At 70.3% G+C, this 114,327-nt stretch carries 102 protein-coding genes and 1 pseudogene (2 of these 103 running past the window's edge); 55 read left to right on the top strand and 48 right to left on the bottom strand.

Annotation, left to right across the window (positions count from 1 at the left end):
- Both glmS and SGFS_RS23020 read right to left on the bottom strand, forming a co-directional pair.
- Window positions 1-601, bottom strand: partial view of a glutamine--fructose-6-phosphate transaminase (isomerizing) gene (glmS, locus tag SGFS_RS23025; protein ID WP_286252966.1) — the 5' end (the start) only. 1,217 nt of this gene lie to the left of the window's left edge; 601 of the gene's 1,818 nt are visible here — the first part of the coding sequence; the start codon lies at window positions 599-601; its stop codon lies off the left edge, out of view.
- 50 nt (window positions 602-651) lie between these two features.
- Window positions 652-909, bottom strand: a complete 258-nt coding sequence (locus tag SGFS_RS23020) for a hypothetical protein (protein ID WP_286252964.1) — start codon at window positions 907-909, stop codon at window positions 652-654.
- Window positions 910-1,095: 186 nt separating this feature from the next.
- On the opposite strand from SGFS_RS23020, the gene SGFS_RS23015 reads away from it, so the two are divergent.
- A complete protein-coding gene (locus SGFS_RS23015; RefSeq protein ID WP_286252963.1) occupies window positions 1,096-2,661 on the top strand; it encodes a purple acid phosphatase family protein in 1,566 nt (521 codons plus the stop codon).
- An 86-nt stretch (window positions 2,662-2,747) separates the two neighbouring features.
- Here SGFS_RS23015 and SGFS_RS23010 read toward each other — a convergent pair whose 3' ends face one another.
- Window positions 2,748-4,079, bottom strand: coding sequence for a polysialyltransferase family glycosyltransferase (locus SGFS_RS23010; RefSeq protein WP_286252962.1), 1,332 nt, complete (start codon window positions 4,077-4,079; stop codon window positions 2,748-2,750).
- Window positions 4,076-5,053, bottom strand: coding sequence for a glycosyltransferase family 2 protein (locus SGFS_RS23005; RefSeq protein ID WP_286252961.1), 978 nt, complete (start codon window positions 5,051-5,053; stop codon window positions 4,076-4,078). Before SGFS_RS23005 ends, SGFS_RS23010 begins: the two co-directional genes overlap by 4 nt.
- 198 nt (window positions 5,054-5,251) lie before the next feature.
- Between SGFS_RS23005 and SGFS_RS23000 the strand changes: the two genes are divergently transcribed.
- Genes SGFS_RS23000 through SGFS_RS22985 form a run of 4 tightly spaced genes read left to right on the top strand, consistent with a single transcriptional unit; the run spans window position 5,252 to window position 10,059 of the window.
- Complete coding sequence (locus SGFS_RS23000) at window positions 5,252-6,607, top strand: DUF6716 putative glycosyltransferase (RefSeq protein ID WP_286252960.1); 1,356 nt, start codon at window positions 5,252-5,254, stop codon at window positions 6,605-6,607.
- A 35-nt stretch (window positions 6,608-6,642) separates the two neighbouring features.
- Entirely contained in the window at window positions 6,643-7,950 is a 1,308-nt protein-coding gene (locus SGFS_RS22995) for an N-acylneuraminate cytidylyltransferase (RefSeq protein WP_286252958.1), read from the top strand.
- Between the two features lie 14 nt (window positions 7,951-7,964).
- Window positions 7,965-8,903: an N-acetylneuraminate synthase family protein gene (locus SGFS_RS22990; protein WP_286252956.1), complete on the top strand. Its 939-nt coding sequence runs from the start codon at window positions 7,965-7,967 to the stop codon at window positions 8,901-8,903.
- Window positions 8,904-8,949: 46 nt separating this feature from the next.
- On the top strand, window positions 8,950-10,059 hold the full coding sequence (locus tag SGFS_RS22985; protein ID WP_286252954.1) for a hypothetical protein: 1,110 nt from the start codon (window positions 8,950-8,952) through the stop codon (window positions 10,057-10,059).
- Window positions 10,060-10,377: 318 nt separating this feature from the next.
- Here SGFS_RS22985 and SGFS_RS22980 read toward each other — a convergent pair whose 3' ends face one another.
- Window positions 10,378-10,656 (bottom strand): hypothetical protein, encoded by a 279-nt coding sequence (locus SGFS_RS22980; protein ID WP_286252953.1) that lies wholly within the window; start codon window positions 10,654-10,656, stop codon window positions 10,378-10,380.
- A gap of 385 nt (window positions 10,657-11,041) precedes the next feature.
- Here SGFS_RS22980 and SGFS_RS22975 point away from each other — a divergent pair, with 385 nt between their 5' ends.
- The 8 genes from SGFS_RS22975 to SGFS_RS22940 all read left to right on the top strand — a co-directional run bounded on the left by SGFS_RS22975 (window position 11,042) and on the right by SGFS_RS22940 (window position 21,141).
- A complete protein-coding gene (locus SGFS_RS22975) occupies window positions 11,042-12,271 on the top strand; it encodes a M20 family metallopeptidase (protein ID WP_286252951.1) in 1,230 nt (409 codons plus the stop codon).
- 338 nt (window positions 12,272-12,609) lie between these two features.
- Window positions 12,610-13,665, top strand: a complete 1,056-nt coding sequence (locus tag SGFS_RS22970) for a BMP family lipoprotein (protein WP_286252948.1) — start codon at window positions 12,610-12,612, stop codon at window positions 13,663-13,665.
- Window positions 13,666-14,013: 348 nt separating this feature from the next.
- On the top strand, window positions 14,014-15,069 hold the full coding sequence (locus SGFS_RS22965; RefSeq protein ID WP_286252947.1) for a BMP family lipoprotein: 1,056 nt from the start codon (window positions 14,014-14,016) through the stop codon (window positions 15,067-15,069).
- Between the two features lie 254 nt (window positions 15,070-15,323).
- Window positions 15,324-16,952 (top strand): ABC transporter ATP-binding protein, encoded by a 1,629-nt coding sequence (locus SGFS_RS22960; protein WP_286252945.1) that lies wholly within the window; start codon window positions 15,324-15,326, stop codon window positions 16,950-16,952.
- Window positions 16,952-18,088, top strand: a complete 1,137-nt coding sequence (locus SGFS_RS22955; protein ID WP_286252944.1) for an ABC transporter permease — start codon at window positions 16,952-16,954, stop codon at window positions 18,086-18,088. The genes SGFS_RS22960 and SGFS_RS22955 overlap by 1 nt, the downstream gene beginning before the upstream one ends.
- Entirely contained in the window at window positions 18,088-19,353 is a 1,266-nt protein-coding gene (locus SGFS_RS22950; RefSeq protein WP_286252943.1) for an ABC transporter permease, read from the top strand. The genes SGFS_RS22955 and SGFS_RS22950 overlap by 1 nt, the downstream gene beginning before the upstream one ends.
- On the top strand, window positions 19,350-19,757 hold the full coding sequence (locus SGFS_RS22945) for a cytidine deaminase (RefSeq protein ID WP_286252942.1): 408 nt from the start codon (window positions 19,350-19,352) through the stop codon (window positions 19,755-19,757). Before SGFS_RS22950 ends, SGFS_RS22945 begins: the two co-directional genes overlap by 4 nt.
- 100 nt (window positions 19,758-19,857) lie before the next feature.
- Entirely contained in the window at window positions 19,858-21,141 is a 1,284-nt protein-coding gene (locus SGFS_RS22940) for a thymidine phosphorylase (RefSeq protein WP_286260019.1), read from the top strand.
- 362 nt (window positions 21,142-21,503) lie between these two features.
- Here the strand turns inward: SGFS_RS22940 and SGFS_RS22935 are convergent, their stop codons facing one another.
- Window positions 21,504-22,424, bottom strand: a complete 921-nt coding sequence (locus tag SGFS_RS22935; protein WP_286252941.1) for an AEC family transporter — start codon at window positions 22,422-22,424, stop codon at window positions 21,504-21,506.
- 199 nt (window positions 22,425-22,623) lie between these two features.
- Here SGFS_RS22935 and SGFS_RS22930 point away from each other — a divergent pair, with 199 nt between their 5' ends.
- Window positions 22,624-22,968, top strand: a complete 345-nt coding sequence (locus tag SGFS_RS22930; protein WP_286252939.1) for an STAS domain-containing protein — start codon at window positions 22,624-22,626, stop codon at window positions 22,966-22,968.
- On the opposite strand, the gene SGFS_RS22925 is transcribed toward SGFS_RS22930, so the two are convergent.
- Both SGFS_RS22925 and SGFS_RS22920 read right to left on the bottom strand, forming a co-directional pair.
- Window positions 22,861-23,874 carry a sigma-70 family RNA polymerase sigma factor gene (locus tag SGFS_RS22925; protein ID WP_286260018.1) on the bottom strand — a complete coding sequence of 338 codons (1,014 nt, stop codon included), beginning with the start codon at window positions 23,872-23,874 and terminating at the stop codon, window positions 22,861-22,863. The two genes, SGFS_RS22930 and SGFS_RS22925, sit on opposite strands and share 108 nt — an antisense overlap.
- Before the next feature lie 302 nt (window positions 23,875-24,176).
- A complete protein-coding gene (locus SGFS_RS22920) occupies window positions 24,177-25,490 on the bottom strand; it encodes an MFS transporter (RefSeq protein WP_286252937.1) in 1,314 nt (437 codons plus the stop codon).
- Between the two features lie 66 nt (window positions 25,491-25,556).
- Between SGFS_RS22920 and SGFS_RS22915 the strand changes: the two genes are divergently transcribed.
- Window positions 25,557-26,555 carry a LysR family transcriptional regulator gene (locus SGFS_RS22915; protein WP_434028209.1) on the top strand — a complete coding sequence of 333 codons (999 nt, stop codon included), beginning with the start codon at window positions 25,557-25,559 and terminating at the stop codon, window positions 26,553-26,555.
- Between the two features lie 112 nt (window positions 26,556-26,667).
- Here SGFS_RS22915 and SGFS_RS22910 read toward each other — a convergent pair whose 3' ends face one another.
- Window positions 26,668-27,438 carry a prolyl oligopeptidase family serine peptidase gene (locus SGFS_RS22910; RefSeq protein WP_286252935.1) on the bottom strand — a complete coding sequence of 257 codons (771 nt, stop codon included), beginning with the start codon at window positions 27,436-27,438 and terminating at the stop codon, window positions 26,668-26,670.
- A gap of 113 nt (window positions 27,439-27,551) precedes the next feature.
- On the opposite strand from SGFS_RS22910, the gene SGFS_RS22905 reads away from it, so the two are divergent.
- Window positions 27,552-28,715 (top strand): adenosine deaminase, encoded by a 1,164-nt coding sequence (locus tag SGFS_RS22905; protein WP_286252934.1) that lies wholly within the window; start codon window positions 27,552-27,554, stop codon window positions 28,713-28,715.
- Between the two features lie 132 nt (window positions 28,716-28,847).
- Window positions 28,848-29,210, top strand: a complete 363-nt coding sequence (locus tag SGFS_RS22900; protein WP_286252932.1) for an ATP-binding protein — start codon at window positions 28,848-28,850, stop codon at window positions 29,208-29,210.
- A 73-nt stretch (window positions 29,211-29,283) separates the two neighbouring features.
- Here the strand turns inward: SGFS_RS22900 and SGFS_RS22895 are convergent, their stop codons facing one another.
- From SGFS_RS22895 to afsQ1, 5 genes are all read right to left on the bottom strand, one after another.
- Window positions 29,284-29,484, bottom strand: coding sequence for a PspC domain-containing protein (locus tag SGFS_RS22895; protein WP_286252931.1), 201 nt, complete (start codon window positions 29,482-29,484; stop codon window positions 29,284-29,286).
- Between the two features lie 101 nt (window positions 29,485-29,585).
- A complete protein-coding gene (locus tag SGFS_RS22890) occupies window positions 29,586-30,191 on the bottom strand; it encodes a VanZ family protein (RefSeq protein WP_286252930.1) in 606 nt (201 codons plus the stop codon).
- A gap of 222 nt (window positions 30,192-30,413) precedes the next feature.
- Window positions 30,414-31,028: a hypothetical protein gene (locus tag SGFS_RS22885; protein ID WP_286252929.1), complete on the bottom strand. Its 615-nt coding sequence runs from the start codon at window positions 31,026-31,028 to the stop codon at window positions 30,414-30,416.
- The gene (locus SGFS_RS22880; RefSeq protein ID WP_434027875.1) at window positions 31,025-32,584 is read right to left on the bottom strand and encodes an ATP-binding protein; all 1,560 of its coding nucleotides are present in this window, start codon (window positions 32,582-32,584) and stop codon (window positions 31,025-31,027) included. Before SGFS_RS22880 ends, SGFS_RS22885 begins: the two co-directional genes overlap by 4 nt.
- A 32-nt stretch (window positions 32,585-32,616) precedes the next feature.
- Complete coding sequence (gene afsQ1 / locus SGFS_RS22875; protein WP_181387337.1) at window positions 32,617-33,294, bottom strand: two-component system response regulator AfsQ1; 678 nt, start codon at window positions 33,292-33,294, stop codon at window positions 32,617-32,619.
- 275 nt (window positions 33,295-33,569) lie between these two features.
- Between afsQ1 and SGFS_RS22870 the strand changes: the two genes are divergently transcribed.
- Window positions 33,570-34,328 (top strand): SigE family RNA polymerase sigma factor, encoded by a 759-nt coding sequence (locus SGFS_RS22870; protein ID WP_286252925.1) that lies wholly within the window; start codon window positions 33,570-33,572, stop codon window positions 34,326-34,328.
- Between the two features lie 225 nt (window positions 34,329-34,553).
- Here the strand turns inward: SGFS_RS22870 and SGFS_RS22865 are convergent, their stop codons facing one another.
- Window positions 34,554-35,183 carry a uridine kinase family protein gene (locus tag SGFS_RS22865; protein WP_286252923.1) on the bottom strand — a complete coding sequence of 210 codons (630 nt, stop codon included), beginning with the start codon at window positions 35,181-35,183 and terminating at the stop codon, window positions 34,554-34,556.
- 140 nt (window positions 35,184-35,323) lie between these two features.
- Between SGFS_RS22865 and SGFS_RS22860 the strand changes: the two genes are divergently transcribed.
- Entirely contained in the window at window positions 35,324-35,728 is a 405-nt protein-coding gene (locus SGFS_RS22860; protein ID WP_286252922.1) for a hypothetical protein, read from the top strand.
- A gap of 59 nt (window positions 35,729-35,787) precedes the next feature.
- On the opposite strand, the gene SGFS_RS22855 is transcribed toward SGFS_RS22860, so the two are convergent.
- Genes SGFS_RS22855 through deoC form a run of 3 tightly spaced genes read right to left on the bottom strand, consistent with a single transcriptional unit; the run spans window position 35,788 to window position 39,066 of the window.
- Window positions 35,788-36,675: an aldehyde dehydrogenase family protein gene (locus SGFS_RS22855; RefSeq protein ID WP_286252921.1), complete on the bottom strand. Its 888-nt coding sequence runs from the start codon at window positions 36,673-36,675 to the stop codon at window positions 35,788-35,790.
- A complete protein-coding gene (locus tag SGFS_RS22850; protein ID WP_286252920.1) occupies window positions 36,668-38,104 on the bottom strand; it encodes an aldehyde dehydrogenase family protein in 1,437 nt (478 codons plus the stop codon). The genes SGFS_RS22855 and SGFS_RS22850 overlap by 8 nt, the downstream gene beginning before the upstream one ends.
- A 5-nt stretch (window positions 38,105-38,109) precedes the next feature.
- Window positions 38,110-39,066, bottom strand: a complete 957-nt coding sequence (deoC, locus tag SGFS_RS22845) for a deoxyribose-phosphate aldolase (protein WP_434027871.1) — start codon at window positions 39,064-39,066, stop codon at window positions 38,110-38,112.
- Window positions 39,067-39,413: 347 nt separating this feature from the next.
- On the opposite strand from deoC, the gene SGFS_RS22840 reads away from it, so the two are divergent.
- Entirely contained in the window at window positions 39,414-40,010 is a 597-nt protein-coding gene (locus tag SGFS_RS22840; protein ID WP_286252918.1) for a PH domain-containing protein, read from the top strand.
- 232 nt (window positions 40,011-40,242) lie between these two features.
- The gene (locus SGFS_RS22835; protein WP_286252915.1) at window positions 40,243-41,943 is read left to right on the top strand and encodes a hypothetical protein; all 1,701 of its coding nucleotides are present in this window, start codon (window positions 40,243-40,245) and stop codon (window positions 41,941-41,943) included.
- A gap of 87 nt (window positions 41,944-42,030) precedes the next feature.
- Here the strand turns inward: SGFS_RS22835 and SGFS_RS22830 are convergent, their stop codons facing one another.
- From SGFS_RS22830 to SGFS_RS22820, 3 genes are all read right to left on the bottom strand, one after another.
- A complete protein-coding gene (locus tag SGFS_RS22830; protein ID WP_286252913.1) occupies window positions 42,031-43,671 on the bottom strand; it encodes a phospho-sugar mutase in 1,641 nt (546 codons plus the stop codon).
- Window positions 43,672-44,007: 336 nt separating this feature from the next.
- Entirely contained in the window at window positions 44,008-44,832 is an 825-nt protein-coding gene (locus tag SGFS_RS22825; protein WP_286252910.1) for a purine-nucleoside phosphorylase, read from the bottom strand.
- A gap of 105 nt (window positions 44,833-44,937) precedes the next feature.
- A complete protein-coding gene (locus SGFS_RS22820) occupies window positions 44,938-45,375 on the bottom strand; it encodes a gamma-glutamylcyclotransferase (protein WP_286252908.1) in 438 nt (145 codons plus the stop codon).
- A gap of 189 nt (window positions 45,376-45,564) precedes the next feature.
- On the opposite strand from SGFS_RS22820, the gene SGFS_RS22815 reads away from it, so the two are divergent.
- Complete coding sequence (locus tag SGFS_RS22815; RefSeq protein ID WP_286252905.1) at window positions 45,565-47,013, top strand: NAD(P)H-quinone dehydrogenase; 1,449 nt, start codon at window positions 45,565-45,567, stop codon at window positions 47,011-47,013.
- Between the two features lie 213 nt (window positions 47,014-47,226).
- Complete coding sequence (locus tag SGFS_RS22810; RefSeq protein ID WP_286252903.1) at window positions 47,227-48,189, top strand: DeoR/GlpR family DNA-binding transcription regulator; 963 nt, start codon at window positions 47,227-47,229, stop codon at window positions 48,187-48,189.
- Here SGFS_RS22810 and SGFS_RS22805 read toward each other — a convergent pair.
- Together SGFS_RS22805 and SGFS_RS22800 are read right to left on the bottom strand one after the other, a co-directional pair.
- On the bottom strand, window positions 48,175-48,783 hold the full coding sequence (locus tag SGFS_RS22805; protein WP_286260016.1) for a TetR/AcrR family transcriptional regulator: 609 nt from the start codon (window positions 48,781-48,783) through the stop codon (window positions 48,175-48,177). The two genes, SGFS_RS22810 and SGFS_RS22805, sit on opposite strands and share 15 nt — an antisense overlap.
- 226 nt (window positions 48,784-49,009) lie before the next feature.
- Window positions 49,010-50,785, bottom strand: a complete 1,776-nt coding sequence (locus SGFS_RS22800) for an acetyl/propionyl/methylcrotonyl-CoA carboxylase subunit alpha (RefSeq protein ID WP_286252901.1) — start codon at window positions 50,783-50,785, stop codon at window positions 49,010-49,012.
- Between the two features lie 360 nt (window positions 50,786-51,145).
- Between SGFS_RS22800 and SGFS_RS22795 the strand changes: the two genes are divergently transcribed.
- The gene (locus SGFS_RS22795) at window positions 51,146-51,610 is read left to right on the top strand and encodes a hypothetical protein (protein ID WP_434027867.1); all 465 of its coding nucleotides are present in this window, start codon (window positions 51,146-51,148) and stop codon (window positions 51,608-51,610) included.
- Here SGFS_RS22795 and SGFS_RS22790 read toward each other — a convergent pair.
- From SGFS_RS22790 to SGFS_RS22775, 4 genes are all read right to left on the bottom strand, one after another.
- Entirely contained in the window at window positions 51,579-52,202 is a 624-nt protein-coding gene (locus tag SGFS_RS22790) for a Maf family protein (RefSeq protein WP_286252898.1), read from the bottom strand. The two genes, SGFS_RS22795 and SGFS_RS22790, sit on opposite strands and share 32 nt — an antisense overlap.
- A 74-nt stretch (window positions 52,203-52,276) precedes the next feature.
- Window positions 52,277-52,405: a morphogenic membrane protein MmpB gene (mmpB, locus tag SGFS_RS22785; protein WP_286252897.1), complete on the bottom strand. Its 129-nt coding sequence runs from the start codon at window positions 52,403-52,405 to the stop codon at window positions 52,277-52,279.
- 72 nt (window positions 52,406-52,477) lie between these two features.
- Window positions 52,478-52,687, bottom strand: a complete 210-nt coding sequence (locus SGFS_RS22780) for an acyl-CoA carboxylase epsilon subunit (RefSeq protein WP_286252895.1) — start codon at window positions 52,685-52,687, stop codon at window positions 52,478-52,480.
- 26 nt (window positions 52,688-52,713) lie between these two features.
- Window positions 52,714-54,321 carry an acyl-CoA carboxylase subunit beta gene (locus tag SGFS_RS22775; RefSeq protein WP_286252894.1) on the bottom strand — a complete coding sequence of 536 codons (1,608 nt, stop codon included), beginning with the start codon at window positions 54,319-54,321 and terminating at the stop codon, window positions 52,714-52,716.
- Window positions 54,322-54,500: 179 nt separating this feature from the next.
- On the opposite strand from SGFS_RS22775, the gene SGFS_RS22770 reads away from it, so the two are divergent.
- Window positions 54,501-55,379, top strand: a complete 879-nt coding sequence (locus SGFS_RS22770; protein WP_286252893.1) for a biotin--[acetyl-CoA-carboxylase] ligase — start codon at window positions 54,501-54,503, stop codon at window positions 55,377-55,379.
- Window positions 55,380-55,676: 297 nt separating this feature from the next.
- Window positions 55,677-56,840: an adenylate/guanylate cyclase domain-containing protein gene (locus SGFS_RS22765; protein ID WP_286252892.1), complete on the top strand. Its 1,164-nt coding sequence runs from the start codon at window positions 55,677-55,679 to the stop codon at window positions 56,838-56,840.
- A 225-nt stretch (window positions 56,841-57,065) separates the two neighbouring features.
- Here the strand turns inward: SGFS_RS22765 and SGFS_RS22760 are convergent, their stop codons facing one another.
- A complete protein-coding gene (locus SGFS_RS22760; RefSeq protein WP_286252889.1) occupies window positions 57,066-57,800 on the bottom strand; it encodes a hypothetical protein in 735 nt (244 codons plus the stop codon).
- Window positions 57,801-58,034: 234 nt separating this feature from the next.
- On the opposite strand from SGFS_RS22760, the gene SGFS_RS22755 reads away from it, so the two are divergent.
- Together SGFS_RS22755 and SGFS_RS22750 are read left to right on the top strand one after the other, a co-directional pair.
- A complete protein-coding gene (locus tag SGFS_RS22755) occupies window positions 58,035-58,883 on the top strand; it encodes an enoyl-CoA hydratase/isomerase family protein (protein ID WP_286252887.1) in 849 nt (282 codons plus the stop codon).
- Window positions 58,884-58,994: 111 nt separating this feature from the next.
- Complete coding sequence (locus SGFS_RS22750) at window positions 58,995-60,167, top strand: GGDEF domain-containing protein (protein ID WP_286252885.1); 1,173 nt, start codon at window positions 58,995-58,997, stop codon at window positions 60,165-60,167.
- Window positions 60,168-60,321: 154 nt separating this feature from the next.
- Here SGFS_RS22750 and SGFS_RS22745 read toward each other — a convergent pair whose 3' ends face one another.
- Entirely contained in the window at window positions 60,322-60,552 is a 231-nt protein-coding gene (locus SGFS_RS22745; RefSeq protein ID WP_286252884.1) for a hypothetical protein, read from the bottom strand.
- Window positions 60,553-60,959: 407 nt separating this feature from the next.
- Here SGFS_RS22745 and hutH point away from each other — a divergent pair, with 407 nt between their 5' ends.
- Window positions 60,960-62,498, top strand: coding sequence for a histidine ammonia-lyase (gene hutH, locus SGFS_RS22740; protein WP_434028208.1), 1,539 nt, complete (start codon window positions 60,960-60,962; stop codon window positions 62,496-62,498).
- Window positions 62,499-62,549: 51 nt separating this feature from the next.
- Here hutH and SGFS_RS22735 read toward each other — a convergent pair whose 3' ends face one another.
- Entirely contained in the window at window positions 62,550-62,891 is a 342-nt protein-coding gene (locus SGFS_RS22735) for a hypothetical protein (protein WP_286252883.1), read from the bottom strand.
- 110 nt (window positions 62,892-63,001) lie between these two features.
- Between SGFS_RS22735 and SGFS_RS22730 the strand changes: the two genes are divergently transcribed.
- The 5 genes from SGFS_RS22730 (at window position 63,002) to SGFS_RS22710 (ending at window position 70,912) form a co-directional block, all read left to right on the top strand.
- Window positions 63,002-63,346 (top strand): hypothetical protein, encoded by a 345-nt coding sequence (locus SGFS_RS22730; RefSeq protein WP_286252882.1) that lies wholly within the window; start codon window positions 63,002-63,004, stop codon window positions 63,344-63,346.
- Window positions 63,347-63,573: 227 nt separating this feature from the next.
- Window positions 63,574-64,842: a L,D-transpeptidase gene (locus tag SGFS_RS22725; RefSeq protein ID WP_286252881.1), complete on the top strand. Its 1,269-nt coding sequence runs from the start codon at window positions 63,574-63,576 to the stop codon at window positions 64,840-64,842.
- A 186-nt stretch (window positions 64,843-65,028) separates the two neighbouring features.
- A complete protein-coding gene (locus SGFS_RS22720) occupies window positions 65,029-66,528 on the top strand; it encodes an ABC transporter permease (protein WP_286252879.1) in 1,500 nt (499 codons plus the stop codon).
- Between the two features lie 52 nt (window positions 66,529-66,580).
- Complete coding sequence (locus tag SGFS_RS22715) at window positions 66,581-67,264, top strand: ABC transporter ATP-binding protein (RefSeq protein WP_286252877.1); 684 nt, start codon at window positions 66,581-66,583, stop codon at window positions 67,262-67,264.
- 303 nt (window positions 67,265-67,567) lie between these two features.
- On the top strand, window positions 67,568-70,912 hold the full coding sequence (locus tag SGFS_RS22710; RefSeq protein WP_286252876.1) for a S8 family peptidase: 3,345 nt from the start codon (window positions 67,568-67,570) through the stop codon (window positions 70,910-70,912).
- A gap of 83 nt (window positions 70,913-70,995) precedes the next feature.
- On the opposite strand, the gene SGFS_RS22705 is transcribed toward SGFS_RS22710, so the two are convergent.
- Window positions 70,996-72,039, bottom strand: a complete 1,044-nt coding sequence (locus tag SGFS_RS22705) for an NAD(P)-dependent alcohol dehydrogenase (RefSeq protein WP_286252875.1) — start codon at window positions 72,037-72,039, stop codon at window positions 70,996-70,998.
- Window positions 72,040-72,211: 172 nt separating this feature from the next.
- Between SGFS_RS22705 and SGFS_RS22700 the strand changes: the two genes are divergently transcribed.
- Window positions 72,212-73,120, top strand: a complete 909-nt coding sequence (locus SGFS_RS22700; protein ID WP_286252874.1) for a helix-turn-helix domain-containing protein — start codon at window positions 72,212-72,214, stop codon at window positions 73,118-73,120.
- Between the two features lie 199 nt (window positions 73,121-73,319).
- Window positions 73,320-74,156 (top strand): MBL fold metallo-hydrolase, encoded by an 837-nt coding sequence (locus tag SGFS_RS22695; RefSeq protein WP_286252873.1) that lies wholly within the window; start codon window positions 73,320-73,322, stop codon window positions 74,154-74,156.
- Between the two features lie 55 nt (window positions 74,157-74,211).
- On the opposite strand, the gene msrA is transcribed toward SGFS_RS22695, so the two are convergent.
- The 4 genes from msrA to SGFS_RS22675 form a co-directional block, all read right to left on the bottom strand.
- Entirely contained in the window at window positions 74,212-74,895 is a 684-nt protein-coding gene (msrA, locus tag SGFS_RS22690; RefSeq protein WP_286252872.1) for a peptide-methionine (S)-S-oxide reductase MsrA, read from the bottom strand.
- Window positions 74,896-75,156: 261 nt separating this feature from the next.
- Window positions 75,157-76,251 carry a hypothetical protein gene (locus SGFS_RS22685; RefSeq protein WP_286252871.1) on the bottom strand — a complete coding sequence of 365 codons (1,095 nt, stop codon included), beginning with the start codon at window positions 76,249-76,251 and terminating at the stop codon, window positions 75,157-75,159.
- Entirely contained in the window at window positions 76,248-77,894 is a 1,647-nt protein-coding gene (locus tag SGFS_RS22680; protein WP_286252870.1) for a M48 family metallopeptidase, read from the bottom strand. The genes SGFS_RS22685 and SGFS_RS22680 overlap by 4 nt, the downstream gene beginning before the upstream one ends.
- A 184-nt stretch (window positions 77,895-78,078) precedes the next feature.
- Window positions 78,079-79,197: a hypothetical protein gene (locus SGFS_RS22675; RefSeq protein ID WP_286252868.1), complete on the bottom strand. Its 1,119-nt coding sequence runs from the start codon at window positions 79,195-79,197 to the stop codon at window positions 78,079-78,081.
- A gap of 192 nt (window positions 79,198-79,389) precedes the next feature.
- Here SGFS_RS22675 and SGFS_RS22670 point away from each other — a divergent pair, with 192 nt between their 5' ends.
- Window positions 79,390-80,544, top strand: a complete 1,155-nt coding sequence (locus SGFS_RS22670) for a cystathionine gamma-synthase (RefSeq protein ID WP_286252867.1) — start codon at window positions 79,390-79,392, stop codon at window positions 80,542-80,544.
- A 12-nt stretch (window positions 80,545-80,556) separates the two neighbouring features.
- Here the strand turns inward: SGFS_RS22670 and SGFS_RS22665 are convergent, their stop codons facing one another.
- The 3 genes from SGFS_RS22665 to SGFS_RS22655 all read right to left on the bottom strand — a co-directional run bounded on the left by SGFS_RS22665 (window position 80,557) and on the right by SGFS_RS22655 (window position 81,909).
- The gene (locus SGFS_RS22665) at window positions 80,557-80,805 is read right to left on the bottom strand and encodes a hypothetical protein (RefSeq protein ID WP_286252866.1); all 249 of its coding nucleotides are present in this window, start codon (window positions 80,803-80,805) and stop codon (window positions 80,557-80,559) included.
- The gene (locus SGFS_RS22660; RefSeq protein ID WP_286252864.1) at window positions 80,802-81,290 is read right to left on the bottom strand and encodes a sigma factor-like helix-turn-helix DNA-binding protein; all 489 of its coding nucleotides are present in this window, start codon (window positions 81,288-81,290) and stop codon (window positions 80,802-80,804) included. The genes SGFS_RS22665 and SGFS_RS22660 overlap by 4 nt, the downstream gene beginning before the upstream one ends.
- A 124-nt stretch (window positions 81,291-81,414) precedes the next feature.
- The gene (locus SGFS_RS22655) at window positions 81,415-81,909 is read right to left on the bottom strand and encodes a MarR family winged helix-turn-helix transcriptional regulator (RefSeq protein WP_286260013.1); all 495 of its coding nucleotides are present in this window, start codon (window positions 81,907-81,909) and stop codon (window positions 81,415-81,417) included.
- A 164-nt stretch (window positions 81,910-82,073) separates the two neighbouring features.
- Here SGFS_RS22655 and ilvA point away from each other — a divergent pair, with 164 nt between their 5' ends.
- From ilvA to SGFS_RS22640, 3 genes are all read left to right on the top strand, one after another.
- Window positions 82,074-83,303 (top strand): threonine ammonia-lyase, encoded by a 1,230-nt coding sequence (gene ilvA / locus SGFS_RS22650; RefSeq protein WP_286252863.1) that lies wholly within the window; start codon window positions 82,074-82,076, stop codon window positions 83,301-83,303.
- Between the two features lie 170 nt (window positions 83,304-83,473).
- On the top strand, window positions 83,474-84,493 hold the full coding sequence (locus SGFS_RS22645) for an ATP-binding cassette domain-containing protein (protein WP_286252861.1): 1,020 nt from the start codon (window positions 83,474-83,476) through the stop codon (window positions 84,491-84,493).
- Window positions 84,490-85,335 (top strand): ABC transporter permease, encoded by an 846-nt coding sequence (locus tag SGFS_RS22640; protein WP_286252859.1) that lies wholly within the window; start codon window positions 84,490-84,492, stop codon window positions 85,333-85,335. The genes SGFS_RS22645 and SGFS_RS22640 overlap by 4 nt, the downstream gene beginning before the upstream one ends.
- Window positions 85,336-85,441: 106 nt before the next feature.
- On the opposite strand, the gene greA is transcribed toward SGFS_RS22640, so the two are convergent.
- Both greA and SGFS_RS22630 read right to left on the bottom strand, forming a co-directional pair.
- The gene (gene greA, locus SGFS_RS22635; RefSeq protein WP_286252857.1) at window positions 85,442-85,942 is read right to left on the bottom strand and encodes a transcription elongation factor GreA; all 501 of its coding nucleotides are present in this window, start codon (window positions 85,940-85,942) and stop codon (window positions 85,442-85,444) included.
- A gap of 179 nt (window positions 85,943-86,121) precedes the next feature.
- Window positions 86,122-86,520, bottom strand: coding sequence for a DUF4307 domain-containing protein (locus SGFS_RS22630; protein WP_286252855.1), 399 nt, complete (start codon window positions 86,518-86,520; stop codon window positions 86,122-86,124).
- Between the two features lie 236 nt (window positions 86,521-86,756).
- Here SGFS_RS22630 and mca point away from each other — a divergent pair, with 236 nt between their 5' ends.
- Together mca and SGFS_RS22620 are read left to right on the top strand one after the other, a co-directional pair.
- Window positions 86,757-87,629, top strand: coding sequence for a mycothiol conjugate amidase Mca (gene mca / locus SGFS_RS22625; protein WP_286252853.1), 873 nt, complete (start codon window positions 86,757-86,759; stop codon window positions 87,627-87,629).
- Window positions 87,630-87,650: 21 nt separating this feature from the next.
- Entirely contained in the window at window positions 87,651-87,899 is a 249-nt protein-coding gene (locus SGFS_RS22620) for a hypothetical protein (protein WP_286252852.1), read from the top strand.
- 30 nt (window positions 87,900-87,929) lie between these two features.
- Here the strand turns inward: SGFS_RS22620 and SGFS_RS22615 are convergent, their stop codons facing one another.
- Entirely contained in the window at window positions 87,930-91,130 is a 3,201-nt protein-coding gene (locus SGFS_RS22615; RefSeq protein WP_286252851.1) for a tetratricopeptide repeat protein, read from the bottom strand.
- A gap of 267 nt (window positions 91,131-91,397) precedes the next feature.
- Here SGFS_RS22615 and SGFS_RS22610 point away from each other — a divergent pair, with 267 nt between their 5' ends.
- The 5 genes from SGFS_RS22610 (at window position 91,398) to SGFS_RS22590 (ending at window position 100,227) form a co-directional block, all read left to right on the top strand.
- Window positions 91,398-93,440 (top strand): thioredoxin domain-containing protein, encoded by a 2,043-nt coding sequence (locus SGFS_RS22610; RefSeq protein ID WP_286252850.1) that lies wholly within the window; start codon window positions 91,398-91,400, stop codon window positions 93,438-93,440.
- Window positions 93,441-93,654: 214 nt separating this feature from the next.
- The gene (locus SGFS_RS22605; RefSeq protein WP_286252848.1) at window positions 93,655-94,923 is read left to right on the top strand and encodes a glycosyltransferase; all 1,269 of its coding nucleotides are present in this window, start codon (window positions 93,655-93,657) and stop codon (window positions 94,921-94,923) included.
- A complete protein-coding gene (locus tag SGFS_RS22600; protein ID WP_286252847.1) occupies window positions 94,920-96,584 on the top strand; it encodes an ArnT family glycosyltransferase in 1,665 nt (554 codons plus the stop codon). Before SGFS_RS22605 ends, SGFS_RS22600 begins: the two co-directional genes overlap by 4 nt.
- Window positions 96,581-97,768 (top strand): glycosyltransferase, encoded by a 1,188-nt coding sequence (locus SGFS_RS22595; protein WP_286252846.1) that lies wholly within the window; start codon window positions 96,581-96,583, stop codon window positions 97,766-97,768. Before SGFS_RS22600 ends, SGFS_RS22595 begins: the two co-directional genes overlap by 4 nt.
- Before the next feature lie 8 nt (window positions 97,769-97,776).
- Window positions 97,777-100,227 carry a galactose oxidase-like domain-containing protein gene (locus SGFS_RS22590; RefSeq protein WP_434028207.1) on the top strand — a complete coding sequence of 817 codons (2,451 nt, stop codon included), beginning with the start codon at window positions 97,777-97,779 and terminating at the stop codon, window positions 100,225-100,227.
- On the opposite strand, the gene SGFS_RS22585 is transcribed toward SGFS_RS22590, so the two are convergent.
- From SGFS_RS22585 to SGFS_RS22575, 3 genes and pseudogenes are all read right to left on the bottom strand, one after another.
- Window positions 100,214-100,582, bottom strand: a complete 369-nt coding sequence (locus SGFS_RS22585; protein ID WP_286252845.1) for a hypothetical protein — start codon at window positions 100,580-100,582, stop codon at window positions 100,214-100,216. The two genes, SGFS_RS22590 and SGFS_RS22585, sit on opposite strands and share 14 nt — an antisense overlap.
- 262 nt (window positions 100,583-100,844) lie before the next feature.
- Window positions 100,845-101,054: pseudogene (locus SGFS_RS22580) on the bottom strand (tyrosine-type recombinase/integrase); the annotation flags it as partial.
- Between the two features lie 146 nt (window positions 101,055-101,200).
- A complete protein-coding gene (locus tag SGFS_RS22575; protein WP_286252844.1) occupies window positions 101,201-102,025 on the bottom strand; it encodes a hypothetical protein in 825 nt (274 codons plus the stop codon).
- Between the two features lie 268 nt (window positions 102,026-102,293).
- Between SGFS_RS22575 and SGFS_RS22570 the strand changes: the two genes are divergently transcribed.
- Window positions 102,294-102,707 carry a hypothetical protein gene (locus tag SGFS_RS22570; protein WP_286252843.1) on the top strand — a complete coding sequence of 138 codons (414 nt, stop codon included), beginning with the start codon at window positions 102,294-102,296 and terminating at the stop codon, window positions 102,705-102,707.
- A gap of 202 nt (window positions 102,708-102,909) precedes the next feature.
- Here the strand turns inward: SGFS_RS22570 and SGFS_RS22565 are convergent, their stop codons facing one another.
- The 4 genes from SGFS_RS22565 to trhA all read right to left on the bottom strand — a co-directional run bounded on the left by SGFS_RS22565 (window position 102,910) and on the right by trhA (window position 106,696).
- Window positions 102,910-103,626 carry a Mut7-C RNAse domain-containing protein gene (locus tag SGFS_RS22565; RefSeq protein ID WP_286252842.1) on the bottom strand — a complete coding sequence of 239 codons (717 nt, stop codon included), beginning with the start codon at window positions 103,624-103,626 and terminating at the stop codon, window positions 102,910-102,912.
- 35 nt (window positions 103,627-103,661) lie between these two features.
- On the bottom strand, window positions 103,662-104,291 hold the full coding sequence (locus SGFS_RS22560) for a TetR/AcrR family transcriptional regulator (RefSeq protein WP_286252841.1): 630 nt from the start codon (window positions 104,289-104,291) through the stop codon (window positions 103,662-103,664).
- Between the two features lie 5 nt (window positions 104,292-104,296).
- A complete protein-coding gene (locus SGFS_RS22555; RefSeq protein WP_286252840.1) occupies window positions 104,297-105,841 on the bottom strand; it encodes a DHA2 family efflux MFS transporter permease subunit in 1,545 nt (514 codons plus the stop codon).
- 105 nt (window positions 105,842-105,946) lie between these two features.
- The gene (trhA, locus tag SGFS_RS22550; protein ID WP_286252838.1) at window positions 105,947-106,696 is read right to left on the bottom strand and encodes a PAQR family membrane homeostasis protein TrhA; all 750 of its coding nucleotides are present in this window, start codon (window positions 106,694-106,696) and stop codon (window positions 105,947-105,949) included.
- Window positions 106,697-107,045: 349 nt separating this feature from the next.
- Between trhA and SGFS_RS22545 the strand changes: the two genes are divergently transcribed.
- From SGFS_RS22545 to SGFS_RS22515, 7 genes are all read left to right on the top strand, one after another.
- A complete protein-coding gene (locus SGFS_RS22545; protein ID WP_286252836.1) occupies window positions 107,046-108,872 on the top strand; it encodes a phosphoenolpyruvate carboxykinase (GTP) in 1,827 nt (608 codons plus the stop codon).
- A 445-nt stretch (window positions 108,873-109,317) separates the two neighbouring features.
- Entirely contained in the window at window positions 109,318-110,355 is a 1,038-nt protein-coding gene (locus SGFS_RS22540; protein ID WP_286252834.1) for a serine/threonine-protein kinase, read from the top strand.
- Window positions 110,342-110,878 (top strand): hypothetical protein, encoded by a 537-nt coding sequence (locus SGFS_RS22535; RefSeq protein WP_286252832.1) that lies wholly within the window; start codon window positions 110,342-110,344, stop codon window positions 110,876-110,878. Before SGFS_RS22540 ends, SGFS_RS22535 begins: the two co-directional genes overlap by 14 nt.
- A 204-nt stretch (window positions 110,879-111,082) precedes the next feature.
- Window positions 111,083-112,243 (top strand): hypothetical protein, encoded by a 1,161-nt coding sequence (locus SGFS_RS22530; protein WP_286252831.1) that lies wholly within the window; start codon window positions 111,083-111,085, stop codon window positions 112,241-112,243.
- 123 nt (window positions 112,244-112,366) lie between these two features.
- The gene (locus SGFS_RS22525; RefSeq protein ID WP_286252829.1) at window positions 112,367-113,128 is read left to right on the top strand and encodes a vWA domain-containing protein; all 762 of its coding nucleotides are present in this window, start codon (window positions 112,367-112,369) and stop codon (window positions 113,126-113,128) included.
- Complete coding sequence (locus SGFS_RS22520) at window positions 113,128-113,937, top strand: PP2C family serine/threonine-protein phosphatase (protein ID WP_286252828.1); 810 nt, start codon at window positions 113,128-113,130, stop codon at window positions 113,935-113,937. Before SGFS_RS22525 ends, SGFS_RS22520 begins: the two co-directional genes overlap by 1 nt.
- 34 nt (window positions 113,938-113,971) lie before the next feature.
- Window positions 113,972-114,327: the 5' portion of a hypothetical protein gene (locus SGFS_RS22515; protein WP_286252826.1), read on the top strand. Its footprint extends 805 nt past the window's final position; the window shows 356 of its 1,161 coding nt (coding positions 1-356); it begins with the start codon at window positions 113,972-113,974; the stop codon falls past the right edge of the window.

Here is a 114,327-nt window from a genome sequence, read left to right as displayed (position 1 = left end):
TGTGGGCGACCAGGGCCGCTATGTCCGAGGCGACGAACATCTCCTTCTCGCCGATGCCGAGCACGACCGGGGAGCCGTTGCGGGCCGTGACGATCCGGTCGGGGAAGTCGGCGTGCATCACGGCGATGCCGTACGTGCCCTCGATGAGCCGCAGCGCCTGGCGGACCTTCTCCTCCAGGGTCTCCGCCTGGGAGCGGGCGATGAGGTGGGTGAGGACCTCGGTGTCGGTCTCGGAGAGGAACTCGATGCCGTCGGCCTCGAGCTTCTTCCGCAGGTCGGAGGCGTTGTCGATGATGCCGTTGTGGACGACGGCGACCTTGTTGTCGGCCGACATGTGGGGGTGTGCGTTGATGTCGGACGGGGCGCCGTGCGTGGCCCAGCGGGTGTGGGCGATGCCGGTGGTGCCCTTGAAGCGTGCGGGGACCTTGGCCTCCAGGTCGCGGACGCGGCCCTTGGCCTTGACCATCTTCAGCCCGGCGGCCTTCGGGGACGTCACGACGATGCCCGCCGAGTCGTAGCCCCGGTACTCCAGCCGCTGCAGGCCCTCCAGCAGCAGCGGAGCCACATCACGCTTGCCGATATAGCCGACAATTCCGCACATATATACGTACCCCTCAACGCTTCCCGGTCGGTGTCTGTGGCCGTTGCTTCTCAGCCGTAGACCATGCGGCGCAGCTGCCTGAGCGTGAGCTCCGGTGGCGCGACCGCGCGGTATTTCAGATCCGCCTCGATCCGTTCGAAGATCGCCGTGTTCACCAGGCCCTGGGCCTGGAGTTCGCGGTGGCGGCGACGGACGTATTCCTCGGTCGTCTCGTCGAAATAGGCGAGCACGTCCTGGATCACCCGCAGCGCCTCGCCCCGGCTCAGGGGCGTGGACCGCGTCAGATGATCAACGAGTTCGTCGTGCACTCGGTAGATCCTGGGGTAACGAAAGCCGTTGTGCAAGAAATCTGCCCGATATCGGGCAGCGGCGTGTTGAATCTCTTTGGGACAACATTGAATCTCTCATGAGTGCCTGTTCGTGAGCTGTCCATCCGGCGTCCGGCGGTTCGTCGCCTGAGGAGACGAGTTTCGGACGCCATGGACATTCCTCGCATGGGCGTACCCGAGCGGCTCGCCGACCGCATGAGCATGGCCGAGCAGCACGAGTACCTGCGCGCCCGCTTCTCCCGGCGCACGATGATCAGAGGCGGTGCCGTCACCCTCGGGGCCGTCGCGGGTGGCGTGTTCGTGCCGGGCGCCGGCACGGCCGAGGCCGCCACGCCCACACGGACCGTCGGCCGGGCCGAGGCCGTCGACGGCTCCTACGTCGCCCCCTTCGGCCGCCACCTCGCCTACGGCAACGACCCGCGCACCGAGATCAGCGTCTCCTGGCAGGTCCCGGTCGCCGTCCGGAAGCCCTTCATCCGGATAGGCGCCCACCCCCAGGACCTCTCCCGCAGGATCGCCGCCGAGGTGCGCACGCTGTTCACCCCGGCGGGCGTCGGCGCGAGCGGCAACCACACGCAGTACTACCTGCACGCCGAGCTCACCCACCTCAAGCCCGGCCGGACGTACTACTACGGCGTCGGCCACGAGGGCTTCGACCCGGCCGCCCCGCATCTGCTGGGCACCCTCGGCACCTTCACCACCGCCCCGGCGCACAAGGCGCCCTTCACCTTCACGGCCTTCGGCGACGAGGGCGTCAGCTACCACGGGCTCGCCAACAACAGCCTCCTCCTCGGCCAGGACCCGGCCTTCCATCTGCACGCCGGCGACATCGCGTACGCCGACCCGGCGGGCCAGGGGAAGACGGCGGACACCGGCTTCGACTCGCGGATCTGGGACCAGTTCCTCGCCCAGACCGAGTCCGTCGCCAAATCCGTCCCGTGGATGCCGGCGTACGGCAACCACGACATGGAGGCCTGGTACTCACCGGGCGGCTACGGAGGCGAGGAGGCCCGCTGGAACCTCCCCGACAACGGCCCCGACAAGAAGAACCTGCCAGGCGTCTACTCCTTCGTCTACGGCAACACGGCCGTCATCTCGCTCGACGCCAACGACATCTCCTTCGAGATCCCGGCGAACCTCGGCATCTCGGGCGGCACACAGACGAAGTGGCTGGAGCGGCAGCTCAAGAAGTACCGGGCCTCGGCGGACGTCGACTTCATCGTCGTCTTCTTCCACCACTGCGCGTACTGCACCTCCACCGCGCACGCCTCGGAGGGCGGCGTACGGCAGGAATGGGTGCCGCTGTTCGAGAAGTACACCGTCGACCTGGTGATCAACGGCCACAACCACCAGTACGAGCGCACCGACGTCATCAAGGCGGGCGCGGTCGCCAAGAAGCTGCCGATCGGCGGGACGGCGTACCCCGAGAAGGACGGCGTCGTGTACGTGACGGCGGGTGCGGCGGGGCGCAGCCTGTACGCGTTCACCGCGCCGCTCTCCTACGAGGGCCATGAGAACGAGGTCGAGTCGGTGGCGTCCTTCATCAACACCAAGGACGGGAAGGTCGACGAGACCGTCGCCTGGTCGCGGGTGCGGTACCTCGACTACTCCTTCCTGCGCGTGGATGTGAAGCCGGCGCCCAAGGGGCGGTACGCGACGCTGACCGTGCGCGGGATCGCCGAGTCCGGGGAGCGGGTCGATCACTTCACGGTGGCGCGCCGGGCGAAGTAGCGCCTCACATCCGGCTGAGGATCCCTGAGAAGACGGGGCTGCGCCCCTGTCTTCTCAGAGGCGCAGCCGACAGGCCTGCCCAGGGGTCACCCCAGCGCCCGCTTGAGGGATCGAGCCCTTCGGGCCACCCTCCGTACCGTCGCGTTCCGTGGAATGAACGCCAGCTGTACCGGAATCCCCCCGGGCAACCCCAACGACGTGAGCCGCCGGCGCTTGAAGTAGCGCAGGGTCCGCTCGTTCAGCCGCTTCGTCAGATAGGACTCCGCCGCCGCCCGCAACTCCGGGTAGATCTTGGACTGCATGGCGTACCCCACCGCCCGGACGAGGCGGTTCAGGTCTGCCACGGTCATCCGCGGTCTCTGCGACTCCACCGCCCCCCGATCCCCCAGCTCAGGCAGCAACGCGTCCACGATCGTCACCGGCACCCGGTTGCTGTTCTCGTACGGCGCGAGCTGCTCCAGCAGGGTTTCCGTGCCGATGCGGGCCACCGGCAGCCCGTACAGCGCGGACGCGGTCAGCAGTGCCGTGGAGAAGCAGCCGACGACCAGCGCCGGGCGCATCCGCTGGTACAGCACCTCCGCCAGCACCGGCGTGTCCAGCACCGTCAGGTCCACACCCAGCCGCTGCGCCTCCTTCTCCAGACCGCGCGACCAGCGGGCCGGCGCGCTCGGATGCGGCTTGAAGACGACCCGCGTGTGCCCCAGCTCCACCGCGCCCTTCAGCATCCGTACGTGGAGGGCCTCTTCCTCCTCCGCCGTGAGGATGCCGAGCGCGGACAGGTACTGGCCGAGCAGCAGCGCCGGTTCCTCGATCGCCGGCAGCGTGTCACCCGTGTCCACCAGCTCAGCCAGCACCTTCACGAAGGCGTCCGTCGGCACGATCTCCGCCTCGACCCCGAACTCGGTGAGCAGCAGCGGCTTCAGGCCCGGGACCAGGTCCAGGTGCAACAGCCGGTCGATGCGCGTACCCACCAGCGGGTCGATCTTGTTCCTCGTCGGCCCGTAGCTCATCAGGCCGTCCGCGTACACCGTCACCGGCGCGCCCGTGAAGATCTGGGCGACTCCGAGCGCCGGGTTCACCTGGATCGACTCCACGGCCAGTTCGACGTCGTCGTCGCCCAAGCCCCACGCCAACCGCAGATGGCGTTCCCACAGCGGTACATCGTCCAGCCGAGGAGCCCAACCACCCGGGTGGAAGGGGGAGACCGTCTCGTTCCAGGAGACGACCTCGTCGAAGCGGCCCCGCAACCGCTCGAAGCCCGGCATCTCGTCCACGCCGGGGGACGTCTCGGGCGTCGCCGCGTTGTTCGAGACGAGGAGGATGCGCCGGGAGGCCGGGCGGAAGCACTCGGTGTCCAGGGCGGCGGCCAGCGTGGCCGTGCCGTACAGCGTGGACGCCATGAAGATCTGCGTGGTCACGCGGCGACCCCCGCGGCGGCGGGACGACGGCGCAGCCGGCGCAGCCGGGTGGCGCGCTGGATGTCCATGGAGTCGAGCGCCTCGTCGAGCACGTCCTGCGGCATACGGCGCAGGGCCACCGCACTCATCGACTTGAGTTTCCGTGCCACCGCCGGCTCGAACCTTTCGATGGATCCCAAATGGTGGGAGATAATCGCGCAGTAGGTGCGCACGGCCTTGGGAAGGAGTTTATCGGCGTCCCGGTCAGCCGCTGTTTCCGCGATGACCTGGTCGAATGCGCGAATGAAATCGAGTTGGCGTACGTCACCGATCTGCGTCAATGACGAGGCCACCCCTCGTCGGTAGAAGACACCCAGCAATCCCACCGTCGCGAACGAATCCGCCTCCCGGTGCAGCTTCCAGATCCACGGCCGGTCCTCCGCCGTCCGCAACCCGTCGGTGAAGTGCAGCACCCCGCGCTCGACCAGTCGGCGGTGGTAGACGCCAGCCCAGGCGTAGGCGTAGTCCACGGAGGTGGAGCGGTCGGCCGGCAGGATCGCGTCCCTGGGGTTCATCGCCACGCCCCGCCGCCCGTTGGGCACCCGGTGGATCGAGCGCGCCCGCGCGGTGCACTGGACATGGTCCGTGCGCACGAAGTCGACGCCCAACTCCTCGATGGCACCCACGAGTTGGGGGAAGTAGCCGGGGGCGAGCCAGTCGTCCCCGTCGAGGAACGTCAGGTACTCGCCACGGGCTCTGTCGATGCCCGTGTTGCGCGCGGTCGCCAGTCCTCCGTTCTGCTCGTGTCTGACATGCACCGCGCCCGGCAGCTCGCGCTCCGCGCGCGCGAGGATGTCCGGTGTCTCGTCGCGCGAGCAGTCGTCGACGAGTATGAATTCAAAGTCCTCGCGTGCGTTCGCACGGAGGCTCTTCAGGGTGTCGGGCGCATATTGCTGCACGTTGTAGAACGGCACGATGACGGAGAGCTTGACCACCCGAGTGACGTTAGGCGCCGCTCCGGCATTCGTCTTGACCGTCCGCTTGATGCCAGGTGAACGAAGCGTGGCGGTCCCGTGAACCAGGTGATTTCCGGGGTGCGGCACGGCCTGATTCGCCATTCGTCGACGCGCTGTTAACCCTTTGTTGCATTCGGGTTGGGCCGATCAACGGAATCGCTTCCTAGCGTCTTCGATGTGCCAGCAGTTACGCCAGCAAGTACGTCAGCGAGTTCAGGGAAGGCCCTCCGGGTCGCCGTTCTCGCGGATTCCGACACCCGATGGAAATGGGGCGCCCTCACCGCGAAGCGCATCGCCCCGGAGCATGCGGGTGATCCGGACATCCGTCTGGACGGGTTCCTCCTGCGCGGCCGTGCCACCCCGACCGCCCGTCAGCTCGACGAGGTGGGCGTCCGCGCGGACTCGCTCCGCGAGGTCACCGGGGTCGAGTTCCTGCGGGCGATGGGCACCGCCGAGGCGGCGGACACCTACGACATCGTCGTGCTCGCCCTCGTCGGCGGCGGCGTCCAGGCCATGCTGCACGGCCTCCGCCACGCCTGGGGCGCGCGGACCAGGCGGCCCCTGGTCGTAACCGGTTATGTCGGTGTCGTCTACGAGAAGCTCGCCGACGGCCTGCTGCTGCGGCACGGCGCGGACCTCGTCCTCGCCAACTCCCGCCAGGACGCGGACCGTTTCCGTGCCGTCTACGAGGGAGTGGGCGCCGACGCCTCGTCCGTCACCGAGGTCGCGCTGCCCTTCCTGGGCGGCAAGCCGTACGAGGGCACCAACGACCCGTACACGGTCGTCTTCGCCGTACAGCCCTCCGTCCCGGCGGGCCGCAAGGACCGTGCGTATCTGCTGAACCGGCTCATCCGGCATGCCCGGCTGCACCCGGACCGCCAGGTGCTGCTGAAGCTGCGCTCCAAGCCGGGCGAGCAGACCACGCACATCGAGGAACTGCCGTACCAGAAGCTGGCGCAGAAGACCGATCTGCCGGCCAACTTCCGCCTCGGCTACGGGAACATGGGCGAGGTCCTCGACACCACCGACCTGCTCGTCACCATCAGCTCGACGGCCGCCCTGGAGTCGCTGCACCGCCGGATCCCCACCGTCGTCCTCACCGACCTCGGGATCCGTGAGGCGCTCGGCAACCACCACTTCGTGGGCTCCGGGTGCCTGGCCTCCTGGGACCAGCTGGACGCCGGGCACGAGCCGGTGCCGGACCCCGAGTGGGTGGCCCGGCAGGGAGTCGTCGCCGACGGGTCGTACGCCACCGCCTTCGACGCGGCCCGCGACCGTATCGCCAAGCTGCTCGACGCGGCCGAACTCCCGCCGCTCGCCCCGTACTACACGACCGTCACCGCGCCCGGCTATCTGCCCGGCATCCTCGCCCGCCACCACCTCGGCCCCGACGGCGGCCCGCTGCCGGGCGCGCCCGCCGCCGACAGGCAGGCCGGGCCCGTACGGCAGATCGTGCGCCGGGCCGCGCGCGGCGCCTACCGCCACGGAGTGCAGCGCGTGGCGCCCGTCATCCGGCGGATGGGGGAGCTGTGAACCGCCGCCCGTCCACCTCGCAAGGAGTACAGACCATGACCGACCCGGTAGCGGGCCGAGCGACCTCCGCCCGTCGCGTGCTCGCCGTGATCCCCGCGCGCGGCGGCTCCAAGGGCGTCCCCGCGAAGAACCTCGCCCCCGTCGGCGGTGTGCCGCTGGTCGCCCGCGCGGTGCGCGAGTGCCTGGCCGCCGGGCTGGTGACGGACGTCGTGGTCTCCACCGACGACAACGCCATCGCCGCCGCGGGCCGCGAGGCCGGTGCCGAGGTCGTCCTGCGCCCCGCCGCCATCGCCGGCGACACGGCGACCTCCGAGGCCGCCGTCCTGCACGCCATGGACGCCCACGAGGCGCGGCACGGCGTCCCCGTGGACGTCGTCCTGCTGGTCCAGTGCACCAGCCCGTTCATCCTCCGCGAGGACGTCGACGGCGTCGCCCGCGCCATCGTCGAACACGGCGCCGACACCGCCCTCACCGTCGCCCCCTTCCACGGGTTCGTCTGGCGGGACACCGCGGACGAGCCCCCGGCCGCCGAAGCCGCCCGCACGGGAGCCGTGGGCGGCACCACGACGGTCACCAGCCCCACCGAGACGGACGGCGGCTACGGCGTCAACCACGACAAGTCGTTCCGCCCCCGCCGCCAGGACCGCCCGCAGGACCTGCTGGAGACCGGCGCCGCCTACGCCATGGACGCGGCCGGCCTGCGCAAGCACAAGCACCGCTTCTTCGGCCGTACGGAACTCGTCCGCACCGACCCCGCACGGGTCCTGGAGATCGACGACCCGCACGACCTCGCCCGCGCCCAGGCACTCGCGCCGCTGTTCGACGCGAACCGGCCGGGCGCCCTCCCGACCGCCGCCGACATCGACGCGGTCGTCCTCGACTTCGACGGCACCCAGACCGACGACAGGGTGCTGATCGACTCCGACGGACGGGAGTTCGTCTCCGTGCACCGCGGCGACGGACTCGGCATCGCGGCCCTCCGCAGGAGCGGCCTGACGATGCTGATCCTCTCCTCGGAACAGAACCCGGTCGTCGCCGCCCGGGCCCGGAAGCTGCGGCTTTCGGTCCTGCACGGCATCGACCGGAAGGACCTCGCACTGAAGCAGTGGTGCGAGGAGCAGGGCATCGCGCCTGAGCGCGTGCTCTACGTCGGCAACGACGTCAACGACCTCCCGTGCTTCGCCCTCGTCGGCTGGCCCGTGGCGGTCGCAAGCGCCCACGACGTCGTGCGCGGCGCCGCACGCGCGGTCACCACCGTCCCCGGTGGCGAAGGCGCGATCCGAGAGATCGCCGGCTGGATCCTCGGCCCCTCTCTCGACTCTCTCGAATCCCTCACCAAGTAAGGAAACAACCGGTCATGAGCACCAACTCCCGCCTCCGCACCTTCGGTTCGAAGACCGCCGGCCCCGGCCACCCCGTCTACGTCGTCGGCGAGATCGGCATCAACCACAACGGTGAGCTGGAGAACGCCTTCAAGCTCATCGACGCCGCCGCCGAGGCCGGCTGCGACGCCGTGAAGTTCCAGAAGCGCACCCCCGAGATCTGCACCCCGCGCGACCAGTGGGACATCGAGCGCGACACCCCCTGGGGCCGCATGACCTACATCGACTACCGCCACCGCGTGGAGTTCGGTGAGGACGAGTACCGCCAGATCGACGAGTACTCCAAGGAGAAGGGCATCGACTGGTTCGCCTCCCCGTGGGACACCGAGGCCGTCGCCTTCCTGGAGAAGTTCGACGTCCCCGCCCACAAGGTGGCCTCGGCCTCCCTCACCGACGACGAGCTGCTGCGCGCCCTGCGCGGCACCAACCGCACGGTCATCCTCTCCACCGGCATGTCGACCCCGAAGCAGATCCGCCACGCGGTCGAGGTCCTCGGCAGCGACAACATCCTGCTCTGCCACGCCACCTCCACCTACCCGGCGAAGGCCGAGGAGCTGAACCTCCGCGTCATCAACACCCTGCAGGCCGAGTACCCGAACGTCCCGATCGGCTACTCCGGCCACGAGACGGGCCTGCAGACCACCCTGGCCGCGGTCGCCCTCGGCGCCACCTTCGTCGAGCGCCACATCACCCTCGACCGCGCGATGTGGGGCTCCGACCAGGCCGCCTCCGTCGAGCCGGGCGGCCTCACCCGCCTCGTCCGCGACATCCGCACCATCGAGGCCTCCCTCGGCGACGGCGTCAAGAAGGTCTACGACTCCGAGCTCGGCCCCATGAAGAAGCTGCGCCGCGTCACCGGCGTCGTCGCCGAGGCGGAGGTCGCGGCGGCGGCGGGCGAGCCCGTAGCGGTCTGAGCCACCCCGACCCCCCACCTCCAAGGGAAGCGACGGTCGTACGTCGATGAGCCCCCGCGCCGGAACCGCCGGCCTCCACACTCTCGCCTTCGTCGAGAGCCCGGTACAACTCCTGAACGTGCTCGAATGGGCGCACACCCACGCGCTGAACAGCACGGACGAGTCCCCCGGCGTGGGGCGCCCGGCCGGAGAGGGCACGGGGCTCACCCTCGTCGTCCTGTCCCCGAACGACCCCATGACCCGGGGCCAGCTGCGCCGTATGGCGGAACTGGCCCGGGACGAGGGACACCAGGTGCGCTGGGAGGAGGCGCGGGGCGGTACGACGGCCCCGTTCCACACCATCACCGGTCTCGCCCCGCTGCTGCGCAGGGCGAGCCGGGTGGTGATGGGCGACCCCTTCTCCCGTTACGTCCAGCTCCTGATCACCATCACCCGGGCCCAGGACCTGGTGGTGGTCGACGACGGCACGGCGACCATGGAGTTCGTCTCCCAGCTGGCCCGCGGCGAACGCCTGGTCCGCTGGCACCGCAAGGGCGGCCGCCCCGGCCCCCGGGACCTGATCTTCGCCCCGGTCTCCTCCCGGGCCCGCAAGCGCCTGACCCCGACCCCCGGCAGACGCGTCGAGGTCTTCTCCTCCATGCCGATCGACGAGACCCCCGAGGGCGTCACCGTCACGGCCAACGCCTTCGCCTGGACCCGCGCCCGCTTCGGTCCGCCGCGCATCACGAAGGGCGCGGACCTCGTCGGCACGTCCCTGGTCGAAACGGGAGTGGTGGACGGCGACCGCTACCTGGAGGCGGTCCGTTCCCTGGCCCGCACCCACGGCGCGACCCGCTACTTCGCCCACCGCCGCGAGAGCGTCGACAAACTCCACCGCCTCTCCGCCGCGACGGGCCTGGAGATCGTCCGCCCCGACCTCCCCCTGGAACTGATAGCCCGCCGCGGCCCCATCGGCCGCACGATCCTCAGCTTCCCCTCGACGGTCGTCCACACCCTCCCCCTGGCCCTGGCCGGCACGGAGGTCCGCGTAGCGGTCTGCGACATCGACCCCGCCTGGCTGACCGAGAACGCCTCCCCCCGAGCCCAGGGCTTCCTGTCGGGCGTGACGGGAACCGCGAGGGACGTACACCGCCTGTCGTCGGTGGCACCGGTCTGACCCGTATGGCGGCATGTGGAGGGTGTGACACTCAAGGACGCCGACTGGCCGGACAAGGTGGACGCGTACGGCCGGGTGGGGCCTGTCCACCTCGTCCTCGACATGCGCGCGCAGGGTTCGTCGTCCCGCCGAGGACCTCGCCTAGGGCGTGTTTCGAAAGTGGCGTCGTCCGCCCGGAGGGCGGGGCCCGCGGCGTCTGGTGCGGTGCATCGCAAGGCGGAGGGTCGTCCGCGTACTGGGCGTACGCGGACGATCCCGACAACGCGGCGAGGTGCCGCACCAGACGCCGCGGGGCAGACGGGACTTTCGAAACACGCCCTAGTCCTCCCGCTGGTCCTCCCGCCACCTGAATCCCGCCAGTCCGGCCGACGCCGCCGTCTCCTCCGACCCGCCGCGCCCACGCCCCCTCCCGCGCGACCGCACCAGCCACACCGCCCACGCCAGCCCCCATCCCGCCAGCGTCATCACGACCAGAACGGCCAGGACCAGGCTCGCCGCGCCCAGCAGACCGAACTTCGCCAGCATCCAGGGGATCTGCTCCTCGCCGCAGCCACACGCATTGAGGGTGTCCGTCGCCGTCACGTTCGTCGAAAGCATGGGCGAAGGGTGCCCGGCAACCCCGCATCCGGCACCCGGTGTGGCCGAACAGTCGCGTGACGGTGATAACTCCGGGATGGGAGACGCGCTCGGACGTGGTATCCGTGGGGGGTGGGAATCGTTCGGAACCTCCGGACGTTTAAAGGATGGGAATCGCGGGCAACCCCGGCGCTCCCGTCGGGAAGCCCCCGGGCGCCCGGACAAATCCGGTCGGCCGCGTACCCGCACCAGGCCCACCTGCCCGAAAAGTCGGGCGAGTGTACCCATCCTTGTCGATACGTATGCGTTGCGCGGCCATTAAATTTCGCCTGTCGGGTTGAAGTTTTGTTGAACGAGGGGCAGTTGGCCGCCCAGTCGCCCTACCCTTCAGAGGGTGAACCAACTGATGTCCCGAGAGTCCGAGGCCGATCTGCCGGGAGAATCCGACACCGTGCTCCCCGGCACGCTTCCTGAAGCCCTGCGTGCCGAGCTCGTCGCGTTCCGCCGCGACCTGCACATGCACCCCGAGCTGGGCCACCAGGAGTTCCGTACGACGGCGGCCATCAAGGCCCGCCTCGAGCAGGCGGGGCTCACGCCGCGTGTGCTCGACACGGGGACCGGCCTCATCTGCGACATCGGGGAGTGGGACGGCGCCGGCCGCCCCATGCTCGCGCTGCGCGCCGACATCGACGCGCTGCCCATCCCGGACACCAAGACCGACTGCGCCTACCGGTCCACCGTCCCCGACCGGGCGCACGCCTGCGGTCACGACGTGCACACCACCGTCGTACTCGGCGCCGGCCTCGTCCTCGCCGAGCTGCACAGGAACGGCCTGCTGCCCCGGCCGGTCCGGCTGATCTTCCAGCCCGCCGAAGAGGTCCTCCCGGGCGGCGCCACCGACGCGATCAAGTGCGGCGCGCTGAAGGGTGTCGGCTCGATCATCGCCGTCCACTGCGACCCGAAGGTCGACGCGGGCAGGATCGGGCTGCGCAACGGCCCCATCACCTCCGCCTGCGACCGGCTGGAGATCTCGCTCGACGGCCCCGGCGGCCACACCGCCCGCCCCCACCTCACCACCGACCTCGTCACCGCCGCCGCCCGGGTCGCCACCGACGTGCCCGCGGTGGTAGCCCGCCGGGTCGACGCCCGCAGCGGCCTCGCCGTGACCTGGGGCCGTATCGAGACGGGCCACGCTCCGAACGTCATCCCGCAGCACGCCGAGCTCTCCGGCACGGTCCGCTGCCTCGACCTGGACGCCTGGCGGGACGCCCCCGACCTGGTGCACGCGGCGGTCGACGAGATCGCGACCCTGCACCGCGCCAAGTCCGAGATCAACTACATCCGGGGCGTCCCGCCCGTCGTCAACGACGCCGGCGTCACCGAACTGCTCCGCGACGCCATGACCGCCCGCCGCGGCGCGCACTCCGTCGAGGACACCGAGCAGAGCCTCGGCGGCGAGGACTTCTCCTGGTACCTGGAACACGTCCCGGGCGCCATGGCCCGCCTCGGCGTCCGCCGCCCCGGCGACCGCCGCAGCCGCGACCTGCACCAGGGCGACTTCGACGCCGACGAGCACGCCATCACCGTAGGAGTCGAACTCTTCACGGCGACCGCGCTCCTCGACGCCGGGCTCTGACCTCCCCACGGGCGTCCCCCACCGGATTCGACCGAACGGCCGATTCCGGTTGCAGCCCGCACGCCCCCTTGGCAGCCTGGTGCGCGTGCCGTACACCCCTCGTACGGCACGCGCACCATCACGCAGAGGTCACCCCATCCTTACGGAGCGCCAGGGACATCCAAGGCCGTGCAGCCCTCTTTGTCCCTTTCGATCCCATGGTTCACGAGGACGTAACGGCCACCGGCACGAATGGATAACGGCCAGTCGAAACCCCGTTCCCAGGAGTGTCTACGCGCGTTAATGTGCGCCGGAACTGAGCACCCACTGCGGGGCTTTGGAGAATGGGGAACTTCAAGATGCGTCGGATTTCCAAACTGACCCGCGTCGCGGTGGGGGTCGCGTCGTTGGCGCTCGCTGCCACGGCCTGTGGCGGTACCAGCAGCGAGAGCAGTGACAGCGACAGCAGCGCGACCAAGAAGGACCTTGGTCTCGCCATCGCGTACGACATCGGTGGCAAGGGCGACCAGTCCTTCAACGACGCCGCGTACTCCGGCCTGGAGCGGGCGAAGAAGGAGTTCGGGTACAAGACCCAGGACATCGAGCCCACCGAGGGTGAGACCGACGCCGACAAGGAGCAGCGCCTGGCCTCCCTGGCCAAGCAGGGCTACAACCCGGTCATCGGCATCGGCTTCGCCTACGGCCCCGCCATGGAGGCCGTGGCCAAGGACTACCCGAAGACCACCTTCGGCATCGTCGACTCGGTCGTCGAGGCCGACAACGTGGCGTCCCTGGTCTTCGCCGAGCAGGAGGCCTCGTACCTCGCCGGTGTCGCGGCCGCCAAGGCCACCAAGACGAACACCGTGGGCTTCATCGGCGGTGTGGACATCCCGCTGATCCACAAGTTCGAGGCCGGCTACAAGCAGGGCGTCGAGGACACCAACTCGAAGGTCAAGGTCCTCTCGCAGTACCTGACCCAGACGGCCGAGGAGGGTGGCTTCTCCAGCCCTGACAAGGGCAAGGCCGCCGCCGAGGGCCAGATCGAGAAGAAGGCCGACGTGCTGTACGCGGCCGCCGGTCTGTCCGGCCAGGGCGTGATCGAGGCCGCCAGCAAGGCGAAGGTCTGGGCGATCGGTGTCGACTCCGACCAGTACAAGCAGGAGGCCCTCGCCTCCTACAAGAACTCCATCCTCACCTCCGCGCTGAAGGACGTCGGCGGCTCGGTCTACGCCCTCGCCAAGTCCGTCAAGGAGGGCAAGCCGCTCACCGGCGTCCAGACCTTCGACCTCAAGGTCAACGGCGTCGGCCTCGCCGAGTCCAACCCGGAGTTCGCCAAGATCGCCGGCCTCTCCGCCGCGGTGGCCAAGGCCAAGGAAGGCATCATCGACGGCTCCATCAAGGTCAAGACGGAGTAGTCGACGCGACCTCCGAGTACCGACCTGAGAAGCGGGCGGGTGTCCCTGGACACCCGCCCGCTTCGCGTTTTCAGTGCCGAGTCAGGGCCGCAGCCCCGCTTTCCGGGGCGCGGGACCCGCGCGACCAGCCCCGACGAACCCGCCCCCGACATCCGGCCGCGACTCTCCCACCCCACCTCCGGCCCACGTTGCGACACGGCCCCATAACAACGTGGTCCACCGGGCTTCTCGCGGAGGGTCTACGCGCGTTACCCTCGCCGAAAGCCAGCGCCGAAGCTGTGAAGCACCACTGAGCAGTACCCACTGAGCAGTACCCCCCGGCGCTTGTACGACTAGGAGCACCACAACATGCGCCGGGTTTCCCGCACAGCGGTCGCGGGCGCAGCGACCGTCTCCCTCGCCCTCGCCCTCTCCGCCTGTGGCGGCACGTCGACGGAGGCCTCGTCCTCCACCCCCGACACCGAGGGCGACAAGGGTCTCGCCATCGCGTACGACATCGGCGGCAAGGGCGACCAGTCCTTCAACGACGCGGCGTTCGCGGGCCTGGAGCGGGCGAAGAAGGAATTCGGCTACGACACCAAGGACATCGAGCCCACCGAGGGCGAGACGGACGCCGACAAGGAGCAGCGCCTGGTCTCGCTGGCGAAGCAGGGCTACAACCCGGTCGTCGGTGTGGGCTACGCGTACGCGACCGCCGTGAAGGCCGCCGCAGAGCAGTACCCCGACACCACCTTCGGCATCGTGGACGACTCCACCATCCAGCTGAAGAACGTCGCGGACCTGGTCTTCTCCGAGGAGCAGGCCTCGTACCTCGCCGGTGTCGCCGCCGCCAAGAGCACCGACACGAACGTCGTCGGCTTCATCGGCGGCGTGGACATCCCGCTGATCCACAAGTTCCAGGCGGGCTTCGAGCAGGGCGTCAAGGACACCGACCCGAAGGTCGAGGTGCTCACCCAGTACCTGACCCAGACGGCCGAGGAGGGTGGCTTCTCCAGCCCGGACAAGGGCAAGACGGCCGCCGAGGGCCAGCTCGAGAAGAAGGCCGACGTGCTGTACGCGGCCGCCGGTCTGTCCGGCCAGGGCGTGATCGAGGCCGCCGAGACCGACCAGGTCTGGGCGATCGGCGTCGACTCCGACCAGTACAAGCAGGAAGCCCTCGCGAAGTACAAGGACCGCATCCTGACCTCGGCGACGAAGGACGTCGCCAAGGCGGTGTACAACCTCGCGAAGTCGGTCGAGGACGGTAAGCCCGAGAGCGGTATCGTCAGGGGCGATCTGAAGACCGGCGAGGTGGGGCTCGCCGACTCCAACCCGAAGTTCAAGAGCGACAGCGAGCTCCAGGAAGCCATCGAAACGGCCAAGGAGAAGATCATCAGCGGCGAGATCAAGGTCAAGACCAGCTGACCCAGTACGAGCAGTCGAGTGACTTGGGGGAAGCGCGGGAGCGCACCGGCTCTTCCCCGAAGTCGCCTGTAACCGCGGGGTTACGTCCGCTCAACGGGGTGCGGGGAGTCTTGCTCCCCGTGTCCCGTTGTCCCGGCGCGTCGCCCCCTTCCAAGCCGTAGGGGCGCTACGCGCGTAGACGACCCCCTTTCTCAGGAGAGTGCGCCATCAACGCGTCCAGCAGCCCTCCGGCCGACGCGGCGGTCAACGGATCGGTGACCGCCGTCGAGCTCGCCGGGATCACCAAGCGATTCCCGGGCGTCGTGGCCAACCACGACATCCACCTCACCGTCCGCAAGGGCACCGTCCACGCCCTCGTCGGTGAGAACGGCGCCGGCAAGTCGACCCTGATGAAGATCCTCTACGGCATGCAGAAGCCGGACGAGGGCACCATCGCGATCGACGGCGAGCAGGTCTCCTTCTCGTCCCCGGCCGACGCCATCGCCCGCGGCATCGGCATGGTGCACCAGCACTTCATGCTCGCCGACAACCTCACGGTCCTCGAGAACGTGGTCCTCGGCAGCGAGAAGCTCTACGGCATCGGCGCCAAGGCGCGCCGCACGATCAAGGAGATCTCCGACCGGTACGGCTTCGGGGTCCGCCCCGACGTCCTGGTCGAGGAGCTGGGTGTCGCCGAGCGCCAGCGCGTGGAGATCCTCAAGGTCCTCTACCGCGGCGCCCGCACCCTGATCCTGGACGAGCCGACCGCCGTACTGGTGCCGCAGGAGGTCGAGGCACTCTTCGCCAACCTGCGCGAGCTCAAGACACAGGGCCTGGCGGTCATCTTCATCTCGCACAAGCTGGGCGAGGTGCTGTCCGTCGCCGACGAGATCACGGTCATCCGGCGCGGTACGACGGTCGGCACGGCCGTCCCCGCCGAGACCACCCCGCGTCAGCTCGCCGAGCTGATGGTCGGCAGCGAGCTGCCCACCCCGGCGACGGCGGAGTCGACGGTCACCGAGAAGGTCGTCCTGGAGGTCGAGGACCTCACGGTCTACTCCACGGGCGGGGTGACGATGGGCAAGTCGTCCGCGAGCCTGCTCATGGACGAGGTGAGCCGGGGGACGGTGAAGCGCCTCCTCGACGGGATCTCGTTCAAGATCCACGCGGGCGAGGTGCTGGGCGTCGCCGGCGTCGAGGGCAACGGCCAGACCGAGCTCGTCGACGCGCTGATCGGCCTGAAGCACGCCCACTCCGGCACCATCCGCTTCCTGGGCGAGGACATCACCGGCCTGCCCACCCGCAAGCGCCGCGAGCAGGGCGTCGGCTACATCCCCGAGGACCGCCACCGGCACGGTCTGCTCCTGGAGGCCCCCCTCTGGGAGAACCGTATCCTCGGCCATGTGACCGAGCGGCCCAACGCCAAGGGCGTCTGGCTGGACCCGAAGGCCGCCCAGGAGGACACGCGCCGGATCGTCGAGGAGTACGACGTCCGCACCCCCGGCATCGACGTCACCGCCGCCTCCCTCTCCGGCGGCAACCAGCAGAAGCTGATCGTCGGCCGCGAGATGAGCCACAAGCCGCGCTTCCTGATCGCCGCCCACCCCACGCGTGGTGTGGACGTCGGCGCGCAGGCCCAGATCTGGGACCAGATCCGCGAGGCCCGCCGCGAGGGCCTGGCCGTGCTGCTGATCTCCGCCGACCTCGACGAGCTGATCGGCCTGTCCGACACCCTCCGGGTGATCTACAACGGCAGGCTCGTCGCGGACGCCGACCCGGCCACCATCACCCCCGAGGAGCTGGGCTCCGCCATGACCGGTGCCGTCACCGGCCACCTCGAACACGAAGAGACCCCCGAGACCTCGGCCGGCGCGCCCGAGTCCGAGGAAGACGAGGCCCGCTGATGAAGAAGTTCGACAAGGAGCGCATGCTCCTCGCGGTGGCCGGACCGGTCCTCGCGCTCGCCGTGGCCTTCGCGCTGACCGCGATCGTGCTGCTGGCCTCCGGCAAGAACCCGGTCGAGCCATTCTCGATCATGTTCGAGCAGGCCACGTTCTCCGACATCCAGGTCCGGATCATCAACCAGGCCACGCTGTACTACATCGCGGCCCTCGCGGTGGCCATCGGCTTCCGGATGAACCTGTTCAACATCGGTGTCGACGGCCAGTACCTGCTCGGCGCCATGATGACCGCGATCGTCGGCGCCCATGTGGACCTGCCGTCGTTCCTGCAGATCCCGCTGCTGCTGCTCACCGCGATCTGCACCGGCGCCTTCTGGGCCGGCATCGTCGGCGTCCTCAAGGTCACCCGGGGCGTCAGCGAGGTCGTCGCCTCGATCATGCTGAACGCGATCGCGACCTCCGTCATCGGCTATCTGTGGCTGCCGGACGTCTTCGGCGTCAAGGTCGGCAACAACAACACCACCGGCGAGATGGCCGAGTCCGGCTGGATCCCCGGCATCGACATGGGCAAGGCCGGCGAGATCTACGGCCTCGTCCTCCTCGCCGCCCTGCTCGGCGTCGGCTACTGGATCGTCCTCAACCGCACCCGCTTCGGCTTCGACCTGCGTGCCTCCGGCGCCTCGGAGACGGCCGCCGCGGCCAGCGGTGTCGACCCCAAGCGCATGGTCCTCACCGCCATGCTCATCTCCGGCGGCATCGCCGGTCTCGCGGGTCTGCCGATCCTGCTCGGCGACACCCACACCTACAGCCTGAACTTCCCCACCGGCATCGGCTTCCTCGGCATCGGCATCGCGCTGCTCGGCCGCAACAGCCCGGTCGGCATCGCCTTCGCGGCGCTGCTGTGGGCGTGGCTCGACAAGGCCTCCCCGGAGCTGGACTTCCACGGCTACGACAAGGAGATCGCGGTCATCATGCAGGGCCTGATCGTGCTGTCGGTCGTCGTCGCGTACGAGACCGTCCGCGAGTGGGGTCTGCGCCGCCAGCAGCGCCGGGTCGGTGCCGAGATCGCCGCGGGCAACGTCCTCGGCGCGGGCGCCTCCGCCGACAACAACAACGTCAAGAAGGAGGTGGCCGGCTGATGACCACCGCAACCGACGTCAACCAGCCCACGCTGCAGCCCGCGGCTCCGGCCGGCCGCAAGCTCTCGCTGCCCGTGCTGCTCCTGGTCATCGCCGGCGTCCTGGCGCTGACCTCGATCGTCCGCATCATCACCGGCGCCGACGGCATCACCAACGTCAGCCAGATGTCCACCGCGCTGGAACTGGCCGTCCCCATCGGCCTAGCCGGACTCGGCGGTCTGTGGGCCGAGCGCGCGGGCGTCGTCAACATCGGCCTCGAAGGCATGATGATCCTCGGAACCTGGTTCGGTGCCTGGGCCGGCTTCCAGTACGGCCCGTGGACCGGTGTCCTGGTCGGCATCGCCGGCGGCGCGATCGGCGGTCTGCTGCACGCCTTCGTCACCGTCACCTTCAACGTCAACCACATCGTCTCCGGCGTGGCCATCAACATCCTCGCCCTCGGCGCCACCCGCTACCTCGCCCCCCTCGCCTTCGAGGGCCACCAGGGCGGCTCGGCCAAGCAGTCCCCGCCGGTCGACTCCCTCGGCGACTTCACGGTGCCCGGCCTGTCGGACGCGCTCCAGACCCTCAACGAGAAGGGCTGGTTCTTCGTCTCCGACCTCGCCGGCCTGCTCGGCGGCCTGGTCACCGATGTCTCCTGGCTGACCCTCGTCGCCGTCGCGCTGGTCCCCGCCACCTGGTGGATCCTGTGGCGCACGGCCTTCGGTCTGCGGCTGCGCTCCTGCGGCGAGAACCCGGTCGCCGCCGAGTCCCTCGGCGTCAACGTCTACAAGTACAAGTACCTCGCCGTGATCATCTCCGGCGGTCTGGCCGGCCTCGGCGGCGCCTTCCTCTCCATCGTCGCCAACCCCTTCTATCTGGAGGGCCAGACCAGCGGCCGTGGCTTCATCGGTCTCGCCGCGATGATCTTCGGCAACTGGATGCCGGGTGGCCTCGCCCTCGGCGCCGGCCTCTTCGGCTACACCGACAGCCTCAACCTGCGCGGCGGCTCCGAGAACGTCCACGCGCTGCTGCTGCTCGGCGCGCTGCTTCTGATCATCGGCGCGATCTGGCAGGCGGTCCGCAAGAAGTACGTCGCCGCCGCGATCACCGCCGTCATCGGCGCCCTGGTCCTCACCTGGTACTCCGTCACCAACGAGGTCCCGAACCAGGTCGTCGCCGCCACGCCGTACGTCATCACGCTGATCGTCCTCGCGCTCTCCGCGCAGCGGCTGCGGATGCCGAAGGCGGACGGCCTGCCGTACCGGAAGGGACAGGGCAAGTGACCCCCGGCGCACTGGCCGAGGTCGACTGGGACGGGCTGCGCTCGGTCGCGCGGGACGCCATGTCCCACGCGTACGCCCCCTACTCGGGCTACCCGGTCGGCGTCGCCGCCCTCGTCGACGACGGCCGCACGATCTCGGGCTGCAACGTCGAGAACGCCTCGTACGGACTCGGCCTGTGCGCCGAGTGCGGACTGGTCTCGGAGCTGCAGCGCACGGGCGGCGGCCGGCTGACGCACTTCACCTGCGTCGACGGCAAGGGCGAGGTCCTCGTCCCGTGCGGCCGCTGCCGCCAGCTGCTGTACGAGTTCGGCGGCCCGGACCTCCTGCTGGAAACCCCGGCGGGAATCGTCCCTCTCTCGGAGATGCTGCCCCAGGCCTTCGGCCCCGGCCATCTCACCAAGTGACTCCGTGCGGCCCCTCCCGACGAACGGTCGGAGGGGCCGCACACTTTCCGATCCTCATCGGATCGCTTTCGGAACCCTCGAAAGGAACGCCATGACTTCGTTGTCGATGGACGCCATCTCCGTCATCCGCACCAAACGGGACCGCGGCGAGCTCAGCGACGAGCAGATCGACTGGATCATCGACGCGTACACCCGCGGTGAGGTCGCCGACTACCAGATGGCCGCCCTCAACATGGCGATTCTTCTCAACGGCATGGACCGCCGAGAGATCGCCCGCTGGACCGCCGCGATGATCGCCTCCGGCGAGCGCATGGACTTCTCGTCCCTGTCCCGCCCGACGGCCGACAAGCACTCCACGGGGGGTGTGGGCGACAAGATCACCCTCCCCCTCGCTCCCCTGGTGGCGGCCTGCGGCGCGGCCGTCCCCCAGCTCTCGGGCCGGGGCCTCGGCCACACGGGCGGCACCCTGGACAAGCTGGAGTCGATCCCGGGCTGGCGCGCCCTTCTCTCCAACGAGGAGATGCTGTCCGTGCTGGACGAGGTCGGCGCGGTGATCTGCGCGGCGGGCGACGGCCTGGCCCCCGCGGACAAGAAGCTGTACGCCCTGCGTGATGTCACGGGCACGGTCGAGGCCATCCCCCTGATCGCCTCCTCGATCATGTCGAAGAAGATCGCGGAGGGCACGGGCTCGCTGGTCCTGGACGTGAAGGTGGGCACGGGTGCCTTCATGAAGACCATCGAGGACGCGCGCGAACTGGCCTCCACGATGGTCGGCCTCGGCACGGACCACGGAGTGAAGACGGTCGCCCTCCTCACCGACATGTCCACCCCTCTCGGCCTGACGGCGGGCAACGCGCTGGAGGTCAGGGAATCGGTCGAGGTCCTGGCGGGCGGCGGCCCGGCGGACGTCGTGGAACTCACCATCGCCCTGGCCCGCGAAATGCTGGACGCGGCCGGCGTGAAGGACGCGGACCCGGCGAAGGCGCTGGCCGACGGCTCGGCGATGGACGCCTGGCGCCGCATGATAGAGGCCCAGGGCGGCGACCCCGACGCCCCGCTCCCCACGTCCCGCGAACAGCACGTGGTGAAGGCGACCGCCTCCGGCGTCCTGACCCGCCTCGACGCGTACGACATCGGCATCGCCGCCTGGCGCCTGGGCGCCGGCCGCGCCCGCAAGGAGGACCCGGTGCAGGCCGCCGCGGGCATCGAGATGCACGCCAAGCCCGGCGACACGGTGACAGAGGGCCAGCCCCTCCTCACCCTCCACACGGACACCCCGGAACGCTTCGCTTACGCGTTGGAGGCCGTGAAGGGCTCGTACGACATCGCGGCTTCGGGCACCGAGTTCACCGCGTCGCCGGTGGTGCTGGAGCGCATCGCCTGAGGCGAGCGGACGGGGGAGGGAGGGGCCGGCTCTTTCGGGGCCGGCCCCTCCCTTTGTGGGGTGGGGGGCGCCTTCCCTTGCGGGGGTGGTGCCGCCCCTTTCGTCGTGCCGACGGCGCCTGCCTTCCCGTCGCGCGGCTGAGGGGGTCCCCTTCTCCGTACGGGCGGCTCTTTCCCGTGCGCGGGAGGCCCGGCCGCGGGTGGGCAAAGGCCAACTCCGGCCGAGCGCCAACGCCGGCCGGGCGTGGGCAAGAGACCAGCCTTCGGGAGAAGGACCCAACACCGCACGCACAAAGGGGCTGGTAGCCAAGGGCGCGACCAGCCCTTTTTTCTGGCTTCGGGCCCTGCCCCCGTCCGGGGCGGTCAGCCCAGCAGCGTCGCGATCACCACCAGCACCGGAACCGACAGCATCGTCGACAGCAGGATCGAGTCACGGGCCAGTCGTTCGGCGACGCGGTAGCTGGAGGCGTAGGTGTAGAGGTTCTGCGCGGCGGGGAGCGCCGAGGTCACGACCACGTCCAGCAGCTGGTGCCCGCGCAGCCCGAACACGCCCACCGCGAGGGCCCAGGCGACCGCCGGCTGGCCGACCGACTTCAGCGCGACCGACAACAGGACCGGGTGACGGTCGGGGCCCCGGCCCGGCATCGTGCTGCCGCACAGGGAGATGCCGAAGGCGAGCAGGACCGCCGGCACCGACATGTTGCCGATCAGCGTCAGCGGGTCCATGACGGGCGCGGGGACGCGTACTCCGAGCGCGGAGACCGCGACCCCCGCCAGCGAGCCCACCGCGATCGGGTTCCTGAGCGGCGTCAGCAGCCGTCGCCACAGCGGGCCCTTCTCGCCCTCGCCGGACAGGTCGAGGATCGTGAGCGCGATCGGGGTGACCACGATCAGCTGGAACAGCAGCACCGGCGCCACCAGCGAGGCGTCGCCCAGCACGTACACGGCGATCGGGATGCCGAGGTTGCCGGAGTTGACGTAACCGGAGCAGAGCGCGCCGATCGTCGTACGGCCCATGCCCCAGCCCCGTACGACGCCCACCGCGACGAAGACACCGGCCGCCGCGGCCGTGCTCAGGGCGGTCACGAGCAGACGGCTGGAGAAGATCCTCGACAGGTCGGCCTGCGCGAGCGTCGTGAACAGCAGGGCCGGCGAGGCGACATGGAAGGCGAGCTTGGTCAGCACCTCGCGGCCGTGCTCGCCGAGGTGACCGCCACGCCCGATCGCGTACCCCACACCGATGACGACCGCGATCACGGCGAAGCCCGTCAGCACCCCCTGCACAGGGCCTCCTCGATGGTGCTGAGGAGGCCGTCGGGTATCCAGGGCGGTGCGGATGCATGGGGCATACAGCCAACCCTCCGGGGGAGGAGGGCCGCAGGTCAAAGCGATCCCGACCGGCGGACACGTCCCACCGACGCAGCCGGAGAACGCGGTGCCGATGAGTTGCGGCCGCCCGGACGGTCTACCGCTCGTGGACGCCATGACACCCGCTGTACTCGTGCTGGCCGGCCCCCTCACCCGGGACGAGGTGGCGGGGCTGTGCGACGACGTACGGGCACTGCTCGACGCGACCGGCGCCCGGGCCGTGGTGTGTGATGTCGGGGGGATCGGACCCCCGGGCCTCGCCACCGTCGACGCGCTGGCCCGGATGCAGCTCGCCGCACGGCGGGCCGGGGGCCGCATACGGCTGCGGGACCCCGACCCGGCGCTGCGCGCGCTACTGCGCCTGGTCGGGCTTGCTTTCGAGGTGGAGGGGCAGACCGAAGAGGGGGAACCAGCGGGCGGTGTCGAGGAAGCAGTGGAACCCGGCGATCCGGTCCTCTGATATCTCCAGCACCTGGACGGCCCACGCGGTGAAGCCGCCCTCCTCGGGGTCGGGCTTGTACTGGGCGAAGCCGGGCAGGCCGTTGACGGCGACCGGCACGAGGTGCGAGCCGGCGCAGGCCGAGCCGAGCGTCGTCATGAAGCCGGTGATGTCGCTCGTGCCCTGGAGCCACAGGTCGAACGGCGGCATCGTCATGACCGCGTCCTCGTGCAGCAGAGCCGTCAGCGCCGCCATGTCGTACCCCTCGAAGGCGGCGACATAGCGCTCCAGGAGCTTCTGCTGCTCCTTGTCGAGCGGATCGGAGACGGCCGCCTCCGCCGCCTGCCCCTCACTGTCGGCGAGCGTCGCGCGGGCCCGCTGCAGCGCGCTGTTGACCGAGGCGACGGAGGTGTCGAGAAGCTCGGCGACCTCGCTGGCCTTCCAGGCGAGGACCTCGCGGAGGATGAGCACGGCGCGCTGCTTGGCGGGGAGCTTCTGCAGGGCGGCGACGAAGGCGAGCCGGACGGACTCCTTGGCGACCGCGGCCTCGGCCGGGTCGGCGGTCGTGGGCAGGACGCGGGCGTCCGGGACCGGCTCCAGCCAGGTGTTGTCCGGGCGGGGGGAGAGGGCGGCCTGGGCGAGGGGGGTGGAGTCGGTGAGGTCCATGGGGCGGGCCCGCTTGTTGCCGGCGGTCAGCATGTCCAGGCAGACGTTGGTCGCGATCCGGTAGAGCCACGAGCGGAGGCTGGACCGCCCCTCGAACTTCTCATAGCTGCGCCAGGCGCGGACCAGTGTGTCCTGCACCGCGTCCTCGGCCTCGAAGGAGGAGCCGAGCATTCGGTAGCAGTAACCGGTCAGCTCGACCCGGTGCCGCTCCAGCCGCATATCGAGATCGCCGAGATCCGCTGTCGCCGAACCCGCCGTCATACCGTCGCTCATGGCCAACCCACCCCTGTGCCATTCCTGTGCGTCCCAACACTCCGGAAGCTACCGCAGCCCACTGACAACGGCCCCCGGAGCGGGAGAACACGCAGGTGGGGCGCCTGCGCGGGTGGAGAGGCGGGTGTTTGGCGGCTGCGGGTGCGCGTTGGGGGATGGACGGGCGGTTCCCGCGCCCCTAAGGACGTCCCTGAGGACGCCCCTGAGGACGCCCCTAAGGACAAAAGCATGGGGCGCAGCCCCTGCTGTTCAGCCCCTGCTTTGGGCGAGAACAGCGCACCCCCCGGAGGTCAATGCACGACCACCGGCCCCCGCCGAGCCGCCACCCGCGCCGCACGCGACCCGGCCACCGTGACCGCCACGACCCCGGCCACCGCCAGCAGCCCCAGCGACACGGTCCCGGCCCAGCCCCCCGCGTGGAACGCCACCGCCCCGAGCGTGCTACCCGCACTCGACCCCACGTAGTACGCCGACTGATACAGCGCCGACGCCTGCGCCCGACCCCGCTTCGCCGTATGGCTCACCGACGACGACGCCACCGCGTGTCCCGCGAAGAACCCGGCCGTGATCAGAACCAGGCCCAGCAGCACCAGCACCAGGGAGTCGGAGAGGGACACGAAGAGCCCGGCCGTGGTCGTACCGCCCGCCAGATACAGCGCCCCGCGCCGCCCCAGCCGCCCGACCAGCTTCCCTGCGGTCGACGCCGACACCGTACCCACCAGATACACGAGGAAGATCGAGCCGATCACACCCTGGGGAAGCGAGAAGGGCGCATCGGCCAACCGGTACCCGATCACCGTGTACACCGCACCGAACACCGTCATGAACAGCGCACCGATCACATACAGCCGGCACAGCAGCGGGTCGGACAGATGCCCCTTAACGGTCCGCACCAGCACCCGCGGCCGCAGCGACCCCGCCGCGAAGTGCCGCGGCGCGGGCAGCAGCAGCCGGAACGCCACCGCACAGCCCACCGCGATCACCCCGAGCACACCCAGCGCGACCCGCCAACCCCACTCCTGCGCGACCCAGCCGGTGACGACCCGGCCGCTCATACCGCCCACGCTGTTACCGGCGACGAACAGACCGATCGCGGTGATCAGCGCCTTGGGCCGGACCTCCTCGGCGAGATAGGCCGTCGCCGACGCCGGCACCCCGGCCAGCGCCGCACCCTGCACCGCTCGCAGCACGACCAGCGCACCCAGCGAGGGCGCGAAGGGCACCAGCAGCCCGACGGTCACGGCGACCGCCAACGACCCCGTCATGACCGTACGCCGCCCGAACCGCTCCGAAAGCGCGCTCATCGGCAGCACGAACAGCGCCAGCGCGCCCGTCGCCGCCGCCACCGTCCAGCTCGCCCCGCTCGCCGTACTCCCGAAGTCGCCGGAGATCAACGGCAGCAGGGCCTGCGTGGAGTAGAGGAGGGCGAAGGTCGCGACACCCGCGAGGAACAGCGCCAGGCTCATCCGGCGGTATCCGGGCCCGCCCGGGGCCATACGGGAGTCGGAGGCGGCCTTCGGGGCGGAGACGGTCTTCGGAGCGGAGGCGGAAACGGTTGCTACGGCGCCCACGGTGGTGGGCGCCTCGGTACTGGCGGAAGGCATGCCTCGAAAGTACGTACGCCGCCACTCATCCGTCCAATGCACGGAACCCTCATAATCGTTCCCGTGATGCATCAGCAGAGGTCAGAGCGGCACCTGTCACAGTCCAGTGACACAAAACAAATCGATGGCAACAGCATCCATCGGAGCGCGATCTACGGGATCGAGGACATCGTCCTGCGCCTCGCCCCCCGCCTCGCCTACTTCGCCGGCGTCGCCCGCACCGAGCACGTCACCCGGGCCGCGCAGGAGATGAACGTCCCGCAGTCCACGCTCTCCCGCGCGATGGTCCGCCTCGAACAGGATCTGGGCGTCGATCTGTTCGCCCGCCGGGGCCGGACCGTCTCCCTCACGCCCGCCGGCCGCACCTTCCTCGGCTCCGTCGAACGCGCCCTCGCCGAGGTCGAGCGCGCCGCCGACGAGGTGCGCGCGGACGCCGACCCGGCCACCGGCAAGGTCGCGTTCGGCTTTCTGCACACCATGGGCGCCGAGACCGTCCCGGGCCTGCTCCAGACGTTCCGCGCCGAGCATCCCCGCGTCCGCTTCAGCCTCGTCCAGAACTACGGCGAGGCGATGATCGAACGACTGCGCGCGGGTGAGCTGGACCTCTGCCTCACCTCACCCGTCCCCGACGCGCCCGACCTCGTCGCCCGCCGCCTCGACGAGCAGAAGCTCCGCCTGGTCGTCCCCGCCGACCACCGCCTCGCCGCCCGCAAGCGCATCAGGCTCGCCGAGGCCGCCGACGAGACCTTCGTGACCCTGGAACCCGGCTACGGCATGCGCCGCATCACAGACGACCTCTGCAAGGAGGCAGGCTTCAAGCCCCGTATCGCCTTCGAGGGCGAGGAGGCCGAGACCCTGCGCGGCCTGGTCGCCGCCGGCCTCGGCGTCGCCCTTCTCCCACCCCCGGCCGTGCCCCGCCCTGGCGTCGTGGAGCTGACGGTCACCGCCCCCCGAGCGGTCCGCGAAATCGGCGTGGCCTGGCTCGACGGCCACCCGGACACCCCACCGGTGGCGGCCTTCAAGAGGTTCCTGCTGTCACGGCGGGGCAAGCTGCTTCACGACTGAGCAGCACCCGAGGGCTCCCAGGCGCCAGGGGGTGCCTGCCGCACCCTCAAGGGGCGCTGGGAACCGCGCGATCAGCCCCCACGCACCCGCAGCCGCACCCGCACCACAAACCTCAGACGCCCCTCCGAGACCGCGCCCGCCCAAAACCGGAAGCAAGCGGCATACGCAACCCAAGCGGCGGCGGAGCCGCAAGCGCATCCACCACCGGCCGAGCGAACGCCCTCCCGAACAGCACCCCCATCACGAAATCCTCGGCGAGAGCATGCACCTCGTCCCGATGCTGCTGAAGCCCATGCCGATCCGAGTGCACTTCGAACCGGCAGATATCGGGATTCGTCTTCTTCGCCCGCGCCGCGAACCGGAAGGACAACGCGGGATCCACCCGCTCGTCGTTCGTGCCGTGCACGACCATGACCCGCCGCCCCGCCAACTGCTTCACCGGTTCGGGTGGCGTGGCCGCATCCTCCTTGGGCAGCCATGGAGCGATCGCCAGGACGGAGTTGACGGCGTCATGCCCACCCGCGTGCAACGCGGCCCGCCCGCCCATACCGAACCCGACCAGGCACACCGGCACATCCCCGTACCGCCGTACGACCTCGTCCGCCGCCCACCCCGCGTCGTGCGCGAGATTCGCCTCCCCGCCGTTCCACCCGCGACAGCGGTAGTGCACGACATGCGCCGCCAGCCCCTCCGTACGGCCCGCGCGGGCGAGCCGACGGCCGAGCGCGTGCACGGAGGCCGCGGCCAGCAGGGGGGAGGGCTTGCGGGTGGAGTTCTCGTCGCCGGCCGGGAGCAGCAGTACGACACCGCTGACCGAGCTCGGCTCGGGGCCGAATGTCCGCCCAAGTCGGGCTCTGCGAACCGGCATTGCTTGCTGCGCCATGACAGAACAGTGTCAGAAGTGTCGGTGTACGCCACCAGTCCGCCGGGTCACCGTTGGGTATCGACGGCCCTGTCCAGCAGGCCCTCTACGCGCGTAGGCGTTATCGTGCGGAAATGACGAGCCAGACTGACCGGACCGGCGGCACCCCGGACTCGGACCAGATCCGCCGGGCACCCAAGGTTCTGCTGCACGACCATCTCGACGGCGGGCTCCGCCCCGGCACCATCGTCGAACTCGCCCGCGACAGCGGCTACTCCCAGCTCCCCGAGTCCGACCCCGACAAGCTCGGCGTCTGGTTCCGCGAGGCCGCCGACTCCGGCTCCCTGGAGCGGTACCTGGAGACCTTCTCCCATACCGTCGGCGTCATGCAGACCCGGGAGGCACTGCACCGGGTCGCCGCAGAGTGCGCCGTGGATCTCGCCGAGGACGGTGTCGTCTACGCCGAGGTCCGCTACGCCCCCGAGCAGCACCTCGACGGCGGGCTCACCCTCGAAGAGGTCGTCGAGGCCGTCAACGAGGGTTTCCGGGAAGGCGAGCGACAGGCCAGGGCGAACGGCCACCGCATCCGCGTCGGCGCCCTCCTCACGGCCATGCGGCACGCGGCGCGCGCCCTGGAGATCGCCGAACTCGCCAACCGCTACCGGGACCTCGGCGTCGTCGGCTTCGACATCGCGGGCGCCGAGGCCGGCTACCCGCCCACCCGGCACCTCGACGCCTTCGAATACCTCAAGCGCGAGAACAACCACTTCACCATCCATGCCGGCGAGGCCTTCGGGCTCCCCTCCATCTGGCAGGCCCTCCAGTGGTGCGGCGCCGACCGCCTCGGACACGGCGTCCGCATCATCGACGACATCCAGGTCCAGGTCGACGGCACGGTGAAACTCGGCCGCCTCGCCTCCTACGTCCGCGACAAGCGCATCCCGCTCGAGATGTGCCCCAGCTCCAACCTCCAGACCGGCGCGGCCCGTTCCTATGCCGAGCACCCCATCGGACTGCTGCGGCGGCTGCACTTCAGGGCCACCGTGAACACCGACAACCGACTGATGTCCCACACCAGTATGAGCCGCGAATTCGAGTACCTGGTCGAGGCTTTCGGTTACACGCTCGACGACATTCAGTGGTTCTCGGTCAATGCTATGAAGTCAGCATTCATTCCTTTCGATGAACGACTGGCCATGATCAATGACGTCATCAAGCCCGGCTACGCCGAGCTAAAATCCGAATGGCTGTTCCGGCAGACGGCTTCCACCAGCGGTTCTGTCAACAAGGAGAACTGAACGGCGTCTTCGGAAAGCGGTCGCGGCAACGGCGACTCGACCGCTTTTCGATGTTTGCCTCCGGCAGGACTTTGGTGTTTACGTTTCGGCACCGCTCACCACCCGCCAAACGCATCCAAGGACGCATTCCACATGAAGCAGTCTGCTGCCAAGACCCTCGGTGTCGCCGTCGTCGGTGCCGCCATCGCCGCTGCGGGCGCGGGCGCCGCGAACGCCGCCCCGGCCGCCCCCGACGCCTCCCAGGCCCTCGGCACCGTCACCAAGTCGCTGCCCGTGGAGAAGGTCTCGAAGGCGCTGCCCGGTGCCGCCACCGCCGTCGCCCAGGGGCAGGGCGCGCTCGGCCACGGCCTCGAGGCCGCGCAGCCCGCCGCCACGAAGGTGGTCTCCGAGGGCCCGACCGGCCCCGCCGGTGGCCTCCTCGGCGGCCTCCCCGCCGGCGGCTCCCTTCCCGGCAAGGGCTCCGGCGTGAACGGCCTGTCCCTCGGCGGCGTGTGAGCACTTCGCATGAATGGGGCGCACCCCTGCGGAGGTGCGCCCCATCGGCGTACACGTGACTCTCAGTGGTGCGTCACCAAGCCGTGCGGGCCTTCTCCTCCGAGGGGAACAGGATCCACAGGGCTATGTAGAGCAGGAACTGCGGGCCCGGAAGCAGGCACGACAGTACGAAGATCACGCGCATCGTGGTCGCGGAGGTGCCGAAACGCTGCGCCAGGGCTGCGCACACTCCGCCGATCATGCGGCCTTCGGTGGGGCGGGCAAGGCGGCTCATCGGGTTCTCCTTCGTCACCGTGGGTCGAGGCCGCCCCGGTGACGGCCCCGCTGTCCCCAACACGTTTCACGCTACGGTGACGAAGCGGGCGAAGCGTCACTCTATGGGGCCATCTCGACCCTGGCGATCGTCGGGGTTCGACCCTGAGACGACTCCCCGCGCTCCTCGCGGCCGTCCCGGTCCTCCATGCGGAGGGCCACCAGATCCCGGTCCCCGGTCCCGCTGGGCCGACCGCTGCCCCGGCTCCTGCGCCTGAGCGCCTTCCGCACCGTGGGCATGACCGCCAGGTGGGCGAGGCCCACGCCGACCGTGTTGAGCAGGATCGAGTCGACGTCGACGACCTGACCGGGCACCCCGGTCTGCAACAGCTCGATGGCCAGCGACAGCAGGGCCCCCGTGGTGACGACCCGGGCCAGCGAGGCGAGCGGCGACACGGTGAGTCTGCCGTGCGCCATCGGCAGCAGCACGCCCAGTGGCGCCAGCAGCGCGAGCCCCTCCCCGATGCTGCGGGCCGCCTCCGGCCAGCCGAGGGCCAGATCCGCTCTGATTCCGGCGAAGGGCCGCAGGTTCGTGGCGCTCACCCAGGTGACGTCCAGTGGACGCAGCGTGATCCAGGCGACGAGCGCGAGGTGTGCGACGAGGAGGACACCCCCCATCGCACGGACACGGATCCCGGCGCTGTCGCCGTTCGTACCTTGACGCTGCACGCCCCCCTAGACGCACACCCCGGCACGATCGGTTCCGCAGCCTTTTTGTGGCTCGGTTCACCTCCGGGGCGCCAAAGCCTGTGTCGAGAGCGCCACTACCGTGCTCGCCCCCTCATTCGCCGGGACCTCCGCGCGCTCGCGCTCTCGGCACAGGCGCGCCCCTTCGGCCCACTCGTCGGCCCTGGTGCGGTGGGCCAGGCAGTGGACCCCCAGCACCAGGTCTCAGGAGCCCCCGACCTCCGACGAGGGCGGTTTCTCGTCGCCCGGGCTCGACTGCACCTCAGCCGTGCACTCGTACCGCCGCAGCGAGCCGTCGCCCGGGCCGCCGAGGACCACCGAACCGTCGCCCTCGGCCGCCGCCGAGTCCGCGAACGTGCAGACGATCTGGGCCAGGGCGTACTTCGGCAGGGCGTCGGGCGCGGTGGACAGCCGCAGGGCGTCCTCCGGCTCCCCGGAGCGGGCCCCGCTCACCCTGACCCCCGCCGGCACAGCGGTGGAGTACCCCGCCTCGTCCTCGGCGCCCGAAGGCTTCCCGGCGAGCGCGTCCAGCAGCCCCTGGGCCACCAGGAGCCGGCGCTTCGCCTCGTCGCCGATGTCGGGGACCAGCACCGAGCGGTTGACCCGTGCCAGCCGGCCCGAGCAGAGCAGGAACACCTCGACCGGGACGCCGGACGGCGTGGCCTGGACCGTGATGTCCGTCGACGACAGCTCGCACGGCACCATCGAGGGCGCCGGCCCGAAGTCCGTCGGCACCTGCGTCGCCCGGATGCCGCAGCCGCCGAGCAGCCCGGCGAGGACGCCGACCGTTCCCAGCGCCGCGACGCCTCGTATGTTCACTGCCCGTCTCCCTCGTCGCCGCCCGTGCCGCCGCCACGCTCCTGCTCGATGAGCTCGGAGGCGTCCCGGGGCAGCCGCAGGGTGAACACCGCTCCGCCCTTCGGGGAGTTCGCGGCGGTGATCTCGCCGCCGTGGATGTGGGCGTTCTCCAGGGCGATGGACAGACCGAGGCCGCTGCCCTCGGAGCGCGGGCGGGAGGCGCTCGCCTTGTAGAACCGGTCGAAGACATGCGGCAGGACGTCCTCGGGGATGCCGGGGCCGTGGTCCTGCACCTCGATGACCAGTTCCTCGCCCTCCGTGTCGGCCTTGCTCTCCAGACGTACCGAGACCCGCACCGGCGACCCGCCGTGCTTGAGCGCGTTGCCGATCAGGTTGGCCAGCACCACGTCCAGACGGCGCGGGTCGAGGCGGGCCATGATGCCGCGGTCCGCGTTCAGTTCCACCGCGTCCAGCCAGGCCCGGGCGTCGATGCACGCGGTGATCTGGTCGGCGATGTCGACGTCGTCAAGCACCAGCCGGGCCGTGCCCGCGTCGAAGCGGGTGACCTCCATCAGGTTCTCGACCAGGTCGTTCAGCCGCCGGGTCTCGCTGACCACGAGCCGTACGGCCGGTTCGATCATCGGGTCGAGGCTGCCGGTGTCGGCGTCCAGCTCCTCCTCCAGTACCTCCGTGACGGCGGTGATGGCCGTCAGCGGCGTACGGAGCTCATGGGACATGTCCGCGACGAACCGGCGCGAGGCCTCCTCGCGGGCGCTCATGTCGTCGACCTTCTTCTCCAGCGACTCCGCCGCGAGGTTGAACGTCCGGGACAGATCCGCCAGTTCGTCCGTGCCGGAGACCCTGAGACGGGTGTCCAGCTGGCCCTCGCCGAGACGCCGGGCCGCCACGCCCAGGCGCTGCACCGGCTTCAGCACGGTCGTCGCGGCGGCCTGGGCGAGCAGAGCCGAGCCGATCAGCGACAGAGCCGTCGCGATGCCGAGCGACCAGGCCAGCGAGTTGAGGTCCTTCGCCTCCAGCTCCAGGGACTTGCGCATATAGCCGGTCGGCCCGCCGCCGATCATCCGCGCCCCGCCCACCAGGTAGGGGGTGTCGCCGTCGATGACCCGCTGCCAGTACAGGTGGTACGCGTGCTTGTTGCCGGCCGACAGCTCCTGGCGCTTGTTCACCGCCTTGCGCAGCGAGGCCGGCACGTCGTCCAGGGTGAAGCCCTTGAGCGCCGAGTCGGTCGAGGAGCCGTAGACGGCCCTGCCGTCCGCGTCCTCGGCGATGAGCAGCACGCTGAAGCGCTGGCCGCCGTCGGCCATCTGCCGTGCGGCCATGCGCAGTTGGTCCTGTGTCGGATTCGGGCGCAGGGTGCTGGCATGGCTCTGCATCTCCCGCTCGAAGACCTCCAGCGCCGCGTCCTGAGCGCGCTTCTGCACGGCCTCGCGGTTGAGCCAGTACGCGATCCCCGACGCCGACACGGCGGCGGTGAGCGCAACGAGCCCGAACACGACGACCAGCCTGAGCCGCAGGCTGGTGAAACGGATGCGCGACTGTACTTTCCTGCGGGCCATGGACCAGCCGCGGATCCCCCCTTGAGCCTGTGTCACTGAGGAGTGTCCAACCGGTAGCCGACGCCACGGACGGTACGGATCAGGGTCGGCGACGACGGCACGTCCTCGACCTTGGCGCGCAGCCGCTGCACACACGCGTCCACCAGGCGCGAGTCGCCCAGGTAGTCGTGCTCCCACACCAGACGCAGCAACTGCTGCCGGGACAGGGCCTGTCCCGGGCGCCGGCTCAGTTCGAGCAGCAGGCGCAGCTCGGTGGGCGTCAGCTGGAGGTCCTCGCCGTTCTTCGTCACGGTCATCGCCGCGCGGTCGATCACGAGGCTGCCGAACGTCGCCGAGTCATTGGCCTCGCGCTCACCGCGCCGCAGCACGGCACGGATACGGGCGTCCAGCACCCGCCCCTGCACGGGCTTGACCACGTAGTCGTCCGCGCCGGACTCCAGGCCCACCACCACATCGATGTCATCGCTGCGCGCGGTCAGCAGGATGATCGGCAGCTGGTCGGTGCGCCGGATCCGTCGGCACACCTCGAAGCCGTCGATGCCGGGCAGCATCACGTCCAAAACGATCAGATCAGGCCGCTGTTCGCGCAGCAGCTTGAGACCATCCTCGCCGGTGGCGGCGGTGGCGACACGGTGCCCCTGGCGCGTAAGAGAGAGCTCCAGGGCCGTGCGGATGGCGTCGTCGTCCTCGATCAGCAACAGGGAAGGCACGGGCTCATTCTGGCCCATGCCATGGCGCCGAATCGACCGTTGGAGCGCTCCCACCCGACACCCGCACATGATCGTGTCGTTCGCGTAGCCGTACGACTCTTCTCTGTGATCACCCTGTGAGTTGATTGGGGTGAACCCCTGTGACAGGTCTGTGACAGTCGGCGGACACGGCCATGAAGGTGGCCGGGCAATCTTTTCGGCACAGGCAAGGAAGCGCCGCCCGACAGCACGACAGGGCGGACGAACAACCGGAACTCCACGACGGGGGGCGCAAGATGAACACGCTGCACAGCACCAGCACTAGCGCAGTTGTCACGCGTCTCCACGACGTCGTCCGGAGCGCGGAGAAGTCCGGTGCCGTGAGCGGGCGGGGGTGCGCTCGCGGCACCGGGCGTCAGCACGCCGCGTACATGACGGTGGTTGACGCTCATGTGGGGGGAAGCAACACGGGGGTTGCCCACGGGGGAACGGGGGCAGCGTACGGGGAGGGCACGGGGGAACGCCGTTCTGTGTCGGAGGCGGAGTTCACCGCCTACGTCCAGGAGCGTCGTGCCTCCCTGTACGCAACCGCCTACCACCTGACCGGCGACCGCTTCGAGGCCGAAGACCTGCTCCAGAGCGCCCTGTTCTCGACGTACAGGGCGTGGGAGCGGATCAGCGACAAGGCCGCGGTCGGGGGCTACCTCCGCCGCACGATGACCAATCTGCACATCAGCGCGTGGCGGCGCCGCAAGCTGAACGAGTACCCGACCGAGGAACTGCCGGAGACCGCCGGTGACACGGACGCGATGCGCGGCACCGAACTGCGCGCCGTCCTGTGGCAGGCGCTCGCCCGCCTTCCCGAACTCCAGCGGACGATGCTGGTCCTTCGTTACTACGAGGGCCGCACGGACCCGGAGATCGCGGAGATCCTCGACATCAGTGTCGGCACGGTGAAGTCCAGCATCTGGCGGTCGCTCCGTCGGCTGCGCGAGGACGAGGTCCTCAGCTTCGGCCGTGACGAGGAGGAGTCCTTCGGGGAGCTTGTCGCCTGAGGGTCTGTGGGGGAAGCAAGTAACGGGGGAGCACGGGGGAGTGCGGGGGAACGAGGGGCCGTCACGGTGGCGCGGGGGAGTGCCGGCGCGACGGCTCGGGGGGAAGCGGGGGAAAGCCCACGGGGGTCACGGGGGACCACGGGGGACACGGGGGAAGCGGGACTGGAGGGCCGGGGGGTCCGTCCAGTCCCGCTTTTTTGTGCGTACGCCTTCGGGGCTGCGGGGCTACGCCGTCGCCTTGGCGCAGCGGCCCGCGGCGGCCGCGGCCAGGCGGCCCAGGGCCTCGTCCTTGTCGCAGGGGTGGGCGCCCAGTGCCGTCTGGCGGGCCACGATCGAACGCTCCTGGCGCATCAGCCGCCAGCCGCGCCGCAACAGGAACGGCACCGACTTGCGGCCCTCCCGCAGATCGCGCAGAAAGCGGCGGCGGAACGTCTTGACCGGCCCGCGCGTCAGACACAGGGCGTCGGCCAGGACGTCCACTTCGCGGCAGCGTCCGACGATCTCGGCGGCGAAGATGCCCTCCGCGATGAACAGCGGCGTCCGCTCGATGTACAGCGCCTCCGCGCCCGTACGGGCGCTCAGCGAGATGTCGTACGTCGGGACCGTCGTACGGCCCGTGCGGCACAGCTCCTCGATGGCGGCGACGGCCGCGTCCGCGTCCCACGACTGCGGGTGGTCCCAGTCGATGTCCGAACTGCCCTCCACCAGCGGCAGCGTCGGGTCGTCGCCCTCCTTGTAGAAGTCGTCGAGCCGCAGCACGGGCAGGCCGGAGCGGGCGGCGAGGAGGGATTTGCCTGAGCCGGACGGACCGGACATCAGAACGACCCGGGTCGGTATCGGGGGATGCGAACTCACGAGAGACCAGTGTGAGGCATGGATCGGCTCTCGCCGAGACGGCGGGTCGCCGTTGGAGCGCACATCACATCTCAACTACCCTGTGTGTCACATCGATTACATTCGGTGGATCATTTTCGCAGCAGAAAGTGGCATCACTGATGGCCCGACACTCGGCTCCCAAGAACCCCACCGCCCGACGCGCGCTGCTGGCCGTCACGACCGCCGGTGTCGCGCTCGGCGCGGGCGCCGGCACGGCCGCCGCCGCCGGCGCCCAGGCCGTCGACGTGATGGGCGGCCGGAACCTTTCACCCGGCAACGTCAACCCACAGGCGGGTCTCCGGGCAGTCACGGGGACCGTCGGGTACACCACGGGCCCGGTCGCGGGCCTCAAGCCCAACCCGCTGGCGGGCACGGGCGTGGACCCCCTCGACAACGGGGTGGCCACGCAGATGGCCGACTTCAAGCCGCTCGCTTCGCGGTCGCTGACGGGGCCGGTGGCGCAGGCGTCGTCGGTCGGGAGCATGCCGGTGGTGGGGCAGGCGGTGAGGGGCCGGCAGGGCTGAGAGGACTGCCGCGGGGCTGTGCCGCACATGCGGCACAGCCCCGCGCCGATTGCGGGAGCTCAGTACGACGAGCCCGACGCCCCCAGCGATCCCGTCGGGTGCCACACCGTCTTCGTCTCCAGGAACGCCGTCATCCGGTCGATCCCGGGGGTCGCGATGTAATCCACAGGCTGTGGACGGAGGACGCGCTTCAGGTTGTCCGCGGCCGCGATCTCCAGCTCCTTCGCCAGGATCTCGTCCGCGCCGGCCAGGTCGATCGCGTTGACGTCCTGGTGGGCGGCGAGCGGGGTCGCGATCTCCGCCGTACGGCCGGAGAGGATGTTGACCACGCCGCCGGGGAGGTCGGAGGTGGCCAGGACCTCGCCGAGCGAGAGGGCCGGGAGCGGGGACTTCTCCGAGGCCACCACGATCGCCGTGTTGCCCGTCGCGATCACCGGGGCGATCACCGAGACCAGGCCCAGGAAGGACGACTCCTGAGGGGCCAGGACGGCGACGACGCCGGTCGGCTCGGGGGAGGAGAGGTTGAAGTACGGGCCCGCCACCGGGTTCGCGCCGCCGACCACCTGGGCGATCTTGTCGGTCCAGCCCGCGTACCAGACCCAGCGGTCGATCGCCGCGTCCACCTGGGCGGCGGCCTTGGACTTGGAGAGGCCCTCCGCGTCGGCCACTTCACGGACGTACTGGTCGCGGCGGCCCTGAAGCATCTCGGCGATGCGGTAGAGGACCTGGCCCCGGTTGTACGCGGTCGTGCCGGACCATGCCCCGAACGCCTTGCGGGCGGCGACCACCGCGTCACGGGCGTCCTTGCGGGAGGAAAGGGGCGCGTTCGCCAGCCAGTTGTCCTTTGAGTCGGTCACCTCATACACCCGGCCGCTCTCGGAACGCGGGAACTTCCCGCCCACGTACAGCTTGTAGGTCTTGAAGACGGAAAGTCGTTCGTCAGACATCGAGGTACGCCTCCAGGCCGTGGCGGCCGCCCTCGCGGCCGAAGCCCGACTCCTTGTAACCGCCGAACGGCGAGGTCGGGTCGAACTTGTTGAACGTGTTGGACCAGATGACGCCCGCGCGGAGCTTGCTCGCCACGGCGAGGATCCGCGACCCCTTCTCCGTCCAGATGCCCGCCGACAGGCCGTACTGGCTGTTGTTGGCCTTGGCGACGGCCTCGTCCGGGGTGCGGAAGGTGAGGACGGACAGGACCGGGCCGAAGATCTCGTCGCGGGCGATGGCGTGCGCCTGGGTGACGTTCGTGAAGAGCGTCGGGGCGAACCAGTAGCCGGCGGACGGGATCTCGCAGGCCGGGGACCAGCGCTCGGCGCCCTCGGCCTCGCCGCGCTCGACGAGCGAGGTGATCCGGGTGAGCTGCTCCTCGGAGTTGATCGCGCCGATGTCCGTGTTCTTGTCCAGCGGGTCGCCGAGGCGGAGCGTCGCGAGCCTGCGCTTCAGGGAGTCCAGCAGCTCGTCCTGGATCGACTCCTGGACCAGCAGACGGCTGCCCGCGCAGCAGACCTGGCCCTGGTTGAAGAAGATGCCGTTGACGATGCCCTCGACGGCCTGGTCGATGGGGGCGTCGTCGAAGACGATGTTGGCGCCCTTGCCGCCCAGTTCGAGCGTGACCTTCTTGCGGGTGCCGGCGACCGTCTTCGCGATCTCCTTGCCGACCGCCGTGGAACCGGTGAAGGCCACCTTGTTCACGTCCGGGTGCGCGACGAGCGCGGCGCCCGTGTCGCCGTAACCCGGGAGGATGTTGACGACGCCCTTGGGCAGGCCCGCCTGGCGGCAGATGTCCGCGAAGAACAGGGCGGAGAGCGGGGTCGTCTCGGCGGGCTTCAGCACCACCGTGTTGCCCGTCGCCAGTGCCGGGGCGATCTTCCAGGCCAGCATCAGCAGGGGGAAGTTCCAGGGGATGACCTGGCCCGCCACCCCCAGCGGCTTCGGTGACGTGCCGAAACCGGCGTGCTCCAGCTTGTCGGCCCAGCCCGCGTAGTAGAAGAAGTGGGCGGCGACCAGGGGGAGGTCGGCGTCGCGCGTCTCCTTGATGGGCTTGCCGTTGTCCAGCGTCTCAAGGACCGCCAGCTCACGGCTGCGCTCCTGGATGATGCGGGCGATACGGAAGAGGTACTTCGCGCGCTCGGAGCCGGGCAGTGCGGACCACTGCTGGAAGGCCTTGCGGGCGGCCTTCACCGCACGGTCCACGTCCGCCTCGCCCGCCTGGGCGATCTCGGAGAGGACCTCCTCGGAGGAGGGGCTCACGGTCTTGAAGACCCTGCCGTCCGCCGCCTCCGTGAACTCGCCGTCGATGAACAGGCCGTACGAGGGCGCGATGTCGACGATCGAGCGGGACTCGGGGGCGGGTGCGTAATCGAATACGGGTGCCATGGTGATCAGTCCACCGTCACGTAGTCGGGGCCGGAGTAGCGGCCCGTGGCGAGCTTCTGGCGCTGCATCAGCAGGTCGTTGAGGAGCGAGGAGGCGCCGAAGCGGAACCAGTGGTTGTCCAGCCAGTCCTCGCCGGCGGTCTCGTTGACCAGGACCAGGAACTTGATCGCGTCCTTGGTCGTGCGGATGCCGCCGGCCGGCTTCACGCCGACCTGGACACCGGTCTGGGCGCGGAAGTCGCGTACGGCTTCCAGCATCAGCAGTGTGTTCGCCGGGGTGGCGTTGACGGCGACCTTGCCGGTCGACGTCTTGATGAAGTCGGCGCCCGCCAGCATGCCGAGCCAGCTCGCGCGCCGGATGTTGTCGTACGTCGACAGCTCGCCCGTCTCGAAGATGACCTTGAGGCGAGCCGCCCCCGAGGCCTCCTTCACGGCGACGATCTCGTCGTACACCTTCATGTAGCCGCCCGCGAGGAAGGCCCCGCGGTCGATGACCATGTCGATCTCGTCGGCGCCGGCGGCCACCGCCTCGCGGACGTCGGCCAGCTTGACCGCGAGCGGGGCGCGGCCCGCCGGGAAGGCGGTGGCGACCGAGGCGACCTTCACCGTGGAGCCGGCGACGGCCTCCTTGGCGGTGGCCACCATGTCGGGGTAGACACAGACGGCCGCGGTCGCGGGGGCCGTACGGTCGGTCGGGTCGGGGCGGACCGCCTTGGCGCCGAGCGCCCGGACCTTGCCCGGGGTGTCCGCGCCTTCCAGCGTCGTCAGGTCGACCATGGAGATGGCCAGGTCGATGGCGTACGCCTTGGCGGTCGTCTTGATGGAACGGGTGCCGAGCGAGGCGGCGCGCGCCTCGAGGCCGACCGCGTCGACGCCGGGCAGTCCGTGGAGGAAGCGGCGCAGCGTGCTGTCGGACGCGGTGACGTCAGCTAGAGCGTGGGGTGCAGCAATGGGCATGGTCACCAGACGAGCATATCTACGCGCGTAGCGGCTGTACACCCCCCGGCGCTCATCCTGGACTGCGCCACCGCGCATGAGCGGGGCGGCGGGCGTCAGGCAGAATCGGGGGCATGACCACCCCGGACCAGCCGTCGTCGCCCGAGCAGCAGCCGGAGCCCAGGAAGAGGCGCTCCGCGGCTTCGGCGTCGTCGAGCGCGTCTCAGGCTCCGCAGTCCTCGGAGCCTTCGAAGTCTTCGGACCTCTCGAAGTCTTCGGACCTCTCGAAGTCTTCGGACCCCTCGAAGTCCCCGAAGTCCTCGCAGCCCGCGCGAGCCGCGAAGCCGTCTGCGTCCGCCGCGTCGGCGGAGCCCGTGTACCAGGACCAGGTGCATCGTTCCTCCGCCGGGATCGTGGGCGGGGTGATGCTGCTCGGGATCATCGCCTGGATCGGTGGGGACGCGGTGGTCAGGGGCGAGGGGCGTACGCCCTGGCTGGCGCTGGCGTCGATCCTGCTGGTCGTGCCGCTGGTGGTCGCCTTCTCGCTGCGCCCGGCCGTCTTCGCGAACACGGACCGGCTGCGGATCCGCAACCCGTTCCGGGTGATCGAGCTGCCCTGGGGCGCCGTCGCCGCGCTGCGCTCCGGCTATTCCAACGAGGTGATCGACGAGGCCGGCACCAAGTACCAGCTCTGGGCCCTCCCCGTCTCGCTCCGCGCCCGCAAGCGCGCCGCCCGGCAGCAGGCCCGCGCGGCCGCCGAGGGAGACAGCAGCGGTCGTACGTCCCTGGTGACCCGCGATCCCGTGCGCGCCGCCGGTGACCAGATCATGAACGACCTGCGCGAACTGCAGGAGTCCCGGGCGCAGGCGCCGGGCGCGCAGGGCGAGCCCGGAGTGCGGTGGGCCTGGGAGGTCATGGGGCCCGCGGCGGCGGGGGCCGTGCTGCTCACGGTGCTGATCGTGCTGGGCTGAGGCCCGGGCCGTTCTTGCCGGGTCGAGGGCGGCGCAGGGCTGCCTTCTGCGGGGTCGGCGCGCGCTGTAGCTCCTCGCGGGCTGTATGCGCTGCCTGCGTCTGTGTTTGTCTGTGGCTTCCGCGGGCTCACAGCTTCCTGCGGTTTCCTGCCGTGGGAGCGTGCGGGCGGGAGCGTTCGTGTGGGGTCGTGCCGAGGGCCACCACTGTGAGGTTACGAGAGTCTGGGTGGCCATGAGCACGAGTACCGAACCACTGGAGCAGCCCTTGCGGCGGCTGCCCGAGTCCGCCGTGCCCGAGGGCTGCCCCGCCTGGACCGGTGAGTCGGCGCGGTCGTGGACACGGGCGCTGCCGCCGAGGTGGCTGCCGGCCCGGGCACGCTCGGTGAACGTGGGCGGCGTGGCCCTCGTCGGCCTGCTCGGCGGGATGTGGCTGGCCGTCTTCGCCGGGGTGCCCGCCGCCCTCGCCGCGCTGCTCCCGCTGCACCTGGTGTGGGCCCTCGTGCGCCCCGAGGCCGTACGCGTCTCGGCGCCCCTGCTGACCCTCGTACTGGCCTGGCACGCGGGCGGTCTGGGCCCCGTGCTCGTGCCCGCGCTCCTCCTCGTGAACGTCGTCTGGGCCGCCGTCGAGTGGCGGCTGAACCGGGCCCGGGCGCAGCGGCGGTGTGCCCTGCACGCGGCCGGTGGTGCGACGGCGCCGGTGCCGGAGGGGGCCGGGCCGCTGCGGCGCGGGCGGTTCCTCATCCGCCTGGGGCTGCTCCTGCCCGTGCCCGGTGCCGCGCTGATCGCCACCGCGTCCTTCTGGGACGCCACCGACGACCGGCTGATATCGCTGCTGGTCGGCTGGCTGGTGATCGGTTGGGGGGTGACCGCGCTGCTCTCCGGGTGGCTGGGGCGCCGTCGGGCCGCCGCGCTGCGCGGCGCGCCCGTGCCGGTGCTCCGGGTGCTGACGCGCGACGACGCGTACGGGACCACGGAGGTCTTCGCCTCCGACGACGTGGGCGCGCTGCGGCCGCTGTTCGTCGTCTCGGCGGAGGAGTGGTACGAGGACGAGGAGGAGGACGACGAGCCGCTCGACGACGAGCCGCTCGACGACGAGGAGCCGGACGAGCTGTTCGACGCCGACGAGGACGTGGACGAGGACGACGAGGCGCCCGGGCCCCTGCGCGAGGCGGTGCTGTACGGGGCGGCCCACGACGGCGCCGAGGTCGTGATCGTCAGCGCTTCCGAGGACGCGGACGACCCCGGTGACGTGATCGTGGAGTCCTCGACGGGCCCGGTGCGGCTGCTGTCCGAGCGGGCCGTGCGCCTCCGGATCAGGGCGGACAAGGTTCGGGTCAGGCGGGCCGCCGCCTACGAGGAGCGGCACGCGGCGGCCGAGGCGGTGACGACGAAGACGCTGGGCTCGGCCGGGTCCGTACGGCGCTGGCGGGCGGGCCCGCTGGACTGGCTGGTCTGCGTGGCGATCGTGATCTGGGCGGCCGCCATGGTGCTGACGGAGGGCGGGTCGTGGCGCTACGTACCCGGTGCCTTCCTCGGGCTCATCGGGGTGTTCGTACTGCCCGGCCGGGCCGCGTGGCGGATCACCGCCGACAAGGACGGGCTCTGGCTCAGCGGGTTGCGCGGGACGCGGCACATCCAGTGGGACCACCTCATGGTCGTCAGGTGCGCCGGCGGCACGCTGCGGGTCGCCAGCCGCCGGGCCCGGTTCGGCGGCGACTGGTCGGCCCACGCCCCGCGCTGGCCCTGGCTGGAACGGCGCTACGGCCTCATCCACCCGTACGAGAAGGTGGCCGCCGAGATCACCGCGATGTGGAGGGACCCCGAGCTGCGGCCCACCGAGACCGGCGCCGAGCGCGTGCGGGGGCGGGCGTTGTGGCCGGTGGGCGCGGTGCTGTGCGTGGTGTGGGTGGCGGCGCTGGTGCTCGTGCCGTGAGCTGAGTGGTGTGCCGTGGGGAGAACAGCGAAGCCCCGGTCGGACCGACCGGGGCTTCGCTGTGCCTGTGGCTCCTGTGCGCGTGGCTCAGATGCCCGCCGCCCGCGACAGATCCCGCTTGATCGTCGCCAGCAGCTCCGTGGCCTTCGTACGGGCCGCCGGGAGCTCGGCGTGCCCGGCGACCGGGACCACGACCTCCAGGTAGCACTTCAGCTTGGGTTCCGTGCCGCTGGGGCGGACGATCACGCGGGCGCCGTCGAGCGTGTAGCGCAGGCCGTCCGTGGGCGGGAGTCTGTCCGTGCCCTGGGTGAGGTCCTCGGCCTTGGTGATGGCCAGGCCCGCGAGGGCGGTCGGGGGCTGCTCGCGGAGCCGCTCCATGGCGCGGGCGATGATCGACAGGTCCTGGACGCGGACCGACAGCTGGTCGGTGGCGTGCAGACCGTGCTCGACCGCGATGTCGTCCAGCAGGTCGAGGAGGGTGCGGCCCTCCTCCTTCAGCTGCGAGGCCAGCTCCGTGATGAGCAGGGCCGCCGTGATGCCGTCCTTGTCGCGTACGCCCTCGGGGTCCACGCAGTAGCCGAGGGCCTCCTCGTAGCCGTAGCGCAGGCCCTCGACGCGGGCGATCCACTTGAAGCCGGTGAGGGTCTCCTCGTAGGGGAGTCCGGCCTTCTCGGCGATCCGGCCGAGGAGGGAGGAGGAGACGATGGATTCGGCGAAGGTGCCCTGCGCCCCGCGCCTGACCAGGTGGGTGGCGAGGAGCGCGCCGACCTCGTCGCCGCGCAGCATCCGCCAGGCCCCACCTCGATCGCCCTCCTTGACCGCCACGGCACAGCGGTCGGCGTCCGGGTCGTTCGCGACGATCAGATCGGGGTCCGTCTCGCGGGCCTTCGCGAAGGCGAGGTCCATCGCGCCGGGCTCTTCCGGGTTGGGGAAGGCGACGGTCGGGAAGTCGGGGTCCGGCTCGGCCTGCTCGGCGACCAGCGCCGGCGCCGGGAAGCCCGCGCGGGCGAAGGCGGCGAGCAGGGTGTCCTTGCCGACGCCGTGCATGGCCGTGTAGACGACGCGGGCGGTGCGGGGGGAGCCCTGGGCGAGGACCGCGTCCGTACGGGCGAGGTAGGCGTCGAGGACCGCCTCGTCGAGGGTGTCCCAGCCGCGGTCCGGGCGGGGGACGTCGTCGAGGGACCGTACGGCGTCGATCTCGGCCGCGATCTCGGCGTCGGCCGGGGGCACGATCTGGGAGCCGTCGCCCAGGTAGACCTTGTAGCCGTTGTCGCGGGGCGGGTTGTGGCTGGCCGTGACCTCCACGCCCGCCACCGCGCCGAGGTGCCTTATGGCGAAGGCCAGGACGGGGGTGGGGAGGGGGCGGGGGAGGACGGCCGCGCGCAGGCCCGCGCCGGTCATGACGGCGGCCGTGTCGCGGGCGAAGTCGGCGGACTTGTGGCGGGCGTCGTAGCCGATGACGACGAGGCCGCCGGTGGCGCCCTTCTTGTTCAGGTACGCGGCGAGGCCCGCGGCGGCGCGGATGACGACCGAGCGGTTCATGCGCATGGGGCCGGCGCCGAGTTCGCCGCGGAGGCCTGCCGTGCCGAACTGGAGGGTGCCGGAGAAGCGGGCGGTGAGTTCCGGCGTGTCCGTGGCGTCGATCAGCTCGGCGAGTTCGGCGCGGGTTTCCGGGTCGGGGTCCTCGGCCAGCCACGCCTTGGCGCGGGCGATCAGGTCGTCGTGCACGGGGGGTCAACCTCTCGTTCTGGTGTTGTACGGGGCCTTGCGGGGCGTACCCGGGTGACCAGGGGCTCGGGGCGTGCGTGCCGGTGCGCTGGGGTGAGGTGAGGTGCGGTGAGGTGCGGTCCCGATTGTCCTCGCCCCCCGCCGCCCCTACCCGTCCCATTCCTGGGGCTGCGCCCCCAGACCCCCGGGCAGGTGTGTCGGCTGCGGCCCGGTGGGGGCTTGTCGCGCAGTTCCTCCACGCCCCTTGAACAACCGGCCCCGGCTTTTCAGGGGTGCGGGGAACTGCGTGAGCGGTCCGGTCGAACCCGTATCCGCCGACGCGCGAGCTCGGGTTCGCTACAGCCGGCCCAGTACCTGGGACAGCAGGTCGCCCATGCGGGTCGCCGAGTCGCGGCCCGCCTGGAGGACCTCCTCGTGGTTCAGCGGCTCGCCCGTCATGCCAGCCGCCAGGTTCGTGACCAGGGAGATGCCCAGCACCTCGGCACCCGCCTCGCGCGCGGCGATGGCCTCCAGGACCGTCGACATGCCGACCAGGTCCGCGCCGATGACCCGGGCCATCCGGATCTCCGCCGGCGTCTCGTAGTGCGGGCCGGTGAACTGCGCGTAGACGCCCTCCTCGAGGGTGGGGTCGATCTCCTTGCAGAGGGCGCGCAGACGCGGGGAGTAGAGGTCCGTGAGGTCGACGAAGTTCGCGCCCACGATCGGCGACGTCGCCGTCAGGTTCAGGTGGTCGCTGATCAGGACCGGCTGCCCGGGACGCATACCCTCGCGCAGACCGCCGCAGCCGTTGGTGAGGACGATCGTCTTGACGCCGGCGGCGACGGCGGTGCGGACACCGTGCGCCACCGCGGCGACACCGCGGCCCTCGTAGTAGTGCGTACGGCCCAGGAAGACGAGCGCGCGCTTGTCACCGATCCGGTACGAGCGGATCTTGCCGCCGTGGCCCTCGACCGCCGGCGGCGGGAACCCGGGCAGCTCGGTGACCTGGAACTCCGCCTCGGGGGCGCCGAGCGCGTCCACGGCCGGGGCCCAGCCGGAGCCCATCACGAGAGCGACGTCATGGGTCTCGGCGCCCGTGAGCTCCCGCAGGCGCGCGGCGGCGTCGGCGGCGGCGGCGTACGGGTCGCCCTGGATGTCGTCCGGAAGAAGAGATGCGTTCACGCGACTGAGGGTAGCCGGTTCGGGCCTACGCGCGTAGATGACAAGCCTCCCGGGAACGGGATCGTTGTCTGGTCGTTTCCAACAAAGGAGCCCGGAGCTCCGCCCTCAGCAAGGCCGCTTGCGGAGCTCCATCACATAGTCGTGCGGGGCCCCCGCCGACTCCGCGGCGTCCGCGACCTCGCCCAGGTAGCGGGCCGAGGGCAGGCCTCCCTCGTAGCCGTTGAGGACGTAGACCCAGGCCGGTTCCACGCCGTCGAGGGTGTGGACGCGGATCCGCATCCGGCGGTAGATGTCCAGGCCGACACCGACCCAGCGGTCCATCGCCTCCTCGTCCATCGGGGCGATGTCGTACAGCGCCACGAAGACCTGTGAGCGGGGCGCCTCGACGACCGTCGCCAGCGCGCCCTCCCAGCCCATGTGCTCGCCGCCGAACGTCAGCCGCCAGTCGTTCAGCCAGCCGGTTGCGCGCAGCGGGGAGTGGGGGGCGCGGCGGGACATCAGCCGCGCGTCCATGTTGCCGGCGTAGGCGGCGTAGAGCGACATGGGGAGAGGGTACGGGAGCACTTCGCTCGGGCGGGGGTGCCTTGGAGTTCGGGAGTGGCTGTGGTCCGGCGGCCGCGGCTTCGTCGTGGCTGGTCGCGCCCGCGCGGCGGAGCCGCGAATGTCACGCCACGCGCCCCTTTCGGGCGCCCCGACACCCCGGCTCAGTGGCATCGCCCCCCATGCGGGACAATGGGGCATGTGACTCGGATCGTGATCATCGGTGGCGGACCCGGCGGATATGAAGCGGCGCTGGTGGCCGCGCAGCTGGGCGCGGAGGTGACCGTCGTCGACTGCGACGGTCTGGGCGGGGCGTCGGTGCTCACCGACTGCGTGCCGTCGAAGACGCTCATCGCGACCGCCGAGGTGATGACCACCTTCGACTCGTCGTACGAGGAGCTGGGGATCATCGTCGCCGACGACACCCCGCCCCTGGAGCAGGCCGCGCGCGTCGTCGGTGTGGACCTCGGCAAGGTCAACCGGCGTGTGAAGCGCCTCGCGCTCGCCCAGTCCCACGACATCACGGCGTCCGTGACGCGGGCCGGGGCGCGGGTCATGCGCGGGCGCGGGCGGCTGGACGGCCAACAGGGGCTGGACGGGTCGCGCAAGGTGGTCGTACGGGCCGCCGACGGGTCCGAGGAGACCCTGACCGCCGACGCCGTGCTCATCGCCACCGGCGGTCACCCGCGTGAGCTGCCCGACGCGCAGCCCGACGGCGAGCGCATCCTGAACTGGACCCAGGTCTACGACCTCGACGAGCTCCCGCAGGAGCTGATCGTGGTCGGGTCCGGTGTGACCGGTGCCGAGTTCGCCGGCGCCTACCAGGCGCTCGGGTCGCGTGTCACGCTCGTATCCAGCCGTGACCGTGTGCTGCCGGGCGAGGACCCGGACGCCGCCGCCGTCCTCGAAGACGTGTTCCGGCGGCGCGGTATGAACGTCATGGCGCGGTCGAGGGCCGAGTCCGCCAAGCGGGTGGGCGACCGGGTCGAGGTCACGCTCTCCGACGGGCGGGTCATCAGCGGTACGCACTGTCTGATGGCCGTCGGCGCCATCCCCAACACCGAGGGCATGGGACTCGAAGGGGCCGGGGTCAAGGTCAAGGACTCCGGGCACATCTGGACCGACAAGGTGTCGAGGACCACCGCCCCCGGCGTGTACGCAGCCGGTGACGTCACCGGTGTCTTCGCGCTCGCCTCCGTGGCCGCCATGCAGGGCCGGATCGCCATGTACCACTTCCTCGGCGACGCCGTGGCCCCGCTCAACCTCAAGACGGTCTCCTCGAACGTCTTCACCGACCCCGAGATCGCCACCGTCGGATACACCCAGGCCGACCTCGACGCCGGTGTCATCGACGCCGTCGGGGTGAAGCTGCCGCTGCTGCGCAACCCGCGCGCCAAGATGCAGGGCATCCGCGACGGCTTCGTCAAGATCTTCTGCCGCCCCGGCACCGGCATCGTCGTCGGCGGTGTCGTGGTCTCCCCGCGCGCCTCGGAGCTGATTCACCCGATCTCCATCGCGGTCGACAACAACCTGACCGTCGAACAGATCGCGAAAGCCTTCACCGTGTACCCGTCGCTCTCCGGATCGATCGCCGAGGTCGCGCGACAGCTCCACACCCGCAAGTCCGGCGGCGGGGTCTGACGCACCCACGGCGCACCCCGCCGACCGCCGTATCGCGCACGCCCCGGGATCGTCGCTGGTCACGGGGCTGTGTTCGTTCATTCGTACGGCATAGTCGCCGCGGATAGGCCACTGGCGAGGCCTATACCACTTCAAGCATCACCATGCGAACAACTTCTGTTATTCGGCGCAAACTGCTGAAAGCAGACGCTCGCTGGCGTTACTGTCAGTTTCGTGTTCGCTGCTGAACGTCGTCAATTGATCCTCGAAATGGTGCGCGCCAACGGAGCCGTGTCGCTCCGTGAGCTCGCCCGCGTCGTCCAGACCTCCGAAGTGACCGTACGGCGGGACGTGCGCGCTCTGGAGGCAGAAGGACTCCTCGACCGCCGACACGGCGGTGCGGTATTGCCGGGCGGGTTCACGCGGGAGTCCGGCTTTCCGCAGAAATCTCATCTCGCGACCGCCGAGAAGACGGCCATCGCCGATCTCGCCGCGAGCCTCGTCGAAGAGGGCGAGGCCATCGTGGTCGGGGCGGGGACCACCACGCAGGAGCTGGCGCGCCGGCTCGCGCGGGTCCCCGGGCTGACCGTCGTCACCAACTCCCTGTTGGTGGCCCAGGCGTTGGCCCATGCCAACCGTGTCGAGGTCGTGATGACCGGTGGCACGCTCCGCGGTTCCAACTACGCCCTGGTCGGCTCCGGCGCCGAGCAGTCCCTCCAGGGGCTGCGCGTCTCCAAGGCCTTCCTCTCCGGGAGCGGACTGACCGCCGAGCGCGGCCTGTCCACGTCCAACATGCTGTCGGCGTCCGTCGACCGCGCGCTGGTGCAGGCCGCCGCCGAGGTCGTCGTCCTCGCCGACCACACCAAGCTCGGTACCGACACGATGTTCCAGACGGTGCCGACGGACGTGATCACCCGGCTGGTGACGGACGATCCACCGGGCCACGACGACCGCGCGGTCACCGAGTTGCAGGCCCTGGCCGATCAGGGTGTGCAGATCTCCGTGGCCGGGGCGGCGGGCGGCACGGGCGGTGATCCCGTCCCGGCGCGCGGGCCGCGTCGGGATGTGCCGCTGCCGGGCCCGCGCCGGAACCAGGTCCACGGCACGGCACCGCAGTTGCGCACCGCGGGAGTCCTCGGCGAGTCGGCCGCGGACGGCGGGCGGGCGGCCCGGGTCGCGGATCTACGGCGCCGCTGACGGCTCCGCCGGTCGACCGTCGGACAGGCCCTGGGGCTTCAGGCCTCCCAGGGTCAGGGTCAGCAGGCGGTCGGCCAACTCCGGGTCGTCCGGGGTCTCCTCGGCCGCCAGCGCGATCGCGTTGGTGAGCTGGAGCAGATCACCGATCGACACGTCGGGGCGTACGGAACCGGAGCGCTGCGCTCGCTGGAGCAGGGCGGTGCCGGCCTCCTGGATGGGGGCGCAGCATCGTGCCAGGTCCGATCCGTCGCCCTGCGGGACGGTGTCTGTGTACGACACCGTCATCAAGGCCCGTGACAGACCTCGGTATTCACTCGCGTGGGTGATGATGTCGCCCAGCCAGGCGATGAGTGCGGAGCAGGGCTGCGGGGCGGCCAGGTGCTCCTGGGCGCGGGTCAGCAGGTCGCCGACCGCTTCCTCGAAGACCGCGCTCATGAGGGCTTGGCGGTTGGGGAAGTGGCGGTAGAGGGTGCCGATGCCTACGCCCGCGCGGCGGGCTATGTCTTCGAGCGAGGCGTTCGTGCCGTGGGCTGCGAAGACGGTGCGGGCCTCGGTGAGCAGGCGGTCGTGGTTGCGGCGGGCGTCGGCTCGCATGGGCCGGACCCCTGCGGGGGGCTGAGCCGGGGTGTTGCTCGCCATGGGTTTCACCTGCTCTCCTTGCTGGTTCTCTCCAGCCTAAGAGCTCGGGTGACGGGGCGACTTCTGCGGGTGCGGATTCGTCGTGGCTTGTCGCGCCCACGCGGCGGGGCTGCATGCCCCATACAGCCCCGCGCCCCTGAAAGCAGGGGCGCGGGTGTGCGGCGGAGTCGTATCGCTCGACTCAGTCCTTGATCTCGCAGATCGCCGCGCCCGAGGTGACCGACGCGCCGACCTCCGCGCTCAGGCCCTTGACGGTGCCGGAGCGGTGGGCGTTGAGAGGCTGTTCCATCTTCATGGCCTCCAGGACGACGATGAGGTCGCCCTCCTTGACCTCCTGGCCCTCCTCGACGGCGACCTTGACGATCGTGCCCTGCATGGGCGAGGCGAGGGTGTCGCCGGAGGCCACCGGGCCCGACTTCTTCGCCGCGCGGCGCTTGGGCTTGGCGCCCGCCGCGAGGCCGGTGCGGGCCAGGGTCATGCCGAGGGCGGCCGGGAGGGAGACCTCCAGGCGCTTGCCGCCGACCTCGACGACGATCGTCTCGCGGTCCGTCTCGTCCTCGGCCTCGGTGGTGTCCGTGGGGACCGCGAAGGGCTTGATCTCGTTGACGAACTCGGTCTCGATCCAGCGGGTGTGGACCGTGAAGGGGTCCGTGGATCCGGTGAGTTCGGGGCCGAACGCCGGGTCCTTGACCACCGCGCGGTGGAAGGGGATCGCCGTGGCCATGCCCTCGACCTGGAACTCCTCCAGGGCACGGGCCGCACGCTGGAGCGCCTGCTGCCGCGTGGCGCCGGTGACGATCAGCTTGGCGAGGAGGGAGTCCCAGGCCGGGCCGATGACCGAGCCGGACTCGACGCCCGCGTCCAGCCGGACACCGGGGCCGGTCGGCGGGGCGAAGGTGGTGACGGTGCCGGGGGCGGGGAGGAAGCCGCGGCCCGGGTCCTCGCCGTTGATGCGGAACTCGAAGGAGTGGCCGCGCAGCTGCGGGTCGCCGTAGCCGAGTTCCTCGCCGTCGGCGATGCGGAACATCTCGCGGACCAGGTCGATGCCGGTGACCTCCTCGGTGACCGGGTGCTCGACCTGCAGGCGGGTGTTGACCTCCAGGAAGGAGATCGTGCCGTCGAGGCCGACCAGGAACTCGACCGTGCCCGCGCCGACGTAGCCGGCCTCCTTGAGGATGGCCTTCGAGGCGGCGTACAGCTCGGCGTTCTGCGCCTCGGAGAGGAACGGCGCCGGGGCCTCCTCGACCAGCTTCTGGTGGCGGCGCTGGAGGGAGCAGTCACGGGTCGAGACGACGACCACATTGCCGTGGCTGTCGGCCAGGCACTGGGTCTCGACGTGACGGGGCTTGTCCAGGTAGCGCTCCACGAAGCACTCGCCGCGGCCGAAGGCCGCCACGGCCTCGCGGACCGCCGAGTCGTACAGCTCCGGGACCTCTTCGAGGGTGCGGGCGACCTTCAGGCCGCGGCCGCCGCCGCCGAAGGCAGCCTTGATGGCGATCGGCAGACCGTGCTCCCGCGCGAACGCGACGACCTCGTCGGCGCCCGATACCGGGTCCGGGGTGCCCGCGACGAGCGGGGCGCCCGCGCGCTGGGCGATGTGACGGGCCGCCACCTTGTCGCCCAGGTCACGGATCGCCTGCGGCGGCGGGCCGATCCAGATCAGGTCGGCGTCCAGGACGGCCTGCGCGAAGTCCGCGTTTTCCGAGAGGAAGCCGTAACCCGGGTGGATCGCGTCCGCGCCGGAGTCCTTGGCGGCCTGCAGCACCTTGGCGATGTCCAGGTAACTGGTGGCCGGTGTGTCACCGCCCAGGGCGAACGCCTCGTCCGCGGCCCGCACATGCAGGGCGTCCCGGTCCGGGTCGGCGTACACGGCCACGCTCGCGATCCCGGCGTCCCGGCAGGCCCGGGCGACGCGGACAGCGATTTCGCCTCGGTTGGCGATCAACACCTTGCGCACGATGGCTCCCTCTCCTTGAAACAAGCCGAGTTTAGGGACTGCCGACACGGCGTTTCGACCCGTCCACAATGGTGAGCTTCCCCACACGGAGCGTGAATCGAGGCCCGCTCGACCGGCGAAATCCCTTGTCGCACCGCTCCACGCAGGACTCCACACGAAAACCCTAGCCCTCTGATGTGGTCAAGGTCTCTGTGCGGCGGCGCCGCGCCCGGTCGCGTTTCTTTGTGGAGTCCCTACTAATGGCCCAACGAATCTTTGCTTGCGCGAGAACTCTTGTCCGGAGGTTTACCCGTTAGTAGCGTTCGGGATGGCTCGAACACGCACAAGGGGTAACGGGCGACAAGAACAGAGCGGAAGTGGGTGGGGCCGGTGATCCGAAGACCGGTGGCGATCGTCACGGCGATCGTGCTCTTCGCGGAGGGGCTCGGGATCGCGGGGCTCCAGTGGTTCCTCGGTCATGTCGTCGACCGCCAGCAGATGTCGCTGGGCGGGCTCGATCCGGACGTCATGTCCATGTCCACGAAGATCGGCGGCCTCGTCTTCGGCCTCTACTTCTGGTTCTGCGCCCTGGTGGCCCTGCTCGTCGGCATCCGCAACCGCCCCGCCGCCGGCCTCGGCAGGATCGCGCTCATCAGCATCGCCGTGGTCCACGGCCTCCTCGGCGCGGTCACCGTGGGGCTCGTCGGCTGGAGCGCGTTCGCGTTCATGATGGTCGCACTGGCGCTGATCCTGCTGACGCTGATGACGTACGACCGTCAGAACGGCACCGGCGACGGGGCCGAGCCGCCGGGGGTCACTTCTCCCGAGGCGTCCACAACTCCGTGATCTCCACGCCCAGTTGGCGCAGCAGCTTGCGTACCAGCGGGAGGCTGATGCCGATGACGTTGCCGTGGTCGCCGTCGATGCCGTCGATGAACGGGGCCGAGCGGCCGTCCAGGGTGAACGCGCCCGCCACGTAGAGGGGTTCCCCGGAGGCGACGTACGCGGCGATCTCCTCGTCCGTGGGCTCGCCGAAGTGGACGACGGTGGAGGCGGTGCCGGAGGCGTAGCGGCCCGTGGTGGTGTCGTAGACGCAGTGGCCCGTCTGGAGGGTGCCGGCGCGGCCGCGCATCGACTTCCAGCGGGCCGTGGCCTCCTCGGCGTCCGCGGGCTTGCCGAGCGCCTCGCCGTCCAGGTCGAGCACCGAGTCGCAGCCGATCACCAGGGCGCCCTTGACCGCGGGCTTCGCGGCCACGACGGAGGCCTTCGCCTCGGCGAGGGCGAGGGCGAGTTCGGCGGGGCTCGGGGCGCTCACGGCGTCCTCGTCGACCCCGCTGACGATCACCTCGGGGTCGAGCCCGGCCTGCCGCAGCAGATTGAGCCGGGCGGGGGACTGGGAGGCGAGTACGAGACGGCGGCGCGGCTGCTGATCGGTCATGCGGCTCAGGGTAGCGGCGGGCGCGGCTCAGCCGGGGGTGTGTGCCCCCTCGCCGTGGGTGCGACGAGCCGGGGTCAGAGAATCCCGAGCACGAACATCGCCAGAAGCATCGCCAAGGCCATGAGAACGCCGAGCCGCCGAAGCATGTCCTGCGTGTCGCGCAGTTCTTTCGGCGGCTCGTTCTCAGGGTCGGACCACAGCATGCTCCGATGGTGCGCCGGGCGGGGCGCCCGGCGCCTGAGTACGCGTACTCAAGTTGTTCCGGTCGGGGTGGCTCAGCCGGGCCAGTACGTACGGCCCCAGGTGGTGGGGCCCGGGGTCGGCAGGCGGTGGGCGGCGATGCGGGACGGGTCGGACCAGGAGTCGCGTGCGGCGGGCGCGCCGGGCGGCTCGGTGGCTGCCGCCGCGGCGCGTGCCCGGACCACCGCCAGGGCGGCGGCCAACTCCTCCGGGGTCGGGTTGCCCCGTACGACCTTGATGGTCATGTCGGCTCCCAGCAGGGCTAGAGGGGCTAGAGGGGGATGTTGCCGTGCTTCTTCGGGGGAAGTGATTCCCGCTTGGTGCGCAGCTGACGCAGGCCGCGGACGATGTGGCGGCGGGTGTCGGAGGGCGTGATCACCGCGTCGACGTAACCGCGTTCGGCCGCCGTGTAGGGGTTGAGGAGGGTGTCCTCGTACTCCTGGATCAGGCGGGCGCGGACCTCCTCGCGCTCCTCGTCGGGGGCGGCGGCGATGGTGCGGCGGTGCAGGATGTTGACCGCGCCCTGGGCGCCCATGACGGCGATCTGGGCGGTGGGCCAGGCGAGGTTGAGGTCGGCGCCGAGGTGCTTGGAGCCCATGACGTCGTAGGCGCCGCCGAAGGCCTTGCGGGTGATCACCGTGATCAGGGGGACGGTCGCTTCGGCGTAGGCGTAGATCAGCTTGGCGCCGCGGCGGATGATGCCCTCGTGCTCCTGGCCGACGCCCGGGAGGAAGCCGGGGACGTCGACGAAGGTCAGGACCGGGACGTTGAAGGCGTCACAGGTGCGCACGAAGCGGGCCGCCTTCTCGGAGGCGTCGATGTCCAGACAGCCCGCGAACTGCATCGGCTGGTTGGCGACGATGCCGACCGGGTGCCCCTCGACCCGGCCGAAGCCGGTGAGGATGTTCGGGGCGAACAGGGCCTGCGTCTCGAAGAACTCGGCGTCGTCCAGGACGTGTTCGATCACCGTGTGCATGTCGTACGGCTGGTTCGCGCTGTCCGGGACCAGTACGTCCAGCTCGCGGTCCTCGTCGGTGAGGGTGAGGTCCGCCTGTTCCGGGAACGCCGGGGGCTCGCTGAGGTTGTTCGACGGCAGGTACGACAGCAGCTGCTTGACGTACTCGATGGCGTCCTTCTCGTCGCCCGCCATGTGATGGGCCACGCCCGAGGTCGCGTTGTGCGTGCGGGCGCCGCCCAGCTCCTCGAAGCCGACGTCCTCGCCGGTGACCGTCTTGATGACGTCCGGGCCGGTGATGAACATGTGCGAGGTCTGGTCGACCATCACCGTGAAGTCGGTGATCGCGGGGGAGTAGACCGCGCCGCCCGCGCAGGGGCCCACGACGAGGGAGATCTGCGGGATCACCCCGGACGCGTGGGTGTTGCGGCGGAAGATCTCGCCGTACATGCCCAGCGCCATGACGCCCTCCTGGATGCGGGCGCCACCGGAGTCGTTGATACCGATGACGGGGCATCCGGTCTTGAGGGCGAAGTCCATCGCCTTCATGATCTTCTGGCCGAACACCTCGCCGAGGGAGCCGCCGAGGACCGTGAAGTCCTGGGAGAAGACGGCGACCGGGCGGCCGTCGACCGTTCCGTAGCCCGTCACGACCCCGTCGCCGTAGGGGCGGTTGTTCTCCATGCCGAAGTCGGTGGAGCGGTGCCGGGCGAACTCGTCGAACTCCACGAAGGAGTCCTCGTCGAGGAGCAGTTCGATTCGCTCACGGGCCGTCAGCTTGCCCTTGGCGTGCTGCTTCTCCACCGCGCGCTCGGAGCCGGCGTGCGTCGCCTCTTGGACGCGGCGCTGCAGATCCGCGAGCTTGCCCGCGGTGGTGTGGATGTCGATCTCTTCGATCGCCTGGCGCTCTTCCGGCTCGGACATCGGAATGCGGCTCCCTGGCTGCTCGGTGGGACGGAGAGGGGACGTGCGGGACGTGCCCAGCGGCGGGTACTGCGGGTTCTCCGGGGCGTGCTCAGACGTGCGGTTTGCTACTCACTCGTAGCGTAGTGGCGCGCCTACCGTTCGGCAGTGCGGCGTTTACCACACCTAGGGTGGGTTGCATGACGCCTCAAGATGCATCAGACGCGTACGAAGAGCCGAACGGCAGCAAGTGGTCCGACCTGGACCGGCCGCCCCTCAACTCCACCTCCCTGCGCCGGGCCCTGGTGCGCGGCGGAGGGCTGTGGAGCTCCCTGGACGTGGTGTCGGCGACCGGGTCCACCAACTCCGACCTCGTCGCCCTCGCCGAGGCGGGAAAGGCGGAGGAAGGGGCCGTCCTGGTCGCCGAGGAGCAGAACGCGGGGCGTGGGCGGCTGGACCGGGTCTGGTCCGCGCCCGCCCGCTCCGGGCTCTTCTTCTCCGTGCTGCTGAAGCCGGCCGAGGTGCCGGTCGAGCGGTGGGGGTGGGTGCCGCTGCTCACCGGGGTCGCCGTGGCGACGGGGTTGTCACGGGCCGCCGGGATCGACACGGCACTCAAGTGGCCCAATGACCTGCTGGTGACTGTGGCGGGCGAGGAGCGCAAGGCCGGGGGGATTCTCGCCGAGCGTGCCGGGGCGCACGGGATCGTGGTGGGGATCGGCGTGAACGTGACGCTCCGGGAAGCGGAGCTGCCGGTGCCCACGGCCGGGTCGCTGGAGCTGGCGGGAGCCGTCACCACGGACCGGGATCCTTTGTTGCGGGCCGTGTTGCGGGGGCTGGAGGACTGGTACGGAAGGTGGCGGGCGGCCGGGGGGGATCCGGCGGCGAGCGGGCTGCAGGAGACCTACGCGGCGGGGTGCGCGACGTTGGGGCGGCGGGTGCGGGCGGAGTTGCCGGGGGATCGGGTGGTCATGGGGGAGGCGGTGGCCGTGGATGGGGACGGGCGGTTGGTGTTGGCTACGGAGGATGGGGTGCGGGAGCCTGTGGGGGCGGGGGACATCGTGCACTTGCGGCCCGCGTGAGAGCGCGGGAGCGCTCGGGGGGTGGGGTGCGTCGGCGGCTCGCGGGTTCGTCGTGGTCGATCGCGCAGTTCCCCGTGCCCCTCGAGGCAGAAGCGCGGGGCGCGGTCCCGGCTTCAGGGGCGCGCGGAACTGCGCGGCCGGCCCCCATCCGTCCACGGACGAACAACCAACCCCGCGTACTCGTCCGGCACCGGGTGCGACCCCCGGCTCAACCTGACGGAGTGAGCTGGCGCACACCTGCCGTAAAGTTGGTGACCGGTCGATACCTGACCGCGGGAGATCGGAAGGGCAGCAGGCGTGACCGTCGACGACACGGGCTCCGGCACGGACGCGCATGGCCGAGCGGACGCTCCTCCACCCCCGGCCGCGCTCGAGCGGGAGGACCCCCACGGCACTGACGCCGGTGAGGACGACCCGCTGGCGCTGCGCCTCGAGGGGCTCATCCTCGGTGCGGAGCGGCGCTACACCCCGTTTCAGGCGGCGCGCAGCGCGGGCGTCTCCGTGGAGCTGGCCACCCGCTTCTGGCGGGCGATGGGCTTCGCCGACATCGGGCAGGCCAAGGCGCTCACGGAGGCCGATGTGCTGGCGCTGCGCCGGCTCTCCGGCCTCGTCGAGGCGGGGCTGCTGAGCGAGGCGATGGCCGTGCAGGTGGCCCGTTCCACCGGACAGACCACGGCCCGGCTCGCCGAGTGGCAGATCGACTCGTTCCTGGAGGGGCTGACCGAGCCCCCTGAGCCCGGTATGACCCGCACCGAGGTCACATACCCCATCGTCGAGCTGCTCCTGCCCGAGCTGGAGGAGTTCCTCGTCTATGTCTGGCGCCGCCAGCTCGCCGCCTCCGCCGGGCGGGTCGTCCAGTCCGGCGACGACGAGGAGATGGTCGACCGCCGGCTGGCCGTCGGCTTCGCCGACCTCGTCGGTTTCACGCGGCTCACCCGTCGTATGGAGGAAGAGGAGCTGGGCGAGCTCGTCGAGGCCTTCGAGACGACCGCCGCGGATCTCGTCGCGGCGCACGGGGGGCGGCTCATCAAGACCCTCGGCGACGAGGTGCTGTACGCCGCCGACGACGCCGGTATCGCCGCCGAGATCGCTCTTCGTCTCATCGAGACCATGTCGAACGACGAGACCATGCCCGAGCTGCGCGTCGGCATGGCCTTCGGCACGGTGACCACCCGGATGGGCGATGTCTTCGGCTCGACCGTGAACCTGGCGAGCCGGCTGACGTCGATAGCGCCGAAGGACGCGGTCCTGGTCGACGGCGCCTTCGCCGAGGAGCTGACCCACACCGGCGAGGCCCCCGCCTCCGAGGCGGAGGCCGCCGAGGCCGCGGCCGCCGCCGAGAAGGAGGGCGAGGAGCCGCCGACGTACCGCTTCGCGCTGCAGCCGATGTGGCAGCGTCCCGTGCGTGGCCTGGGCGTCGTACAGCCGTGGCTGCTCACCCGGCGACACGGCTTGCGGTAGGGGGCCGGGGGTCCGTTACGCACGCCGCGGAGACCCATCAGAAGGGCCCTAGGGCGTGTTTCGAAAGTCCCGTCTGCCCCGCGACGCCTGGCACGGCACCTCGCCGCGTTGTCGGGATCGTCCGCGTACACCCAGTACGCGGACGACCCTCCGCCTTGCGATGCACCGCACCAGACGCCGCGGGCCCCGCCCTCCGGGCGGACGACGCCACTTTCGAAACACGCCCTAGAGCAGCACCCCCCGCTTGGGCAGCGCCTCGTCCACGCACAGCCCCACGAGCGGCACACACAGCCCCGGGTCCTGTGCCTCCTGGGGCTCTCGCGGCTGCTCGGGGGTGTTCTGTGCCGGGGGCTGCTCGGTGGTGGGCGGGGCCTGGGCCGGGCGGTCCGTCGCCGGTGTGTCGGTCTCGGGGATGGTGGTCGCGGGAGCCTTCGGGGTGACGGTGGCGCCGCCTCGGGCCCCGGGGATTCCGACGCCCACGTCGGCCGGGATCGCGGACGGGTCCGTCGAGGGGGTGCGTCCCGGGGCGGGCGTACCCGGTGTCGGCGTCGGGTCCGGCTCCGCGCTGCCCATCGGGGCCTCCGGGGTCGGATCGCCCGCGTCCGCCGAGGGCAGGGTCTCCGCCGCCTCCACCGCCTCGGACGGCTCGTCCGCGATCCCGTCGGCCGCCCGCGGCTCGGACCCCGCCGCACCGGCGCCGGAGCCCGTCGGGTCCGAGGTCAGCCGTACGAGGCTCAGGGCCCCCGCCGCCAGGGCCAGCCCGCCCACGGCGAACAGCAGCTTCCGGGGGCGCGGCCTGCGGTGCCGGCCGCGCGGGCGGGGCGCGGCGAGGGCGGGGTCCGGGGCGGCCTGGTCCGGGTGGGCCGGCGCCGGTGCTGCCGACTTCGGCGCCACCGGTGCCGTGCGCTGTACCGGCACCGTCGGTGCCGTCGTCGGCCTGGTCAGCGTGTTCGTCGTCATGGACCGTTCCCCCTGCTCTTTCCGGGCGCCCGTGACCCCCGATGCGCCTGTGGCGCAGGGCAGGTTATGCCCTGGTGCGGGCGGTACCGCCGGAGAAGGTCGGAATATCACTCGAACGAGAAAAGAGGTGCTCGGGTTGTTGCCGTTCGCGATGCCGGGCTTTTCTCGGCCGGGCCCGGCTGCGATGATCTGGACGGATCGGAAAAGTTAACCCGCGTTAACCGGGAGGGTGTCATGGGCGTCACGGATTCGGGTGCCGCGGCGGAGCCGGCCGAGCAGGGGCAGCAGGACGGGACGCGGCGGTTCGGGGAGTTCGTCGTCGTACGGCGGCACGACCACGTCGCCGAGCTGGCCCTCGACCGGCCCAAGGCCATGAACGCCGTGTCGACGGACATGGCCCGCTCGATCGCCGGGGCGTGCGCGGCGCTGGCCGCCGACCGGGACGTACGCGTGGTCGTGGTGACGTCGACGCACGAGCGGGCGTTCTGTGTGGGGGCCGACCTGAAGGAGCGGAACTCCTTCAGCGACGCCGAGCTGGTGCGGCAGCGGCCCGTGGCCCGGGGCGCCTACACCGGCGTACTGGAGCTGCCGATGCCGACGATCGCCGCCGTGCACGGCTTCGCGCTGGGCGGCGGCTTCGAGCTGGCGCTCTCCTGCGACCTGATCGTGGCCGACCGTACGGCGGTGGTGGGGCTGCCCGAGGTGTCGGTGGGGGTGATCCCGGGCGGTGGCGGTACGCAGTTGCTGCCGCGTCGGGTGGGGGCCGCGCGGGCCGCCGAGCTGATCTTCACGGCGCGGCGGCTGGAGGCCGTCGAGGCGCGGGAGTTGGGGCTCGTGGACCAGCTGGTGGAGGAGGGGCGGGACCGGGTGGAGGCGCTGGAGCTGGCCGCCCGGATCGCCGCGAACTCGCCCGTCGGGCTGCGGGCCGCCAAGCGCGCGCTGCGGCTGGGGCACGGTCTTGATCTGCGTGCCGGTCTGGAGGTCGAGGACTCGGCGTGGCGTTCGGTGGCGTTCTCCGGGGACCGGGCCGAGGGGGTCGCCGCTTTCAACGAGAAGCGGAAGCCGCAGTGGCCCGGTGAGTGACGACGGGGATGGTCGCAGGGGGTGACGGTCCGGCCCTTCGCCGACCTCGTCCGTACACCGGTTCGCCCCACTGATGTCTCAAACCTGCCCAAAGCTACCTAGCCTGGAGCAATGGGTGAGGACAGACGCCTGAGGGCCGTGGTGGCGTTGGCGCGGGGCATGGCGGCGGCGCACAGCCCGCGCGAGACATGGCGGGCCGCCGCCGACGGCGCGTGCCGGGCCCTGTCCGGCAGCTTCGCCGCGCTCTCCGTGTGGGAGCGGGACCGCGGGCGGCTGCGGGTGCTGGTGAACGTGGGGTGCCGGTCGCCGGACGAGGAGGAGTTCCCCGAGGACGAGACATACCCGGTGCACGAGTTCCCGGAGATCACCGAGTTTCTGCACGAGCGGTGGCTGGAGGGCGGTGAGCCCAACGCCTGGGTGGAGACGGCCGCCGGGCCGGTCGGTCGACGGCTCTTCGGCGGCTACTGCCACCAGCGTGTGGCCACCCTGCGCCGGCGCAAACGCGGCTGCTGTGTCGTGGCGCCCGTCGTGCTGAACGGCCGGGCATGGGGCGAGCTGTATGTGGCCCGGCCCGCCGGGGAGCCCGTCTTCCACGGCGACGACGCCGCGTTCGCGACCGTACTGGCCTCGGTCGTCGCGGCCGGGATCGCCCAGTCGGAACGCCTGGAGGAGGCCCGTCGGCTCGCGTACACCGACTCGCTCACCGGGCTCGGCAACCGGCGCGCGGTCGATCTGCGGCTGGACGAGGCGATGGAGGCGCACCGGGGGAAGTCCACGGTGATCAGCCTGGTGGTGTGCGACCTGAACGGTCTGAAGAAGGTGAACGACTCCTACGGTCACGCGGTCGGGGACCAGTTGCTGGAGCGGTTCGGCACGGTGCTCTCGCGCTGTGCGGCGGAGCTGCCCCGCCGGGTGCTCGCCGCTCGGCTGGGCGGTGACGAGTTCTGTCTGCTGGCGGTGGGGCCCACGGCGGACGAGGTGGTCCGGGTCGCGGGCGAGCTGTGCACGCGGGCACGGGAGTTGGAGCCGGGCGACGGGGTCGCGTGCGGGGTGGCGTCCACCGGGGATCCGATCGGTCCGGTGCGCTCGGCCCGCCGGCTGTTCCGGCTCGCCGACGCGGCGCAGTACCGCGCCAAGGCCGCCGGTTCCGTCGAGCCGGTCGTCGCGGGCCGTGAGGGCGAGGGTGCCGAGGACCCGGTCGTCAGTCTGGCCGACCGTCCGCCGGCCCCTGTCGATCCGACCCACCCGGGGGACCGGCGCCGCATCAGAGGGCGCCGGTCCTAGTACCCGCTCGCCGGTTCCGCGCCGAACCGGACTGCGGGCCCCTGGTGGACCGCGCGGTTGTCACGGACCGCGCGGTCCTGGGAGGTCACTACGGCTGTCGGGGGGAATATGGCCGTAGTGACCGTGGCCGTGGGGGGAAAGAACCGCGCGGTCGCTACCGCATGTTGGCCCAGTAGTTGTCCAGGTCCGTGCTGACCACGAAGTCCCGGGTCAGGAGCAGGCCGTCGGTGCAGTTCGTGCTGCTGAAGGTGGTCAGTCGCAGGGACGCGCCCCGGGTCACCGTGGCATTGGCGTTCTTCCTGCCGTCGGTCCCGGAGTTCAGGCGCTTGCACTCCGAAGTGCCCGACACATAGACGGACTTGGCGTCCCAGGAGGTGTTGGCCATCAGGTTCTGCCGACGGCCGCGGTGGCGGGTGTCGCCGCGGCGCCGAGGGCCAGCCCGGCGGCGGCGAGGAGGGTGACGATCGTGGCCGTCCGGCGGTGGGGGGTCGCCATGGGAATGACCTCATCTCTGCTTCTCTCACTTGAAGCTTCATTGCTTCGAGTGCGACTCGACCGTATCCCCGGGTCGGCGCGACCAAGCCTCCGATCTGCATGTTTCTGATCAATCTTGGACCGAAATCCAATGTATTTCTGATCAGCCTTTGATCTACGCGGATTGCTCCGCCCCTGAATGTCACGGATCGTGTCATCGATCGCGCGTCCGGCGGGCGGCGTAAGGAGTCCCTCCCGCGATCGGTCGTGACATTCGGCGATTCAGTCCCTACGATCCTGAATATGGATATGCACTCTGTGGATGCGGTGGTGCTCGGGACCTCGGGTGCCACCGCGGCCGACGTCCTCGCCGTGGCGCGTGCCGGCGCCCGGGTCGAGCTCTCCGACGAGGCGCTCACGGCGCTTGCCGCGGCCCGCGCGATCGTGGACGCGCTGGCGGCCAAACCGGACCCCGTCTACGGGGTCTCCACCGGCTTCGGCGCGCTCGCGACCCGGCACATCAGCCAGGAACTGCGCGCCCGGCTCCAGCGCAACATCGTCCGCTCGCACGCGGCCGGCATGGGCCCGCGGGTGGAGCGCGAGGTCGTGCGCGCGCTGATGTTCCTGCGGCTGAAGACCGTCTGCTCCGGTCGCACGGGCGTACGCCCCGAGGTCGCGCAGAGCATGGCCGACCTCCTGAACGCCGGGATCACCCCGGTCGTGCACGAGTACGGCTCCCTCGGCTGTTCCGGCGACCTGGCCCCGCTGTCCCACTGCGCGCTCGCCCTCATGGGGGAGGGGGACGCCGAGGGCCCGGACGGGGTCGTACGGCCCGCCGCCGAGCTGCTCGCCGAGCACGGCCTCGCCCCCGTCGAACTGCGGGAGAAGGAAGGCCTCGCCCTCCTCAACGGCACCGACGGCATGCTCGGCATGCTGATCATGGCGCTCGCCGACCTGGACTCCCTCTACAAGTCGGCCGACATCACGGCCGCCCTGTCGCTGGAGGCCCTGCTCGGCACGGACAAGGTCCTCGCCCCCGAGCTGCACGCCATCCGCCCGCACCCCGGGCAGGGCGCCTCGGCCGCCAACATGCTGGCCGTGCTGGCGGGTTCCGAGCTCACCGGGCACCACCAGGACGACGCGCCGCGCGTGCAGGACGCGTACTCGGTGCGGTGCGCCCCGCAGGTGGCGGGCGCCGGGCGGGACACGATGGCGCACGCCCGGCTGGTGGCCGAGCGCGAGCTGGCGTCGGCCGTCGACAACCCGGTCGTACTGCCCGACGGGCGCGTGGAGTCCAACGGCAACTTCCACGGCGCCCCGGTCGCGTACGTCCTGGACTTCCTCGCCATCGCCGTCGCCGATCTGGCCTCCATCGCCGAGCGCCGCACCGACCGGCTGCTGGACAAGAACCGCTCGCACGGGCTGCCGCCGTTCCTCGCCGACGACGCCGGCGTCGACTCCGGGCTGATGATCGCCCAATACACGCAGGCGGCGCTGGTGAGCGAGCTGAAGCGGCTCGCCGTACCGGCCTCGGCCGACTCCATCCCGTCCTCGGCGATGCAGGAGGACCACGTCTCGATGGGCTGGTCCGCCGCGCGCAAGCTCCGCACGGCCGTGGACAACCTCACACGCGTCCTCGCCGTCGAGCTGTACGCCGCCACCCGCGCGGTCGAGCTGCGCGAGGGCCTGACGCCCGCGCCCGCCACCCGGGCCGTCATCGAGGCCGTCCGCAAGGCCGGGGTCGAGGGCCCCGGGCCGGATCGTTTCCTCGCCCCCGACCTGGCACTGGCCGACACGTTCGTCCGGGACGGGCGGCTGGTGGCGGCGGTGGAGTCGGTGACGGGGCCGCTCGCCTGACACCTGCGCGTACGTGAAAGGGGCTGCCGTCCTGGAACGGCGGCCCCTTGATCAGTACGCCTCCACTCGCCCCTGCCGCACCGAGTACGCCACGAAGCCCGCGCCCAGGGCCAGGCAGAGGGTGCCGCCGATGATGTACGGCGTGGTGTTGGGGCTTCCGGTGTCGGCGAGCCGCGTGTGCTCCGTGGCCTCGTCCTTGCTCGTGTCAGCGCTGGTGTCGGCCCCGGTGGCCGTGCTTGAACTCGTACTCGTACTCGTGCGCTCCGCCACCGTCTCGTCCTGCGTCGCGTTCGCGGACGGCACGAACCACAGGGCGCACAGCAGGGTCCCCGCGGCGGTTGCGGTCAGCAGCGAGCGGCGGGCGGTGGACGACGCGCGACGTGCGACGGACACGGAATATCGATCCCCTTGTGGCGCTGGCGAATTGGCCGTAGACAGCGATGCTAATGAAAGGCGCGGGTCGCGGGAAAGTCGTGGGAGCCGTGAGACGTACGCTCCGTTCCATGAACACTTCTGAGAATTCAGAGTTTGTCCGCCTTCGGGTGGAATTGGTGGTGGAGGTCGAGAACGTCGACGCCGTCACGGGTGCCGCGCTGCGCCGCATCGCCGACGACCCCGACATGCCGGACGACGAGCGGGCGCACGCCGAGAGCGCCGTGACGGAAGACACGGCGGAGGCCATCGCGTATCTCGTCGACCCGTTCGACCTGGTCAGCGGGGTGCCGGGGGTCGAACTCGCACAGGCCTCCTGGAGCAGTGAGCGAATCGACTACGACCCCGATTCGCCGGAATGGGGCCTCGGCGAGGATGATGACGGCGAGACGGACGAGGAAGACCGGCTCGGCTGACGCTTCTTGGGAAGAACTTGACCCCGGGCGCAACCGGCGCTCGGGGTTCTGTCGTCTCAGGGGGCGCACTGGTGCATCCGCACGCCCCTGGGTCACTGCTGATTCGCTGTTGATCGAGGCGTGGCCGACGTGGCGTATCCCACAGATCCGCGGGAAGCGGAACGGGAACATGCCGTTGAGATGTTTTAGTGCTTACGGGGATCTCGGGTTCGGGGATTTCGGCAACGATGGAGAAGCGTGTGATGACGAACAGTAAGCGGCGCAAGGGCCTCACGGTCGCGTCCGCACTGCTCGGCGGGGTGCTGGTGCTCTCTGCGTGCAGCGGAGGCGACAGCGACAACGCGTCCGGGAACGACGGCGGGGACTCCTCGCAGGCCAAGGCCGACGAGGCGGCGGCCAAGAAGAACTCCGTGGCTGAGATCGCGATCACGCCGAAGGACGGCTCGACCAACGCCTCCATCAACAACTCGGCGAAGGTCACCGTGAGCAAGGGCTCGCTCACGAAGGTGGCGATGACCACCGCCGACGGCACGGCCGTCGCCGGTGAGATATCCGCCGACAAGAAGAGCTGGGCCCCGAGCGCCCAGCTGGAGCGGTCCACCAGCTACAAGATCGCCGCCACCGCCGAGGACGCGGACGGCCGCGAGGCCCACGAGAACGCGGCGTTCACCACGGTCTCGCCGGCCAACAGCTTCATCGGCAACTTCACGCCGGAGGACGGCTCGACCGTCGGCGTCGGTATGCCGGTCTCGATCAACTTCGACAAGGCGATCACCAACAAGGCCGCCGTCCAGAAGGGGATCACCGTCAGCACCACCTCCGGCCAGGAGGTCGTCGGTCACTGGTTCAACGCGAACCGCATCGACTTCCGCCCCGAGGAGTACTGGAAGGAGAACTCCACCGTCACGCTGAAGCTCGCGCTCGACGGTGTCGAGGGCTCCGACGGCGTGTTCGGTGTGCAGCAGAAGACGGTGACCTTCAAGATCGGCCGCAACCAGGTCTCGGTCGTCGACGCCAAGACCAAGCAGATGAAGGTCATGCACAACGGCACGGTCATCAAGACCATCCCGATCTCCGCCGGTTCGCCCGAGAACAAGACGTACCAGGGCGTCATGGTGATGTCGGAGAAGTTCAAGGAGACGCGCATGAACGGCGCGACCGTGGGCTTCACCGACGACGACGGCAAGGGTGAGTACGACATCAAGGACGTGCCGCACGCCATCCGGCTCACCACGTCCGGGACGTTCATCCACGGCAACTACTGGGGTGCCGACTCCGTCTTCGGCAACGTCAACACCAGCCACGGCTGTGTCGGTCTGAACGACACCAAGGGCGCCAACGACCCCGACACCGAGGGCGCCTGGTTCTACAACAACTCGATCGTCGGTGACGTCGTGGACATCCGGAACACCGGTGACAAGACGGTCGCCCCGGACAACGGCCTCAACGGCTGGAACCTGAGCTGGGCCGAGTGGACGGCGGGTTCGCAGGCCTGAGCCCCCGTATGAGGTGACGCTGTGCCGCCGATGCCGCCCCCCGGGGGCGGCATCGGTGTTTCCGGGGTGCTTCCAGCGGGCCTTCCAAGGCTCTTCCGGGGTTCTTCCGGGGCTGCGCACAGCCTTCTCATCCTTCTCTTATGGCTGGCTTATCCCTTCATCACGCGGCGTCTCTAGCTTGCCGCCATGTTCTTCACCTACCTGAGGCGCGAACTGCGCCGCCGCAGAAAGGCGGCCCTCGTCGTCGCCTCCGGTCTCGCGCTGGGCATCGCGCTCGTGATCGTGGTCAGCTCCGTGTCCTCGGGCATGGAGAAGGCGCAGGGCAAGGTACTCGAATCCCTGTACGGGCTCGGCACCGACATGACCGTCACCAAGGCCCGCTCCGCGCCCGGTGAGAACGGCGACGACCGCCCCCGCTTCCGCTTCGACGCGCAGGACGACGACTCCGACGACGAGCAGAGCAGCGATGTCGTCATGGTCCAGGGCTTCGAGACCCTGGCCGCCTCGACCGTCACCAAGGTCGGTGACCAGAAGGATGTCGCGGACGCCGTCGGCGGACTCAGCCTCCAGGTCATCAAGGTGGACGGGCAGTTCCGGCGGGGCCAGTTCCAGCAGGACCAGAACGCGAACGGCGGTCAGCAGCAGGGCGGTCCCGGCGGCGGCCAGGGCGGGAACGGGCAGCCCCAGGGGCGGGTCGAGGGCGGCGGAGCCGAGTTCGACGTCAACAACTACTCCGTGTACGGCACGGACGTCACCGAGCCCGCGCTCGGCCCGCTGACCTCCTCGAAGATCACCAGCGGTCGTACGTTCAAGGCGTCCGAGGCCGATTCCAAGGTGGTCGTCGCGGACAAGTCGTACGCGAAGGAGAAGGAGCTCTCGGTCGGGGACACCGTCACGATCAAGAGCACCAAGTACAAGGTCATCGGTATCGCCACGCCCAGCACCGGGGACGCGGCGGCCAACCTGTACATCCCGCTGAAGCAGGCGCAGACGCTCAGCGACTCAAAGAACAAGGTCACCACGATCTATGTCAAGGCGACCGACTCGCAGCGGATCGACAGCGTCAAGTCCGATATCCAGAAGAACATCTCGGGTACGACGGTGACGACCTCCGCCGATCTGGCCAAGACCGTCTCCGGATCCCTGTCCACGGCCTCCGACCTCGCCTCGAACGTCGGCAGGTGGCTGTCGATCGCCGTGCTGATCGCCGCGTTCCTGGTGGCGGGGCTGCTGACGTCCTCGGCGGTGTCGCGCCGGGTGCGGGAGTTCGGCACGCTCAAGGCGCTGGGGTGGAAGTCGGGGCGGGTGACCCGGCAGGTCGTCGGCGAGGCGATGGTCAACGGCCTGGTCGGTGGGGCGCTCGGCATCGCGCTGGGGCTGGCGGGGGCATATCTCGTCACGGCGATCAGCCCGACGCTGCAGGCGGAAATCGGTACCACCGGTGGCGGGTTCGGGGGTGGACCCGGTGGCGGGGGTCCCGGCGGTGGCTTCCCCGGTGGCGGCGGTGGTCGCGGGCAGCAGGCGGCTTCGGACGCGCTGGAGGTCGCTCTTACGGCGCCGGTGAGTGTCTCGACCATTGCCGTGGCGGTGGGGCTGGCGGTCGCGGGCGGGCTTGTCGCGGGTGCGTTCGGCGGGTGGCGGGCTTCTCGGCTGCGGCCGGCCGACGCGTTGCGGCGCGTGGAGTAGCCGTGCGGTCCCGGTAGTCAAGTCACCCACGAAAAGCAGGAGTTGTTGCCCCATGTACGTACTCAACGGCGTCACCAAGCAGTATTCGCGCGGCAAGGACACCGTCAACGCGCTCGACGGGGTCGATCTCACCATCGCGGACGGGGATCGGCTGGTCATTCAGGGGCCGACCGGCGGGGGGAAGTCGACGTTGCTTCAGATGCTCGGTGGGCTCGACAAGCCGAGTGCGGGAAGTGTCGAGCTGGACGGAACCGATCTCGCCAAGCTGTCCGAGGCCAGATTGACCAAAGTGCGCAGCGAGAACATCGGGTTCGTGTTCCAGAGCTTCAATCTGATCCCGACGCTCACCGCGCAGGAGAACGTCGAGACCGCCCTCGTACCCCTCGGGGTGAAGGCCAAGGAAAGGCGGCGGCGGGCCGCCGAGGCGCTTGAGTCGGTGGGGCTCGGGGAGCGGCTCGCGCATCTGCCCACCGAACTGTCGGGTGGTCAGCAGCAGCGTGTCGCCATCGCCCGTGCGCTGGTCAAGCAGCCGAAGGTGCTGCTCGCCGACGAACCCACCGGCAACCTCGACGAGTCCATGCGCGACGAGATCATGGACGTACTGGAGACCCTGTGGAAGGAGCACGGGCTCACCTTCATCATGGTCACCCATGATTCCGCCCTGGCGAAGAAGGCCCCTCGGGTCGCGACCATCCGCAAGGGGCGGATCACTGTCAAGGAGAACGCCGGGGCCTAACACGGGCGGGGCGCGTTGATGTGGAACCCGGGCGCGTGCGGGGCGTGCGTGGTCCGGGTTCTGCGACGGGTGGGAATCGCGTGGCGTGGTGGGATTGTCCGGGTGGGGTGTTGAGCCCGAATGGGCAGAAAAAGACACAAGTGAAGCTATTACCTCAGTTATTGGCAGCTTCCTCACTATTGAGCGCCTATTAGCCTCTCGGCATACTGCGTATTCCGGGGGGTGTTGGCTTGTATGGGCGTAAATATCCCCTGGCCGGACGAACGGGAGATTCGCCGGACTTCTGCTGCTCCAGGGGGAGACTTGCGCAGACAAGTACAGCGAGCACGCTCGGCCACGATCGCCACGGCGGCCGCCGTGGCGCTGACGGTGGGACTGACCGCCCCGGCGTCCACCGCGGCCGAGCAGGCGACCGGGGACGACGGTACGACCGGGGCCGACCTCACGGCCGACCACAGAATCACCCTCATCACCGGGGACCGCGTCCGTATCGACGCCGACGGCCGGGTGCGGGGGCTCGAACGGGCGAAGGGGCGTGCGGGCGTCCCCGTCCAGGTACGCGAGGCCGACGGCCATACGTACGTCGTGCCGGCCGACGCCGCCCGGCTGATCGCCACCGGCACCCTCGACCGACGCCTGTTCGACGTCACGGAGTTGAGCAGGGCCGCGATCCGCAAGGCCCACAAGCGGGGACTGAAGCTGATCGTCGGCTACCGGGGCACCGCCGCCGACGCCCGGGCCGATGTACGGGACGCGGGCGACACCAAGGTGCGCCGCACGCTTCGGACCCTCAACGCCGACGCGGTCCTCACACCCAAGGACGACGCCGCCGAGTTGTGGAAGGCGGTCACCGACGCCGACGGCACCGCCGCCACCGGGGTCGCGCACGTCTGGCTGGACGGGGTCCGCAAGGTCAGCCTCGACAAGTCGGTCCCGCAGATCGGCGCCCCGAAGGCCTGGAAGGCCGGCTACGACGGCAAGGGCGTCACCATCGCCGTCCTGGACACGGGCGTCGACGCGACCCACCCGGACCTCAAGGGCCAGGTGATCGCCGACAAGAACTTCTCCGCCTCGCCCGACACCACCGACAAGTACGGCCACGGCACGCACGTCGCCTCGATCGCGGCCGGCACCGGCGCGAAGTCCAAGGGCAGGTACAAGGGAGTCGCGCCCGGCGCCAAGCTGCTCAACGGCAAGGTGCTGAGCGACGACGGCTCCGGTGACGACTCCGGGATCATCGCCGGTATGGACTGGGCGGCCGAGCAGGGCGCCGATGTCGTCAACCTCAGCCTGGGCGGCGGCGACACCCCCGAGATCGACCCGATGGAAGCGGCCATCAACAAGCTCTCCAAGGAGAAGGGCATCCTCTTCGCGGTCGCCGCCGGCAACGAGGGCGACTACGGCGGGCAGACCATCGGCTCCCCGGGCAGTGCGGAGGCCGCGCTCACCGTCGGCGCGGTCGACGACAAGGACAAGCTCGCCTCCTTCTCCAGCCGCGGCCCCGGCCTGGACGGCCGGATCAAGCCCGATGTCACCGCGCCCGGCGTCGACATCACCGCCGCCGCGGCCCCGGACAGCGTCATCGACAAGGAGGTCGGCCAGAAACCCGCCGGGTATCTGACCATCTCCGGTACGTCGATGGCCACCCCGCATGTCGCGGGCGCCGCCGCCATCCTCAAGCAGCAGCACCCCGAGTGGACGTACACCGAGCTGAAGGGCGCGCTGACCGCGTCCACGAAGGGCGGCAAGTACACGCCGTTCCAGCAGGGTTCGGGCCGGATCCAGGTCGACAAGGCCATCAAGCAGACGGTCGTGGCCGACCCGGTCTCCGTCAGCTTCGGTGTCGCGCTGTGGCCACACACCGACGACAAGCCGAAGACCGAGAAGCTCACGTACAAGAACCTCGGCAAGAAGGACGTCACCCTCACGCTCGCCCTCGCGGCCACCGACCCCAAGGGCAAGGCGGCCCCCGCCGGCTTCTTCGAGCTGGGCGCCAAGAAGGTCACGGTCCCCGCGGGCGGCGGCACCGCCTCCGTGAAACTGACGGTCGACACCAAGCTGGGCGGCGGCCTGAACGGCGCCTACTCCGCGTACGTCACCGCCACCGGCGGCGGCCAGAGCGTACGGACGGCCGCGGCCGTGCAGCGGGAGGTCGAGTCGTACGACGTGAACTTCAAGGTGATCGGGCGGGACGGCAAGCCCGCCGAGAACTACCTGATCGACATGACCGGTGTCTCCGGACTCGCCGACCAGAAGTGGTTCATGCCGTACGACGCGGACGGCAGCGTCAAGGTCCGCGCCCCCAAGGGGGGTTACATCCTCAACTCCGCGATCATCGTGGCCGAGGACGACATCCAGAAGGGCGCCGACTGGCTGGCCCGGCCGCAGCTGACTGTCGACCGGAAGCTCGACATCACCCTGGACGCGCGCAAGACGAAACCGGTCGACATCACCGTGCCGGCCGCCTCCGCCGAGTCGGTGTTCGCGTCGCCGGACTACTCGGTCCGGGTCGGCGACAACACTTACGCGTACGGCTGGTGGCTCGACACGTACGAGAACTTCCGTACGGCCCACCTCGGCCCGGCGGTGACCGGTGGCAGGCTCTCGCAGAGCTGGCAGGGGCACTGGACGGCCGGTGCCGCCACGCAGTACGGCACCGCGACCGGCGGCAAGGTCAAGAAGCTCGCGACCGGCTACACCAAGCACTGGAAGAAGAGCGAACTGGCCGAGGTGAAGACCGGCCTGGGCTCCTCGGTCGCCGGCAAGAAGGGCGCGGTCGTCGCCTGGGCCGCGCTGCCCGGCGGCTCCGCCTCCTCAGGCATCGGCGTCGAGCAGACCCTGCCCGGCACCCGCACGCTGTACGTGTCGGGCGCGGGCGGGGTGAAGTGGGGCCTGGACTTCGAGCAGTACGCCGGGGTCGACGACCAGGGCTTCCCGATCGTCGAGGCCTACTACACCATGGGCGACAGCCAGGCCTTCAAGGCCGGCAGGAGCTATGCGAAGAGGTTCAATGTCGCTGTCTTCGGGCCGAGGATCGCCGGCACGTACGGCATCCGGCGCGACGGCGACCACCTCTACGGCCTGCTGCCGATGTTCGCCGACGGCAAGGGGCACGCGGGGGCGTCGGTGTACGCGTCGGCGAAGACCACGCTGTACCGGAACGGCGAGAAGTACGCCTCGGCTGAGGACGCGCTGGACGGGGCGGGGCAGTTCAAGGTCCCGCCGGGGCTCGCCTCGTACCGGCTGACGACGTCCGTGCGGCGGGCGCCGGAACTGGCGAGGGTCTCGTCGAGGATCGACGCGAGCTGGACGTTCAAGTCGAAGAAGACGAGTACGGACACGAAGCTGCCGGTCTCCGTGGTGCGCTTCGGTACGGGCGTCGCCCTGGACGGCACGGTCTCGACGGGTGCGAAGGCGTTCGTTCCGGTCACCGTCCAGGGGGCGGCCGCGGGCGGGAACCTCAAGTCCCTGACCGTGTACGTCTCCTTCGACGGCGGCGAGAAGTGGACCAGGACCGCCGTCACCGGCGGTCATCTCACCTTCAAGAACCCGGCGGCCGGGGAGAGCGTGTCGTTCCGCGCCGAGGTGACGGACAAGAAGGGGAACGTGTCGAAGGTGACGATCTACGACGCGTATTTCGGAAGGTAGGGCGGGCTCGGGGCGGCGGGGATCCTTCGCCCTCGCCGCCCCTGCCCCCACCTGCCCCCCCACCGGCCCGCGGCCGGCCGCGGTCAGATCGTCGCGGTGTCGATCACGAAGCGGTAGCGGACGTCGCTCGCCAGGACGCGCTCGTACGCCTCGTTGATCTGGTCGGCGCGGATCAGTTCGATCTCCGCGCCCAGACCGTGCTCGGCGCAGAAGTCGAGCATCTCCTGGGTCTCCTGGATGCCGCCGATACCGGACCCGGCGAGGGTCTTGCGGCCGGCGATCACCGAGAAGAGGTTCAGCGCGACGGGCTCCTCGGGGGCGCCCACGTTCACGAACGCGCCGTCCGTCTTCAGCAGGGAGAGGTACGCGTCGAGGTTCAGCGGAGCCGAGACCGTGGAGACGATCAGGTCGAAGGTGCCGGCGAGCACCTTGAAGGTCTCCTGGTCGCTGGTCGCGTAGTAGTGGTCCGCGCCCAGCTTCAGCCCGTCCTCCCGCTTGCGCAGGGACTGCGACAGCACCGTCACCTCGGCACCGAGCGCGTGCGCCAGCTTGACGGCCATGTGACCGAGCCCGCCCAGACCGACGACGGCGACCTTCTTGCCGGGGCCGGCGTTCCAGTGCTTGAGGGGGGAGTACGTGGTGATGCCGGCACACAGCAGAGGCGCGGCCTCGTCGAGGGAGATGCCCTCGGGGATGCCCACGGTGAAGGCCTGGTCGACGACGATCTTCTGCGAGTAGCCGCCGTAGGTGGGCTCGCCGTTCTTGTCGAGGGCGTTGTACGTGCCGACGTTGCCCTTGAGGCAGTACTGCTCCAGGCCCGCCTCGCAGTTCTCACACTCGCGGCAGGAGTCCACCATGCAGCCGACGCCCACGCGGTCGCCGACCTTGAACTTGGTGACACCGGAGCCGACGGCCTCGACGACACCGGCGATCTCGTGACCCGGCACCATCGGGAAGATCGCCTCGCCCCAGCCCTCACGGGCCTGGTGGATGTCGGAGTGGCAGATGCCCGAGAACTTGATGTCGATCAGTACGTCGAACTCGCCGACCTCGCGGCGCTCGATGGTGGTGCGCTCCAGCGGAGCCTTCGCGGACGGTGCCGCGTAGGCGGCGACTGTGGTGGTCATGCCGGGGATCTCCTAGCGAGTGGTTCGGCGCCCGGCCTGCCTTCCGGCCGGGACCGGACACCAGCGTGCCTCATCCCACAGGGTTCACCCAGGCCACGGCTCTGCGTACGCTCGCTGGTCCTACTACTGGCGGGGTCAGGCTCGTGAGCGTACGACCGGGAATACTTTACGTATGGACGAACAGCCCGAAGCCGTAGCCGCCGCCGGGGCCACCGGCGCACTGGACCGGCGTGCCGAGCTCAGTGAGTTTCTGCGCACCCGGCGTGCCCGGCTGAAGCCGGAGGACGTGGGCCTGCCGAGCTTCGGACGGCACCGTCGGGTGCCCGGGCTGCGGCGGGAGGAGCTGGCCCAGCTCGCGGGTGTGTCGGTGGCGTACTACACGCGGCTCGAACAGGGCAACGGGCGCAATGTGTCGGCGGAGGTACTCGACGCGATCGCGCGCGCCCTGCGCCTGACCGGCGCCGAGCACGCCCACCTCACGCATCTCGCGAAGCCGAAGGCCCACAAGAAGAAGCCGTCGAGCCGGCCGCAGCAGGTGCGGGGTGCCCTGCGGCAGCTGGTGGACACGCTGGACGGGATTCCCGCGTACGTCACGGGCCGACGCTCGGACATCCTCGTCTGGAACCGGATGGCGGCGGCGGTGTTCGGGGACTGGTCGGAGCTGCCGCCGCAGGAGCGGAACTGGGCGCGGATGGTGTTCCTGCGGCCCGAGTACCGGGACCTCTATCTCGACTGGGAGCAGAAGGCGGCCGACATCGTCAGCTATCTGCGGATGGACGCGGGGTGCCATCCGGACGATCCGCGGCTGTCGGCGCTGGTGGGGGAGCTGTCGGTGAAGAGCGAGGAGTTCCGGCGACTGTGGGCGACGCACGACGTCAGGGAGAAGAGCCATGGGGTGAAGCGGATGTGCCACCCCTTGGTCGGCGACCTCACACTCTGCTTCGAGTCGTTCCGCCTCCCCGACGACCAGGAGCAGACGCTGATCACCTACCACGCCGAACCGGGCTCCCCGTCGGCCGACGCACTACGCCTTCTGGCGAGCTGGGGCACGGTGGCCTCCGGCGTGGGGCGGGCTGGCTGAGTCGGTTCTTTCGGCTGCGGGTGGGTGGGGGCTGGTCGCGCAGTTCACCGCGCCCCTGAGAACCCGGTCACCGCCCGGATGCGGCGCGTGCGGGGAAGTCGGAGGATGGAGGGAGTCCGCATGCTTCGGCAGGCTCGGGTGTGCTCAGACGGTCGCGGCGCGATCACCACCGTGGGGGGTTTCCAGAGGTGTGAGCGACATGCCCCTTCAGAAGGTCCGCCCGGGCACGGTCCACAGGGTCCGCCCGGACATCAGCGTCCTGTCCGACAGCCTCGAAGTACCCGGCATCGGACATCTCCCGGTGAACGCGTTCGTCCTGCTCGCCTCCGAGCCCATGGTCGTGGACACTGGCCTGGGCCTGCCCGACCGTGACTTCCTGGCGACGCTCGGTTCCGTACTGGAACCTGCCGACGTCCGCTGGATCTGGCTGACCCATCCCGACCGCGACCACACCGGCGGCATCTTCGAGCTGCTGGAGGCGGCACCCAAGGCACGCCTGGTGACCACGTTCATCGGCGCCGGGATCATGTCCTGTGAACGCCCGTTCCCGCTCGACCGCCTGTATCTGCTCAACCCCGGCGAGCGCCTCGACCTGGGCGACCGCACCCTGATCGGGTTCCGGCCACCCCTGTTCGACAACCCGGCCACGGTCGGTTTCTTCGACGAGCGCTCCGGCGTCTGCTTCAGCTCCGACTGCTTCGGCGGCCCGATGCCCACCGCCGAACTCGCCCAGGCGGACGACGCCCGCGCGGCCCCCGTGGAGGACCTGCGCGCCGCCCAGCTCCTGTGGGCCACGGTCGACAGCCCCTGGATCGAGAACGTCGACCCCGACAAGTACCGCGCGGGCTTCCAGCCCTTCCTGGACCGTGAGCCCGACCTCGTCCTCTCCACCCACCTCCCACCGGCCGCGGGCATCACGGGCTCGATGATCGACACCCTGGCCTCGGCGGCCGGCACCCCGGCGTTCGTGGGCCCGGACCAGGCGGCGTTGGAACAGATGCTGGCGGGGTTCGAGCCGGGGGGAGGTGGCCGCTAGGGCATGTCCGAGGGGCTCCGGCCATCAGAAAGGGACCAAGGGGATCGAGGTGATCTCAGCCTTCCACCGGGGCCGCCGGGGTCGCCGGGGCCACCCCGATCGGGCACGAGACCCCGGTCCCGCCGAGCCCGCAGTAACCCGCCGGGTTCTTGTCCAGGTACTGCTGGTGGTAGGCCTCGGCCGGGTAGAAGTCGCGGTCCTTCGCCGGGAGGATCTCCGTGGTGATCGAGCCGTAGCCGGAGGCGGCCAGGACCTTCTGGTAGGCCTCGCGGGAGGCTTCGGCGACCGCGGCCTGCTCGGGGGTGTGGGTGTAGACGGCGGAGCGGTACTGGGTGCCGACGTCGTTGCCCTGGCGGAAGCCCTGCGTGGGGTTGTGCGACTCCCAGAAGACCTGGAGCAGCCGCTCGTACGAGATGACGGAGGGGTCGTACACCACGCGGACGACCTCCGTGTGGCCCGTCAGGCCGGAGCAGACCTCCTCGTACGTGGGGTGCTCGGTGAAACCGCCCTGGTAGCCGACCAGGGTGGTGAAGACGCCCGCCGGGAGCTGCCAGAACTTGCGCTCGGCGCCCCAGAAGCAGCCCAGGCCGAAGTCGGCGGTCTCAAGGCCCTCGGGGTAGGGGCCGAGGAGCGGGTTGCCGAGGACGGTGTGGCGGTCCGGGACGGAGAACGGCCGCTCCGCGCGACCGCGCAGGGCCTGCTCGCGGGTGGGCAGCTGGGGGGTGCGGCCGAACAGCATGCTGACTCCTTCGGGGAGGGGACGCCACGGGTACGAGTACGAGTACGGGTACCGAACGGGGTCCTCGGGCGGGCGAATCACTGGGCGAATCACTGGGCGAACGAGGGGCGAACGAGTGGGCGAACGAGTGGGCGGCACCCAGGACAACGTCCCGGATGCCGCCCGAATTCCGCCTTCGTGCTCCGCCTACGCGTTCCGTGTTCGCGCTGTTCGCGTTCCTCGTGCGTGTTCCTCGTGCGTGTTCCGGATGGGTGTCCGCCGTCAGGCGTTCGCCGCGTCGGCCACCGCTTGGGCCGACATGTTGCGGATACGGCAGTAGAACGCGGCCATCTCCTCGTCGCTGCCCCGGTAACGCCACGGCAGCGCGTTCACATACCCGTCGACCAGCTTGAACTGCTCCAGCGCGGCCGCGTCGCGGTCCTGGAGGGACAGGTAGTAGGCGAGGAGGTGGCGAAGTTCGGGCAGGCGGGGGTGGGTCGGGTCGGCCGCGGCGGCGTCGGCGAGGCCGGCGTCCACCCGGCCGATCATCGTCGGCGTACGGTCGACGCTGTTGTCGTCCGACTTGTCGTGCTCGAAGTGGGCGATCAGCGGCAGGACGGTGAGGAGGCTGCCGAGGGGCGCGTTCTCGGCCGCGCGCTCGGCGAACTCCTTCGCCAGCTGCTCCGAGCCGCGCCACTTCGCGCACCAGTACTGGAGTGCCGAGTAGTGGCCCTCGTAGTGGTGCGGCGCGCGGGCGGTGATCTCCGTCCAGAGCCGGTCCATCTCGGAGTTCGGGTAGCCGAGACCGAGGGCGACCGTGATCTCCGTGACGTACGGCGTGGGGTCGTCGGGGTTCAGCGCCGCCGCCCGCGCGATCTCCTCGCGGGAGCGGTGCAGCATCCGGTGGAAGCCGTCGAACTGCTCACGGGTCGTGTGCTTGGCCTGCTTCCCGCCCCGCAGGTTCCCGGCGAGGATCACCGTGCTGCGGCAACGGACCACGGCCGCGTCCGGGTCGTCGGGCCGGTCGGTCTCCCAGGCGAGCAGCCAGTCGTCGTCATCGGCGGCCAGCTCGCCCAGCAGGCCCGCGGCCCGGGACCGGCGGTCCCAGTCCCGGCCGATGTCCTGCAGCAACTTGGCGGCGGCCTTCCAGTCGCCGCCGCGTACGGCCGCGAGCGTCGCGTCCCAGCCGGCCGGCAGCGGGCCCGCGTACTTCGCGTTCTGCCGCTCGGCCGGCAGCAGGCCCATCGCCTCGGCGGTGTCCGGGTCGGCGTCGCCGCTGGGGCGGAAGAACTCCTTGAGGAACACCCCGGCCAGCCACACCCCGATGGCCAGGGTGGGCACCGCCAGGACGGCCAGGATCCACAGCAGTACGGTCATCGCGGGGCGTCCGTTTCTCGCTCGGCGGGGCCTTGGGGAGCGGGGGGAAGGAGCGCGCGCAGCGGCTCGGTGTCAGGGTGGTCGCCGACGGCCGCCTCGATCGCGGCGCCGAGGTCGGTCTCCTCGCCGTCGGGCCCGGCGGGCAGACGCACGGTGGCGGGCTTCTCCCAGGAGAACTCCCAGCTCAGCAGGGCGTGCGTGCTCAGCTCGGCCAGGGCCATGCTCTGCAGCGCGTCCGCGAGGGCGGGCCGTACGAACTCGCGGAAGGCGCGGCCGTTCGCGGCGGCGGCCTGGTCGGAGAGCGGCAGCCGCCGGGCCAGCTGCCACAGCTGGCCGTCCTCGATGACCTTGAGCAGCGCGGGCAGGCTCGGATGCTCCTTGGTGTACATCGCGAGCGCCCGGTGCAGCGGCGTGTCGAGGGAGGAGAATCCTTCCGCCATCGCGGCGTCGAGCAGTTCCTGCCAGTCGCCGGCGCGCCGGAACTGCCGTACGTCGTCCGCCAGGACCGCGTCCTCCAGAGCGGTGAGGGTCCGCTCCGGGGCGGCGAGCAGGGCGAGCGCCGCGCCCCTGGCCTCGTCGGCGCGGCCGTCGGAGGGCAGGGCCTCGATGCGCTGGACGCGGTCGGCGATCGGCGGGTGCGAGTCGTACGCCGAGACCGGCTCGGTGGGCAGGTCGTCGCGTATGCCGACCAGTTCGAGCTGACGGGCGTTCAGCATGTGGCCGAAACCGCCGAAGAACTCGCCGCGCGGCGGCAGCAGCCGGGCGCCGCCGCCCATCGTCGCGTAACGGTCCATGTAGAACCCGAACGCGGCGTCCAGCGCCGGGATCTCGCGCAGCGCCGAGGCGGTGGCGTCGCGGCCGACGATCCGGGCGGCCGCGGCGTCGGCGGCGTACTCCTGACGGCGCGAACCGGCGAGCGTGGCGCGGAAGTAGAGCTTCGCGTAGCCCATGTAGATCGCCGCCATCGCACGGTAGGTGATGCCCGACCCCGCGGTGTCGATCTCCTTGGCCTGCTTCCCCTTGGCCAACTTCTTGGCGTTCTTCTTCTCCTGCCGGGCCCGCTCGCGTCCGGCGGTCCTGTCGGCGCGCTCCTCGAAGTGCTCGATGGTGCGCAGCACCTGGGCGCGGCCGCGCACGGTGATCGCGGCGAGCCGGGTGTCGGCGTTCGAGTAGTGGCCCAGCTCGTGGGCGAGGACCGCGCGCAGCTGCGCCTCGGTCAGACCCTGCATCAGGGGGACGCCGAGCAGGAGCAGGCGCGGGCCGGGGAGCAGACCGAGCAGCCGGGCGTCCTCACCGACGGCCGCGTTGACGTCGGCGGTCAGCACGATCCGCGAGGGCGCGCGGGTGCCGACCTGGTCGGCCAACTCCCGTACGGTCCGCCACAGTTCGGGCTCGTCGGCCTCGCTCACCGCCAGCCCCGGCGGCTCTTCGCCCTTGGGGGTGCGCAGCATGAACAGGCCGCGCACCAGCGGGATCGCCAGCAGTACGGAGACCAGGTACAGCTTGCTGGCGAGGCCGGACGGGACGTCGTACAGGTACAGCAGGTAGTCGGCGCCCGCGAGCGCCGCGAGCAGGAGCACGCCGAGCAGATAGAAGCCGGCGAGCAGCACAAGAGCGCGCAATGCGCGCAGGGTCGCGCCCATCGGGCAGATGTCCCCCCACGGGAAAGATCGCGAACGATCACGAAAACAGTGAAATCGGGCGGCCGGGGACGTGTCCATGACCAATCCGTGTGGGGGCGGATTCTTTCTTACCGGACGGCGGGTGGCAAGCACTTACTGCGCCGTGAAGCGGGGGATGCGGGGCCGCCGTGAGGTGGGGCGCGGCTCAGTGCATGAGTGTCGCCGGGCTGCCGCCGTTCGCCTCGTAGCCCGCCACCGCCAGCGCCCGGTATATCGCGTAGTCCTCCGCCGGGTCGGTGGTCAGGGTCCAGGGGAGGGCGCCCACATGGCCGTCGACATGGACCAGCTGGTTCATGGCCTCGCCCCAGCGCTCGCCGCGCACCAGGAAGAAGATCAGCAGATGGCGGACATGGGCCAGCATCGGGTCGTCGGGCCGTGCCGCGTGCACCGCGAACAGGGCGCCGTGGATCGCCTTGGTGACGACCTCGCTCTGGTAGAAGCCGCTGACCAGGTTCACCTCGGGCAGGTGCTCGAAGACGGCGAACAGTGGCATCGCCGCCAGCAGCGACCCCTGCGGGGCACGGGCCGCGGCGGCCTCGGCGAAGGAGTACGCCAGCTCGCGCGAGCCGTGCCACTTCTCGCACCAGTAGTGCAGCGCCGCCAGATGCGCGCCCATGTGCGCCGGGGCGCGGTCGAGGATCCTCAGCCAGAGCTGCTCGAACTCCTCGCGGGAGTAGCCGAGCCCACGCGCGACCGACAGCTCGATGATGTACGGGATCGGGTCACCGGGGGCGAGCAGCGCCGCGTCGCCGCACGCCGACCGCGCCTCCTCCATGATGATCCGGAAGTCGTCCGTGCCCGGCGACGACGTCCGCCACGCCTGCTGCACCAGGAACTCCGCGTGCACCGCGGCGCCGCCGGCGTCCTTGGGGGCCTCCGCGCGCCACACCCTCAGCCACTGCCCGCCCGGCGACTCGCTCACCCCGCCCGGCCGCTGCTGCAACTCCAACGCGGCCGCGCCCGCGAAGGCCTGCACCCGCTGCCAGCGGACCTCGCCCTCGGTCTCCGTGCCCGCGAGCAGCTGGGCGGCGGAACGGTGGTCCTGCGAGCGCTGCACGAGGTCCAGGACGTCCAGCAGGTCCTGGTCCGGGCCGGGCATCCGCACGTCCAGCAGCTCCTGCCGTACGAACCCGTAGTTCGCCGGGTCCGCGGCGTCCGGGTCGCCCGGCGCGACCTGCTGAATTCCGGCACGCCTGCGAGCCATGACCGGCCACATCACAAAGCCGATCATGAGCAGTGCCATCAGGCCCCAGAGAATCTCCATACGCCAAGGGTTCCAGACGCCTCCGACAATTGGCCAACGTGGTCGGCGACGGCCCTGTCCTCGCCCTCGCGCGACCAGCCCCCACCCACCCGCACCCGCCCCACCACCATCACCCGCGAGCCATGAGGCGCACCCATAACCCGCGAGCCATGAGGCGCACCGTTTCCGCGCGGAGCATTACGCTCGACAACCATGAGCGACACCCACATCAGTCAGCACTTCGAGACCCTCGCGATCCACGCGGGCAACACCGCGGATCCCCTCACCGGCGCGGTCGTCCCACCGATCTATCAGGTCTCGACCTACAAGCAGGACGGCGTCGGAGGCCTGCGCGGCGGCTACGAGTACAGCCGCAGCGCCAACCCCACCCGTACCGCGCTGGAGGAGAACCTCGCCGCCCTGGAGGGCGGCCGGCGCGGTCTCGCGTTCGCGTCGGGACTGGCGGCCGAGGACTGCCTGCTGCGCACACTGCTCAGCCCGGGCGACCACGTGGTCATCCCCAACGACGCGTACGGCGGCACGTTCCGCCTCTTCGCGAAGGTCGTCTCCCGGTGGGGCGTGGACTGGTCCGTCGCCGACACCAGCGACCCCGCGGCCGTACGGGCCGCCATCACGCCGAAGACCAAGGCCGTCTGGGTGGAGACCCCCTCCAACCCGCTGCTCGGCATCACCGACATCCCCGCGGTCGCCCAGATCGCCCGCGAGGCCGGCGCGAAGCTGGTCGTCGACAACACCTTCGCCACGCCCTACCTCCAGCAGCCGCTCGCGCTCGGCGCGGACGTCGTCGTGCACTCGCTCACCAAGTACATGGGCGGCCACTCGGACGTCGTCGGCGGCGCCCTGGTCGTCGGCGACCAGGAACTGGGCGAGGAACTGGCGTACCACCAGAACGCGATGGGCGCGGTCGCCGGGCCCTTCGACTCCTGGCTCGTGCTGCGCGGCGCCAAGACGCTCGCCGTGCGCATGGACCGGCACAGCGAGAACGCCACGAAGGTCGCCGACATGCTCACCCGGCACCCGCGCGTGTCCCGCGTGCTCTACCCGGGCCTGCCCGACCACCCCGGTCACGAGGTCGCCGCCAAGCAGATGAAGTCGTTCGGCGGCATGGTGTCGTTCCAGGTCACCGGCGGCGAGGAGGCTGCCGTCGAGGTCTGCAACCGCGCCAAGGTGTTCACGCTCGGCGAGTCCCTGGGCGGCGTCGAGTCGCTCATCGAGCACCCGGGCCGTATGACGCACGCCTCCGCGGCCGGCTCCGCCCTGGAGGTCCCCGCCGACCTCGTACGCCTCTCCGTGGGCATCGAGAACGTCGACGACCTCCTGGAGGACCTCCAGCAGGCCCTCGGCTGAATCCGTGGGCGCTCACCAGCCCGTCACCGGTGGAGTCGTCTCCGACGGCGGCTCCACCCAGGGGCGGGCCGTCGACGCCCACACCACGAAGGCGATCACGGCGGCCAGCAGCACCAGCCACAGCAGCCGCCGGGCCGCCGTCCGGCGGCGCAGCATACGGTTCCCGCGCCGTACCGCCTCCGGGTACAGCTCGGGCGGTACCGGCGGCGGCGTGCCCTCCAGGAGCCGCCGTACGGCCGCCTCCCGCTGTCGTACGTTCACGACGGCACCACCTTCGCCACGGCCTGGGCGGGGCTGCGCGGGGGGCGCAGAACCTTCTCCATCGCGCGCGTGCACATCACTTCGACGCGCTCGACGGTCAGCCCGAGCAGCGCCGCCGTCTGCTCCTCGGCGACACCCTCGTACAGCCTGAGGACGAGGACCAGGCGCTCCCGGGGACCGAGCCCGCCCAGCACACCCCCCGGAGGGGAGCGGAAGGGCACGTACTGGTGCCAGGCCCCGCGCGCGTACCGCACGGCCAGGTGCTGACGGGCCCGGTCGTAGGGGTCCTCGCCCCGCAGCCGGTCCCAGTCGGCGTAGGTGTGGGCGAGGGCGTGGGTCAGCAGGCGACGCGCGCGCGGGTTGTCGTCCGGGGTCTCCGCCGCCAGCAGAGTGGCGGTCCGCAGCAGCCGGCCGGCCGCGCCCGCGACGAACGCCTCGAACTCCCGGGCCCGGCGGGCGCCTTGAACCGTATGCCGTTCTCGCACCACGCCTCCCGCCTGGGAGCGGCCCTGAGGGGAAACGGGGTCCGCCCCGTCTCATATCAGGTCAGAGTCGGCCGCCCGGTCAAGAGCCGGGCGGCACGCGTGTGCGTGAAGGCCGCTTGGACCCTCAGGACGGCGCCGGGGCCTCCGGGGCGGCACCCATGCGCGCGGACAGCGCGGTGTTGAACCGCGTGAGCAGCGAGCAGAACGCCTCGCGCTCCTCGGGCGCCCAGTCCTCGGTCAGATCGGCCATCAGCTGGCGCCTGGAGGAACGTACCTCCTCGAGCCGGGAGAGCCCGCGCGGAGAGAGCTGGAGCACCACCGCCCGGCCGTCCTCCGGGTGCGAGGTCCGCTTGACGAGGCCGGTGTCGACCAGCGGAGCCACCTGCCGGGTGACCGTCGACGAGTCGATCCCCATGCTCGCCGCGAGCGCCTTGACGCCCATCGGGCCTTCCTTGTCGAGGCGGTTGAGCAGCAGATACGCGGCACGGTCCATGGAGTTGCGCACCTGCCCCACGCCGCCGAGCCGGGTCTGCTCGGCACGGCGTGCGAACACCGCGACCTCGTGCTGCAGCGTGTCGAGAAGACCGTTGTCACCGACGGTCGTCATGTCCATCGACATTTCAGGTGTTGTGGGCATGGCCAAAGGCTCAATTCATGCGTGGGGCGCTGGGTTGGGGGACAGGGTACGCGGACAAAAGGCGGGCTGTACCGACGCCGCCGAAACCCGTTCCGGCCCTTGGTCACGACCGCGCTCGTCCGCTGTGAACTGCGAGACTGGTGGTCATGAGCTACCGCACCGCTGACTCCTTTCCCACGGTGACACTGGACGACGTACGGGGTGCCCAGAAGATGCTCGGTGGCATCGCACGTGTCACCGCGATGGAGGGCAGCAGGCATCTGACGCAGCTCGTCGGCGCGCCGGTCCACCTCAAGTGCGAGAACCTCCAGCGGACGGGGTCGTTCAAGCTGCGCGGCGCGTACGTGCGCATCGCCGGCCTGCTGCCGGAGCAGCGCGCCCTCGGCGTCGTCGCGGCCAGCGCGGGCAACCACGCGCAGGGCGTCGCCCTCGCCTCCGCCCTGCTCGGCGTGCGCTCCATGGTCTTCATGCCGAAGGGCGCCCCACTGCCGAAGATCAGCGCGACCGAGGAGTACGGCGCCGAGGTACGCCTGCACGGCACGGTGGTCGACGAGACACTCGCCGCCGCCCAGCAGTACGCGGCCGAGACGGGCGCGGTGTTCATCCACCCCTTCGACCACCCCGACGTCATCGCGGGCCAGGGCACGGTCGGCCTGGAGATCCTGGAGCAGTGCCCCGAGGTGCGCACGATCGTCGTGGGCATCGGTGGCGGAGGGCTCGCCGCGGGCATCGCGACCGCGGTGAAGGCGCTGCGGCCGGACGTCCGGATCGTCGGTGTGCAGGCGGAGGGCGCGGCCGCTTACCCGCTCTCGCTCGCGGCCGGCCGCCCCGTGGCGGTGGAGCACCCGGCGACGATGGCCGACGGTATCAAGGTCGGGCGGCCCGGCGACGTGCCGTTCGACATCATCGCCGACCTGGTCGACGAGGTCCGCACGGTCTCCGAGGACAACCTCTCCAGCGCCCTGCTGCTCTGCCTGGAGCGGGCCAAGCTGGTCGTGGAACCGGCCGGCGCGAGCCCCGTCGCGGCCCTGCTGCGCGACCCGGGCTCCTTCGAGGGCCCCGTGGTCGCGGTCCTCTCAGGCGGCAACGTCGACCCCGTGCTGATGCAGCGCGTCCTGCGCCACGGCATGGCCGCCGGTGGCCGCTACCTGCAGGTTCGCCTCCGCCTCACCGACCGCCCGGGCGCCCTCGCGACGCTTCTCGGGGTGTTGTCAGTGGTCGACGCTAATGTCCTCGACGTGAGCCATGTCCGGACCGATCCCCGGCTCGGGCTCACGGAGGTGGAGGTCGAGCTGCACCTGGAGACGAGGGGGCCCAGGCACTGCGCCGAGGTCGGCCACGCCCTGCGCGAGGCGGGCTACACGGTCATCGACTGAGGTCGGCACCCCGTTTGTCACTCGTTCGAGTAACTCCATTGAGAGACGCGATACATCGCGTTATGGTGTGTGTCGTGTCGCCCGACGTGTGGCCCACGCCACCTGTCGGGCAGAGCAAAACGCACAATCCTAGGCTTTTGCGAAGGAATCCGACTACGTGGAGAACTCATATGCCAGGCGCCATCTATGCCGAAGGCCTGGTGAAGACCTTCGGTGACGTAAGGGCTCTGGACGGTGTCGACCTCGATGTCCCCGAGGGCACCGTCCTGGGTCTGCTCGGGCCGAACGGCGCGGGCAAGACGACCACCGTCCGATGTCTCACGACCCTGCTGCGGCCCGACAGCGGCAAGGCGGTCGTCGCGGGCATCGACGTCCTCAAGCACCCTGACGCCGTCCGCCGCTCGGTCGGCCTCTCCGGCCAGTTCGCCGCGGTCGACGAATATCTGACGGGCCGGGAGAACCTGCAGATGGTCGGCCAGCTCTACCAGATGCGGGCCAAGGCCGCGAAGGTGCGCGCGGGCGAGCTGCTGGAGCAGTTCAACCTCGCGGAGGCCGCCGACCGGCCCGCCAAGACCTACTCCGGGGGTATGCGCCGCCGCCTCGACCTGGCGGCCGCGCTGGTGGTCTCACCACCGGTGATGTTCATGGACGAGCCGACCACCGGACTCGACCCCCGCAACCGCCAGCATCTGTGGGACGTCATCAAGCAGCTCGTCTCCGGGGGTACGACCCTGCTGCTGACCACGCAGTACCTCGAAGAGGCCGACAACCTGGCGCATGACATCGCGGTCGTCGACCACGGCCGGGTCATCGCCCGGGGCACCTCCGACGAACTCAAGGCCCGCACCGGCGGCGAGCGCGTCGAGGTCGTCGTGCACGAGCGCGAACACATACGGGACGCCGTGGAGGTGCTGACGGGCTTCGGCAAGGGCGACCCCACCGTCGAGGAGCACACCCGCAAGCTCACGGTCCCCGTCACCGGCGGCGCCAAGCTTCTCGCCGAGGTCATCCGCGAGCTGGACGTCCGCGGCATCGAGATCGACGACATCGGCCTGCGCCGGCCCACCCTGGACGACGTCTTCCTCTCCCTGACGGGCCACGTGGCGGAGGCCAGGGACGAGGAGAACGGCGCGAACGGCACGCCCGCCGACACCAAGGCACGAGGACGAGGAAAGGAGACCACCGAGTGAGCGCCGTCACCGACACCGTTCGGGTCCCCCCGCCCGGCAACCCGATCACACAGTCCGTCCGGGACTCACTGGTCGTCGCCAAGCGGAACCTGATTCGCATGTCCCGGATCCCCGAGATGGTGATCTTCGGGCTGATTCAGCCCATCATGTTCGTGGTGCTGTTCAGCTATGTCTTCGGCGGCTCCATGAACATCGACGGAACCACGGACTCCGCCGTCTACCGCGAGTTCCTGATGGCAGGGATCTTCGCCCAGACCGTCACGTTCGCAACCGCGGGCGCCGGTGCCGGCATCGCCGACGACATGCACAAGGGGCTCATCGACCGCTTCCGCTCCCTGCCCATGGCGCGCGGGGCCGTGCTGACCGGACGTACGCTCGCCGACCTGGTGCAGACGGCTCTCACGCTGTTCGTGCTGGCCATGGTCGCCCTGCTGGTCGGCTGGCGGACCCACACCAGCATCGGCGAGGTGCTCGGCGCCTTCGGGCTGCTGCTTCTGCTCGGGTACGCGTTCACCTGGGTCGGCGCGCTCATCGGCCTCTCCGTGCGCACCCCCGAGGCCGCCACCTCCGGCGGGCTGATCTGGCTCTTCCCGGTCACATTCATCTCGAACGCGTTCGTGGACTCCAGCCGGATGACGCCCTGGCTGCGTCATGTCGCCGACTGGAACCCGTTCAGCGCCACGGTGCAGGCCTGCCGTGAGCTGTTCGGCAACCCCGGGGTGTCGACGTCGACGGCCTGGCCGATGCAGCACTCCGTGTGGGCCTCGCTGATCTACTCGGTCCTGATCATCCTCATATTCCGGACGCTGTCGGTACGGAAGTACCGCTCGGCGACGGCGTGAGGGACGAGCAGCCGGCGTGTTCCGCCCGCCCGGACACCCGGCTATGACGAGCCCCCGGCGCCGAGAGGGCGCCGGGGGCTCGGGGACAGCGGTGGGAGCGGCGGGCTCAGCTCTGGTAGGGCTTCGCCTTGAGGATCTTCACCGAGGCGAACTTGCCGTTGGGCAGCTCGTACTGCGCGTCCTGGCCGACCTTCTTGCCGATCACACCGGAACCGAGCGGGGACTGCGGCGAGTAGGTCTCGATGTCGGAGCTGGCGTACTCGCGGGAGGCGAGCAGGAACGTCACGGTGTCGTCCTCGTCGCCGTCGAAGGCGATCGTCACGACCATGCCGGGCGCCACCGCGCCGTCCGCCGACGCCGGCGCCTCGCCGACCTTGGCGTTCTCCAGGAGCTGGGTCAGCTGGCGCACACGGAGCTCCTGCTTGCCCTGCTCCTCCTTGGCCGCGTGGTACCCGCCGTTCTCGCGCAGGTCGCCCTCCTCGCGCGCGGCCGCGATCTTGGCGGCGATCTCCGTGCGCGCAGGACCAGACAGGTAGTCCAGCTCGGCCCTGAGCTGGTTGTACGCCTCCTGGGTCAGCCAGGTGACGTTCTCGCTGGTCTGGGTCACAGGTGCTCCTCGTAGGTACTGGGAATACAAAGCATCGCCCTACCCAGAAGAATGTTCTTTCACGAGTGGGCGAAACCACGAGCCTAACAATTCAGTGGCCGAAGGGGGAGGACATAAACCACAAGAAAAACGTCCACGCAGGTCAGCGTGGTGACACCCGGCGGTGATGCCGACCGGGGTCAGTTCGCGTGGCAGCCGAGGAGCTCGGCGGTGGTGCCGCGGGACGTCGTACGGAGGGTGAAGACCTTGTCGATGGTCGTGGTGTCGGCGTCGAAGCGGAAGTCGGCGCGGCCGACCTCGGCACCGTCCTCGGCCTGGGAGCGCACGGTGCAGTAGGCCTCGACGCCGGCGTCCTTGTCGCCCCTGAGGTGCACCTTCACCGAGTTCGCGGAGGTCTCGAAGGTGTAGATCTCGACGCTGACCCTGTTGCCGACGACGTAGTGGTAGGCGAACCAGCCGACGAGGACGAGCATTGCCGCGCCCAGGGCTGCGCCGATGACCTTGAGCTTGTGGTCGGCGCGCCCGTCCGCGGAGCGGCCGTAGCGGCCGTCGGGCAGCTGGGTGCTCGCCGTGCTCATGATCGTCCTCTCGGAAAGGGTCGGGACGAAGATCCCGAAAGGGGCGCCAGGTCCGGGCCGGCCCGGACGCGGGAATTTTCCGCCCCCCGATTCGGTCACTATAGAAGCCTCCCGCCCAGCACCTGACGGCCGCCCCACACGGGTGTCCGAGCGGGACGGCAGTATTGACTCACCGGATCGCGCCGGGCCGAGTCACCGATCGTTCAGGCCCGCGCCGACTTACGAGGGAATGAGTCTTGACTGACCAGCTGCGACTGATGGCCGTGCACGCGCACCCCGACGACGAGTCGAGCAAGGGTGCGGCCACCATGGCGAAGTATGTGTCCGAGGGGGTGGACGTGCTGGTCGTGACCTGCACGGGCGGGGAGCGCGGCTCCATCCTCAATCCGAAGCTGCAGGGTGACAAGTACATCCAGGAGCACATCCACGAGGTACGCAAGAAGGAGATGGACGAGGCTCGCGAGATCCTCGGCGTCGAGCAGGAATGGCTCGGTTTCGTCGACTCCGGACTCCCGGAGGGCGACCCCCTGCCGCCGCTGCCCGAGGGCTGCTTCGCCCTGGAGGACGTCGACAAGGCGGCCGGCGAGCTGGTTCGGAAGATCCGCGCGTTCCGTCCCCAGGTGATCACCACCTACGACGAGAACGGCGGCTATCCGCACCCCGACCACATCATGACCCACAAGATCTCGATGGTGGCGTTCGAGGGCTCGGCGGACACCGAGAAGTACCCCGAGGTCGAGTACGGCCCGGCCTACCAGCCGCAGAAGCTCTACTACAACCAGGGCTTCAACCGTCCGCGCACCGAGGCGCTGCACAACGCGCTGCTCGAGCGGGGCATGGAGTCGCCGTACGGGGACTGGCTCAAGCGGTGGGACGAGTTCCAGCGCAACGAGCGGACGCTGACCACGCACGTCCCGTGCGCCGAGTTCTATGAGATCCGTGACAAGGCTCTCATCGCGCACGCCACGCAGATCGACCCCGACGGGGGCTGGTTCCGGGTGCCGCTGGACCTGCAGAAGGAGGTCTGGCCGACCGAGGAGTACGAGCTGGCGAAGTCGCTCGTGGACACCTCGCTTCCGGAGGACGACCTCTTTGCGGGCATCCGTTAGCCCTGGGGGACAATGCCAGACATGAGCGTAAGCCTGGCAGTCACGCACCTGGTTCCCCTCGCCAAGGAGCTGGACAAGAACAAGGTCACCCCCGGCGTCCTCGGCTTCATCGTCTTCGCGGTGATGGCCCTGGCGGTGTGGGGCCTGATGAAGTCGATGAACAAGCACATGGGTAAGGTCGACTTCCAGGAGGCCCCGGAGGGTGACTCCGATGCCTCCGGCAAGGCCCGGAGCGGGGCGACCGGCGCGCCCAAGGCCCAACAGGGCTGAGCGCTGACTGCCGCGCCCCGCGCGCGGCAGTCAGTGGCTCGCCGTCACCGCCACCCCCATCACCTCGCGGGCGTGGCGGTTCGGGACCATGCCGAGAGTCCAGGCGCGCCAGCCGGACTCCAGGTTGACCCCGCGCTCCAGCAGCAGCTGGTACGCCTCGATGTACTCGGCGAGCTTCTCGTCCCGCAGGGGATGGGACGTGCGGACCAGCTGCGACAGCTCCTCCTCGGCCACGGCCGTGCCGATCTCGACACCGCCGGCCGCGGCGTAGGGAAGCAGGGTGCAGCGCAGGAAGCGGGCCCAGTCCTCGCCCCGGCGGTCGCCGTACGACATGAAGAGGCTCGCCGCCTCGTCGCACAGGGCCAGGGCCTGCTGCGGGCGGGTGTTGCCGGCGTCCACGACCGCCAGTTCCAGGCAGGTCCACGCCTCGCCGTGGGCGACGCCGATGCGCTGGAAGTCCGCTCGGGCGTCGACGAGGAGCTGACGGGCGAAGCCCGAGTTCCGCAGGGAGCCCGTCTGGACCGCGCGCTGGTCGCGGGTGACCCGGGCCGAGTGGTGGCGGGCGCAGGCCAGGCCGTACATGTCGCGCATCCGGGAGAACATCGTCCTCGACCGTTCCAGCTCCCGTACCGCCTGGTCCAGGTTGCCCGTCTCCTCCAGGGCCTGGCCGAGGTAGTAGCCGCTCCAGGCCTCGCCGCGGGCGTCCTCGTTGTCGCGGTGCCGGGAGAGGGCCTGGCGGAAGCCGTCGACGGCGGCCGAGGCGTCGCCGGCGACGAGGCGGGCGCGGGCCAGCTGGGTCATGGCCCAGGCCTGGCCACGGGCGTCACGGGTACGGCCGAACAGATCGAGCGCGGCGCGCAGCTCGCTCTCCGCGCTCGGCACGTCGCCCATGCGCAGCCGCAGCTGGCCGAGCTGGAAGTGGGCCCAGCCCTCGCCGTGCAGGGAGTCCTGCTGGCGGTGGATCACCAGGGCGCGGGTGAGCAGATCCAGGGCGTCGGCCAGGCGGGAGCGGTCACGTTCCACGGCGGCGAGGGCGTGCATGGTCCAGGCGCGGTCGGCGGCCAGTTCCGGCGCGGACTGCATGCCCAGCGCCTCGAAGAGCTTCGCCGCGGCCTCGGTCAGATTGCCCTGGTGGTGGAGGGTGATGCCGAGCGAGCACAGGGCACGGGCCGCGCCCGCGTCGTGGTTCGTCTCCATGTAGAGGTCGACCACCGAGGTCAGGGTCGACCGGGCCTTGTCCAGCTCGCCCAGCTGACGGGCCGCGATACCCGTACGCCACTGGACCGAGCGCGTCAGCAGACCCTGGTCGATGGACTGGGCGAGTTCGCTCAGCTCGCCGAGGCGGTAGAGGTCGCCGCGCAGCAGGCAGTAGTCGCACAGGGCGCCCAGCAGGCTCAGTACGGCGGCCTGGTTGACGCCCTCCGCGTGCCGGAGCGTGGAGGTGATGAAGCTGGTCTCGTCGTCCAGCCAGCGCAGCGCCTCGTCCAGCGACACGAAGCCGTGCGGGCCGAAGCGGTCCGAGCGGGTCGACATGTTGCCGTCGACCAGGCGCAGCACCGAGTCGGCGAGATCGGCGTACGTGACGATCAGCCGCTCCTGGGCGGCCGTGCGCTCGCTCGGCGGCTCCTCGTCGAGGAGGCGGGCCTGGGCGAAGTCGCGGACCAGGTCGTGCAGCCGGTAGCGGTTGCCGTGGACATGGTCGATCAGTCCGGTGCGGGCCAGCGTGGTGAGGTGGCGGGTCGCCTCCGTCTCGTCGGTGGCGAGCAGGGAGGCGGCCGCCGCCGCGCCCAGGGAGGCCCGCCCCGCCAGCGCCAGCCGGCGCAGCAGTCGGCGTGAGGGCTCGGACTGGTCGGTGTAGCGCAGCCACAGCGCGCGCTCGACCGGCTCGACCGGGCCGTACGCGCCGAGGTCCGTGGCCAGTTGGCCGGGGGTGCGCGCGCCGAGGGAGGAGCCCGCGATGCGCAGCGCGAGGGGTAGGCCGCCGCACAGCTGCCGGATCCGGGCCGTCGCTTCGGTGTCGTACCCGCCGGCGGACCTCTCCTGGGCGGCCGAGTCCAGCAGTTCTTCCGCGCCCGCCGCGTCCAGCGCCTCGACCGGCAGCTGGTGCACCTGGGCGGGCAGGTCGGCGGGCAGTGGGAGCGGGCCCCGGGAGGTGACCAGGACGAGGCTGTCGGAGCGTTCGGGGACGAGCGTGCGGACCTGCTCGGGGTCGGAGGCGTCGTCCAGGACGATCGTCACCGGCAGCCCCGTCAGATGCTGGTGGTAGAGCTCGCTCAGTCGCCTGACCTGCTGGTCCTGCGAGGTGCGCTCACGGAAGAGGAGCTGGTCGCGTGGGGCGCCGAGGCGGTTCAGCAGATGCATCAGCGCGTCCCGGGTGGAGAGCGGGTCCTCCCCCGGGCTGTCGCCGCGCATGTCGACCACACACGCGCCCCGGAAGTAGTCCCGCAGGTCGTGGGCGGCGCGGACGGCGAGGGCGGTGCGGCCGGAGCCGGGCGTGCCGTGCAGGACGACGACCGTCGGCCGGGTCTCGGTGGCGGCCCGCGACGCCTGCACCCACTGCCGGATCTTGCCCATCTCCTGCCGACGGTCCGCGAACCGGTCGTCGGGTTCGGGGAGTTGGGCGAAGGACTGCTCCAGTACGTTGCGCCTGCGGGCCGCCGCGCTCTTGTCGGCGCCGCGCAGCTGGGGCGCCTTCTTCTGCGCCGTGGAGGCGGCGATCACCCTCTGCTGGTCCAGGAACGGGCGTATCCCGCGCACCTCCAGCGCCGTCAGCCACTGGAGTCTCAGCTGCTCCGGGCCGCCCGGCTGGCCCAGGGCGCCCGCGCGATGGTGCGCGGCGGGGAGGTGGGAGGCGGTCACCTTCAGGACGGTGGCCGCGGCGCCCACGACCCCGACGGTCACGCCCGCGCCGACGGCCGTGCCGGTGCCGGTGCCCAGCACCAGGTCCGCCACCACGGTCGCGGCCGCCGCGACGGCCGCCACCAGCAGGGGAGTTCCGGCCCCCTCCTTCGCGTACCGCTGGCCGAAACTGATGTGCCCGGCCGCCGATTCGTCCAGTGCGCGGGTGTACGCCTCGTACTCCTCCGCCGCGTTCTGTGCCAGGGAGTCCAGGGCCGCTTTCGCCCGCGACAGCAGGACGGTTCCATCGCTACGGCCGCCGGACCTGCGCACCTCCTCCTCGACCGCCCGGACCAACAGCGCCTCGGCCTCGCCCCGATGGCTGTCGCGCATCACACGTCCCCCTCTGCCGAAACGGCCTACCCAGGTCAGTGTGGAGCGAATGGGGCGCACTGGCGAGAGGGCGTGATCGCTCCGCCCCGGGCAGAGGCCTGATCGCCGTGGGTGACGGGGGTTGTTCGGCGGGTGCCGGGTGCGTCGTGGCTCGACGAGGACGGCCAGCCTCGCCGCCGGCGAGGACGTAGTCGCGTCGCGCGGTTCCCCGCGCCCCTTACGGGGCGCACCCGGCGAATGGAGGCGCGCTGCGGAATGATGGGCTCTATGGCGAACCGACTGGCCCATGAGACCTCCCCGTATCTTCTTCAGCACGCCGACAACCCGGTGGACTGGTGGCCCTGGTCGGTCGAAGCTTTCGCCGAGGCGCGGGAGCGGAACGTGCCCGTGCTGCTCAGCGTCGGGTACAGCAGCTGTCACTGGTGTCACGTCATGGCGCACGAGTCCTTCGAGGACCGGGCCACCGCCGATCTCCTCAACGAGCACTTCGTGAGTGTGAAGGTCGACCGCGAGGAGCGGCCCGACGTCGACGCCGTGTACATGGAGGCCGTACAGGCCGCCACCGGGCAGGGCGGCTGGCCCATGACCGTGTTCCTGACCCCGGAAGCCGAGCCCTTCTACTTCGGTACGTACTTCCCGCCGGCGCCCCGCCACGGCATGCCCTCCTTCCAGCAGGTCCTGGAGGGCGTGCGGGCCGCCTGGGCCGACCGGCGGGACGAGGTCACCGAGGTCGCCGGGAAGATCGTGCGGGACCTCGCGGGGCGCGAGCTGAAGTACTCCTCCATGGACGTGCCGGGTGAGGAGGACCTGGCGCAGGCGCTGCTCGGGCTCACCCGGGAGTACGACGCCTCGCGCGGCGGCTTCGGCGGGGCGCCCAAGTTCCCGCCGTCCATGGCCGTCGAGTTCCTGCTGCGCCACGCCGCCCGCACCGGCTCCGAGGGCGCGCTCCAGATGGCCCGGGACACCTGCGAGCGCATGGCCCGCGGGGGTATCTACGACCAGCTCGGCGGCGGTTTCGCCCGCTACTCCGTGGACCGCGAGTGGGTCGTCCCGCACTTCGAGAAGATGCTCTACGACAACGCCCTGCTCTGCCGTGTCTACGCCCACCTCTGGCGGGCCACCGGCTCCGAGCTGGCCCGGCGCGTCGCCCTGGAGACCGCCGACTTCATGGTCCGGGAGCTGCGCACGGACGAGGGCGGTTTCGCTTCCGCGCTCGACGCCGACAGCGACGACGGGACCGGCAAGCACGTCGAGGGCGCCTACTACGTGTGGACCCCGGCTCAGCTGACCGAGGTGCTCGGGGAGGAGGACGCCCGGCTCGCCGAGCACTACTTCGAGGTCACGGCGGAGGGGACCTTCGAGCACGGCTCGTCCGTGCTTCAACTCCCGCAGCGCGAGGGCGTGTTCGACGCCGAGAAGATCGAGTCGATCAAAGAGCGGCTGCATCGGGCCCGTTCGCTGCGGCCCGCCCCCGGCCGCGACGACAAGGTGGTCGCCGCCTGGAACGGGCTCGCCGTCGCCGCGCTCGCCGAGACCGGCGCCTACTTCGACCGCCCCGACCTGGTGGACGCGGCCATCGCCGCCGCCGACCTCCTCGTACGGCTGCATCTGGATGAGAAGGCGCACCTCGCCCGGACCAGCAAGGACGGGCAGGTGGGCGTGAACGCGGGGGTGTTGGAGGACTACGCGGACGTCGCCGAGGGGTTTCTGGCGCTGGCGTCGGTCACGGGGGAGGGGGTGTGGCTGGAGTTCGCCGGGTTGCTGCTCGACCATGTGCTCGCGCGGTTCGTGGACCAGGAGTCGGGCGCGCTGTACGACACCGCCGCCGATGCCGAGAAGCTTATCCGCCGGCCCCAGGACCCCACCGACAACGCCACGCCCTCGGGGTGGAGCGCGGCCGCGGGCGCGCTGCTGAGCTATGCCGCGCACACCGGCTCGGAGCCCCATCGGGGCGCCGCCGAGCGGGCGTTGGGCGTGGTGAAGGCGCTGGGGCCGCGGGCGCCGCGGTTCATCGGCTGGGGGCTCGCCACCGCCGAGGCGTTGCTCGACGGGCCGAGGGAGGTCGCGGTCGTCGGGCCGGAGGGGCACCCGGGGACCAGGGAACTGCACCGGGCGGCGCTGTTGGGGACCGCGCCGGGTGCCGTGGTCGCCGTGGGGACCGCGGAGAGTGACGAGCTGCCGCTGCTGGCCGGCCGTCCGCTCGTCGGAGGTGAACCGACCGCTTACGTCTGCCGTAACTTCACATGTGACGCCCCCACGACCGATGTCGACCGCCTCCGGGCGGCCCTGCGAACGGCTCTGAGCGGCTGAAACCAGTCGGTAACATATTGGTGCAAGGCCCACCAACTGGCTGGTAACCGGCCCGTGTGGCGACACGTCCGATTACATGTTCCCCCGAACGGAAACACGCTTTTTATCGGAAGCGTTCCCCGGGTTCACAGTTTCCCCTTAGTCTCCCCACAGTGACGCGACGGGAGTAACTCTCCGTTGTGCAGGGGGTATTGGGGATCTGGGGGGATCTTTCTTGCTGACGTCTGTCTTCATAGCCGTCGTCTCGCTGGCCTTGTTCTGGATGGCGGCTTTCACCTTGTGGTGGCAGATGCACGCGTGGCGTACGCCCGAAGTGCTGGCCTCCACCCGTTTCAGCAGACCGGACGGCGACGAACATGTGTCGTTCTCACTGCTGCTGCCCGCACGGCACGAACAGGCCGTGCTCGACCACACCATCCAACGACTCCTCGAATCCAGCCATGAGGACTTCGAGATCATCGTGATCGTCGGCCACGACGACCCCGAGACCACCGCGGTGGCCCGGGCGGCCGAGAAGCGCGACCACCGGGTCCGCGTCGTCGTCGACCACCACGAGAAGAAGAACAAGCCGAAGGCCATGAACACGGCGCTGCCGCACTGCCGCGGCGACGTCGTCGGGGTCTTCGACGCCGAGGACCAGGTCCATCCGGAGCTGCTGTCCCACGTCGACCACGCCTTCCGCACCACGGGCGCCGACGTCGTCCAGGGCGGTGTGCAGCTCATCAACTTCCACTCCAGCTGGTACAGCCTGCGCAACTGCCTGGAGTACTTCTTCTGGTTCCGCTCCCGGCTGCATCTGCACGCGCAGAAGGGGTTCATCCCGCTCGGCGGCAACACCGTCTTCGTCCGCACCGGCGTGCTGCGCGACGCCGACGGCTGGGACCCCGAGTGCCTCGCAGAGGACTGCGACCTGGGCGTCAGGCTGTCCAGTGTCGGCAAGAAGGTCGTCGTCGCGTACGACTCCGACATGGTCACCCGCGAGGAGACCCCGGACAGCCTGATGTCGCTGATGAAGCAGCGCACCCGCTGGAACCAGGGCTTCCTGCAGGTCTACCGCAAGAAGGACTGGAAGCAACTGCCTGGCTTCCGCCAGCGGTTGCTCGCCCGCTACACGCTGATGACGCCGTATCTCCAGGCGATCTCCGGAGTGATCATCCCGCTCAACGTGGCGATCGCGCTCTTCCTCGACGTGCCCGTCGGCGTCGCCTTCATCACCTTCCTGCCGGCCGTCACCGCCCTCGTCACCTTCGTGTTCGAGGTCGTCGGACTGCACGACTTCGGCAAGCAGTACGGCCTGCGCGTCCGGTTCGTGCATTACCTCAAGCTCGTCGTGGGCGGCCCCTTCTACCAGGTCCTCCTCGCCGGTGCCGCCGTCCGCGCCGTATGGCGCGAGCAACGCGGCCGCAACGACTGGGAGTTGACCAGCCACGTCGGCGCACATCTCGTGAACGCGAACGTGAACCGAGAGGACGTTCCTGCGTGACCTCCACACTTCCCGCGGCGACCAAGACCGAAATCGAAGTCAAGGTCCCCGCGCAGCGGACAGCCGCGCCCACAGCCGGTTCGGCCAGTCGAACAACCGTCTCTTCCGCCCCTACTCGTCTACGTTCGTCCCGCCCAGACCTCATTCTCTGTGGCCTCCTCCTCGTCGCGATCCTGGTCGTCCAGGGCTGGAACATCGCCGACTACCCGGCCCTCAGCGACGACGAGGGCACCTATCTCGCCCAGGCCTGGGCCGTCCAGGAGGGCAGAGGACTCGCCCACTACACCTACTGGTACGACCACCCGCCCCTCGGCTGGATCCAGATCGCACTGCTGACCTGGATTCCCGCCCACGTCGCCCCCGAGTCGATGACCGTCGGCTCGATGCGTGCGGTGATGCTGGTGATCAGCGCGGTCAGTGCCGTGCTCGTGTACGTCCTCGGCCGCCGTCTCGCGCTGCCCCGCTGGGCCGCCGGGCTCGGCATGGCCCTGTTCGGCCTGTCCCCGCTGTCGGTGGTGCTCCAGCGCGAGATCTTCCTCGACAACATCGCGGTGATGTGGACGCTGCTGGCGTTCTGCCTCGCCGCCTCGCCCAGCCGCCACCTCTGGCACCACTTCGCCGCCGGGCTCGCCGCCGCCGCGGCCGTCCTCACCAAGGAGACGATGCTCCTCGTCCTGCCCGCCGTGCTGCTCACCATGTGGCGGCACAGCCACCGGGACACCAGGAAGTTCGCCATCACCGGCGCCGTCACCGCCTGCGCCCTGATCGGCGCCTCCTACCCGCTGTTCGCCGGGCTCAAGGGCGAACTGCTCCCCGGCGCCGGCCATGTCTCCCTCTGGGACGGCATCGCCTACCAGATGAGCCGCCCCGGCTCCGGCTTCATCCTCACCGAGGGCACCGGCTCGTACGGCGTCCTGCAGTCCTGGCTGTACTACGACCGCGTCCTGCCGCTCGGCGGCCTGGCCGGCGCCGTGCTGCTCCTGATCACCTGGCGCTGGTCGGTGACCGCCCGCGCCCTCGCGGGACCCGCGCTCGCCGTCGCGATCCTCGCCGGCATGGCCCTGCGCCCCGGCTACCTCCCCGCGATGTACGTCATCCAGGCGCTGCCCTTCCTCGCCCTCGTCCTCGCGGGCGGCACGGCGAGCGTCGCCCACGGCGTCCTGCGCAGATGGCGCAGCGCGACCGAGAAACGGGCCCTGACCTGGGCGCGCCACGCGGTCGCCCTCGCCCTCGCCGCGGCCGCCGCCGCGTACGTCGTCCCGCGCTGGTACGACGGCAACCACACCGCCATGACCTTCGACGCGAACGCCCCCTACCAGCAGGCGTCGAAGTGGCTGGGCACCGAGGTGGACGACCCCGGCGACACCCGTGTCCTCGTCGACGACGCCCTCTGGCTCGACCTCGTCCACGAGGGCTACAAGCCAGGCCTCGGCGTCATCTGGTTCTACAAGGCCGACCTCGACCCCGCCGTGACGAAGACGATGCCGCGCGGCTGGCGCGACCTCGACTACGTGGTGGCCTCGCCGACGGTCCGGCGCGACGCGGCCGACCTGCCCAACGTCAAGGCCGCGATGGAGAACTCGACGCCGGTGGCCACCTTCGGCACCGGCGAGGACCGGGTCGAGATCCGCAAGATCCAGGCCGCTGGAGGCGACCGATGAGCAGTGGCTACGAGTCCGTCGTCCCCGAGGAGCTGGGCGACCCGGCCGTCCGGGCCGCAGAGGTTCCGGAGCCCGGGGCCGTCACCATCGTCGTACCGACCTACAACGAGTCCGCCAACGTACGGGAGTTGCTGCACCGGATCACCGAGACGGTGCCCTCGCGGCTGCCCTGCGAGGTCGTCTTCGTCGACGACTCCACCGACGACACCCCGGCCGTGATCAACGAGGCCGCGCAGGACTGCCCGTTCCCGGTGACCGTGCTGCACCGCGAGAAACCGGTGGGCGGGCTCGGCGGCGCGGTCGTCGAGGGCATGAAGGCCGCCACGTCCGACTGGATCGTCGTCATGGACGGTGACCTGCAGCATCCGCCGTCCCTGGTACCGGAGCTGGTGGCGACCGGGGAGCGGTCGTCAGCGGGTCTGGTGGTCGCCTCCCGCTACATCAAGGGCGGCAGCCGGGCCGGACTCGCGGGCAGCTACCGCGTGGCCGTCTCACGCGGGGCGACCTGGCTCACCAAGTCGTTGTTCCCCCGCCGACTGCACGGCATCAGCGACCCGATGAGCGGCTTCTTCGCCATCCGGCGCAGCGCGGTCACCGCCGAGATCCTCCAGCCGCTCGGCTACAAGATCCTCCTCGAACTCGCCGTGCGCAGCCGCCCGCGCCAGGTCACGGAGGTGCCGTTCGTCTTCCAGGACCGGTTCGCGGGGGAGTCCAAGTCGACCGCGCAGGAGGGCCTGAGGTTCCTGCGCCACCTGGTCGGACTGCGTACGGCGTCCCCACTCGCCCGCATGATCGTCTTCGGCCTGATCGGCGTCACGGGCTTCGTCCCCAACCTCGTCGGCCTGTGGGCGCTGACCGCCGCGGGCATGCACTACGTCCCCGCCGAGATCCTCGCCAACCAGCTCGGGGTGGTCTGGAACTTCTACCTCATCGAGCATCTGTGCTTCCGCGAGCGGCGGAGGCACCGCAAGGGGTGGGACCGCATCGGCAGGTTCGCGCTGCTCGCCAACGCCGACCTGGTGCTGCGCATCCCGCTGATCGCCCTGTTCGTCGGCCGGTTCGGGATGGGGGCGCTGACCGCCACCGCGCTCGCGCTGGTCACGACGTTCGTCCTGCGCTTCGTTGGGACGGAAGCGCTGGTCTACCTGCCGCGCAGGAGCCGCACAGCAAGGAGAACCAGGTGAACCACGGCTTGAAGATCCGTATCAGCCGCAGCCCAAGACCCAGACCCAGACCCGGCCCCAGGCGCAGAACAGCACTCCTGGCGGTCGGAGCACTCGCCTCCGGCCTGCTGCTGATCTCGCCCCAGCCCGCCTCCGCCGCCAACCTCGTCCAGAACCCCGGCTTCGAGACCGCCGGCGGCGACGGCATGCCGTACTGCTGGGAGAAGTCCGGCTGGGGCGACAACGACTTCACGTTCACCACCACGTCCGACGCCCACTCCGGCTCCAAGGCCATGAAGGTCGAGCTGACCCGCCGGGTCGACGGCGACCGCAAGGCGCTGATCACCGAGTCGGCGTCCTGCGCGCCGACGGTCTCGGTGGGCAAGCAGTACGACCTGGGCCTCTGGTACAAGTCGACGACCCCGGACACGTCCGTCACCCTCTTCCGGCACGACACGACGGCCGGCTGGCAGTACTGGACCGACCTCAAGACGCTCGCGATGGCGGGCAGTTGGACCGAGGCGACGGTCCGCACCCCGGAGATCCCCGCGGGCACCGACCGCATCACCTGGGGTGTCTCCGTCTACGGCACCGGCTCGGTCACGACGGACGACTACACGATGGACCGGGTCGCCGACCCCGTCCCCACCCCGGTGTGCAGCGGCACGGCGGAGGAGTGCGCGAACGGCCGCTGGGACGTGCTGCCCACGAAGAACCCCGTCCGCTCCATGCACTCCGTCGTCCTCAACAACGGCAAGGTCCTGCTGATCGCCGGCTCCGGCAACAGCGAGACGATGTTCGAGGCGGGCACCTTCACCAGCGCGGTCTACGACCCGGTCAACGGCACGTACAAGGTCATCCCCACGCCCAAGGACATGTTCTGCGCCGGTCACGTCCAGCTCGACGACGGGCGGGTGCTCGTGATGAGCGGCAACAAGGCGTACCCGGTCGTGGGCGGGCACGGCTACGAGGGCTTCAAGGACTCGTACGTATTCGACCCGGTGACGGAGACGTACACCAAAACGAACGACATGAACGACGGCCACTGGTACCCGTCGGCGACGATCCTCGGCAACGGCGACGTCATCTCCTTCGGCGGCCTGCGCGAGGACTCCACGGGATCGGTGACGGCCGAGCTGTGGTCGGACGCCGAGCAGCAGTGGCAGCCGCTGTGGAAGGTCAACCAGACCTGGTCGTACTGGGGCCTGTACCCGTCGATGATCCTGATGCAGGACGGCCGCCTCTTCTACTCCGGCAGCCATGTCTTCGGCAACAACATCCCGGGCACGGGCAGCGCGATCTACGACTACGGCGCGAACAGCGTCACGCAGATCCCCGGCTTGCAGAACAAGGACGAACGCGACCAGTCCGCGAGCGTGCTGCTGCCTCCGGCTCAGGACCAGAAGGTCTTGACGATCGGCGGCGGCAACATCGAATCCAACCCGGCGGCGAACCGCCTCACCGACATCATCGACCTGAAGGCCGCGAACCCCGCGTATGCGGCGGGCCCGCCGATCCCACAGGGCACGGTGGATCTGGGGAACGGAAAGGTGGCTGAAACGGGCAACCAGGGCAAGATGTATGTCTCCGCGGTGCTCCTGCCCGACGGCAAGGTCCTGGAGACGGGCGGCGCCCTGCACAACCGGGCCGACCCGGTGTACGAGTCCTCGCTCTACGACCCGGCGACCAACACCTTCGACCCGGTGGCGGCGGACCCCGAGGAGCGCGGCTACCACTCCTCGGCCTTCCTGCTCCCCGACGGCCGCGTGATGTCGACGGGTGACAACCCGGGCAACGGCTCCTGGAACCACGACGTGTCGATCTACACCCCGCCGTACCTCCTCAAGGGCACCCGCCCGAAGATCACCTCGGTGATCGACAAGGAGTGGGTGTACGGCGACACGCAGCGCATCACGGTGGACCGGCCCATCGCGAAGGCGGAGCTGATCCGCCCGGCGGCGGTCACCCACTCCTCCGACCCGAACCAGCGCTTCGTGGACCTGCCCCTCTCGGTCGACGGCGACAACATCGACCTGAACGTGACGAGCAACCCGAACCTGGCCCCGCCCGGCTGGTACATGCTCTTCGCGGTCGACGCGAACGGCGTCCCCTCGGTGGCGGAATGGGTCCACCTCCAGGGCCCGTCGGCGATGGCCGCCGCCTCGGCCGACACTCCCTCGGCCCACGTCCACGACTTCGCGGACGCCCCGAAGGGCAAGGTCACGGGGCCGGGCAAGAAGCGGGCTTCCCAGAAGGTCAGCCCGACGGTCTCCGGCTGCGACCGTCACTACGGCACGGTCAATGTCTGCGTCCCGACCACCTTCCCGAAGGAGGTCAAGAACACGACGGCGTCCCGCTGCGAGTGGCTGAAGAAGAACGACTACGGCCGCTTGAAGGTGAACGGCAAGGACGACCCGCTGAAGCTGGACCGCAACAGGGACGGCCTGGCGTGCGGGAAGGCGGACGTCAAGCGCCGCTGAGGATGATCAGGCAGAGCACGACCTGAAGGGTCCACTGCAGGATCACGGCCCCGCTCCTGGCGGACATCCACCGGGTGCGGGGCCACACCGCAGCCACCAGACCGGCGGCGACGGAGGCCCAGAAGAAGCCGTAGAGGACTTCGCCCGGGATGGTGGGGCAGGTCTCGCCGTAGGTGAAGCAACGGCTTCCCCGTTCGGTCCAGAGGGTCACGAAGAAGGACATCAGGACCATCGGCACGAGCAGGATCAGCCCCAGAGCCGCCCACAGGGTGATGCGCCGGGAGGACCGTGAGAGGTCGGGCCAGGTGGGCGAGGCCGACGGGCTCGGGTTCGGGTTCGGAAGCGCGGTGTCCATGCCACCACCCAACCGCGCCCACCGGCCCTGGTTGATCGGTTCCCGTACTCAACCCGTCTGCGTACGCGTGCTCAAGAACGGGCCGGTACGTGACTGGAGCCCTGACACCAAGGCTCAAGGAGCGGGTGTGCAGCGCGCCTGCGAGGTGAGTGAGGCCGTGTCGCAGGTTCGAATCCTGCCGGGGGCACCAGCGCAAAGGCCCCGAACCGATCATGGTCCGGAGCCTTTGACATCCACTTCTGGCATCAGCGAGGGCGGTCACTCACACCAGCCGCCGCTTGAACAGTCGATCCATGTGGCTGACGGTCTCGCGCCGGGTGTCCTGCACGACGCGCGCGTACACGTCCATGGTGATGCTGATCTGGCTGCGCCCGAGGATCTCCATCACGACGCGGGGCGCGACTCCGGCAGTCGTGAGGAGCGTCGCCGTGCCATGCCGAGCGTCGTGAAGCCGGATGACCCGAAGGCCGGGGGCCCGGCTCGAACGCGCTGGTCCCTCCACAACGGGCCGGTGCTGCGGGTCTGGTGGATGAGTGTGGACGTCGGTGTCGGTAGGTGATCCGTGGTCTTGACGGGCCGCAACAGCACTCCCCCCCCCCACGGCTGACATCACCGGGGCTAGCCGGGGGTGAGGCGCCAGTATCCGTAGGGGTTGTAGAAGAAGTCGTCTTCCTCGAAGTGTTCACACTCGACCCGGTTCATGATCCACTTGCGTGCGTCCGGGGAGATCCGGAATCCTTCGCCGTCCTGAACGCCGTGTTCGGGCTGCTCGGTCAGCAGGTAGTACGCCGCGACGTTCATGGTGGTCACCCACTCATGCAGCAGCTCTGGCTCGTCAATGGGTCCGGGTGCCAGCTCCACGTCGGCTTCGCCGAGGAGATGCATGCCGCAGCTGTAGTACACGTCCTCGCTGGCGAGAACGGGCACCACCCATGCCTGGACAAGGGCGTCTGCAAGGTCGTACGCATTCTCAGGGGCTGCCGTCCTGTCCGCCAGGGCCAGCCATCGCTCGCGCCCGCACGCCACGCCGCTGGATTCGTTCTTCACCGCGGTAGCCCCGTTGGCCAGCAACGCGGCAGTGACGGCCAGCGCTCGCCGGGAGACGTCAAAGGCAGTGGACTGGGAGATCGGCGGCGACAGTACATAGGCAACCGAGTCATGTGCATCCACCGCAGCCCAGTCGTCATCGCCGAACCCGTCGTCATTGGTGAACTGACGGGCACCCAACGCGGCGTCAAATGCGCTACGCATCTCAGGGTCCGGGCTTTGGTGCAGTTCCTCGAGGGTGAACTCCCCTCCGCCTGCCTCATCAATCGCCCGGTTGAGTACGTCGAGATCCAGGCCGACTCCGATCGCGCACAACACATGCCTCGGCATCACATCCGAGGCGGGGACCACGAAGCGCGAGCCATTGATGACGTCCCCTTGCCACACCTTACTCATGTAATCCAGCATTACAGGTCGACAACAGGTTGTGATCAGTAATGGCAATTCTGTGAACGGCTGGGTGCTGACGCGGTGTTGCCCACATCATCTTCTCAGCGCCGGCTGCGGCGTACCGGTTGTCGTAGAGCTTCCAACGACTCATAGGCCGGTCGGCTTTGTGTCTCGGTCGTCGCCCACAGGAAACGATCTGGCGCCCGGCGACGGATGCGTGACGTCCCGACAGCCGGACGCGGTAGCTCCGCCCGCGGAGGGGAAAGAAGCTCCCATGGGGGACCCGATCGGCGAGACAGACGAACTCCGGGCAGCAGACAATCGGCTCTGGCAGCACTGCCTCCACGAGGGCAACGTGCGTTACCAGCAGGGAAACCTGTTCCTGGTCGCGCAGTCCCTCTTGGCCGTGGCCTACAGCACCATCCTGGCCGCCGGCAACGACAACCTGCCTGCCGCCCGAGCGATGGCAGCGTTCGGAATCGCATTCACGCTCATCTGGCTGTACACCGGACACCGCCACCTCAAATACAGCCGAGCGCTCCAACGCCGCGCGACTGCGAGGTTCCGTGACTATGCGGAGACCTTGGCTACTTGCCGACCACGAGGACGGAGCTCGCTGCCGCTGATCGCCTACGCGCTGCCTTCACTTGCCGCCGTGATGTGGCTGGTGCTGCTACTGATTGGCTGAGCAAGCTGAGGTAGTGGCACCGGGCAGTTTGCCCAGCCGGCCCGGCCCGGCCCGGCCCGGCCCGTTTCAGTTTCCGTCCCAGTCATCTGTCCCGATCGAATCGGTTGGCCCTGCTGGTCGAGGAGCTGCACGGCGCGCTCCAGGCCCGCAGCCCCAAGCAGCGCCGACCGTCACGAGCGCGCTTGGGCAATCGACCCCCGCCTCACCCCGTACGCGTCCTCAACGCCTCCCGCACGATCGCCTCCAGCTGCTCGTGATGCGCGCCCTTCCAATAAGCCCGCCCGCACTCACCGCACTGTGCGAACACGTCGTACGACCGCTGCGTCCCGCCCTCCAGCCGGTCGGAGACCTCCTCCTTCGTGGCGGACTTGAGCAGTCCGTTGCACGCCGTGCACCGACTCCACGGCCGCAGCTCGGGGGCGAACCGGTCTAGTACGTCGCGGAGTTGCTCCTCCGGTCGCGTGCTGTAGACATACGCCCCCGCCCACAGCTCACGGCGGCGCAGCAGCCCCCGGTCGCGGCTCAGCATCACCCGCTGCTCGGCGGCCGACAGCGCGGCCAGTGCCGGGTCGCCGATGTCCGTCGACTCGTACGCCGTGTCCACGCCGAGGAGGCGCAGGCGGCGGGCGAGGGTGCCGAGGTGGACGTCCAGGAGGAAGCGGAGCGGAGCGCCGGGGACCCGCTGGGGGCGCTCGACGGCCCGTACCTCGATGTGGTCGTCGGCGACCGGGACGTACGACGTCGGGACCTCTCGGCCGTCGACCCACAGGGAACCGGCCTCGGTGAGCGGGACGCCCGCCGACTCGACGACGTGGCCCAGGGACGAGGCGCCGTCCGTGGTGAGCGTCCGGCGCAGCTTGCGCTGGACGAACAGGGCCAGGTCGGGGGCGAATTCGAGGTGGATCTCGGGACCGTTCACCTGGTCAGGATGTCACGCGAGCCCCGGCTGTGGCCTCAGGGTTTTCGGGTCGGCAGGCCGTTCGCCAGGACGTCCACGGTGCGGTCGACCAGGTCGAAGAGCTCGTCCCGGAAGTCGTTCTCGGCCCAGTACAGGGAGATCTCCCCGAAGCCGCTGATGAGGGACATCGTGTAGACCCGTACTTCCAGGCTGTCCGGGTCCCAGCCGGTGCGTTCGGCGACGGCTCCGGCGAGCATGCGGCTGGTGGTCGAGATGCTCTCCCGCATCCGGGCACGCACCGCGGGGACCTGGACCAGCAGAAGCGACCGCAACCGGGTGATCTCGGGTTCCTGTTCGAGACCGACGAGGACGGCCTTCCGCATCACATACCGCAGCGACTCGATCCACGGCTCGTCCGCCGGACGGTGGCGCAGCTCCTCCAGGATGAGCGGGTCGTACTCGTCCGTGAGGACGATGTCCTCCTTCGTCGGGAAGTAGCGGAAGACCGTGGACGGCGACACGTCGGCGCGCTCGGCGATCTGCTCGATCGTGGTGGCGTCGTAGCCCTGTTCCTTGATCAGTGCGTACGTCGCGTCGCGGATCGCCGTCCGGGTCTTGATCTTCTTCCGCTCACGAAGTCCCAGCGGGGGGGCGTCCGTGGGGGGAGAGGTGCGTGCGGGCGTCATGCCGGTCATTGTCGGGCATCGGCCTGCTCGGCTGCCATGTCCGGGGCGTCCGCAGCGTCGTCCGCCTTCCGTGTCCCCGGCAGGAACGCCGCCGCCAGCAGCGCTGCGACTATCGCCGCGATTCCGCACACCAGCAGGACGACGCCCATGCCGTGGACGTACGCGCTGTTCGCGGAGGTCAGTAGGTCGGCTGAGCCCGTCTTCTTGGCGACCGTGTGCGCCGCGACAACCGACTCCCCGGCGGTGTCGGCGACCCGGGCGGGCAGCCCGGTGACGTCGAGGCGGTCCCGGAAGGTGGCGGCGAGCAGGCTGCCGAGCAGGGCGATGCCGATCGCGCCGCCGACCTGGCGCAGGGTCATGAGGAGCCCGGAGCCGCTGGCGGCGCGGTCGCGGGGCAGGGTGCCCAGGGCGTTGCTCATCGCCGGCATGAGGGAGAAGCCGAAGCCGAGGCCGGTGATCGCGAGCCACAGTGCGGTGAAGCCGTAGCCGGAGTCGATCGTCGTACGGCTGCCGAGGAGGGCGGCGAAGGCCAGTACCACCAGGCCCGCGCTCACCGTGGCGCGTCCGCCGAAGCGCGCGGCGGCCTGTGGGGCCGTCCGGGAGGCGACCAGGATGCCGCCCATCATCGGCAGCAGCCGTACGCCGGTGCCGAAGGCGTCGTGGCCGAGGACCGCCTGGAGATAGGGCGGAAGCACGAACAGCAGGCCGGTCAGGACGAACATCACCAGGGTCGCGGCGATCGTGTTGAAGAGGAAGCCGCGGTGGGTGAGGAGGGTCATGTCGAGCATGGGGCGCTCGGCCCGGCGTTCGCGCAGGACGAGAGCGGTGATGAGTACGACGGCTGCCGCGAGCGCGGCCAGGACCAGCGGGTCGGCCCAGCCGCGGACCGGTGCCTCGATGATCCCGTAGACCAGGGTGCCGAGGCCGGTCGCGGTGAGCGCGGTGGCGACGGTGTCGACCTTGGGGGAGGCGGGGTCGCGGGTCTCGGGGAGCAGGAAGACGCAGGCGGCGATGCCGACCGCGGCCATCGGGACGTTGACCAGGAAGACCGATCCCCACCAGAAGTGGTTCAGCAGCCAGCCGCCGATGATCGGGCCGAGCGGCAGGCCGAGAGCGGAGGCGGCGGAGACGATGCCGACGGCCTTGGCGCGCTCGTCGGCTCCGAAGAGCGAGGGCAGGACGGAGAGCGCGAGCGGGGTCACGAGGGCCGCTCCGACGCCCATCACGGCACGGGCGGCGATCACCGCGCTCACGTCCCCCGCCAGGGCGCCGACCAGCGATCCGGCGAGGAAGATCCCGAGCCCGGTGATCAGCATCAGCCGCCGCCCGAACCGGTCGCCGAGCAGCCCGGCCGGAAGCATCAGCGCCGCGAAGACCACTACGTACGCGTCCGCCATCCACTGCTGCTGGCCGGTGGTGGCGCCGAGGTCGGCCGCCATCGTCGGCAGCGCCACGTTCAGGATCGTCATGTCGAAGCCGAGGGTCAGCATGCTCGCGACGAGGGCGCCGAGAGCCCACCAGCGGCGGGGGTCTAAAGTGGAAGTATCCATGAAATGAGAGTAGCTCTCAAAAGGTAGTCCATGTCAATCAAGTGTTCGGGGCAATGAAAAAGGGCCACGGCTCGAAGCCGTGGCCCTGGAAGAGGGGTGGGGGCGCTACGCGTGCTGGTAGGCCACCAGGGAGATTCCCACGTAGTGCGCGACGAACGCGGCGAGGGTGAGGGAGTGGAACACCTCGTGGAAGCCGAACCAGCGTGGTGACGGGTCCGGGCGCTTGAGGCCGTAGATCACGCCGCCCGCGCTGTAGAGCAGACCGCCCACGATCACCAGGACCAGCACCGCGATGCCGCCCGAACGCATGAAGTCGGGCAGGAAGAAGACGGCCGCCCAGCCCATCGCGATGTAGCAGGGCGTGTAGAGCCAGCGCGGGGCGCCGACCCAGAAGACGCGGAAGGCGATGCCCGCGGCCGCGGCTCCCCAGATGCCCCACAGCAGCCACTGCCCCTTCCCGTCCGGCAGCAGCAGCATCGTCAGCGGGGTGTAGGTGCCCGCGATGATCAGGAAGATGTTGGCGTGATCCAGACGGCGCAGGATGCCGTCCATGCGGGGGCTCCAGTTGCCCCGGTGGTACAGCGCGCTCACGCCGAACAGCAGGCAGGCCGTGAGGGCGAAGATCCCGCAGGCGATGCGTCCGCGTGTGGAGTCCGCGAGGGCGGTGAGCGCCAGGCCCGCGACCAGCACGGCCGGGAACATGCCGAGGTGCAGCCAGCCCCGGAGCTTGGGCTTGACCGGATCGGGGATGTGGTGCCCGATCTGGTGGGCGATCTGATGCGGCAGGGAAGGCGCGCCGGACTCGCGGCCGTCGGCCGGCGTGTCCGTGGGCGCGTCGGGGGCGGACGCAGTCATGCACGCAATCGTACCTACGGAACCGTAAGTTACGCGTCGGCAACGCCCGTTCGGTATCCCGAAGTGGCCATCGTCTCATGCTCGGGCGTGAATGGGGATACCCGGGTGACTTCCTGGGCACTCGTGGTGACGTCGTGGTGACGTACAGGAATTCACCGGGCGAATCGCCTGGAGTGGCAGGGCTCACTCCGCTCACGTGTGAGGCCCTATGGACATATGCGCGGACCCGTCGGATGATCAAATGAGTGCGGTCGGCACCGGATGAGCGCTGAAGATCTCAGCTTTGAGGCATCCGGGTCGCAGCCCCCACGGGGCCTCCAACAAAAAAATCCCTCATTTAGGAGCAATCGTGGCGCGCGACATCGCGGCTCCCCCCTCCACCGTCCCGACCACCCACCGAGAACTCGTCGCGTGGGTGAACGAGATCGCCGAACTGACGCAGCCGGACAACGTGGTCTGGTGTGACGGATCAGAGGCCGAGTACGAGCGCCTGTGCGAGGAGCTCGTCGAGAAGGGCACCTTCCGGAAACTCGACCCCATCAAGCGCCCGAACTCCTACTACGCGGCTTCCGACCCGACCGATGTCGCCCGGGTCGAGGACCGCACGTTCATCTGCTCGGAGAAGGAAGAGGACGCGGGCCCCACCAACCACTGGAAGGCGCCCGCCGAGATGCGGGACATCTTCCAGGGGGAGAAGGGCCTGTTCCGCGGCTCGATGCGCGGTCGCACGATGTACGTCGTTCCGTTCTGCATGGGCCCGCTGGGATCGGAGCTCTCCGCGATCGGCGTCGAGATCACCGACTCCGCGTATGTCGCCGTCTCCATGCGCACGATGACCCGCATGGGCCGGCCGGTGCTGGACGAACTGGGCTCCGAGGGCTTCTTCGTGAAGGCCGTGCACACCCTCGGCGCCCCGCTGGAGCCGGGTGAGGCGGACGTGCCGTGGCCCTGCAACCAGACCAAGTACATCTCCCACTTCCCCGAGAGCCGCGAGATCTGGTCCTACGGCTCCGGGTACGGCGGCAACGCGCTGCTCGGCAAGAAGTGCTACGCCCTGCGTATCGCGTCCGTCATGGCGCGGGACGAGGGCTGGCTGGCCGAGCACATGCTGATCCTGAAGCTCACTCCGCCGCAGGGCGAGTCGAAGTACGTGGCGGCGGCGTTCCCGTCGGCGTGCGGCAAGACGAACCTGGCGATGCTGGAGCCGACGGTGCGCGGCTGGACGGTCGAGACGATCGGCGACGACATCGCGTGGATGCGGTTCGGCGAGGACGGGCAGCTGTACGCGATCAACCCCGAGGCGGGGTTCTTCGGGGTCGCGCCCGGCACCGGTGAGCACACCAACGCCAACGCGATGAAGACGCTGTGGGGCAACTCGGTCTTCACGAACGTGGCGTTGACGGACGACGGCGACGTGTGGTGGGAGGGGATGACGGAGGAGACCCCGGCGCACCTGACCGACTGGAAGGGCAACGACTGGACGCCGTCCTCCGAGGTCCCGGCCGCCCACCCGAACGCCCGCTTCACGGTGCCGGCCGCGCAGTGCCCGATCATCGCGCCGGAGTGGGAGGACCCGAAGGGGGTGCCGATCTCGGCGATCCTCTTCGGTGGCCGCCGCGCGACGGCCGTCCCCCTGGTGACGGAGTCCTTCGACTGGAACCACGGTGTCTTCCTCGGCGCGAACGTGGCGTCCGAGAAGACCGCCGCCGCCGAGGGCAAGGTCGGCGAGCTGCGCCGCGACCCGTTCGCGATGCTGCCGTTCTGCGGCTACAACATGGGCGACTACATGGGCCACTGGGTCGACGTCGCCAAGGGCCGGGACCAGGCGAAGCTGCCGAAGATCTACTACGTCAACTGGTTCCGGAAGAACGAGCAGGGCAAGTTCGTCTGGCCGGGCTTCGGTGAGAACAGCCGGGTGCTGAAGTGGATCGTGGACCGGCTGGACGGCAAGGCGGAGGGCGTCGAGACGCCGATCGGGATTCTGCCGACGACGGATGCGCTGGACACGGACGGGCTTGAACTGTCGTCCGCCGACCTGGACTTCCTGCTGACGGTCGACAAGGAGGTGTGGCGGGAAGAGGCAGCGCTTGTTCCCGAGCACCTCAACACCTTCGGCGATCACACGCCGAAGGAGCTGTGGGACGAGTACCGCGCGCTGGTGGAGCGCCTGGGCTGACGTCCCCCTTCCAGCTCCGCGGCCGGTCGGATATGGGTTGCCCTGACCAGCGACGTCTCCTCGACCGGCCGCGGACCCTTTTGCGCGGAGAGTCTTCTCGCCCCCGCCGCCCCTACCCGTCCCATCCTCCCTCCAGGGGCTGCCGCCCCTTCGACCCCGCCTGGGCGTGAGAGCTCGGGTGGGTGGGGTTGTGTGGCGGGTGCGGGTGCGGGTGCGGGTGCGGGTGCGGGTGCGGGTGCGTTGTGGTTGCTCGCGCAGTTCCCCGCGCCCCTGCACGGGCGCGGGGAACTGCGCGACTGGCTCCCACCGGGTCGCAGCCGACACACATGCCCGGGGGCCGGGAGTAAAAACGCTCGGGACCATTTCGCCCATCACCTCTGCCCCGGACGGGATTTCGCGGGACACTCGGGACATCTGCACCGAACCCCGAAATGAGGTGAGCGGGGTGCGTACACCCGTCAGTGACCCCTTGAAGATCGGCCCGTACCGCATCGTGGGCCGTCTCGGCTCCGGCGGTATGGGCTGGGTCTATCTGGGACGTTCCCCCTCGGGCCGCGAGGTGGCGGTGAAGGTCGTACGCCCGGAGCTGGCCTCCGAGCCGGAGTTCCGGGAGCGCTTCACCCGCGAGGTCGCCGCCGCCCGCATCGTCAGCGGCGCCTACACCGCCGCCGTGGTCGACGCCGACACCGAGGCCGAACTCCCCTGGCTCGCCACCCTCTACGTCCCCGGCCCCTCCCTCGCGGAGGCGATCCGGGCCGACGGCCCCCTCCCCGAGGCCCAGGTCCGCACGCTCGGCGCGGGACTCGTCGAGGCGCTGCAGGCCATCCACGCCGCCCATGTCGTCCACCGCGACCTCAAGCCCGCGAATGTCCTGCTCGCCTCCGACGGCCCCCGTGTCATCGACTTCGGCATCTCCCGCGTCGACGGCGCCCCCGGCCTCACCCGCGTCGGCATCGTGGTCGGCACCCCGCCGTTCATGTCGCCCGAGCAGATCAGGGGAGCCCGGGTCGGCCCGTCGAGCGACGTGTTCTCGCTGGGCGGCGTTCTCGTCTACGCCCTCACGGGACGGCCGCCGCACGGCACCGGGGAAGGAGTGCGGGTGGAGGTCGTACGCGGCGAGCCCCAACTCGACGCCGTACCGGACGGGTTACGGCCTCTCGTCGCGCGGTGCCTGGCCAAGCGGCCGGAGGAACGGCCCGGGCTGGGGGAGATATTGGAGGAGCTGGTGGGAGACGGCCAGGCCGACGCCGGGGCTGCCGGCGCCGCTCACGCGCTCACCGAGACCGTGGTCGCCGTCTGGCCGCCGCCGCAGGTCGCCCGGACGATCGAGGTGCGGTACCAGGAGCTGAAGGACCGCCACCGGCGTCGTACGGGAACGAGCGAGTCCGTGCCCTCCTGTCTTCTGCTGCACGCCCAGGCGTTGCTCGACGCCGGGTTGACCGACGCCATGGTCGCCGAGGCGGTGGTCCGTGACGGCGCCTGACTCCTACGCGGGGCGTGACTCCTACGGCGGCCGGGACCCGCACCCCAGCGGCGACTCGTATTCCGCCTACTCCGGTTACTCCGGCCGTACTCCCGAGATCTACGACCTCGGCGGCCACTGGCGGCAGTTGGTGCAGAACTGGGTGGCCCGGCGGAATTACCACACCGTGAGTGACGCCGTTTCCGTCTCGCTGCGATTCGATCTCGAAGAAGCGGGGCGGATGGTGACGGTGAGGTTCATGACCACCAAGAAACTCCTCGTCGCCTTCGCCACCGACGGCAACTTCCTGCGCCGCGACCAGCTCGCCATCGCCGCCGCCGCCTCGAACGCGTGGAATACGGAACAGTTGAACCCCATGCTTTCCGTCTGGGACGTACGCGGGCCGCGCCCCTGTCTCGCCGGGGTCTGTGATCTCCCGCTGACCTGCCGGATCACCCAGGCCGACTTCGATGCGCTGGCCAATGACTGGGTGGATCGGGCGCGACAGATGTTCAGTCGTTGTCATCAGGTGTTCAAGTTGTAGAAGAGAACGGAAGAGGATCGGAAGTTGGTCGGAAGATGGTCGGTTGAATTTCCCAAAGGCTTCCGGAATCCCGCACTCCTGCTTCAGTATTGGATGGGTCTTTCAGGGTGCGGGGGTGTGCCTTTCAGGCCACGGGGGGTCGGTGCGATGGGTGCCATCAGACGGTTTTCCTTTCTCGGTGTTGTCAGTGTTCTCAGTGTTCTCGTGGGGTTGCTGGTCGCTCTGGTGCCGGGGGGTACGGCCAGGGCCGCCGAGTCGTGCGAAGAGCCCGTCACCGCGTGGCTGGACTGCTGGGCCGAGCGGGTCAGCAGCCGTGGCGCCTGGGTCGTGAAGCTCGACCGTGAGCTGGCGCTGGACGGGCAGGAGCACCACGAGCGCAAGAAGACGGAAGAGGCGGTCCGCAAGCGCCGGCACCAGCTCGTGGTGGATGTGCCGGACGGAGCACGGACGGGGCAGGGCGGCACTGTCCTGCTCATCCTGGCCGGCGGCCGTCTCGTCCATCCCGGCGCGAGCATCGACCGGCTGCCCAAGTGGGCGGTGGACGAGCTGGACGCGGTGGGCGCCTGCACGCCGACGCGGCTGTGCGACATGGTCCGTGAGGAAGAAGGCGACAAGCAGCCGCTGACCGGCGCCGAGTTGATCCAGGACAGGGTCGTCACCGACTCCTCCACCCAGCTCAACGCCTTCGAGCCCATCCCGGGACCCGAGCCCTCCAACACGCCGACCACCTCGCCCGGCGACCGGAACGACAAGAAGGACAAGGGCGACAAGGACGACAAGAAACAGGACGACAAGAAGCAGGACGACAAGGGCGGCGGGACCGGGCAGACCGTCGACAACCAGAACGGCAACCAGAACGGCGAGAACGACTCCCTCTTCGACGGGCCCGTCGTCTGGATGAGTCTCGTACTCGCCCTGCTCCTCCTCGCCTTCGTGATCCTCGTCCGCCGTTCCCGCGGCCCGGTCGCCGTGGGCCATCGCGCGGCTCCCGTCCGCGGCGGCGGCAACGCCGCGCCCACACGCGCCGTCCGCACCGCCAACCGGGCGTCGCCCGCACCGGCACACGGCGGCGACGAAAGCACCGCCCGCCTCCGCGTCACCCCCGCCGCCGCACCCCGCCACGGCCGGCACGTCGGTGCCCGCCCCTCCCACGCCCGGACCGCGGTCGTCCGCAGCGACCTGCACCCGCAGGGCTATGTCGAACTCGACCGAGTGCTCTACCGAGCCGTATGGGCGGACCCCGACCGCCCGCCACCCGCACCCGGCGGCCTCGTCGACGTCACCGACGCGCGCGAACGGGACTCCGACGTCCTGTACGCCTTCCCGCCCACGGCCGCCCGCCACGCCAAGGGCACGCCCCGATAGCCAGTCACCAGCGCCACCCATCAGGGCCACACGAGTCGCACGGCCGCAGGAACCACAGAAACAACCACAGGAACCACAGGAACCACAGGAACCACAGAACACCGGAACACCAGGGGGAGACCGATGCACCGCGAATACCCGCCCACCCTGCCGGCGGAGTACGCCGACATCGAGTTCGAGAACAACGCGCAGCGCATGCCGTTGGTGCTCTGTCTCGACACCTCCAGTTCCATGGCGGGCCAGCCCATACAGACGCTCAACAACGCGCTCGCCGAGTGGACCCGGGAACTCCACGAGGACGTCAGCCTCAGCTACAGCGTGGAGGTCGCCGTCGTCACCTTCGGCGGGCAGGGCGTGGGGGCCTGGCGCGGGCCCCAGCTCCTCGACCCGCGGACCCGGGTGAGCCCGTTCATCCCGGCGCACGCCTTCCAGGCGCCGCAGCTGACGGCCGCCGGGGTAACGCTGATGACGGAGGCGCTGGAGCTGTCGATGCACATCGTCGCGGCCCGCAAGGCGGAGCTGCGCGCGTCGGGGCTGCAGTACTACCGGCCGCAGATCTGCCTCGTCACGGACGGACTGCCCACCGACCCGACCGGCCATCTCACCGACTCCTGGCACCGGCTCGTCCCCGTCCTCGCCGAGGAACAGCAGGCCCGCCGCTTCCGGCTCTACGCCATCGGCGTCGGCGGGATCACCGACATGGGCGAGTCGGTGCTGCGGGCCTTCGCGCCCAAGTTCAACGCCCGCCTACAGGGATTCCCCTTCCGGGAGCTGCTCCAGATGATGTCGGCGAGCGCCAACGCCGAGCAGAAGGGTGCCGGGGACGAGGTGTTCGAGAAGATCTTCAGCCAGTTCAAGACACAGCGCCCGGCCTGGGAGGCGTAGTGGACTCGCCCTGGCGCATCCACGGGCTCAGTGTCGAGGGCTACCGGCACCGCCGGCAGGGCCTGCCCTGCCAGGACGCCTGCGCCTACGCCACGACCTCCTCCGTGGCCGTGCTGGCCGTCGCCGACGGGGCCGGCAGCCGGCCCCGCTCGGAGGAGGGGGCCCAGCTCGCCGTGAAGCTCGCCGCCGAGCACTTCGCGCGGCGGGCCGCGGCAGCCGTCGAGATCCAGCCGGGGGAGGCGGTGCACGAACTGCTGCGGGACGGCTTCAACGACGTGAGCAAGGAGTTCCTGGACGCCACCGGCTCCGACGCCGCCGACTTCGCGACCACCCTCACGGTCGTCGTGCTCGCGCCCGGCTGGCTCGGGCATCTGACCGTGGGGGACGGGTTCGTCGTCGTACGGGCCGGGAGTGAGGACGGGGAGCGGCAGTTCCATCTGCTGCCGCAGGCCGCGGCCGCCAGTGAGTACAGCAACGAGACGGTGTTCCTGACCTCGCCGGACGCGAGCCGCTGGACACACACCGAGTGCGTGTCCGACGACGGCATCGACGGGGTGCTGCTGTCCACCGACGGGCTCGCGCAGGCCATGATCAACCGGCCCGCCGGCGGCGCCCAGTCCCCGAACGTCTCCTTCGCTGACGCCGTCTTCCGCTCCCTCGACACCGCCGCCGAGGAGCCCCAGGACGCCCAGGCCGTCCAGGGCGCCCAGGACAGCGGCCTCGCCGCCCTGCTGCGCTCCGACCGCCTCACCGCGCTGAACGCCGACGACAAGACCCTGCTGCGCGCGGTCCGCAGGGACCGCCGATGACGGGCCCCGCACGGACCTTCCGGGAGGCATGCGCATGAGCGGCCGTACGGTCTTCCTCGACGGCAAGCGGGTCACGCTCGCCGAGCTGCCGCTGAAGGGCGGCGGGCAGGCGGCCGTCTTCCCGGTGGAGGGCGACCCGGGGATCGTCGTCAAGATCTACCGCGAAACGCCCGGCGACGACCAGGAGCGGCGCCTCGCCCGCATGCTCACCATGTCCCCGCTCGCCGCCCGCCCCACCGACGCCAACCAGCCGCCCGAGCTGGCCTGGCCCACCGCCATCGCCCGGGACGAGAACGGGCGGTTCATCGGCTACGCCATGCGCCGCTTCGGCGAACCCCAGCACGTCCAGCTGGTCGGGCTGTTCACCCGCGTCCAACGGCTGAAGCTCTT

It is taken from the genome of Streptomyces graminofaciens (assembly GCF_030294945.1).
Lineage (GTDB): Bacteria > Actinomycetota > Actinomycetes > Streptomycetales > Streptomycetaceae > Streptomyces > Streptomyces graminofaciens.
Note: the sequence above shows the minus strand (reverse complement) of the source record. Positions and strands in the feature narration are given on the sequence as shown.

Excerpts from the sequence above, each read along its gene's own strand:
- SGFS_RS23015 (WP_286252963.1), top strand. The coding sequence starts at position 1,096 with ATGGGCGTACCCGAGCGGCTCGCCGACCGCATGAGCATGGCCGAGCAG.
- SGFS_RS22995 (WP_286252958.1), top strand. The coding sequence starts at position 6,643 with ATGACCGACCCGGTAGCGGGCCGAGCGACCTCCGCCCGTCGCGTGCTC.
- SGFS_RS22990 (WP_286252956.1), top strand. The coding sequence starts at position 7,965 with ATGAGCACCAACTCCCGCCTCCGCACCTTCGGTTCGAAGACCGCCGGC.
- SGFS_RS22985 (WP_286252954.1), top strand. The coding sequence starts at position 8,950 with ATGAGCCCCCGCGCCGGAACCGCCGGCCTCCACACTCTCGCCTTCGTC.
- SGFS_RS22980 (WP_286252953.1), bottom strand. The coding sequence starts at position 10,656 with ATGCTTTCGACGAACGTGACGGCGACGGACACCCTCAATGCGTGTGGC.
- SGFS_RS22975 (WP_286252951.1), top strand. The coding sequence starts at position 11,042 with ATGTCCCGAGAGTCCGAGGCCGATCTGCCGGGAGAATCCGACACCGTG.
- SGFS_RS22970 (WP_286252948.1), top strand. The coding sequence starts at position 12,610 with ATGCGTCGGATTTCCAAACTGACCCGCGTCGCGGTGGGGGTCGCGTCG.
- SGFS_RS22965 (WP_286252947.1), top strand. The coding sequence starts at position 14,014 with ATGCGCCGGGTTTCCCGCACAGCGGTCGCGGGCGCAGCGACCGTCTCC.
- SGFS_RS22955 (WP_286252944.1), top strand. The coding sequence starts at position 16,952 with ATGAAGAAGTTCGACAAGGAGCGCATGCTCCTCGCGGTGGCCGGACCG.
- SGFS_RS22950 (WP_286252943.1), top strand. The coding sequence starts at position 18,088 with ATGACCACCGCAACCGACGTCAACCAGCCCACGCTGCAGCCCGCGGCT.
- SGFS_RS22930 (WP_286252939.1), top strand. The coding sequence starts at position 22,624 with ATGACACCCGCTGTACTCGTGCTGGCCGGCCCCCTCACCCGGGACGAG.
- SGFS_RS22925 (WP_286260018.1), bottom strand. The coding sequence starts at position 23,874 with ATGACGGCGGGTTCGGCGACAGCGGATCTCGGCGATCTCGATATGCGG.
- SGFS_RS22920 (WP_286252937.1), bottom strand. The coding sequence starts at position 25,490 with ATGCCTTCCGCCAGTACCGAGGCGCCCACCACCGTGGGCGCCGTAGCA.
- SGFS_RS22915 (WP_434028209.1), top strand. The coding sequence starts at position 25,557 with ATGCATCAGCAGAGGTCAGAGCGGCACCTGTCACAGTCCAGTGACACA.
- SGFS_RS22910 (WP_286252935.1), bottom strand. The coding sequence starts at position 27,438 with ATGGCGCAGCAAGCAATGCCGGTTCGCAGAGCCCGACTTGGGCGGACA.
- SGFS_RS22905 (WP_286252934.1), top strand. The coding sequence starts at position 27,552 with ATGACGAGCCAGACTGACCGGACCGGCGGCACCCCGGACTCGGACCAG.
- SGFS_RS22900 (WP_286252932.1), top strand. The coding sequence starts at position 28,848 with ATGAAGCAGTCTGCTGCCAAGACCCTCGGTGTCGCCGTCGTCGGTGCC.
- SGFS_RS22895 (WP_286252931.1), bottom strand. The coding sequence starts at position 29,484 with ATGAGCCGCCTTGCCCGCCCCACCGAAGGCCGCATGATCGGCGGAGTG.
- SGFS_RS22880 (WP_434027875.1), bottom strand. The coding sequence starts at position 32,584 with ATGGCCCGCAGGAAAGTACAGTCGCGCATCCGTTTCACCAGCCTGCGG.
- SGFS_RS22870 (WP_286252925.1), top strand. The coding sequence starts at position 33,570 with ATGAACACGCTGCACAGCACCAGCACTAGCGCAGTTGTCACGCGTCTC.
- SGFS_RS22860 (WP_286252922.1), top strand. The coding sequence starts at position 35,324 with ATGGCCCGACACTCGGCTCCCAAGAACCCCACCGCCCGACGCGCGCTG.
- SGFS_RS22855 (WP_286252921.1), bottom strand. The coding sequence starts at position 36,675 with ATGTCTGACGAACGACTTTCCGTCTTCAAGACCTACAAGCTGTACGTG.
- SGFS_RS22850 (WP_286252920.1), bottom strand. The coding sequence starts at position 38,104 with ATGGCACCCGTATTCGATTACGCACCCGCCCCCGAGTCCCGCTCGATC.
- SGFS_RS22835 (WP_286252915.1), top strand. The coding sequence starts at position 40,243 with ATGAGCACGAGTACCGAACCACTGGAGCAGCCCTTGCGGCGGCTGCCC.
- SGFS_RS22820 (WP_286252908.1), bottom strand. The coding sequence starts at position 45,375 with ATGTCGCTCTACGCCGCCTACGCCGGCAACATGGACGCGCGGCTGATG.
- SGFS_RS22815 (WP_286252905.1), top strand. The coding sequence starts at position 45,565 with ATGGGGCATGTGACTCGGATCGTGATCATCGGTGGCGGACCCGGCGGA.
- SGFS_RS22805 (WP_286260016.1), bottom strand. The coding sequence starts at position 48,783 with ATGCGAGCCGACGCCCGCCGCAACCACGACCGCCTGCTCACCGAGGCC.
- SGFS_RS22790 (WP_286252898.1), bottom strand. The coding sequence starts at position 52,202 with ATGACCGATCAGCAGCCGCGCCGCCGTCTCGTACTCGCCTCCCAGTCC.
- mmpB (WP_286252897.1), bottom strand. The coding sequence starts at position 52,405 with ATGCTGTGGTCCGACCCTGAGAACGAGCCGCCGAAAGAACTGCGCGAC.
- SGFS_RS22780 (WP_286252895.1), bottom strand. The coding sequence starts at position 52,687 with ATGACCATCAAGGTCGTACGGGGCAACCCGACCCCGGAGGAGTTGGCC.
- SGFS_RS22775 (WP_286252894.1), bottom strand. The coding sequence starts at position 54,321 with ATGTCCGAGCCGGAAGAGCGCCAGGCGATCGAAGAGATCGACATCCAC.
- SGFS_RS22770 (WP_286252893.1), top strand. The coding sequence starts at position 54,501 with ATGACGCCTCAAGATGCATCAGACGCGTACGAAGAGCCGAACGGCAGC.
- SGFS_RS22760 (WP_286252889.1), bottom strand. The coding sequence starts at position 57,800 with ATGACGACGAACACGCTGACCAGGCCGACGACGGCACCGACGGTGCCG.
- SGFS_RS22755 (WP_286252887.1), top strand. The coding sequence starts at position 58,035 with ATGGGCGTCACGGATTCGGGTGCCGCGGCGGAGCCGGCCGAGCAGGGG.
- SGFS_RS22750 (WP_286252885.1), top strand. The coding sequence starts at position 58,995 with ATGGGTGAGGACAGACGCCTGAGGGCCGTGGTGGCGTTGGCGCGGGGC.
- SGFS_RS22745 (WP_286252884.1), bottom strand. The coding sequence starts at position 60,552 with ATGGCCAACACCTCCTGGGACGCCAAGTCCGTCTATGTGTCGGGCACT.
- SGFS_RS22730 (WP_286252882.1), top strand. The coding sequence starts at position 63,002 with ATGAACACTTCTGAGAATTCAGAGTTTGTCCGCCTTCGGGTGGAATTG.
- SGFS_RS22725 (WP_286252881.1), top strand. The coding sequence starts at position 63,574 with ATGGAGAAGCGTGTGATGACGAACAGTAAGCGGCGCAAGGGCCTCACG.
- SGFS_RS22720 (WP_286252879.1), top strand. The coding sequence starts at position 65,029 with ATGTTCTTCACCTACCTGAGGCGCGAACTGCGCCGCCGCAGAAAGGCG.
- SGFS_RS22715 (WP_286252877.1), top strand. The coding sequence starts at position 66,581 with ATGTACGTACTCAACGGCGTCACCAAGCAGTATTCGCGCGGCAAGGAC.
- SGFS_RS22705 (WP_286252875.1), bottom strand. The coding sequence starts at position 72,039 with ATGACCACCACAGTCGCCGCCTACGCGGCACCGTCCGCGAAGGCTCCG.
- SGFS_RS22700 (WP_286252874.1), top strand. The coding sequence starts at position 72,212 with ATGGACGAACAGCCCGAAGCCGTAGCCGCCGCCGGGGCCACCGGCGCA.
- SGFS_RS22695 (WP_286252873.1), top strand. The coding sequence starts at position 73,320 with ATGCCCCTTCAGAAGGTCCGCCCGGGCACGGTCCACAGGGTCCGCCCG.
- msrA (WP_286252872.1), bottom strand. The coding sequence starts at position 74,895 with ATGCTGTTCGGCCGCACCCCCCAGCTGCCCACCCGCGAGCAGGCCCTG.
- SGFS_RS22685 (WP_286252871.1), bottom strand. The coding sequence starts at position 76,251 with ATGACCGTACTGCTGTGGATCCTGGCCGTCCTGGCGGTGCCCACCCTG.
- SGFS_RS22680 (WP_286252870.1), bottom strand. The coding sequence starts at position 77,894 with ATGGGCGCGACCCTGCGCGCATTGCGCGCTCTTGTGCTGCTCGCCGGC.
- SGFS_RS22675 (WP_286252868.1), bottom strand. The coding sequence starts at position 79,197 with ATGGAGATTCTCTGGGGCCTGATGGCACTGCTCATGATCGGCTTTGTG.
- SGFS_RS22670 (WP_286252867.1), top strand. The coding sequence starts at position 79,390 with ATGAGCGACACCCACATCAGTCAGCACTTCGAGACCCTCGCGATCCAC.
- SGFS_RS22655 (WP_286260013.1), bottom strand. The coding sequence starts at position 81,909 with ATGTCGATGGACATGACGACCGTCGGTGACAACGGTCTTCTCGACACG.
- ilvA (WP_286252863.1), top strand. The coding sequence starts at position 82,074 with ATGAGCTACCGCACCGCTGACTCCTTTCCCACGGTGACACTGGACGAC.
- SGFS_RS22645 (WP_286252861.1), top strand. The coding sequence starts at position 83,474 with ATGCCAGGCGCCATCTATGCCGAAGGCCTGGTGAAGACCTTCGGTGAC.
- SGFS_RS22630 (WP_286252855.1), bottom strand. The coding sequence starts at position 86,520 with ATGAGCACGGCGAGCACCCAGCTGCCCGACGGCCGCTACGGCCGCTCC.
- SGFS_RS22620 (WP_286252852.1), top strand. The coding sequence starts at position 87,651 with ATGAGCGTAAGCCTGGCAGTCACGCACCTGGTTCCCCTCGCCAAGGAG.
- SGFS_RS22615 (WP_286252851.1), bottom strand. The coding sequence starts at position 91,130 with ATGCGCGACAGCCATCGGGGCGAGGCCGAGGCGCTGTTGGTCCGGGCG.
- SGFS_RS22610 (WP_286252850.1), top strand. The coding sequence starts at position 91,398 with ATGGCGAACCGACTGGCCCATGAGACCTCCCCGTATCTTCTTCAGCAC.
- SGFS_RS22595 (WP_286252846.1), top strand. The coding sequence starts at position 96,581 with ATGAGCAGTGGCTACGAGTCCGTCGTCCCCGAGGAGCTGGGCGACCCG.
- SGFS_RS22585 (WP_286252845.1), bottom strand. The coding sequence starts at position 100,582 with ATGGACACCGCGCTTCCGAACCCGAACCCGAGCCCGTCGGCCTCGCCC.
- SGFS_RS22575 (WP_286252844.1), bottom strand. The coding sequence starts at position 102,025 with ATGAGTAAGGTGTGGCAAGGGGACGTCATCAATGGCTCGCGCTTCGTG.
- SGFS_RS22570 (WP_286252843.1), top strand. The coding sequence starts at position 102,294 with ATGGGGGACCCGATCGGCGAGACAGACGAACTCCGGGCAGCAGACAAT.
- SGFS_RS22560 (WP_286252841.1), bottom strand. The coding sequence starts at position 104,291 with ATGACGCCCGCACGCACCTCTCCCCCCACGGACGCCCCCCCGCTGGGA.
- SGFS_RS22555 (WP_286252840.1), bottom strand. The coding sequence starts at position 105,841 with ATGGATACTTCCACTTTAGACCCCCGCCGCTGGTGGGCTCTCGGCGCC.
- trhA (WP_286252838.1), bottom strand. The coding sequence starts at position 106,696 with ATGACTGCGTCCGCCCCCGACGCGCCCACGGACACGCCGGCCGACGGC.
- SGFS_RS22525 (WP_286252829.1), top strand. The coding sequence starts at position 112,367 with ATGCACCGCGAATACCCGCCCACCCTGCCGGCGGAGTACGCCGACATC.